We start from the raw sequence: 112,542 nt of genomic DNA, 5'->3' as shown, positions 1-112,542 counted from the left end.
TCGGCCAGCAGCCGGACGGCTCCTATTCGACGCGGATGCTGAACGCCTGGCCCGCCGAGCCGCTCAAGAAGGAGCACGAAGCCTTCGTTCACGCCATCCGCACCGGCGAGACGGCGGCCGTCAGCGGCGAAGACGGCCTGCGCAATCTGGAAGTGGCGCTGAGGTGTCTGGGCGAATAGACGCCCATGGATTTCCGCTCACCCCGGCGTCTGCCGGGATGAGCGGGACGTTTAAGCCTTCACCACCTGCATCGTCAGCCATTCGGCGATCAGGGCGGGTTTGTCGCCGCCGTCGATCTCGACGGTCAGTTCGTGCTTCAGCAGCCAGCGGCCGTCACCCTTGTCCTCGGCCGACAGCAGTTTGAAGCGGCCGCGCACGCGCGACCCGGACGACGCCGGGGCGAGGAAGCGCAGGCGGTCGAAACCGTAGTTCACCCCCATGACCAGATCGTCCAGCGGGGCGACGGCGTCCATGCTCATGGCCGAGGCGAGGCTCAGGGTCAGGAAGCCGTGCGCAATGGTTCCGCCGAAAGGCGTCGCCTCGGCGCGCTCGGGATCGACGTGGATGAACTGCTCATCCTCGGTCAGTCCGGCGAAGGCGTCGATGCGCGCCTGATCCAGCGCAAACCAGCGACTGACGCCGACCTCCTGACCGATCTGGGACTGTAGTTCGCTGGCCTTGGTCATGTGACGCCCTCCCGTTCGCGCCAGCCTTGCGCGGGGAGGGGGTGGAAGCAAGACCTACCCCTCGAAGCGTCCCTCGATGATGGCGCTGAACAGGCCGGGGTCGACGTTGCCGCCCGACAGGACGATGCCGGTGGTCAGCCCCCTGGCCTCGACCTTGCCTGACAGCAGCGCCGCCAGGGACACGGCGCCGCCCGGCTCGATGACCAGCTTCAGCCAACGGAAGGCGAAGCGCAGGGCCTCGGCGACTTCGGCGTCGGTGACGGTCGCGGCGCCCGCCAGACGCTGGTTGATGGGCCAGGTCAGTTCGCCCGGCATGGGCGCCATCAGGGCGTCGCAGATGGAGGGCGCACCCTGCGGATGGCCGATGCGCGCACCTGCTTCCAGCGAGCGGCGGGTGTCGTCGAAGGCGTCCGGCTCGACCACGATAACGCGGGTGGCGGGGCTCTGTTCGGCCATGACCAGATTGATTCCGGCGATCAGCCCGCCGCCCGAGGCGCCGCACAGCAGCTGATCCATCGGCACGCCCGCCTGTTCCAGCATCTCCAGCCCGACGGTGCCTTGGCCCTCGATGATGAAGGGATCGTCGAACGGCGGGACCAGCACCGAGCCGCGCTCAGCGGCGATCTCGGCGCCGATGGCCTCGCGGCTCTCGGTCCAGCGGTCGTAGAAGCGCACCTCGCCGCCAAAGGCGCGCACGCCCTCGACCTTCACCGTCGGGCTGTCGGACGGCATGACGATCAGGGCGGGCGTCCCGACAGCCTTGGCGGCGGCCGCCACCCCCTGCGCGTGGTTGCCGGAGGAATAGGCCACGACGCCGCGCGTCTTCTCTTCGTCCGTCAGGCGGCTGATGCGGTTATAGGCGCCGCGGAACTTGAAGGCGCCTGCCACCTGAAACGTCTCGGCCTTCATCAGCACCCGACCGCCGACTGCCTCGTTCAGGGCGGGATGCTCGATCAGCGGCGTGCGGACGGCGGCGGGGGCGATCTGGTGGGCGGCGTCGGCGACGCCTTGGAAACTGGGCGTATGCATGGCTTCCCTCTTACGTCGCGGCGCAGGCTCTGCATAACTTACATCATGCAAGCAAATATGATCCTCGCCATCGACCAGGGCACGACCTCGACGCGGGCGATCGCGTTTGAAGTCTCGTCTGAGGGTGATTTCCACGCTGTCGCCGTCAGTCAGATCGAGCTGGCGCAGCACTTCCCGCACTCCGGCTGGGTCGAGCATGACGCGGCCGAGATCTGGCGCGCGACGCTGCAGACCTGTCGCGAGGTGGTGCGCAAGGCGGGCGGCGTCGGGCGCTTCGCCGCCATCGGCATCACCAACCAGCGCGAGACCTCGGTGATCTGGGACGCCGCGACCGGCGAGCCCTTGCACCGCGCCATCGTCTGGCAGGACCGGCGCACGGCCGAGGCGACCACGCGGCTGGCGGCAGAGGGGCATGAAGCGAAGGTTCAGGCGGCGACGGGCCTGATCCTCGACCCCTATTTCTCGGCGTCGAAATACGCCTGGCTGCTGGACGCCGTGCCTGGCGCGCGAGAGCGGGCGGCGCGCGGCGAGGTGAAGCTGGGCACGATCGACGCCTGGCTGATCTGGAAGCTGACGGGCGGCCAAAGCCACGTCACCGACGCCACCAACGCCAGCCGCACCAGTCTGATGGACCTGACGACACGCGCCTGGCGGCCGGACCTGTGCGACCTGTTCGGCGTGCCGATTGAGGCCCTGCCGGAGATCCGCGCCTGCGACGCCCTGCTGGGGACGGCGGATCCGTCGCTGTTGGGGCGCGCCCTGCCTATTCACGGCTCGGCGGGGGATCAGCACGCGGCCCTGGTGGGCCACGGGGCGCTGACGGCGGGGGACGCCAAGATCACCTATGGCACCGGGGCCTTCCTGGTGGCCAATGTCGGTGGGGCGCCGGTGACCTCGACCTCGCGGCTGCTGGGAACGCTGGGCTATGCGGCGGGCGGCGAGGCGGCCTATGCGCTGGAGGGGTCCATCTTCTCGGCCGGGTCGGCGATTCAGTGGCTGCGCGACGGGCTGAAGGTGCTGTCGGATTCGCGCCAGTCCGAGGCCATGGCCCAGACGCTGAAGGACAACGGCGGGGTCTATCTGGTGCCCGGCTTCACCGGACTGGGCGCGCCGTGGTGGGAGCCGGAGGCGCGGGGCACGGTCGTCGGCCTGACCCGCGACAGCGGACCGGCGCACATGGTCCGCGCGGCGCTGGAGAGTCTGGCCTATCAGACCCGCGATCTGCTGGACGCCCTGACGGAGGACGGGGCGCCGCCGCTGAAACGGCTCAAGGTCGACGGCGGCGTCACCGCCAACGCCTTCGCCATGCAGTTCATCGCCGACATCTGCGAGGTCGAGGTCGAGCGCCCCGCCTTCCAGGAGATGACGGCCATGGGGGCGGCGCGGCTGGCGGCCTATGGCGTGGGTCTGACCGAGGCCCTGTGGACCGCCCCGGCCGAGGCGCCCGCCGTCTGGACCCCGCGCATGGGGGCCGAGGAGCGGAGGCGGCTGCTCAAGGGCTGGCGCGGCGCGGTCAGGGCCGCCATCATCGCCGCTCAGCCGGAGGAGGGGGAATGACCGAGGCCGTGGATTCACAGGCACTGGACGCTCAGGCCGCGTTTTCGGGCACGCGCGAGGTGGACGACCGTCATCGGCTGGATGAGGCGGCGCTGGACGCCTGGCTGGCGGCCAATGTCGAGGGCTATGCCGGGCCGCTGACGATCCGCCAGTTCAAGGGCGGCCAGTCCAACCCGACCTATGAGCTGACCACGCCGGGTCGGACCTATGTGCTGCGCCGCAAGCCGCCGGGCGCGCTGCTGGCCAGCGCCCACGCGGTGGATCGGGAATTCGCGGTGATCTCGGCCTTGCACGCCCAGGGTTTTCCGGTCGCGCGACCCTATGCTCTGTGCGCGGACGATAACGTCATCGGTTCGATCTTCTATGTCATGGAGAAGGTCGAGGGCCGCATCTTCTGGGACTTGAAGCTGCCCGGCCTGACCCCGCCGGAGCGCCGCGCCATCTATGACGCCCAGGTCGATACGCTGGCGGCCCTGCACCGGCTGGAGCCGGAGGCCGCAGGCCTGGCCGACTACGGCAAGGCGGGGAACTATTTCGCGCGCCAGGTGGGGCGCTGGAGCAAGCAGTATCGCGCCTCGGAGATCGAACCGGTCACGGCCATGGACCGGCTGATCGCCTTCCTGCCCGACAGCCTGCCGCCGGAGGGGCCGACGCGGATCGTGCATGGGGACTTCCGCCTCGACAATCTGATCCTCGATCCGGCCGAGGCGAAGGTGCGGGCGGTGCTGGATTGGGAGCTGTCGACCCTGGGCGACCCGATGGCGGATTTCTCCTATCTGCTGATCGCCTGGGTGATACCGGCGTCCTTGCGCAACGGCCTGGCGGGGGCGGACCTGAAGGCGCTGGGCATTCCCTCGGTCGAGGAGACGGTCGCGCGTTATGCGCAGAAGACCGGAACGGCGCCGCCGGAGAACCTGGACTGGCTGTTCGCCTATAATCTGTTCCGGCTGGCGGCCATCTGTCAGGGCATCGCCGGACGGGTGCGCGACGGCACCGCCGCCAGCGCCCACGCCAAGGCCATGGCGGCCCAGGTCGGTCCGCTTTCGGACGCGGCCTGGAGCTTTGCGCGCAAGGCGGGCGCCTAGCGGAGCTGTACGGAAACAGTTTTTGTTACGGATCGATTTGTGAAACGCTCTCGGAAGGCCTACCTTCCCATCAGGAGCAAGAACCCTGATGTCTGACAGCCAACGTTTCCCCGTCGCCGCCCACGCCCTGGCCTATCTGGCCCATAAGGGCGCCTATGCGGCGACCGAGGCCGAGCCGAGCGCCGTCCTGGCGGCCTCGGTGCCGACCAATCCGGTGGTGATCCGCCGGGTTACGGCCCTGCTGGCCAAGGCGGGCCTGATCGCTACGCGCCCCGGCGCGTCGGGCGGATCGTGGCTGCTGCGGCGGCCCGAGGATATTCGCCTGGATGAGGTGCTGAAGGCCGTGAACGGCTGCGCTCAGCTGGGCTCGCCGCCCGCCGGGGCCAAGGGGTGCCCGGTCGGCGAACACATTCCGCGCCAGGTGGCCAAGGCCCTGACGGCGGCGGATCAGGCGGCGGGCGCGGCCCTGTCGAAGATCACCATCGCCGACCTGCTGGCCGAAGACCCAGAAGTGCTGCGCCCGTTCGCGCCGCATCCGTGCTGCCCCAACGCCGACGCGGCCTGACGAGGCGTCCTTGGGGGAGGGGCGCCGCACCGTTCTGATCACCGGGGCTTCGGCGGGCATCGGCGCCGCCCTGGCGCGCGTCTGCGCGGCGCGAGGCCATGACCTGATCCTGACCGCCCGGCGCGAGGCGCCGCTTCACGCCCTGGCCGAGGCGCTGGCCGCCGCCCACGGCGTCGCCGCGAGCGTAATCACCGCCGACCTGGCCGAGCCGGAAGCGCCCGCGCGCCTGGTCGAGGCGATCGCGGCGCGCGATCTGAGCGTCGACGGCCTGATCAACAATGCGGGCTTCAGCCGCACCACGGGCTTCCTGACGACCGATCCGGCCGATCACGCCGCCATGATCCGGGTCATGCTGACCGCGCCGGTCGAGCTGTCGCGCCTGGTGTTGCCGGGCATGGTCGCGCGCGGCTGGGGCCGGGTGCTGAACGTGGCCTCTCTGGCCGGACAGATGCCGGCGACCGGCGGCGACACGCTTTACGGGCCGATCAAGAGCTTCCTGATCAAGGCGTCGCAAGGGTTGTGGCTGGAGACGCAAGGGACCGGCGTGCACGTCACCGCCCTGTGTCCCGGCTACACCTATACCGAGTTCCACGACGTCAACGGTTCGCGCGATCAGGTTTCGGCCGCCTATCCCAAGTGGATGTGGATGGACGCTGACCGGGTGGCCCGCATCGGCTGGGATGCGGTCGAGGCCAATCGGCCGCGCGTGACGCCGGGCGCAGCCAACAATGTGCTGGCGGCGCTGGGCGGACTGCTGCCTGACGCCCTGGCGCTGAAGATGGTCGGCGGCCACGCCAAACGGCTGGACCGCCTCTGAAGCTCTAGTGTCCGCCGGAAGGGTAGGGGGTGGTGACGCCCGCGCTGAACATCCCCGGCAGGGCTTCGCCCAGACCCATCAGGATGAACTGGATCGCCAGGGCGCACAGGATCAGGCCCAGCACGCGCACCACGATGGCCATGCCGACATCGCCCAGGATGCGGCTGATCGGGCCGGTGGCGGCGAAGCACATGAAGGTGACGACGCAGGCGGCGACCATGGCGGTCAGCGACGCCGCCGTGCCCGCCGCGCCCAGCTTCTGGGCCTCGCCCGCCTGGATGATGATGGCCGAGATGGCGCCCGGTCCGATCATCAGGGGAATGGCGAAGGGCACGATCAGGCGCTTGAACCGGCGCTTGGCGTAGCCGCGCACGTCCTGGGCGTCGGTCGCGGCGTCGGCGTCGGCGAAGATCTTGAGGAAGTCCTCGCGCGCCATGTCCAGGCCCAGCAGCAGCAGCAGGATGCCGCCCGCGATGCGGAAGGCGGCCAGAGAAATGCCGAAGAACTGCAGCAGGCCCAGGCCGGTGAAGAAGAAGAAGCCGAGGAAGACCGCCGCGAAGGCGCAGATCATGGCCGAGACGGTGATGCGCTGACGCAGGGAAGCGCCCGCCGTGGCCGCCGCGAAGATCGGCACATTGCCGATGGGGTCCAGCAGGGCGAACAGCGCCACGAACAGGTTGACCCCCAGATCGACCGCGTTCATTGCTTCATCCCGCCCTTAAAACCCGCCGCGCGACCGCGACCCCTTGTCTCACCTATCGGGGCATCCGCGCGCGCCTGCAAGCCGCCGAGAGCCGGAAATGTCGCAAGATCGCCCTAATCGCCCCTTCGACCCGCGCGTCATCTGCGCCCTGGACGTGCCGACGACCGATGAGGCCCGCGCCCTGGTCGCGCGGATCGGCGATGCGGTGGGCTTCTACAAGGTGGGGCTGCAGCTGTTCGCTTCGGACGGCATGGGTCTGGCGCGCGAGCTGAAGGCGTCCGGCGCACAGGTGTTTCTGGACTGGAAGCTGCATGACATCGGCGCGACGGTGGAGAAGGCGACGGCGGTGCTGGCCAATGCGGGCTGCGACCTGCTGACCGTTCACGCCCGGCCCCAGGTGATGGCGGCGGCGGCGCGTGGCGCGGCGGGGTCGGACCTGAAGATCCTGGGCGTCACCGTCCTGACCAGCCTGACCGACGACGATCTGAAGGCGGACGATCACAGCCTGTCGGCGGCGGAACTGGTAGAGCAGCGGGTGCGTCAGGCGCTGGAGGCGGGCATCCACGGCGTCGTCTCCAGCCCGCATGAGGCGGGCCGGGCGCGCGAGATCGCGGCGGCGGCGGGACGCGAGGACTTCCTGATCGTGACGCCGGGCGTGCGGCCCGCCGGGGCGGCCCTGGATGATCAGGCGCGCGCCGCGACGCCGGCCAGCGCGCTTGCGGCGGGAGCGACCCATCTGGTCATCGGCCGTCCGATCACCGCTGTCGCCGATCCGCGTGCGGCGGCCCAGGCGATTACCCAGGAGATCGCCCTGGTCTGAGGGCTATGGGCTTGATCCTGAAAGGGATCGTGCTTCACGTGAAACAAGAAGGGCGGCGTCCGTGGACGCCGCCCTTGTCGTATCAGCCGCGTTCGCCGCGTTCCTGGCGGTAGGGCCGCTCGGTCGGAGACGCCGGCGCAGGCGGGGCGGGCGGAACGGCGTAGTAGCCCTGGTCGAAGTTCACGACCGGCGGGGCGGTTTCGACGCGCGGCGGCTCGACGTAGACGTTGGGACGGGCCACCTCGACCTGGGCCGGGGCGACGCGCACGTCGGCGGCGGCCACATGGACCGGCGGCGGGGCCACATGGACGCGGGCCGGTTCGACGTAGACCGGGGCCGGCTGCACGAAGACCGGCGGCGATTCCACATAGACGGGCGGCTGCGAGACGTAGACCGGCGGCTGGCTGACGTAGATCGGCTCGGCGCGATAGTGCACCGGCTGCATAGGCTGGGGCGGCGGGCCGCAGCGACCGCAGTCGTGGCCGTAGCCGCCCTGGTAATAGCCCTGCTGGTAGCCGCCCTGATATTGGCCCTGATATTGGCCGCCGTAGCCGCCATAGCCGGCGCGCGCCCAGGGGTAGCGGCCGTAGCCGTCGACCGGATAGCCGAAGGGCATGGAGCGGGTGACGCCGGAATAGGCGTAGCCGCCATGCTGGATCGGCGGCTGCGACGGAGCGATCACGACCGGCGGACGAACCCCGGCGCCGCCGTAGCCGTAACCATAGCCGTAGCTTTCGATCGGGCCGTAGCCGCCCTGCCAGCCGGTGTCGCTGTACCAGGTCTGGGCGCGGGTCTGGACGACGGGGCCGCGGGCGTAGCCTGCGGCGGCGTTATATCGGGCGCCGGCCTGATGGGCCTCGGCCGCTCCGGCGATGAGGACCGCCGCGCCTGCGGCGGCGTAGAATAGAGCCTTCATGGCTGCGCTCCTTGTTTCGGCCGCAAAGGTTAATGCGGATCTCGCCAGAGCGTTCACTATTCTCCCATCAAGGGAACCGGAGGTCTTTCCTTCCCATGCAATGGGGAGGGGGACCGCGTAGCGGTGGAGGGACTGGGGCAGCGGAGGTCGACTGCATTTCAAGGTCGACGACAGCGGCGCCCAGCGGCCCCTCCGTCTCGTCGGCTACGCCGCCGATCCACCTCCCACGCTGTGGGAAGGAGAAGCCGCGCGGCGAGCGGTAGCGGCGAAACCAACTCAAGCAGCGAGCCGCCGCGCGGCGAGCGGTAGCGCTCTAAAAGTCCACCGCCAGGCCCTTCTTCTCCCAGTCGCCGAAACGGGTCGGCTCCGGTCCCTTGCGGCCGCCGACCTCGTTCGGAAGCGCGGCGGCCTCCTCGACGGCGCGGCGTTCGGCGGCTTCCAGCAGGGCGCGACGGGCGACCGCGTTCAGGGGGCGCTCGGGCGTAGCGTGGGGCACGTCGGCGTTGAAGGCTTCCTCGGGGGAAGGTTCGAGCTGATGTTCGGTCGGGGGGGTGGGCTGTTCGGTCACAGGTCGCCTGCCTTGAGAGCGGGGATACTGCGGCTCAAATAGACGTTCCGGCCGAACACGCCACCCCTTGAAGTCCGATAGCGCGACCGAAGCCCCGCATGAACCATCTGAAGACATTCGCCCTGCTGGCCGTCATGACCGCCCTGTTCATGGGGATCGGCTATCTGATCGGCGGCGCGACGGGCATGGCCATCGCCCTGGTCGTGGCGGCGGGGATGAATCTGTTTTCCTATTGGAACGCCGACAAGATCGTCCTGAAGATGTATCGCGCCGAGCCGGTGAACGAGACCCATCCCAACGCCGTGGTGCGCGCCTATGTCGCCGACGTGAAGCAGATGGCGAAGGATGCGGGGATGCCCCTGCCCAACATCACCATCATTCCGAACGATCAGCCCAACGCCTTCGCCACGGGGCGCAATCCCCAGAACGCGGCGGTGGCGGCGACGACGGGCCTGCTGGACATGCTGACGCGCGAAGAGATCCGCGGCGTGATGGCGCACGAACTGGCCCATGTGAAGAACCGCGACACCCTGACCATGACGGTCACGGCGACGGTGGCGGGCGCCATCGCCATGCTGGCCAACTTCGCCATGTTCTTCGGCGGCGGCGATGATCGCGAGCGGCCCGGCGGCATGATCGGGACCATCGCCCTGATGTTGCTGGCGCCGATGGCGGCAGGTCTGGTGCAGATGGCCATCAGCCGCACCCGCGAATACGAAGCCGACCGCGTCGGCGCCGAGATCGCCAACGACCCGCAGGCCCTGGCCTCGGCCCTGCAGAAGATCGAGGCCTATGCGCGCGGGGCGGTCAACGCCCCGGCCGAGCGTAACCCCGCCACGGCCCATATGTTCATCATCAATCCGCTGAACGGGAAGGGGGCGGACAATCTGTTCTCGACCCACCCGGCCACGGGCAACCGCGTGCGCGCCCTGATGGAGCTGGGGGCCAAGATGGGCATGGGCGGGCGTGTGCGTCCGGCGGCGGCCTTGGTCGCGCCCGTGCGCGCGCCCGCGCCGATCCGCGGAACCAGCGTACCGACGACCGACGACGGGCCGTCGGTTCCGCCGCGGGGGCCGTGGGGCTGAGCTTTCCGCGAAAGCGGCCCTTTGCGTGCGCGGCCTTAAGCCGCTAGAGCGCGCGCCATGACCGACGAGATCGACCCCAAACCGTCCGACGCCGACCGTCCCGAATGGGCCAAGGCGCATGGCCCGCTGCGCTCCTTCGGACGCATCAAGTCGCGGCCGATCAAGGCGAAGCAGGCGGCCCTGTTCGACACCCTGATGCCGCGCATCGCCGTGCCGGACCCGGCCAAGGGGCCGATCGACCCGCTGGCCCTGATGCCGGAGGCGAAAGCCGCCTGGCTGGAGATCGGCTTCGGCGGGGGCGAGCATCTGGCGGCCCAGGCGGCGCGTCATCCCGAGGCGGTGATGATCGGCTGCGAGCCCTTTTTGAACGGCGTGGCTTCGGCCCTGCGTCACGTCGAGGAAGGCGGGCTTGAGAACGTGCGCCTGCACGCCGACGACGCCCGCGCGGTGATGGCGGCCCTGCCGGACGCCAGTCTGGACCGGGTGATGATCCTGTTCCCAGATCCCTGGCACAAGGCGCGCCACAACAAGCGCCGCTTTCTGCAGGACGAGACGGCGGTCGAGATCGCCCGCCTGCTCAAGCCGGGGGGCCGCGTGCGCTTCGTCACCGACTGGCTGGACTACGCCGACTGGGCGCTGGAGCGGCTGGCGCGCACGCCGGGCCTGACGCGCGTTGAAACGGGCGCCGACTGGTTCGCCCCGCCCGAAGACCACGTCGTCACCCGCTATGAGGAAAAGAAGTTGGGCGACACCGACCCGATCTTCCTCGAGTTCGTGCGGAACTGAGACAATGGACGAGCGACGGTCAGTGTCTGAAACGGCCGACCCTCGCTGGCCCCAGCTTCTTCTTTGCGTCGTGCTCGCTCCGGTGTTGTCGGCGATTTTCTACGGCCTGGCGGGGCGTCTGGCGGATGGCCCAGATACATTGATGATGCTGTCGCCGTTCGTATGGATGTTCGTGCTGTTTTACGGCCTTGTCCCGTCCCTGCTGTTCGGGAGCCTGGGCTGCATTCTGGCCGAGCGCTTCCTGTCGACGGCGTCCGTGGCCGCATGGAGCGTGGCGGGCGCTCTGGCCGCTTCGGCCTATGTGGCGGCGTCGCTGGGGGCGACGGGCCTGGGTTTTGAGGCGGTGGGCTTTTTCGCGCCCTGGCAGATTGTCGAAGACGGCAAGGATGCGCTGGGCATGGGCGGCTGGGCCGCGCCGCTCTGCATCATCCTGGCGGGGTTCGCCGCCGGGGCGCTCTATCGCCGGCTGTCCAGGCCGCGAACGGCGAGGGCGTCGGCAGGGGGCTGACACGGCCCCTGCTTTGGCCTATATGACCGCTCACATCGTTAGACCGACGTCCAACGGCGTCGTATCAAGCGGCGGCCCGGACGGACCGTCGCTTTTGTTTTTGGAGTAGCCGTTTGCGGGCCAAGACCGCCGAAGACCGTGCTCTGCTTGAGCTGATCGACCCCGTGGCCGAGAGCCTGGGGCTGGCGGTCGTGCGCGTGCGCCTGATGGGCGGCACCCTGCGTCGCCGTCTGCAGATCATGGCTGAGCGCAATCTCGATCACGACATCTCGGTCGAGGAATGCGCCCGCCTGTCGCGCGCCGTGTCCGAGGTGCTGGACGCCGCCGACCCGATCTCGGGCGAATATCTGCTGGAAGTCTCGTCGCCCGGCATCGACCGGCCGCTGACGCGCCTGATCGATTTCAGCCTGTTCGAAGGCCTGGAAGCCCGCCTGGAAACCGACCGCATGGTCGAGGGCCGCAAGCGCTTCAAGGGCATTGTCGCCGGCGTCGAGGGCGAGAATATCGCCATCGATCTGGACGGCGAGGACGAGACCGCCCTGATCCCCTTCGCTTGGCTGGCCGACGCTAAGCTGGTGCTGACCGATGAATTGCTGAAACGCGGCGCGGCCTTGCGCGCGGCGCGCGGCGAACCCGAAGACGACGGCCTGCCCGAGGGCGAGCCCGACGCTGAACAATCCAACTCCGACTCCACTAAGGACGACGCCTGATGGCCGTGACCGGAATCTCCGCCAACCGCCTGGAACTGCTCTCTATCGCTGACGCCGTCGCGCGCGAGAAGAACATCGACCGGGAGATCGTCATCGAGGCGATCGAGGAAGCGATCCAGAAGGGCGCCAAGTCGCGCTATGGCGCGCACCACGACATCCGCGCCAAGATCGACCACAAGACCGGCGAGCTGAGCCTGACCCGTCACGTCACCATCGTCGCCGACGACTGGCAGCCGGAAGACGAACTGGAAGAGTTCAACGACAGCGCCATGGTGCGTCTGCGCGACGCGCTGAAGCGCGACGCCGAGGCCGAGGTCGGCAAGGAATACGTCGAGATCCTGCCGCCGTTCGAGTTCGGCCGCGTCCAGACCCAGATGGCCCGCCAGGTCGTGACCGGAAAGGTCCGCGAGGCCGAGCGCGCCAACCAGTACGAAGAGTTCAAGGATCGCGTTGGCGAGATCGTCAACGGCACGGTCAAGCGCGTCGAATACGGCAACACCATCGTCGATCTGGGCCGCGGCGAAGGCATCATGCGCCGCGACCAGTCGATCCCGCGCGAAGTGTTCAACGTCGGCGACCGCGTCCGCACCTACATCTATGACGTGCGCCCGGAAGCCAAGGGCCCGCAGGTCATGCTGTCGCGCGCCCATCCGGGCTTCATGGCCAAGCTGTTCGCCCAGGAAGTGCCCGAAGTCTATGACGGCGTGATCGAGATCCGCGCCGCCGCCCGCGACGCCGGTTCGCGCGCCAAGATGGCCGTCCTGTCGAACGACAGCTCGATCGATCCCGTCGGCGCCTGCGTCGGCATGCGCGGCTCGCGCGTTCAGGCGGTCGTCGCCGAACTGCAGGGCGAGAAGATCGACATCATCCAGTGGAACGACGACGAGCCCACCTTCATCGTCAACGCTCTGGCCCCGGCTGAAGTGGCCAAGGTGGTGCTGGACGAAGAAGCCGACCGCGTCGAAGTGGTGGTCCCGGACGAGCAACTGTCGCTGGCCATCGGCCGTCGCGGCCAGAACGTCCGCCTGGCCTCGCAGCTGACCGGCTGGCAGATCGACATCATCACCGAGTCTCAGGACTCCGAGCGTCGCCAGCGCGAGTTCGCCGAGCGCACCGCCCTGTTCCAGGAAGCCCTGGACGTGGACGAGACCATCGCCCAGCTGCTGGTCACCGAAGGCTTCGCCACGGTCGAGGATCTGGCCTTCGTCGAGCCCTATGAGATCTCCGAGATCGAAGGCTTCGACGAGGATACGGCCGAAGAGCTGCAGACCCGCGCCCGCGAGCACCTGGACCGTCAGGCGGCCGAGCTGGACGCCAAGCGCGTGGCTCTGGGCGTCGAGGACGGCGTGCTGGAAGTTCCGGGCGTGACCGCCGCCATCGCCGTCGCCCTGGGCGAAGGCGGGGTGAAGACGGTCGAGGATCTGGCCGACCTGGCCACCGACGAAATCCGCGGCGGCTATGAAGTGCGCGGCGGCGAGCGGGTCAAGGTTCCGGGCGTGCTGGAAAGCTTCAACCTGAGCCAGGAAGACGCCGAAATGCTGATCCTGCAGGCGCGCGTGGCCGCCGGCTGGATCGACGCCTCGGAACTGCCTCAGCCGGAATACGTCGAGGAAGAGACGCTGGAAGGCGACGTCGAGTTCGACGGCGAAGGCCAGGAAGAAACCCCGGCGGATGACGCCGACGCTGACGCTGATGCTGATGCAGAGGTCGTTTCCGACGACCTCGACGATCAGTCCCGCGACATGTGATGGGAGCCGCAGCTGTCCATGAGGTCGTCCGAGACGTTGATCGATAGAGATCGTCAGGACCTGGCGTCACGCCAGGTCCTCGATGAATCTCGCCTGATCCGTTTTGTCGGCGGCCCGGACGGCGCAGTGGCGCCCGATCTGGGGCGTAAGCTTCCGGGGCGCGGCCTGTGGGTCGCGGCCGACCGCGCCTCGCTTGAGGCTGCGATCAAGAAAAACCTGTTCGCGCGGGCGGCCAAGGCGCCGCTGAAGCCCGCCGCCGATCTGCCTGATCTGGTCGAAAGCCTGTTGGTTCGGCGCTGTCTGGACCAGCTGGGGCTTGCCCGGCGCGAAGGCGTGCTTATCTCTGGCTTCGAGAAATGCGCTGCGGCGATCCGCAGCGGCCGCGCCGCCTGGCTGATCGAAGCCGCTGACGGCTCGGCCGATGGGCGCGGCAAGCTTCTGGGCCTCACCAGACACGCCTCGCCCGCCCCCGAAATCTGCGGGGCTTTCAGCGCGGACGATTTGAGTTTGGCCCTTGGGCTGGAAAATGCGATACACGCCGTCCTGCTGCGAGGCGGGCGGGCTGATCGTTGGACCCAGGAGGTTCAGCGGTTGGCGGGATTTCGACCTCTCTGTCCCCAGAGCTGGAACCGGGCGGGGCCCGAAAACGGCGCAGAGGACGACCGGGGCGGCGCCCCGGATGGAGAGCCTTAGGGTTTCGGCGGTTGCGGGCCTGTTTCCGATATGACGGAGGCGGGGCCGCATTCTGCTATGGGTGCACAAGATAGAGACGAAGGCGGAATTCTCCGCCCTGAGTAAAGCGACCGGATGAGCGACGAAAACAACAATTCCAACGACGGCAAGACTCCTGCCAACACGCCTTCGCAAACGGGGCCGCGCGCTCCGTTGAGCCTGAAGCCGCGTGCGGCGGGTTCGGTCTCGACCGGCACGGTGAAACAGAGCTTCAGCCACGGCCGTTCCAAGACCGTCGTCGTCGAGACCAAGCGCCGCGCCGGCCCGCAGGGCGGGCATCAACGTCCGCAGGGCTTCGACGTCGCACGTCCGCGCCCCGAAGGCGGCGCGCCGCGTTCGTCTGCGCCGCGTCAACCGGCCGGCGGCGCCCTGTCGCCCGAGGAACAGGAGGCGCGTCGCCGCGCCATCGCCCTGGCCACGCAACAGGCCGCCGAGCGCGAGCGCAACGCTGTCGCCGCCAAGGCCGCGGCCGAAGCCGCCGAGCGCCAACAGGCCGCCGCCGCCGAAGCCGCTGCCGCCAAGGCTGCTGCCGAAGCCGCCGCCGCCAAGGCCGCCGCTGAAGCCGCCCGCGTCGAGGCCGCCAAGCTGAGCGCCACGGCTCCGGCTCCCGCTCCGGCCAAGCCGGTCGCGCCCAAGGCGGAAGCGCCCAAGGTCGAGGCTCCGAAGGCCGAGGCTCCGAAGGTTGAAGCCAAGCCTGAGCCGGCCAAGCCTGCCGCCCCGGCTGCTCCGGCCGCGCCCAAGCGCCCGGCCGTCAACTTCGGCCAGCGCGCGCCCAAGATCCCGACCGGCCGCGCGCCGCTGGAGCGTCCCGCCTTTGGCGGCCGTTCGGCGCGCGAACAGGCCATGGGCGACGGCGAGCGTCCGCAGACCCGTGAACAGGCGCCGCGTGAAGGCGGCCGCGAGGGCGCCGAGCGTCCTGCGCGTCCGGCCCAGACTGTTCGCTATTCGGCGCTGAACCCGCGTCCGGCGCCCGGCGCCCGCACCGGCGCGCCCGGCGCGGCGCGTCCTGGCGCCCGCCCGGCTCCGAACCAGCCTCCGGCCCAGCCCGAAGTGGCGCGTCCCAGCCGCGCCGGCGGCGGCTTCGCCCGCCCGGCGACCGGCCGCGAGGACGATCGCGAGAAGCGTTTCGCCGACAATGCGCCCGGCAAGGCCGTCAGCCGCACGCGCGGCGAGCCCAAGCGCCGCGAAGGCCGCCTGACCATCCATTCGGTGGCGGGAGGCGACGAGGACGCCGTCGAGCGCATGCGCTCGCTGGCCTCGGTGCGCCGCGCTCGCGAACGCGAGAAGGAAAAGCGCCGCGGCGGTTCGACCGAAACGCCCAACCGTCCGCGTGAAGTGGTCATTCCCGACACCATCACCGTCGGCGAACTGGCCAACCGGATGGCCGTGCGCGGCGTCGACATCATCAAGTTCCTGATGCGTCAGGGCCTGATGATGAAGATCAACGACGTGATCGATTCCGACACCGCCGAACTGGTGGCCGAGGAATACGGCATGGCCGTCAAGCGCGTGTCCGAATCCGACGTTGAAGAAGGCTTCATCGCCGACGCCGACGACGCCGATGCGGGCGAGATCCGCGCCCCGGTCGTGGCCATCATGGGTCACGTCGACCACGGCAAGACCTCGCTTCTGGACGCGCTCCGCACCACGGACGTGGCGGGCGGCGAGGCCGGCGGCATCACCCAGCACATCGGCGCCTATCAGGTCCGCCTGGGCGACGGTCAGCGCATCACCTTCCTGGACACGCCGGGCCACGCGGCCTTCTCGGCGATGCGGGCGCGCGGCGCCAACGTCACCGACATCGTCGTCCTGGTCGTGGCGGCCGACGACGGCGTCATGCCGCAGACGGTCGAGGCCATCCAGCACGCCAAGGCGGCGGGTTCGCCGATTATCGTGGCGGTCAACAAGATCGACAAGCCGGACGCCAATTCCCAGAAGATCGTCAACGAGCTGCTTCAATATGAAGTCATCTCCGAGAGCCTGGGCGGCGACACGCAGATCATCGAGCTGTCGGCCAAGGAAAAGATCAACCTCAACGGTCTGACCGACGCCATCCTGCTGCAGGCCGAAGTCATGGACCTGCGCGCCAACGCCGATCGTTCGGCCGAGGGCGTGGTCATCGAAGCCAAGCTGGACAAGGGCCGCGGCCCGGTCGCGACCGTCCTGGTCAAGCGCGGCACGCTGAAGCGCGGCGATATCGTCGTGGCCGGTTCGGCCTGGGGCAAGGTTCGCGCCCTGCTGAACGAGCGCAACGAGCAACTGCCTGAAGCCGGTCCGTCGGTTCCGGTCGAGATCCTCGGCCTGGACGAGGCGCCGTCGCCGGGCGACGTCTTCGCCGTGGTGGAAACCGAGGCCCGCGCCCGCGAACTGACAGAATACCGTCAGCGCGTGAAGCGCGAGAAGACCCAGGTCTCGGGCGGTTCGCTGTCGCTGGTCGACATGATGTCCAAGCTGCAGTCCAAGAAGGTCTCGGAACTGCCGGTCCTCATCAAGGCCGACGTGCAGGGCACGGCGGAAGCCATCGTCAGCTCGCTGGACAAGATGGGCAACGACGAAGTCCGCGCCCGCACCGTCTATTCGGGCGCCGGCGGCATCACCGAGAGCGACGTCAACCTGGCCAAGTCGGCCGGCGCGCCGATCCTGGGCTTCAACGTCCGTGCGTCGAAGCAGGCCCGCGATCTGGCCGAGCGTGAAGGCGTCGAGATCCGCTACTACTCGATCATCTACGACCTGCTGGACGACATTAAGGGCGTGCTCTCGGGCATGCTGGCGCCGCTCCAGCGCGAAACCTTCCTGGGCAACGCCAAGGTTCTGCAGGCCTTCGACATCACCAAGGTCGGCCGGGTCGCAGGCTGCCGCGTCACCGAGGGCGTGGTCCGCAAGGGCGCGCGCGTCCGCATCATCCGCGACGACGTGGTGGTGCTGGAACTGGGCGTGCTCAACACGCTCAAGCGCTTCAAGGACGAGGTCAACGAAGTGCCTTCGGGTCAGGAATGCGGCATGCAGTTCGCCGGCTTCCAGGACATCAAGGAAGGCGACTACATCGAGTGCTTCACCGTCGAAGAGATCAAGCGCACCCTGGACTAGGATGCTTGAGCCTCACGGCTTGAAACAGAGAAGGGCGCGGTTTCCACGGAAGCCGCGCCCTTTGTCTTTGGCGCTGCAATTTCCGCTCATCCCGGCGGATGCCGGGACTCAGTTCTTTGGCTACGAACGCGCGGTGGACCCCAAGCTTTGGCAAGGGTGAGTGTGCGGCTCTCACTGGGTCCCGGCGTCCGCCGGGATGAGCGGGGAAAGGGCTCAGCTCTCGACGGCGGACTGCAGCGCACCGTCGGCGAAGGTCAGGATGAAGCGCTGGGCCGGGGCGGCGTCGTCGGCCTGAAGCTCGACTTCGAGCCGTTCGCCGCTCAGTTCGGCCGTCAGCTTCACCTCGTCCTCGCCAAGCCAGGCGCGGCCGGAGACCTTCTGATAGGTCTGCTCCAACTCCAGGCGGCACGGCGTTCCATCGGCGCGGGTCCAGTCCCATCGGCCCGCGACGGGGGCCGGAACCGTCCATTTGTAGATATAGCCGTCGATAACCTTGACCCGCTCATCAGCCTGCCAGTCGCCCATGTCGAAGGCGTGGGAGACGATGCGGGCGCCGGGCTTCAGCTGGCTGAGCAGGCGCGGACGAAGCTCCACATTGATCGATTGCAGCAGATAGAGGCTGACCACGGTGGCCGGGCGGATATCGACGGCGAAGAGGTCTTCCTCGATGAAGTCGACCAGATGCTCGACCCCGGCCCAACCGGCGCACTCTATGGCGTCGGCGATCCGCACCGGGTCGATGTCGACGCCGACGCCGCGCGCGTCGCGATCACGAGCGGCGGCGATGACGATGCGCCCGTCGCCTGAACCGAGATCGTACAGCCGGTCATTGGGGCCGACGCCTGCCAGGCTCAGCATGGCCTCGACCGTATCCTCCTCGGTCGGGACGAAGGGCACGGCGAGATAGTGGTCCGGGTCCAGGGCGTAGTTGTCGATGTCGAAGGGGTCTCTGAACACGGTCTTGGATCATGCAGCGGGGGAGGGGGCGCCATCATGACGGATCGACCGCCGTCTTTCCACTGGATGGGACCGGGCGGATGGGGCCGGGTGGATGGGATTGGGCCGGTCGTGCGCCTGGGCCGCATTGGAGGCTTCATCTGAAGCCCGCTTGGCCTTAGGGTTCGGCCCAATCGCGTCGGGGGGCGCTAATGAATGGGCCGCCATGCCTCGTCCTAGTCTGTCTATGCTTCTGATCGTCGCCAGCCTGGGCACCCTCGCGACGCCGGCGCTGGCCGACACCCGGTTCCTGTCCTTCGACGCACGCGACCGCGCCACCCAGACCCTGACGCGCGGGGTGACGCTGGAGGTCGAGCGCGGCTGGTTCGGCGCCACCTCGGTGAAGAACCTGTTCTCCTCGACCTCGCGCGGATCGGCCCGGTTCGCGCGCGGCGGACCGGATCAGGTGCGGCGCGTCCTGCCGCAGGGGGCGGCGGACGGCGGAGTCTACAGCATCACGACCGACGGCGACGGCCGCGCCCTGTCGCGGGCCCTGTGCCCCGGTTCCGAGGAAGCCTTCATCGTCGTCGGGCGGGTGCGCGCCGGTCACCCCCTGACGATCGAGACGGTCGGGCGTTGGGCTGACGGCCAGTACCGTCACTGCGTGACCCTGAACTACGACTATCGCGGCGAGTGGGCGACGATGCAGGGCTCTTCGCCGGCTCGCGACGTTCCCGCCGCTTTCGGGACCAACTAGGGGAGCGGCGCAGGGGTGTTGATCCGCTGGAGCCTCGCTGTCCTGATCGGTCTGCTGGCCGGGGTATGGACGGCCGAGCGGCCGGGCGACCCCGCCCTGTTCCCCCCCGGAGCGTCGGAGGCAACGGTCGTCGTCCACCTGCTGGACAACGGCTTTCACACCGACCTGGCCGTGCCGCGCACGGCGCTGGCGGCGGGCGACGACGCCCTGGCGCGGGCGGTGCGCGCCCTGCCGTCGGGCGACTGGGTGCGGGTCGGCTGGGGCGACTCCGTCTTCTATGTCGAGCAGGGACCGATCAGCGCCCGCCTGCCCGACGGAGCGCGGGCCTTCTTCAAGCCAGGCGGCAATCCGTCCGTGGTCATGCTGGACCCCGACCCGATCGATCCGGCGCTGTTTCCCGAGCCGGGGCGGGCGACGATGCGCCTGTCGCCCCAGGGCTTCGCCGCCTTGCGGGCGCGAGTGGCGGCGTCGTTGCGACTGGATGACGGAGGCCAGGCTGTGGTTTCGGCGCAGAGAGACGGCGACGACGCCGTCTTCTACGCCAGCCGCGAGACCTTCTGGGCCGGACATCTGTGCAATCACTGGACGGCCGAGGTGCTGAACGCGGGCGGCCTGTCCATGCCGATGGCCCGCAGCCTGACATCGGGCGCGGTGATGCGGGCGGCGCGCACCGCCGAACAGCGCGCGGCGGAACTGGACTTGAACGACGCAGGCGACTAGACCCCGCCCCTTCGCGTTCAAGAGCCGGCGTCCGATCCCCGGCGGCGCGAGCAGGAGGAGCCTAGATGGCCCGCAAGCAACACACCCGCAACGCCAGCGGCCCGATGGGGCCGTCGCAGCGCCAGCTGCGCGCCGGCGAACTGATCCGCCACGCCCTGGTCGACGTCATGCGCGAGCATGAGATCCACGATGAGGCCCTGGTCGGCGTCTCCGTCACCGTGACCGAGGTGCGGATGAGCCCGGACCTGCGCCACGCCACCTGCTTCGTCGAGCCCCTGGGCGCCGGCGTCGACGCGGCCGAGACGGCCGGGCAGGAGAGCGCCATCATCAAGGCGCTGAACGAACACGCCAAATTCCTGCGCGGTCAGTTGGGCCGCCGCATCGACATGAAGTTCACGCCTGACCTGAAGTTCCGCCACGACGAGAGCTTCGATACGGCCAGCCACATGGACCGGCTGTTCGCCGATCCGCGCGTGCGCGCCGATATCGAACAGGCTGACGATCAGGGCGAAGACTGAGTTATGGCGCGACGCAAGAAGGGCGACCTCGTCAACGGCTGGGTCTGCCTCGACAAGCCCTATGAGATGGGCTCGACCGAGGCGGTGACGAAGATCCGCCGTCTGTTCAACGCCCAGAAGGCAGGCCATGCGGGGACGCTGGACCCCTTGGCCTCGGGCATTCTGCCCATTGCGCTCGGTGAGGCGACCAAGACCGTGCCCTTCATGATGGAGGCGCAGAAGATCTATCGCTTCACCATCCATTGGGGCATTTCGACCGACAGCATCGACCGCGAGGGCGAGATCATCGCCCGTTCGGACGTGCGTCCCTCGGTCGAGGCGGTGACGGCGGCCCTGCCGTCCTTCGTCGGCGAAATCGACCAGACGCCGCCGGCCTTTTCGGCCGTGCGGGTCAACGGCGAGCGCGCCTATGATCTGGCGCGGGCGGGCGTGGAGGTCGAACTTCAGTCGCGCCGCGTGACCATTCATGAGGCGGCGGTGACGGGCGCGCCCGACGCCGATCACGTCGAGATCACCATGCGGACCGGCAAGGGCGTCTATGTGCGTTCACTGGCGCGCGACCTGGCGATCATGCTGGGCGCGGAGGGGCATGTCTCGGACCTGCGGCGCGAGCGCGTGGGGCCGTTCTCGATCGAGAACGCCGTAACGCTGGATTTTCTGGAAGACTTGGCGCATAAGGGCGCCGCCTTTGAGGGCTTGCTGCCCGTTTCGACCGCTCTGGACGACATCCCGGAGTTGGCCGTGACGGATCAGGACGCCCTCTCTCTGAGGCAGGGACGGCCGATCGTTCTGCTCCCCCGACAGATTGAAACGCTCAAGGCCCGGCTCACCGCCGGCTCGCGGCTGGTTTCGGTCTTCGAGGGCAAGACATTGGTCGCGCTCGGCAATCTCAGGGCCGGTCGGCTTGAACCCGATCGTGTTTTTAACCTCCCATAACGGAGAACTCTGATGTCGATTACGGCTGAACGTAAAGCTGAAGTCATCGCCGATAACGCTCGCTCGACGGGCGACACCGGTTCGGCTGAAGTGCAGGTCGCGATCCTGACGGAACGCATCGCCAACCTGACCGAGCACTTCAAGACCCACAAGAAGGACAACCACTCGCGTCGTGGCCTGCTGAAGCAGGTTTCGCAGCGTCGTCGCCTTCTGGACCACCTGAACAAGACCGACAGCGCCCGCTATCAGGCGCTGATCGCCAAGCTGGGTCTGCGTCGCTAAGGCGCGCCCGGTTGCGGATCGGATAATTCCACGAGGCGCGGGCGGACACGTCCGCGCCTCGTTCCGCTCCTAGACTATGCTTTCCCGTGCGCCGCGGGTCTTACCGGCGCAACCGACGCGAGGGCCTGAAATCCGGTCCTCAATCACCCGTCCGGCCGCGATGATGCGGCCTGGCTAATGGGGACCGCAGGACTGAACGGCCTGCCGCTCCGCACACCCCCGACGGGAATACGCCCGCGGGAGACGAAAGAAGAATAATGTTCGACATCAAACGCAAGACGATCGAGTGGGCCGGACGCCCGCTGACGCTGGAAACCGGCCGCATCGCCCGTCAGGCTGACGGCGCCGTGCTGGCGACCTACGGCGAGACCGTGGTTCTGGCCACCGTCGTCTATGGCCGCCAGCCCAAGCCGGGCCTGGATTTCTTCCCGCTGACCGTCAACTACCAAGAGAAGACGTTCGCCGCCGGCAAGATCCCGGGCGGCTACTTCAAGCGTGAAGGCCGTCCGACCGAGAAGGAGACCCTGGTCTCCCGCCTGATCGACCGCCCGATCCGCCCCCTGTTCGTCAAGGGCTTCAAGAACGAGACCCAGGTCATCGTCACCGTGCTGCAGCACGACCTTGAGAACGATCCCGACATCCTGGGCATGGTCGCCGCCTCGGCCGCCCTGACCATCTCGGGCGTGCCCTTCATGGGCCCCATCGGCGCCGCGCGCGTCGGCCTGATCGACGGCGAGCTGGTGCTGAACCCCGCCATCGACACCCTGGGCGAAAGCGCCCTGGACCTGGTCGTCGCCGGTACGCAAGACGCCATCATGATGGTCGAATCCGAAGCCAAGGAGCTTTCGGAAGAGAAGATGCTCGAGGCCCTGATGTTCGCGCACGCGGGCATGCAGCCGGTGATCGACGCTATCATCGAACTGGCCGAGCACGCCGCCAAGGAGCCGTTCGACTTCCAGGCTGAAGACCACTCGGACGTCGTCGCCTCGATCAAGAAACTGGTCGGCGAAGACATCAAGGCTGCCTACGCTCATCCGGGCAAGTACGAGCGTCGCTCGGGCGTCGACGCGGCCAAGAAGACCGCCGCCGCCGCCCTGGTGAAGACCGACGAAAACCCCGACGGCGTCGACTCGTCGAAGTTCTCGGCTGCGTTCAAGGAATGTGAAGCCGACGTCCTGCGTCGCGACATCATCGAGAACAGCCACCGCGTCGACGGCCGCGCCCTGGACAAGGTCCGCGCCATCGTCTCGGAAGTCGGCGTCCTGCCGCGCACCCACGGTTCGTCGCTGTTCACGCGCGGCGAAACGCAAGCCCTGGTCGTCGCCACGCTCGGCACCGGCGAGGACGAGCAGTACATCGACAGCCTGACCGGGACCTACAAAGAGTCCTTCCTGCTGCACTACAACTTCCCGCCCTATTCGGTCGGTGAAGCGGGCCGCATGGGCTCGCCGGGCCGTCGCGAAATCGGTCACGGCAAGCTGGCCTGGCGCGCCATCCGTCCGATGCTGCCGACCCGCGAGGACTTCCCCTACACCATCCGTCTGGTGTCGGAGATCACCGAGTCGAACGGTTCGTCCTCGATGGCCACGGTCTGTGGTTCGTCGCTGGCCCTGATGGACGCCGGCGTGCCGCTGGTCCGTCCGGTCTCGGGCATCGCCATGGGTCTGATCCTGGAGCCGTCGGGCGAGTTCGCCATCCTGTCGGACATCCTGGGTGACGAAGATCACCTGGGCGACATGGACTTCAAGGTCGCGGGCACCTCGGAAGGCATTACCAGCCTTCAGATGGACATCAAGGTCGCCGGCATCACCAAGGAGATCATGCAGCAGGCCCTGACGCAGGCTTCGGCCGGTCGTCTGCACATCCTCGACGAAATGTCGAAGGCGATGGAAGCCCCGCGCGCCGAACTGGGCGAGTTCGCGCCCAAAATCGAATCCATCAAGATCGCGGTCGACAAGATCCGTGAAGTGATCGGTTCGGGCGGCAAGGTCATCCGCGAGATCGTCGAGAAGACCGGCGCCAAGGTCGACATCGGCGACGACGGCACCATCAAGATCGCCGCCAACGAGCAAGAGAAGATCGAAGCCGCCAAGGCCTGGATCCAATCGATCGCCTCGGAGCCGGAAGTCGGCACCATCTACACCGGCAAGGTCGTGAAGGTCGTCGACTTCGGCGCCTTCGTGAACTTCTTCGGCGCCAAGGACGGCCTGGTCCACGTGTCCCAGATCGCTCTGGAGCGCGTCGCCAACCCGGCCGACGTCCTGTCGGAAGGCCAAGAGGTCAAGGTCAAGTTCCTGGGCTTCGACGATCGCGGCAAGACCAAGCTGTCGATGAAGGTCGTCGATCAGGAAACCGGCGAGGACATTACCGACAAGATCAACGCCGAGCGCGCTGAACGCGGTGAAGCCCCGCTGTCGGAAGACACCGGCGGCCGTCCCAAGGGCGACCGTAACGGCGGCGACCGCGGCCGTCGCCGTCGCGACTAAGCCTCGGCCTCACGGCTGAAATGAAGAAGACCCCGGCGGAGCGATCCGCCGGGGTTTTTTTTGTGCGCTATCGCTTGCGACGCGGCGGCTCGCTGCTGGAGCGCGTCTTCTCCCTCCCCGTCCCGGGGAGGGTGGCCGAGCCCGTCAGGGCGAGGTCGGGTGGGGGCGACGAGGCTGTTCAAACGCTGAGGCCAGGATCGCCAAGCCCTCCCCATCCGGTCTCCGCTTCGCTCCGACCACCCTCCCCGGGACGGGGAGGGAGAGGCGCGGCGTGTCGAGTCAGCCCTGGCACTCTTTCGGCGGGGGTTCGCCGTCGCGGGTCCACATCGCGCAGGAACGGTCGATCTCGCCCTGGATCAGGTCGCAGGGGTTGGAGGCGTGGCAGGGCGGGCGTGTGGCGGGGCTGACGGCGATACAGCGCTGGACAAGACGGGCGGAGGCCGCTTCGCCCAGGGCCTCAACGCAGGGGCGTTCGTCGAGCGGAACCGATTGGGGCGCCATGTCCGGGCCTTCGGGCAGGCGGGCCTCGGGTTCGCGGGCCGGGGAGGGCGCTGGCGTCGGGACCGGCGCGGGGGCTGGCGGTTCAGGCCGCGGCTGGCAGGCGACTAAAAGCCCGCTCAGGATCAGGCAGGCCAGAAGGGACGGTCGGGTCATGTGCGAGCTTTCGGATCGGGGTTCGCCTTAGCAACGACGATGGTCCCGATCCGGCTCCAGCAAAAGCCTTATCGGCGCGCGGCCTCCACGGCGGCGCGCTGTAGGGCGAACAGTTCGGTGCAGCCGATCTCGGCCAGTTCGAACAGGCGGTCGAACTCGGCCCGGCTGAAGCCGCGCTTCTCGCCGGTGGCCTGGATCTCGACGATCTGACCGGCGCCGGTCAGGACGAAGTTGCTGTCGGCCTCTGCGGTGGAGTCTTCCTCATAATCGAGGTCCAGCACCGGCAGATCCTTGAACACGCCGCAGGACACGGCCGCCACCTGGTCCAGAATGGGGTCGGTCGTCAGAACGCCTTCGTCCTTAAGGTAGTTGAGGGCCGAGGCCATCGCCACCCAGGCGCCGGTGATGGAGGCGGTGCGGGTGCCGCCGTCGGCCTGGATCACGTCGCAGTCGATCAGCACCTGACGCTCGCCCAGCGCCTTCAGGTCGACCACGGCGCGCAAGCTGCGGCCGATCAGGCGCTGGATTTCCTGGGTGCGGCCCGACTGCTTGCCGGCGGCGGCTTCACGACGGCCGCGGGTGTGGGTGGCGCGGGGCAGCATGCCGTATTCGGCCGTGACCCAGCCCTGGCCGGTGTTGCGCATCCAGCCCGGCACCTTCTCTTCGATCGAGGCCGTCACCAGCACCTTGGTATGACCGAAGGACACCAGGCACGAGCCCTCGGCGTAGCGGTTGACGCCGGTTTCCAGCGTGACGGTGCGGAGTTGTTCGGGGGTGCGTTCGGACGGGCGCATGGGAATTCCTTGGAAGCGGGATGGCGCGTGCTTATCCTGAAACCATGAGCCTGTCCCGCCCTGACCCGTTTGCGGTGTGTCTTCGGTCCGTCCTGACGGGGCGGAGGGCGGCGCCATGAGCCTGCTGCACCCTTCGCCGGGCCTGGCGACGCTGGATGCGCGGGCGCGCGACATCTTCCGGCGCGTGGTCGAGACCTATCTGGAGACGGGCGAGCCGGTGGGGTCGCACACCCTGTCGCGCGCCGGGCTGGACCTGTCGCCCGCCTCGATCCGCAACACGATGCAGACGCTGACGCAGGCGGGGTTGCTGGCCTCGCCGCATTCCTCGGCCGGGCGGGCGCCGACCCATGCGGGGCTGCGGCTGTTCGTGGACGGCCTCTTGGAAGTCGGCGACATCGGTCAGGAGGAACGGCGCGAGATCGACGCCCGGCTGGCGGTGCTGGGCGCCAAGGGCGGCGGCCGCAATGTCGAGGAGGCGCTGGATGCGGCGTCGTCGCTCCTGTCGGGTCTGGCGGGCGGGGCGGGCATCGTCGCCAGCCCGGTGCGCGAGGCGGGGGTGCGCCATGTCGAGTTCGTGGCTCTGGGCGGCGGGCAGGCGCTGGCGGTGCTGGTCGCCGACGACGGGGTGGTCGAGAATCGGCTGATGAACCTGGCGCCCGGCGTCACCCCCTCGACCCTGCAGGAGGCGTCCAACTTCCTCAGCGCGCGGCTGAAGGGGCGCCCGCTGGCCGAGGCCCGGCATGAGATGAAGGCCGAGATGGAGGTCGCCCGGCGCGACCTGGACGCCGCCGCCGCGCGCCTGGTCGAGGACGGGCTGGCCGCCTGGAGCGGCGGCGCGGGCGGCGCGGGCCATGACCGCAACCTGATCGTGCGGGGGCGCGGCAATCTGTTGCAGGACGCCCGCGCGGCGGAGGATCTGGAGCGGGTGCGCGTCCTGTTTGACGATCTGGAGCAGAAGGAACAGCTGATCGGCCTGCTGGACGACGTCGGCGCGGCCCAGGGCGTGCGCATCTATATCGGCGCGGAAACGCGACTCTTTTCGCTTTCGGGTTCCGCCGTGATCGCGGCGCCCTATATGTCGGGCCGGCAGCGGGTGCTGGGCGCCATCGGCGTCATCGGGCCCGCGCGGTTGAACTACGCCCGTGTCATACCGTTGGTGGACTATACCGCCCGGGTGCTGGGCCGGATTCTGGACGGACAAGAGACGTGAACGACATCAACGACGAGACGCGGGATCAACTCGAGCAGAACATCCACGAGGCTGACCTCGCGCCTGAAGGCGACGAGACCGCCGTGGTCGACGCCCTGATCGCCGAGCGCGATCAGTGGAAGGATCGCGCCCTGCGCGCCGTGGCCGAGGCCGAGAACGTCAAGCGCCGCGCCGAGACGCAGCAGAATGACGCCCGCGCCTACGCCATCCAGCGCTTCGCCAAGGATCTGCTGGGCGTGGCCGACACGCTGGAGCGCGGCCTGGCGACGGCGCCCACGGACGCCGACGGCCCGGCGGCCGCCATGCTCACGGGGCTGGAGCTGACGCAGAAATCCCTGCTGTCGGCCTTTGAGGCTAACGGCCTGACCCGCGTCGATCCGGCGCCGGGCGACGCCTTCGATCCACACCTGCATCAGGCGATGATGGAGCAGCCCTCGGACACCGTGCCGGGCGGCGCTGTCATCCAGACGCTGCAGCCGGGCTACGCCCTGTTCGGCCGCACCGTGCGCGCGGCCATGGTGGTGGTCGCGGCCAAGGGTTCGGGCCCGGCGGCGGGCGGCGCCTATGCCGACCCCAATACGACCGGCGGGAATTTCGACGCCAAGGCCTGAGCGGCTTTTGCGCGCTGAAACGACGACGGCCCGGCGCAGACGCGCCGGGCCGTTTTCTGTTTGCCTGTATAGTCTGCTCGTCGACCGGGGGTGAGCGGGTGGAGAGGTCAGCCCTTTAATCTCGAGTTGAACAGTTCGAGCAGCCGCCGCCAGCCGTCCTTCGCGTCCGCCTCGCGGTAGGAGACGCGATAGTCGGCGTGGAAGCCGTGCGGGGCGTCGTCGTAGAGGATGATCTGGCTGTCGGTCCGGCCGGCGGCCTCCAGGGCGTCGTTCATCGCCTTGACCGTATCGTTGGGAATGCCGCTGTCCGCGCCGCCGTAGAGGCCCAGCACGGGGGCCTTCAGCTCGCTCGCCAGGTCGATGGGCCAGGGGTGGCCGGCCGCCTTCTGTTCGTCGGTCGCCGTGGCGGCGGGGGACAGGCGGCCGTACCAGGCGACCCCCGCGTCCAGCGTCGGGAAGCGGGCCATGGCCTGCCACACCACCTTGCCGCCCCAGCAGAAGCCGGTGATCCCGACCCTGTCGGCCTTCGCCCAGGATTGCGCGCCGATCCAGTCCAGCCCGGCGCCGATGTCGCCCATGACCTGGTCGTAACGGGCGGCGCCGACGATGCGCATGATGGCCTGCATGTCGCTGAGCGGGGCTGGGTCCTGGACGCGGACGAAGAAGGCGGGCGCCACGGCTGCATAGCCGGCCTTGGCCAGGCGGCGGCAGACGTCGCGGATGTACTCGTGCACGCCGAAAATCTCAGACACCACGATCACGACGGGAAAGGGGCCAGAGCCAGCGGGGCGGGCGACATAGGCGGGCAGGGCGAAGCCGTCGGGCGCGGGATAGGTCACGTCCTGCGTGACCAGGTCAATCGCATCGGTCGCGATCGGCTGGGCCGACTGGCTGAGGGCGGCGGGGGCGTAGGCGGCGAAGAACAGCCCGCCCGCTGTCGCCACGCCCAGGCTGCGGCGGCTGGGGGCGATCTGGTCGGGGCTCAGGCCCTCGGGCCGGGTGATCAGGGTCATCGCGGGTCTCCGGTCGGCGCTGTGGAAGGCGTGACAGTGCCCCGGCTTTTTGCGCGCCGTCGAGTCTTTCCGCCTAACCTGCGACCCGTAGGGTCAGGTTGACCCGTCCCCCGCCCGGCAGCAGCCGCGACGAGCCCGCCAGCAGCCGGTCGACGCCGTGGCGCGCCAGCCGCGCGGGTCCGGTCAGGGCGCAGACGTCGCCGGAGGCCAGGCGCACGCTGCGGGTCGCGCCGCCTTCGGCCGGGCCTATGCGGAACACCGCCGTGTCGCCCAGGGAGATCGACAGCACGGGCGCTGTCAGATCGCGCTCGTCCCTGTCCTGATGCAGGCCCATCTTCGCCTCCCTGATAGAGGTTGACCAGGCAGGCGTCTGGCGGGCTCGGCCAGCCGGTCAGCGCGTCCCACAGGCTCAGAAGCCGGGGCGGGATGGCGGGCCAGGGGGCGCCGGTCGATGGGTGGGTCGGCTGATAACGATAGCCTGCGCGGTCCGACACCCAGCCCAGGGCGCCGAAATTACTCATTCGCACCGAGAACGGCCGCCCGCCGGGCGTCGTCGGGCGATAGAGGGGCGCCGCCTCCAGCCCCCGCCGCACCTCGGCCAGCAGTTCGGCCTGTTCGGCGGCGTCCAGCAGACTGGGCCACAGGCGAAAGCCGGGCAGGGCGGTCGGCGCTTCCCTGATCTCTTTTCTGGACGGTTGCAGGGGGTTTTGCGGGATCATCAGCCGAATTTAGCGGCGCCGCGCCGCCTTGTCCGCCATAAGGCGCGGAATCGGCCCGGAACCGGGCGGAAGGCCTTGCAGCCCCTGCGGTCTTTCCCATATCCGAGCCAACCCGGCGATAACCCCCAAATCCTTAGGGGCTTGCCCGCCGACCCCATCCACCGCCGAACCGGGCGTCGTCCGGCGCGGCATGATTTCAAAAGCCCATCTGGGGGCGGTCACGCGCGGCGCTTGATCCAAGGCCGCCGCATCGCCCGCCGCAAGGAGTGAAAAGACAAGCCCATGGCCAAGATCATCGGCATCGACCTCGGCACGACCAACTCGTGCGTCGCCGTCATGGACGGCAAGAACCCCAAGGTCATCGAGAACGCCGAAGGCGCCCGCACCACCCCGTCGGTGGTCGCGATCCAGGACGGCGGCGAGATTCTCGTCGGCCAACCCGCGCGCCGCCAGGCGGTGACCAACCCCGCCAACACCTTCTTCGCCATCAAGCGCCTGATCGGCCGCAATTTCGATGACCCGGTGGTGGCCAAGGACAAGGGCATGGTGCCCTTCGAGATCGTCAAGGGCCCGACCGGCGACGCCTGGGTTCAGGCCCACGGCAAGGACTATTCGCCCCAGCAGGTCTCAGCCTACACCCTGGGCAAGATGAAGGAGGCCGCCGAGGCCTATCTGGGCGAGAAGGTCACCCAGGCCGTCATCACCGTTCCCGCCTATTTCAACGACGCCCAGCGTCAGGCGACCAAGGACGCCGGCAAGATCGCCGGCCTGGAAGTCCTGCGCATCATCAACGAGCCGACCGCGGCCGCCCTGGCCTACGGCTTGGAGAAGAACGACGGTCAGAAGATCGCCGTCTACGACCTGGGCGGCGGCACCTTCGACGTCTCCATCCTGGAGATCGGCGACGGCGTGTTCGAGGTGAAGTCGACCAACGGCGACACCTTCCTGGGCGGTGAAGACTTCGACATGCGTCTGGTCGACTACCTGGCCGACGAGTTCAAGAAGGAGCAAGGCGTCGACCTGCGCTCCGACAAGCTGGCCCTGCAGCGCCTGAAGGAAGAGGCCGAAAAGGCCAAGAAGGAGCTGTCCTCGACGACCCAGTACGAGGTCAATCTGCCGTTCATCACCATGAACGCTTCGGGCCCGCTGCACCTGAACATCAAGCTGTCGCGCGCCAAGCTGGAAGCCCTGGTCGACGACCTGGTCCAGCGCACCATCGAGCCCTGCGCCAAGGCGCTGAAGGACGCGGGCCTGAAGGCCTCGGACATCGATGAAGTGGTGCTGGTCGGCGGCATGACCCGCATGCCGATGGTTCAGGAAGCCGTGAAGAAATTCTTCGGCAAGGAGCCGCACAAGGGCGTGAACCCGGACGAGGTCGTGGCTTTGGGCGCCGCCGTTCAGGCCGGCGTGCTGCAAGGCGACGTCAAGGACGTGCTGCTGCTGGACGTGACCCCGCTGACGCTGGGCATTGAAACCCTGGGCGGCGTGTTCACGCCCCTGATCGAGCGCAACACGACGATCCCGACCAAGAAGGCCCAGGTCTTCTCGACCGCTGACGACAATCAGTCGGCCGTGACGATCCGCGTCTTCCAGGGCGAGCGCCCGATGGCCGCCGACAACAAGGTGCTGGGTCAGTTCGACCTGATGGGCATTCCGCCCGCGCCGCGCGGCATGCCGCAGATCGAGGTCGCTTTCGACATCGACGCCAACGGCATCGTCCACGTGACGGCCAAGGACAAGGCGACGAACAAGGAACAGTCGATCCGCATCCAGGCCAACGGCGGCCTGTCGGACGCCGACATCGAGAACATGGTCAAGGAAGCCGAGGCCAACGCCGCGGCGGACAAGGCCCGCAAGGAACTGGTCGAGGCCCAGAACGGCGCCGACAGCCTGGTCCACTCGACCGAGAAGGCCCTGGCCGAGCACGGCGACAAGATCGACGAAGCGACCAAGGCGACCATCCAGTCGGCCCTGGACGACCTGAAGTCGGCCAAGGACGGCACGGACCCCGAGGCCATCCGCGAGAAGACCAACACCCTGGCGCAGGCTTCGATGAAGCTGGGCGAAGCCATGTACGCCGCCCAGCAGGGCGGGGCTGACGGCGCCGCTGAAGACCAGCCCGCCGACGACGGCGTGGTCGACGCCGAGTTCGAGGAAGTCTCGGACACGGACGAGAAGAAGGACGCCTAAACCGGCGCCTCGCTGATGTTCGGCCCCGCTTGCCAGACGGCAGGCGGGGCCGTTTCATGAAACTTGCATCATTCGACCGGGCGCCCATGTCATCAGGCAGGCCGTCGGTCATCCGCGAACGGAACGCCTCCAGATCAAGAGAGGCCGAACAGCACCCTGGCGCGGCGGGAAAGTAAGAGGACGAACGCCTGATGGCGCAACGTGACTATTACGAGATTCTGGGAGTCGAGCGGACGGTCGACGCCGTCGTGCTCAAGAGCGCCTATCGCAAGCTGGCGATGGAGCACCATCCGGATCGCAACGGCGGCTCCGAAGAGTCTGTGGCCCGCTTCAAGGAAATCTCCGAGGCCTACACCGTCCTGTCGGACGAGCAGAAGCGTGCGGCCTATGACCGTTTCGGCCACGCGGGCGTGGGCGGCGGCGCGGGCGGCGGCAATCCCTTCGGCCAGGGCGGCGGCCAGGGCTTCCACGACATCAACGACATCTTCTCCCAGGTCTTCGGCGACGCCTTTGGCGATGCGTTCGGCGGCCGGGGCGGCGGGCGCCAGCAACAGAGCGGACCGCGCCGCGGCTCGGACCTGCGCTACGATCTCGAGATCACGCTGGAGCAGGCCTACAAGGGCGCCGAGGTCGAGATCGCCATCCCGACCCTGATGAGTTGCGAGGTCTGCGACGGCTCCGGCGCCAAGGCGGGCACCAAGCCGAGCATCTGCTCCACCTGCGGCGGCGCCGGGCGCGTACGCCAGGCCAACGGCTTCTTCCAGGTCGAGCGCACCTGTCCCCGCTGCGGCGGTTCAGGCGAGATGATCGCCGATCCCTGCACCACCTGCCGCGGCCACGGCCAGGTCCGCAAGACCCGCAAGCTCAGCCTCAAGGTCCCGGCGGGCGTGGACGACGGCTCGCGCATCCGCCTGTCGGGCGAAGGCGAGGCGGGCCAGCGCGGCGGGCCGCGCGGCGACCTCTATGTCTTCCTGTCGGTGCTGCCGCACGAACTGTTCGAGCGCGACAACCTGGACCTGCTGGTCACGGTGCCTGTGCCGATGACGGTGGCGGCCCTGGGCGGGGCTGTCGATGCGCCCTGCCTGATCTCCGAAGCCTGCGACGGCAAGTGCAAGGCTCCGGTCGAGGTGCCTGCCGGCGCGCAGACGGGCAAGACCGTCCGCATCAAGGGCAAGGGGATGCCGCATCTGAACGGGCGCGGCCGTGGCGATCTGGTGGTCGAACTGTTCGTCGAGACGCCGACCGACCTGAACGCGCGCCAGAAGGAGCTTCTGGCGGAACTGGCGGCCTCGCTGGGCGAAAGCCAGACCCCTCGCAACACCAGTTTCGCGGGCAAGGCCAAGCGCTTCTGGGCCGACATTCTGGGCGGCGACGCCGATAATCCGAAAGAGACCGCGTGAGCGACATCTTCCACGCCGGCATCTCCGGCGCCCGGGGCCGTATGGGCCGCGCTGTTTCGCAAGTTCTGGACGCCCGTGAGGACGTGGTGGTGGCTGCGCGCTTCGATCGCGGCGAGACCGTCGACCTGAAACTGTGCGACGTCATCATCGACTTCTCGACGCCCGAGGCTTCGGTCGCCCTGGCCAAGGCCTGCGCTGCGGCGGGGGGACCGGCCCTGGTGGTCGGCTCAACCGGCCTGACGCCGGAACAGGAGGCCGAGATCGAGGCCGCCGCCGAGAAGATCGCCATCGTCATGAGCGGCAACTTCTCGCTGGGCGTGAACATCCTGATCGGCCTGGTTGAGCATGCGGCCCTGCGGCTGGATGCGCGCGACTGGGACATCGAGGTGCTGGAGACCCACCACCGGCGCAAGGTCGACGCCCCTTCGGGCACCGCCCTGATGCTGGGCGAGGCGGCCGCCAACGGTCGTGGCCGCGACCTGAAGGAACTGCGCAGCGCCCCCTATGACGGCATCACCGGCCCGCGCGAAACGGGCAAGATCGGCTTCGCCTCCCTGCGGGCTGGCGGGGTGATCGGCGACCACACCGTCATGTTCGGTTCGGAAGACGAGATGCTGACCCTGTCGCACTCGGCCATGGACCGCAGCCTGTTCGCCAAGGGCGCCGTGGCCGCCGCCGCCTGGGTGCGCAACCGTCGCCCCGGCCTTTATGACATGCAGGACGTGCTGGGCTTCCGCCAAGCATAATGCCTGGAGGCGCTGACGCGCCCCGCGCGGCGGCTCGCTGCTTGAACGCGAATCCGCTTTTCGTCAGGCGGGTTCGGCCAGCAGGGCGCCCATCGCGCCGCGCCAGGCGGTCAGGTCGTCGGAGCGCTGCGCGATCAGGCGGCTGAGGACGCCGCACTGAGCTTGCGCCGGGGCGGTCATGCCCCAGGCAGGGAAGGCGCGGCGTTCGATGCGTCCGCGCGCCATGACCTCGATCTCTTCATGCCGCTCGTCGAAATGCAGATGCAGCATCAGGATGTCGAGCGCGCTGGGCGAGCCTTCGAGAACCTGAACGAACACCCCGTCCTGCAGCGCCAGCGCCCCCGTGACGCCGTTGCGGGCGTTGAGGAAGGCGGCGACGTGGACGATGTCGACCATCGCCGCCGCCTCGTCGTCCGGGGCCAGTCGCGAGCGGCTGCAATAGACGAGTTGGTCCAGCGTGTTCATGACGCCACGCTAGGGCCTTATCTCCGAGGATGAAAGTGAGGCTTTCGTCAACGCCCGGTTGAGCCGAAGCCGCCGGCGCCGCGCGTGGTCTCATCCACCGCCTCGACCTCGACCATCCGGGCCTGCTCATAGCGGGCGATGACCATCTGGGCGATGCGGTCGCCGCGCTTGATCTCGAACGGCAGCTCGCCGTGGTTGATCAGGATGACCCCGACCTCGCCGCGATAGTCGCTGTCGATGGTGCCCGGCGAATTGGGCGCCGAGATGCCGTGCTTGAGCGCCAGGCCCGAGCGCGGGCGCACCTGGGCTTCATAGCCCGGCTCCAGCGCGATCTTCAGCCCGGTAGGGATCAGCTTGCGCTGACCCGGCTCCAGCACCACGGTCTCGCCTTCGCTGATGGCGGCGCGCAAATCCATGCCCGCCGAACCGGCGGTCTCATAGGCGGGCAGGGCCAGTCCCTGCGCGTGAGGCAGGCGTTCGACGCGGATGGTGGTCATGACGGGGAGGTCTCTTCTAGGCCTTGAAGTGATCGGCGATGCGTTGGGCGAGCTTCCTCGCCACTTCGGTCTTGGACTGGCGCGGCCACGGCTCGTCGCCGTTTTGCGTGAACAGGGTCACGGCGTTGCCGTCCGAGCCGAACACCTCGTCAGACACGTCGTTGCCGACGATCCAGTCGCAGCCCTTGCGCGACAGCTTGGCGCGGGCGTTGGCTTCGAGGTCGCTGGTCTCGGCGGCGAAACCGACCACCAGCTTCGGGCGGCGCGGGCCGGGGGCGGAGACGCCCGCCAGAATGTCGGGGTTCTCGATCAGGGCCAGCGACGGCGGGCCGCCGGGCGCCTTCTTGATCTTGCCTGAGGCGACGCCGTCCACGCGCCAGTCGGCGACGGCGGCGCTCATCACGGCGATGTCGGCGGGAAGAGCGGCTTCGACGGCGGCTTTCATCTCGGTGGCGGCCTCGACCCAGACGCGGGTCACGCCGACGGGCGCATCCAGCGCCACCGGGCCGGAGATCAGCGTCACCTGCGCCCCCAATTCGGCCAGGGCGGCGGCGACGGCGTAGCCCTGCTTGCCGCTAGAACGGTTGGTCAGGCCGCGCACCGGGTCGATCGGCTCGAAGGTCGGTCCGGCCGTGACCACGGCGGTCCGGCCTGTGAGCGGCCGTCCGTCCGGTCCGGCCAGCAGGCGGGCGATGGCGTCGAAGATGATCGGCGGCTCGGCCATGCGGCCCGGCCCGAACTCGCCGCAGGCCATGATGCCGTCGTCCGGCCCGACCACGGCCATGCCGTGGAAGCCGTCGAAGCTCTTCAGCCGCTCGACATTGGCCTGCACCGCCGGGTGCAGCCACATGCGGACATTCATCGCCGGGGCCAGCAGCACCTTCTTGTCCGTGGCCAGAAGCGTGGTCGAGGCCAGGTCGTCGGCCATGCCGTTGGCCGCCTTGGCGATCAGCCCGGCCGTGGCGGGCGCCACCACCACCAGATCGGCCCAGCGCGACAGTTCGATATGGCCCATGGCGGTTTCGTCTTCCGGCATGAACAGGTCCTGCCGCACCGGATGGCCGGTCAGGGCCGCCAGCGACATGGGGGTGACGAACTCGGCCCCGGATCTGGTCAGGACGGTCATCACTTCGGCGTCCGCCTTCCTGAGCAGGCGGATCAGCTCCAGCGCCTTATAGGCGGCGATGCCGCCGCCGACGATCAGCAGGACCTTGCGGCCGGAAAGCGAGGGTGCGGTCATGCTGGAATCTGTAGCCGCGTCGCGTGACGGCGTCGAGACAAAGCCGTCTGGCTAGCGTCCGCGCAAATGGAACATTGTCAGAACAAAAATCTTGTGCCTAACTGTGTTCGACGAGATGCGGGGAGGGTTTCCATGCGGATGCGGGTGACGGCGGTGCTGGCCGCGACGGTGCTGGCGCTGGCCGGGTGCGACAACGGCGGCTCGGCGGTTGAGACACGCGAGAGAAGCGCGGCGGAGCCGGTGGGTCTTCTGGCGGCCGAGGCGGTCGAAGATACGGTCGACGCCCCGGTCGAGGCGGCCAAGCCGCCCGTCACCGCCAACCGGCGCGAGACCGCCGACGCCAAGGTGCAGAGGCTTTATGAGCGCAACGGCGCGGCCTTCGGCGCCAAGTCGGCCGACGACTACCTGCAGAAGGTGCGGGCCTTCACCGAGGAAACGCCGAAGGGAACCGAAACGGTCAAACGACCGAACGGCGACACGCTCTTCTATCAGGCCTCGACCAACACCTTCGCCGTGGTGGACCGCAACGGGGTGCCGCGCACCATGTTCAAACCGGACGACGGTCCGACGTATTGGGCCGAACAAAAGGAGCGGGCCCCGACCTTCGGCCAGCGTCGCAACGCGTCACGCTCCGCCGAATAGCGGGGTGGTCTCAGACTTGATCGAACGTCAGGGGCGCGCCCCAGAATTGGGCGACCAGATCCGACTGCGGGCCGGGCGTGCCCGTGGTCAGGAAGTCGCGGCGCGACGAAGAGCCGAGGTCGTATTCCGGGTGGCGGTCGAAATAGCGCTCCAGCGAGTCGGCCACGGCGGCGGGCTGGCTGATGACCTGGACGCCGGGCGGCAGGGCCTGGGCGAACAGGTCGGCCACGATCTCATAGTGGGTGCAGCCCAGGATGGCCTTGTCCGGGTGGCGGCCGATGCGGCGGCGCAGGGCGTCGACGTGGTCGTCGACCACCACCTTCAGCTCCTCCGGCGGGGCGCCCAGCTCGATCAGACCGGCTAGACCGGGGCAGGCCTCGGTGAAGACGGCCAGGTCGTCGCGGCGCTTGTCGATCTCGATCTCATAGACCCGGCTCATGGCCGTGGCGGCGGTGCAGAAGACGCCGGTGATGTCGATCGCCTCCTTCTTCTCGCCTTCCAGCCGCCCGTTGCGCTCGGCCTCAAAGGACCAGGGCAGGCCGGTGGCCGCCTCGATGGTCGGGACAATGATGCCCAAGACGTTGACCGGGCGGCCCAGCTTTTCGCGCATGGCCGGGATCCAGGTCTGCTGCAGGCGGCGCAGGGCGATGGCCGAGGCCGTGTTGCAGGCCAGGACGACCACGGAGGCGCCCGCCTCGAACAGGCGTTCGCAGCCGGCGCGCGTCAGCGCGACGATGTCCTCGCCGTTACGCCCGCCATAGGGAGCGTGGGCCTGGTCGCCCAGATAGATGAAGTCCCGCGTCGGAAAGCGGGTCGTGAGTTCGCGGTGGACCGTCAGGCCCCCCACGCCGGAGTCGAAAACACCTATCGCCATGCAGCGGCCTTTAGCCTCGCGGGGTTTCGCCGTCCAATAGTTAGGACTAAACCGGATTTATGCGACGTCGGGGGCCGCTGCGCCGAAGGACGTCCGAAACAGCTATGGTTGGGAGACCTGGATGCACAGACGCCATCTTCTCATCGGGGGCGCGAGCCTCTTCGCCCTGTCGGGCTGCGCCTCGGCCGGGGCCGTGGAGAGCGCCATGAGCGGCGCTGTCGCCGCCCTGACGACCGCCGATGAGGCCCGCATCGCCCGCGCCGTCCTGCCGGCGACCGCGCCGCGCGCCGAGCTTTTGCAGCCCTGGACCGGCCCCTATGAGGGCGTGCCGCCGTGGGACAAGGTGACGGCGCCCAAGATGCGCGAAGCCATCCTGGAAGGCATCGAACTGCAACGCGCCGACATCGCCGCCGTCGCCAACAACGCCGAAGCTCCGACCTTCGCCAATACCTTGGCGGCGATGGAAATGGTCGGCGAACCGCTGGACCGCGCCCTGAACGTGTTCAGCGTCATGACGTCGAACATCGGCGGCGAGCAGTGGGACGTGCTGGAGACCGAGCTGTCGCCGATCCTGTCGGCCGCCTCGGACGAGATCACCTTCAACGAGAAGCTGTTCGCCCGCATCAAGGCCGTGGCTGACGGCGCTGACGCCGCGGGCCTGAACGCCCAGCAGAAGCGTCTGGCCGAGCGCAGCCGCGACGCCTTCGTACGCAACGGCGCCGCCCTGAACGCCGCCGGCAAGGCCGAACTGGGCCGCATCAACACCGACCTGTCGAACGCCTTCACCGGCTTTGGCCAGAAGGTGGTCGCCGACGAGAACACCTGGACGGTCATCGCCAATGAGGCCGGTCTGAAGGGCCTGCCGGACTCGAACAAGGCCGCAGCAGCCGCCGCCGCGCGCACGCGCAACGTTCAGGGCTGGGTCATCGTCAACACCCGCTCCAGCGTCGATCCCTTCCTGACCTTCGCCGATGATCGCGCCCTGCGTCAGCAGGTCTGGACCAAGTTCGCCAAGCGCGGCGACAACAACGACGCCAACGACACCAAGTCGACCATCGCCCGCATCGTCGCCCTGCGTCAGCAGCGCGCCCGCCTGCTGGGCTTCGGCAACCACGCCGAATGGCGCATGCAAGACACCATGGCCAAGACCCCGGCCGCGGCGATGGACCTGATGCAGCGCGTCTGGGCCCCGGCCAAGGCACGCGTCGCCGAGGAAGTCGCCGACATGAAGGCGATCGCCGGTCACGACATCGAGCCGTGGGACTACCTCTACTACGCCGAGAAGGTGCGTAAGGCGAAGTACGACCTCGATCAGAACGAGCTGAAGCCCTACTTCGAACTGCATGCTGTGCGCGCGGCGTCGTTCTACATGGCGGAGCGCCTGTACGGCTTCGTCTTCAAGCCGCTGCCCAAGGGAACCGTCTCGACCTTCGAGCCGGACGTGACCACCTATGAGGTCACCGACAAGGCCACCGGCAAGCTGATCGGCCTGTTCTACGCCGACGACTTCGCCCGTCCGGGCAAGCGCTCGGGCGCCTGGATGACCACCTACCGCTCGTTCTCGCAGCTGACGGGTTCGAAGCCGATCCTGGCCTCGAACAACAACAACTTCGTCAAGGCGCCGGACGGCCAGCCCCTGCTGATCTCGCTGGACGACGCCGAGACCCTGTTCCACGAGTTCGGCCACGCCCTGCACTACTTCTCGTCGGTGGTGACCTATCCCTCGTTCGGCAACACGCCGCGCGACTTCGTGGAGTATCCGTCGCAGGTGCACGAGCATTGGGTGCTGAGCCGCCCGATCCTCGACGGCTATATGAAGCACGTCGAGACCAAGCAGCCGATGCCGCAGGCGCTGGTGGACAAGATCGAGGCCTCCTCGACCTTCAACCAGGGCTACGCCACGGTCAGCTATCTGTCCTCGGCCCTGGTCGACATGGACCTGCATACGCAAGCCACCCCGCCGACCGATATCGACGCCTTCGAGAAGGCCTCGCTGGGCCGTCTGGGCATGCCCAAGGAGATCGTGATGCGGCACCGCCTGCCGCAGTTCAATCACCTGTTCACCTCGGACGCCTATTCGGCCGGCTACTACTCCTACCTGTGGTCGGAAGTGATGGACGCCGACACCTGGGCCTATTTCGAAGAGTCGGGCGACGTCTTCAACCCGGACATCGGTGGCCGCTTCAAGTCGATCATCCTGGCGCCGGGCAACACCACGGATCGCGGCGACGCCTATCGCCAGTTCCGCGGCCGCAACCCGGACGTGGCGGCCCTGCTGAAAGTGCGCGGCTTCCCGGTTTCCTAGTGGCCTATCGGCCTTCGGCCTACTTGAGGCCCGTGGGGTGATAAAGTTGGAGAGGGCCCGGTGGAGCGATCCGCCGGGCCTTTTCTATTTCTGTTGAGGTGGCGTAAGCCTTGGCTGTGTCACGGGCTGCGTCGGGTCGAGAAGGCTGAGCCTTCTGATCGCGGCCCAGCAAAGAAGGAGCGCCCATGAGCGTCGTCGCCTCCTACGTCTATAAAGACGGCAAGCGGGTGCGCGACGCGCCGCTGACGGATCAGGGCCTGGCCCTGGCCAAGGGCGAATACCTGTGGATCGGCCTGCACGAGCCGTCGGACGAGGAGTTCGACGTCCTGGTGCGTCGCTTCCACCTGCATCCCCTGGCGGTCGAGGACGCTCTGACGGCGCACCAGATCCCCAAGCTGGAGGTCTATGGCTCGGAACTCTTCATCGTCGCCCGCACGGCCCAGGCCAAGGGCGACCGCATTCTGTACGGCGAAACCCACGTCTTCGTCGGCCCCAACTACGTCATCACCATCCGTCACGGCTCGGCCCGCGCCCATACCCAGCTGCGCGCCCAGCTGGAAGCCTCGCCGCACCAGTTGAGTCATGGGCCGGACTTCATCCTGCACGGGGTGCTGGATTTCATCGTCGACGGCTACATCCCCATCATCGACGCCATCGAGGACAAGGTGCTGGAGATGGAGCAGGTCGCCCTCGACAGCTTCCTGTCGCGCGCCGACATCACCCGCCTGTTTCAGCTGCGCCGCGAGCTGCTGAAGTTCAGCCGGGTGCTGGGGCCGATGGAGGAGGTCTGCGTCAAGTTGCAGTCGCTGGATCTGCCCTGCATCGACCGCGAGGTGCGGCCCTATTTCCGCGACGTGGCCGACCATGTGCGGCGTGTGTCCAGCCGGGCGGCGGGTCTGCGCGACATCCTGGCCTCGGTGTTCGAGGTGTCCAACCTGCTGGAGCAGCAGCGTCAGGGCGTCATCACTCGCAAGCTGGCCGCCTGGGCCGCCATCCTGGCGACGCCGACGGCGGTGGCGGGCATCTACGGCATGAATTTCGACTACATGCCCGAGCTGCGCTGGACCTATGGCTATCCGGCGGTCCTGGCGTTGATCGTCGCCATCTGCATCGGCCTGTACGTCACCTTCAAGCGGACCCGGTGGCTGTAGTCAGCCGCTGTTCCTGAGGCCCGCCGCCACGCCGTTGATGGCCAGAAGGATGCCGTTGCTGACGCGCGGGTCGTCGTCGCCCGCCCGACGCCGGCGGATCAGCTCGATCTGCACATGGTTCAGCGGCTCGACATAGGGCATGCGCTGGCGGATCAGCCGATCCAGTTCGGGCTGGCCGCCCAGCAGGGCCTGCTGGCCGGTGATCGACAGGACGGCCGCGACGGTGCGGTCCCATTCGGCGCGGATGGCGGCGTAGATGCGTTCGGCCAGGGCGGGGTCGGGGACCAGTCCGGCGTAGCGGCGCGCGATGGCCATGTCGGCCTTGGCCATCACCATCTCCATGTTCTGGACCACGGTGCGGAAGAAGGGCCACGCCTCGGCCATGGCGCGCAGTTCGGCCGGGTCTTCGCCCTGAACCGCCGAGCCGAAGCCGAACCAGCCGGGGAGCATGACCCGCGACTGCGACCAACTGAACACCCACGGAATGGCGCGCAGATCCTCGATGGCGGGGGAGGTGGTGCGGCTGGCCGGGCGCGAGCCGATCTTCAAGTCGGCGATCTCGGCGATGGGGGTGGCGGCGCGGAAATAGTCGACGAAGCCGGGCGTTTCATAGACGAGGGCGCGATAGGCCTTCATCGAGGCCGCCGACAGGCGCGCGGCCGTGGCCCCGTGCTCGGCGCTGTAGCTCGCGTCGGACTGCGGTCCCAGTGAGGCCAGCAGGGTCCCGCAGGTCAGGGCGTCGAGGTTGCGCTGCGCCACCTCCGGCTCGCCGTATTTGTTGGCGATGACCTCGCCCTGTTCGGTGACGCGGATGCGGCCCGCGACGGTTCCGGCGGGCTGGCCCAGCACGGCCGAGAAGCTGGAGCCGCCGCCGCGCCCGACGGCGCCGCCCCGGCCGTGGAACAGTTGCAGCCGCACCCCCGCCGCGCGCGTGACCTCCAGCAGGGCGCGCGAGGCTTCGTGCAGTTCCCAGCCCGAGGTCAGGTAGGAGCCGTCCTTGTTGCTGTCCGAATAGCCGATCATCACCTCCTGCACTCCGCGCGCTTCGGCCACGGCGCGGGCCGAAGGTTCGGCGAGAACGCGTTCCAGCGTGGCGCGAGCGGCGCGCAAGTCGTCGATGGTCTCGAACAGCGGGGCGGCCTGAATGGGACAGGCGCCGGGGGCGGCCGGGTCGTAGAGGCCGACTTCCTTGAGCAGAAGATAGACCTCCAGCATGTCCGAGGCGGCGTCGGTCTTGGACACGATGTGGGTGCGGATCGCCTGGGGGCCGAAGATTGAAAGGGCTTCGGCGGCGGCCTGAAGAATGGCGCGCTCCTTCAGCGTCTCGGGCGCATAGACGGCGTAGGGCGAAAAGAGGGGGCGCGGGCTGGCCAGTTCGCGCGCCAGCACGGCCAGCCGTTTGGCTTCGTCCAGGGCGGCGTAGTCGGGGCAGACGCCCGCGACCTTCAGCAGGTCGGCGACCACGCGCTGATGCACGTCGGAGTTCTGGCGCAGGTCCAGCGTCGCCATGTGGAAGCCGAACACCTCCGCCGCCGTGATCAGCCGCGCCAGCCGATCGTCGGCGAAGACGGCGCCGTGGGTCTGAACCAGACTGTCGTGCAGGATACTCAGATCGGCGCTGAAGGCGCCGGGGCCGTCGTAGGGCGGGACGTCGAAGCGGGCCGGGCGCGGCGTCGGCTCGCCGGTCAGCAGCGGATAGGCGGCCGACAGGCGGGCGTAGATCTGGCTGAGCGCCAGACGATAGGGCTCGTCCGCGCGCTGGATGGAGGCGTCGCCGGACCCTTGCGCCAGGGCGGCCAGTTCGGGCGTGACGCGGGTCAGGTCGATGGACAGGCTGAGCTCGGCGCCCAGGGCGTGCACCTCGTCCAGATAGAAGCTCAGCGCTGCGCGGGCCTGGCTGCGGAAGGCGGCGCGCAGGGTCGTGGCGTCGACATTGGGATTGCCGTCGCGGTCGCCGCCGACCCAGGAGCCGATGCGCACGAAGGGCGCCAGGTCCGGCGCGTCCAGCAGGCGACGCCATTCGGCCAGCTGGGCCGGGGCGACATGCAGGAATATGCGCTGCAGCCAATCGACCACGGTGTCGATTTCGTCCTGCACCACCAGGGCCGAGGCGCGAGTCAGACGCGTGGCCCACAGGATGACGATCTGGCGGCGCAGGGCCGCCTTCAGCGTCTCGGCGTCGCAGGCGATGCCGTCGCGGTCGCAGCCGTCCAGCAGCTCGCCCACCGCCGTGGTGCGATCGATGACGCTCTTGCGGCGCACCTCGGACGGGTGGGCGGTCAGCACCGGCGAGATCAGGGCCTGAGCCAGCAGGTCGCGCACGGCGTCCCTGTCGACGCCCGCCTCGGCCAGACGCTTGAGCGCGCCCTCGGGAGTGTCGGCCCGTTCGCCCGCCTCCGCCTGGGCCTGGGCGCGGCGCTTGCCCGCGCGATCCTCGGCGACATTGGCCAGCAGGGAGAAGGCGGCGAAGCCGTGCGTCAGGCCGATGGCCTGATCCAGCGACAGCTCGCTCAGCAGCCGCTCCAGCTCCGAGGCGTCGTCCGAGGCCGGGTCGCGGTGATAGGCCACCGAGGCCTGCCGCACCGCCTCGATGCGGTCGTAGAGATCCTGACCGCCCTCGTCGCGGATCACCTCGCCCAGCAGGGCGCCCAGAAGCCGGACCTCCGCGCGGAGGCGGTCATGGGGAAAGTCGGGAGCCTGGGTCATGGTCGTCTCTCAGCGGGGAGGCCGGACAGGAACCGTATCAGTGGAATCCGAGCGCGCCAGTCCATGCTGCAACGCAGAAACCCTTTGTGTGGTCGCGTTGTCGCGGGCGCCATGATCTTCTCCCTTCCCTCTCGATGGGGGAAGGGACGGGGATGGGGGTGTCGGCGCGAGATTGGGCAGGAGGCGCATGAGGCGGGTCGCGTCTCGCAGACTTCGCTTGCAAACGATCTACCCGCACCCCCGCCCAACTCTCCCCCATCGATGGGGAGGGCTTGCAGTAAAACGGCGTTCAACCCCCACAGGCGCCTATCGACTCTGCCGCGTTTTTCCGCCATAAGCCGCGACTTCCGGCGCAATTGAACCTGCGCCTCCACCATCACGACCCCTGATTGTCTTCAGGACGAGGATGGAGAGGGCCTCTGTCGACGTGATCGTTCGCAGAGGTCGCCCGCCTATGGGCGTTTCTCATGGAGGCCAAGGCCCAGGCGCATGAAAGGGTTTGAATGTTCGAGGCTCTGAACGAGCGACTGACAGGCGTCTTCGACCGGATCACCGGCCGCGGCGCCCTGTCCGAAAAGGATGTCGAGGAGGCCCTGCGCGAGGTCCGCGTCGCCCTGCTCGAGGCCGACGTCGCCCTGCCGGTGGTCAAGGACTTCATCGCCCGCGCCAAGACGGCCGCGACCGGCGAGGATGTCATCCGCGCGGTCAAGCCCGCCGATCAGGTCATCAAGATCGTCTATGACGGCCTGGTCGACATGCTGGGCGGCGAAGAGCCGGTTCCGCTGAACACCAATGCGACCCCGCCCGCCGTCGTGCTGATGGCCGGTCTGCAGGGTTCGGGCAAGACGACGACCTCGGCCAAGCTGGCCCTGCGTCTGTCGAAGTTCGACAAGAAGAAGGTCATGATGGCCTCGCTGGACACGCGTCGTCCGGCGGCCATGGAACAGCTGGCTACGCTCGGTCAGCAGATCGAGGTCGCGACCCTGCCCATCGTGGCGGGCGAGAGCGCGGTCCAGATCACCCGCCGTGCGCTTCAGTCGGCCAAGCTTCAGGGCTTCGACGTCTTGATCCTCGACACCGCCGGCCGCATCACCCTGGACGAAGGGCTGATGAACGAGGTGGCCGAGGTCGCCGAGATCGCCCAGCCGGTCGAGACCCTGCTGGTCGCCGACAGCCTGACGGGTCAGGACGCGGTGCGCACCGCCGCCGCCTTCCACGAGCGTCTGCCCCTGACGGGTCTGGTGTTGACCCGCGCCGACGGCGACGGGCGCGGCGGCGCCATGCTGTCGATGCGCGCTGTCACCGGCCTGCCGATCAAATATCTGGGCGCGGGCGAAAAGGTCGATGCGCTGGACGTCTTCGACGCCCGCCGCGTCGCTGGCCGCATCCTGGGTCAGGGGGACATCGTCGCCCTGGTCGAGAAGGCCGCGGGCGAGCTGGACCAGGCCAAGGCCGAGAAGATGGCCCGCAAGCTGGCCAAGGGTCAGTTCGATCTGGACGACCTGGCGGGCCAGCTGAACCAGATGAAGAAGATGGGCGGTCTTCAGGGCATCATGGGCCTGCTGCCCGGCGTGGCCAAGATGAAGGCCCAGATGGCCGAGAACAACGTCTCAGACAAGCTGATCGACCGCCAGCTGGCCGTCATCTCCTCGATGACCAAGGCCGAGCGCAAGAAGCCGGACCTGCTGAACGCCAGCCGCAAGAAGCGCGTGGCCAAGGGCGCCGGCGTTGACGTTCAGGACATCAACCGCCTGCTGAAGCAGCACCGGCAGATGGCCGACATGGTCAAGTCGCTGTCCAAGGGCGGCGGCAAGAACCTGCAGAAGATGGCCTCCATGATGGGCGGCCTGCCCGGCATGGGCGGCGGCGGTCCCGACATGAACCGTCTGAAGGCGCTGGGCGGCGGCAAGATGCCGGAGCCCTCGGCCGATGAAATGAAAGCCATTCAGGACCGCCTGGCGGGTCTGGGCGGCGGACAACTTCCGGGGGGCCTTCCGGGTCTGCCGGGCTTCCCCAAAAAGAAATAACGACCTTCTAGAAAGAGACTGAAAATGCTGAAGATTCGTCTGGCCCGCGGCGGCGCCAAGAAGCGCCCCTACTACCACATCGTCATCGCCGACTCGCACAGCCCGCGCGACGGCAAGTTCATCGAGCGCGTCGGCAGCTACAACCCGATGCTGCCGAAGGACAGCGCCACCCCGCGCGTCGTCCTGAAGCAGGAGCGCATCCTGGAATGGCTGGTCAAGGGCGCTCAGCCGACCGACCGCGTCGCCCGCTTCCTGTCGCAGGACGAAGTTCTGGGCGCCAAGGTCAAGTGGACCCAGGGCAACAACCCCAAGAAGGCCGAGCCGGGCAAGAAGGCCCAGGAACGCGCCGCCGAGCGCGCCCAGCGCGAAGCCGACCGCCTGGAAGCCGAAGCCGCCGCCAAGGCCGAGGCCGCTGAAGCCGCCGCCGCCGCCGCTGCTGCTCCGGCCGTGGAAGAAGCGCCTGCTGAAGAAGCCCCTGCGGCTGAAGCGGCTGCTGAAGTCGCCGCTGAGACGACCGAAGAGCAGGCCTAAGCCTTATCTCTTCATCCGGCCACGGCCGGTTGAAACGGGAAAGCAGCGTCCTTTCGGGGCGCTGCTTTTCTGCTATCTGGACCCATCGCATCGGCAAACGGAGCCCGGCCATGAGCAGCGAAGACAGACTGGTCCTGGTCGGCCAGATCGGCGGCGCCTTCGGGGTGAAGGGCGAGGTGCGGATCAGCGCCTATACCGCCGACGCCATGGCCCTGGTCGGCTATTCGCCGCTGCTAGGCGCCGACGGAAAGCCCGTGTTGACGTTGATTTCCGCGCGCCCGGACAAGGCGGGCGTGGTGGCGCGGGTCAAGGAGATCGCTACCAAGGAAGAGGCCGACGCCCGGCGCGGCCAGAAGTTGTTCGTCACCCGCGACGCCCTGCCTGAGCCGGACGAAGACGAGTTCTACCTGACCGACCTGGTTGGTCTGGAGGCGCGCGATCCGGCCGATGTGGTGCTGGGCAAGGTGAAGTCGGTTCAGAATTTCGGCGCCGACGACATGCTGGAGATCGCCCCGGCCGAGGGCGGCCCGACCTGGTATCTGCCCTTCACCCGCGAGGCGGCGCCGGAGCTGCGCATCAGCGAGGGCTGGCTGCGCATCGTCCGCCCGACCGAAGTCAGCGACCGCGACGAAGACTGAGGCGCAGACATTCGCCGCATCAGCGGTTGCGGATTGCGGCGACGTCTCCAACATGAATGGGGTCACACCAGCCGGAGCGCCCCATGGCCGACCTGTCCGCCTTTCCCGTCACCCGCCAGTTTCCGCCGCAGCAGCCCGACCGGCTGCAACTCTATTCGCTGGCGACGCCCAATGGGGTGAAGGTCTCCATCCTGTTGGAGGAGCTGGGCCTGCCCTATGAGGCGCACCTGGTCGATATCAGCAAGGACGAGACCTGGACGCCCGAGTTCCTGTCGCTGAACCCCAACGGCAAGATTCCGGCCATCATCGACCCCGACGGTCCGGGCGGAAAACCGCTGGCCCTGTTCGAGTCGGGGGCCATCCTGGTCTATCTGGCGGAGCAGGCGGGACGCTTCCTGCCGACCGATCCGGCGGCGCGCTATGAGACGCTGCAGTGGGTCTTCTTCCAGATGGCGGCCATTGGTCCGATGTTCGGCCAGGTCGGCTTCTTCCACAAATACGCAGGTCGCGAATTCGAGGACAAGCGGCCGCGCGACCGCTACGTCGCGGAATCGCGCCGGCTGCTGGGGGTTCTGGAAGGGCGGCTCGCCAATGAAGGGGGAGAGCCCCGGACCTGGATCATGGGCGACGACTACACCATCGCCGACATCGCCATCCTGGGTTGGGTGCGGAACCTGGTCGAGCATTATGGCGCTGGCGAACTGGTCGGCTTTGCGGACTTTCCGCGCGTGGCCGCCTGGCTGGCGCGCGGGCTAGCCCGACCGGCTGTGCAGCGGGGCCTGAGCGTCCCGGCATAGCCGTAAGACGAGATTGCGGGGGCGGGCGGTGCGCCGCGCCCCCGCGTCCGCTCAGACTTCTTCGGTCGGGGCGTCGCCGACGTACTTCTTGATCGACTCGATGGCGCGTTTGGCGCCCGACTTGTCGGAATAGCCCTCGGTCGAGAAGATGATCTCGGAGTTGTATTTGAACCGGACGCGGAACTCGCCGGCCTTGTCCTGATAGACTTCGAACTTGTGCGCCATGATCGTCTCGCTCTGACGGCCGCCAGTCGGCCAAGGCGAAGAAGCTGCCACGGCCTCGCTCGGGCCGTAAAGGGCGCGAAATGTAAAAGGCCGTGAGGCGCTCAGCCGCGCGCGGGAATCCAGCGTCGCGCCGCCAGGGCCAGGAAGCCGACCGCCAGCCCCCAGAAGGCCGAGCCGACGCCGAATAGAGCCACGCCCGACGCCGTGGCGGCGAAGGTCAGGACGGCGGCCTCGCGATCCTTGGCCTCGCCCATCATGGCGCCCAGCGATCCGGTCAGGGGCGCGATCAGGGCCAGGCCGGTGATGGCGGCCAGCGCTCCGGTCGGCATGGCGATGAACAGGCCCGCCAGCGGCGCGGCGAACAGGGCGACGACCAGGTAGAACAGGCCGTAGATCACGCCCACGGTCCAGCGCTGCGTCGCATCGGGATGGGCGTCCGGTCCGGTGCAGATGGCGGCGGTGATGGCGGCCAGGTTGACGCCGTGCGCCCCGAACGGCGCCAGCAGGGTGCTGGTCAGACCGCCCCAGAAGATCAGCTTTCCGGCGGGCGGTGCGTAGCCTGCGGCCCTCAGCACCACCAGTCCGGGCAGGTTCTGCGACGCCAGCGTCACCAGATACAGCGGCAGGGCCAGGCTGACCGCCGCCTTCCAGTCGAAGGCGGGCATGACGGGCGACAGGGCGCCGAACAGGCCGGTTCCCTCGGGCAGGGCGACCTGACCGCGCACGGCCAGCACGGCGAAGGCGGCGACCAGAACGGCGGGCAGGGACCAGGCGGGCGCCAGTCGACGCATGACCAGAAAGACCAGCAGCAGCCCCGCCGCCAGCATCAGATCGGTCGGAAACACCAGGAACAGCTTGAGGCAGAAGGGCAGCAGCACCCCCGCCAGCATGGCCGAGGCGACGGCCGCCGGAATGCGCTCGGCCAGCCGGCCCAGCGCCGGGACCAGTCCGGTCAGCACCATCATCAGCCCGGCGATGACGAAGGCGCCCACGGCCGTCGACCAGCCGAGGCCGAGCGTCGAGGCCGCCAGCAGGGCCGCCCCCGGCGTCGACCAGGCCAGCACCACGGGCATCTTCAGCCGCCAGCTCAACACCGCACCGGGCAGGCCGATGCCCAGGCACAGGGCGGTGACCATGGAGATGATCTGGCCGGGCGACGCGCCCATGGCCTGTCCGGCCTGAACCACCAGGGCGACCGTGCCGCCGAAGCCGACGACGGTCGCCACGGCGGCGGCCGAGAAACTGGCGGGAGGAGGCAGGCGCACGGAACTCATGCGCTCAAGCTAGGCCGGGCGGCGGGAGCCTGAAAGCGGAAATACGCCTTTCGCCGCTCATCCCGGCGGACGCCGGGACCCAGTGCTTTGGCTTCATCCACGCCGCCGGGATTGAGGCGCTGATCTGAGGGGCGCGTCCTTGGCTCTTACTGGATCCCGGCGTCCGCCGGGATGAGCGGAGATAATAGGGATAATAGAAAAGGGCCGCCGGTTCGCCCGGCGGCCCTCTGTCTGTCCGAAACCCGGTCGGGCTCAGCCTTCCATGTCGTCCGGCAGGCCCACGGCGTGGAAGCCGGCGTCGACGTGGACGACTTCGCCCGTGGTCGAGCGGCCCAGGTCCGAGCACAGCCACAGGGCGGCGCCGGCGACGCCTTCCATCGAGGTCTCTTCCTTGATCAGCGAGAACTGCGCCGACTTGGAGTGAAGGCCGCGCCCGCCCGAGATGCCCGCCAGCGACAGGGTGCGCATGGCGCCCGCCGAGATGGCGTTGACGCGGATGTTCTTCGGACCCAGGTCGCGGGCGATGTAGCGCGTCGCGGCTTCCAGAGCGGCCTTGGCCACGCCCATGGTGTTGTAGTTGGGGATGACGCGTTCCGACCCGAGGTAGGTCAGGGTGATCATCGAGCCGCCGTTGGGCATCAGCCTGGCCGAACGCTTGGCCACGTCGACGAAGCTGAAGGCCGAGATGTTCATGGCCAGCAGGAAGCTGTCGCGGGTGGTGTTGTCGACGAAGGAGCCCTTCAGCTCGTCCTTGTTGGCGAAGGCCACCGAGTGGACGACGAAGTCGATCGTGCCGAATTCCTTCTCCAGCTCGGCGAAGGCGGCGTCCATGGAGGCGTCGTCGGTGACGTCGGCCTGGATCAGCAGCTTGGCGCCGACGCTTTCGGCCAGCGGGCGCACGCGGCGCTCAAGACCTTCGCCCAGGTAGGTGAAGGCCAGCTCGGCGCCCTGGGCGGCCAGCTGCGAGGCGATGCCCCAGGCGATGGAGCTGGAGTTCGCGACCCCCATGATCAGGCCCTTCTTGCCCTTCATGAGGTCTCCGGTGGGCATGTCCCAGCCTTCGCTCGTCGCCATGGGTTCGTCTCCGTATCTAGAACTTGTTCCGCCTTTTGGACGGGCGCGCGGCGGGTGACAAGCGTTCAGGCCCTGATCCGCTTCCTGATCCGTCGCTGGCGTTTCGCGGCGAGCGGCCTAAGTTGTAGGCATGAGCTTCGACGTCGACAGTCCGAATGCGCAACCGGAGGCGGGGCCGGTCTTCTTCGACCGCCGCGAACTGGACCAGATGCTGCGGGTCTATGGGCGGATGGTGGCGGCGGGCGAATGGCGCGACTACGCCATGGCCGGCCAGAAGGATCGCGCCGAGTTCGCCGTCTTCCGCCGCCACGGCGACGCGCCGCTCTACCGTATCGAGAAGCGCCCGGCCCTGCGGCTGAAACAGGGCCAGTGGGCCGTGATCGGCGAGGGCGGCCATGTGCTGAAACGCGGCCGCGACCTGGCCCAGGTGCTGCGTGTCTTCGACAGCCGAAAGTTCACGGTGGTGGAGTAGGGCGGAAGGCGAGGGCCAAAGAAAAGGCCCCGACGTCGCCGTCGAGGCCTTTTCCGTTAGGACTTGCGAAGCCCCTATTCGCGGCTGCCCATGAAGGCCAGCAGGAACTGGAACAGGTTGATGAAGTTGATGAACAGGCTCAGGGCGCCGAAGCCCGTGGCCACGCCCATGGCGTTCTTGTCGCCGCCGAGGGCGTAGTAGGTCATCTTCAGGCGCTGGGTGTCATAGGCGATCAGACCCGAGAAGATCAGCACGCCGGCGCCCGAGATGATCAGGTACATCACGCCCGACTGCATGAAGATGTTCACGATCGAGGCGATGACCAGGCCGATCACGCCCATGATCAGGAAGGTGCCCATGCCGGTCAGATCCTTCTTGGTCGTGTAGCCGACCAGGCTCAGACCCGCGAAGGCGGCGGCCGTGACGAAGAAGGTCGAGGCCAGCGAACCGTTGGTATAGCGCAGGAACAGCACGCCCAGGCCCGCGCCGATGGTGGCGACCACGGCCCAGTAGAGCATGTTCACGCCCTTGGCCGACGGGTTCTTCATGAAGAACATCGAACCGAACAGCATGACCAGCGGCGAGAACTGGACGATCATGCCCAGCATCGTCAGGCCGATACGGCCGTCGTCCATGCGCGCGAACAGCAGTTGCTGCACCGCTGGGACGTTGCCGGTGACGTAGGCCAGGGCGCCCGCGACGACCAGACCGATCGCCAGCTTGTTGTAGACGCCCAGCATGAAGGCGCGCAGACCGGCGTCGACGGACATGTCCGCCGACTGCGGAAGCGGGCGCGCATAGCCGTTGTTGAAATCGCTCATCGCGAAAGAAGTCTCCCATTCGGCCGGGAATGTCCCGACCTTTGGCTGAAATATCGGGACGCTGAGGCGTCCTTGCAAGAAAAACCGGACTTCCGGCCGCCGGTTCCGCCCGCTACCAAGGGTCGCATGTTACGCCTGTTCACCGCCATCGTCATTCCCGAGGACGTCGCCGAGACCCTGGCGCGCCGCCAATCCGGCCTGCCGGGCGCGCGCTGGCGGCCGCTGGACGCCCTGCACGTCACCCTGGCCTTCTATGGCGAAGCGTCCGAGCGCACGGCCGATGATCTGGCCTCGGAGCTGACGCGGGCCGAGGGCGGGGGGGCGTTCGAGATCACCCTGAACGGCGTCGGCGCCTTCGGCGACAGTCACCGCAGCCATACCCTGTGGGCGGGGCTGGAGCGGTCCGAGCCGCTGAACGTCCTGGCCGGGCGTTGCCGCTCGGCGGGCGAGCGCGCGGGGGTCCCGCCGGAGAAGCGCGAATACCGGCCGCACGTCACCCTGGCCTATTTGAAGCCTCAGGCGAATCCTGATCGCATCGGCGCCTGGATCACCGGACACAATCTGCTGAAGTCGCCGCCGATCCGCGTGGATCGCTTCGGCCTCTATTCCAGCGTCCTGACCGGCGACGGCAGCGTCTACACCCTGGAACGCGAGTATCTATTGTGATCGACCGCCCGATATCGCCTCCCTCGTCTCCCTTGGGCCCCACGCTGGAGACGGAACGCCTGTTCCTGCGTCCGCCGACGCTGGAGGATTTTCCGCGCTGGGCTGACTTCATGAGCGACCCCGAGACGACGCGCTTCATCGGCGGGGTGCAGTCCCGGCATGAGGTATGGCGCGGCATCGCCTCGGTCGCGGGCATGTGGGCGCTGCACGGCGAGGGCATGTTCTCGTTGATCGAGAAGGCGACCGGCCTGTGGATGGGGCGCATCGGGCCGCTGCATCCCTATGGCTGGCCGGGCCGCGAGGTGGGCTGGAGCCTGCACCGCGACGCCACGGGCAAGGGCTACGCGATCGAGGCCGCCGCCGCGACGATGGACTACGCCTGCGACGTGCTGGACTGGCCGGACGTCATCCACTGCATCGATCCCGATAACCGGGCGTCGGAGAAGGTGGCCGAGCGGCTGGGCTCGACCAATCGCGGGCCGGGCGTCATGCCGCCGCCGTTTCATGAGCACGCGGTCAACCTATGGGGCCAGACGCGGGACGAGTGGCGGGTGAACCGTCTGAAGCTGGCTCGCTGATCTTCTCCTCCCCATTCGCATGGGGAGGAAACGCTTGCAGCTGGAACATAGGCGGAACATAAAGGCGGCATGGCCGCTGCCGCGCTACACCTCGAACTGGTCTTCAGCCGCCCGGAGACGACCGTGTCGGTCACGCGGGGCGCGGCGCGGCTGATGCTGGACATGGGCTATGCGCCCCTGCTGGAGGTCTGCCTGCCCAACGGACGGCGCGCCGACGTTATGGCTCTGGGGCCCAAGGGCGACATCATTATCTGCGAGGTGAAGTCGGGGATCGACGACTATCGCGTCGATCGCAAATGGCAGGAGTACGGCCCCTTCTGCGACGCCTTCTACTTCGCCGTCGCGCCGGAGTTTCCTGAAGGCGTCCTGCCCGACGAACCCGGCCTGATCGTCGCCGACGGCTTCGGCGGGGCGGTGGTGCGCGAGGCGATCGCCACGCCCTTGGCCCCCGCACGCCGCAAGGCCTTGACCCTGGCCTTCGCGCGCCTGGGCGCGCTCAGGACGATGCGGGACTGAAGCCCTATCCGCCCACGGCGTGCAGGGCCGCGCCGTGTTCACGCAGCCAGCGGCGGTGCGGGCGGGGGTCGCCGATCAGGCGCGCCACGACGGACCAGTAGGCGGGGCTGTGGTCGGCGTGGACCAGATGGGCGACCTCGTGCGCGGCCAGGTAGTCGGCCACGGCGGGCGGGGCCATGATGACGCGCCAGGAATAACGGATCGAGCGATTGTGCGGACTGCACGAGCCCCAGCGCGAGCGGGTGTCGACGATGGACACTTTCACCGGCTTCTGGCCCAGCGTCTTCAAATGGACTTCGGTTCGCTCGACCAGAAAGTCGCGCGCGGCGCGACGAAACCAGTTCTCGATACGGCGCGAGAAGGCCTCGCCTTCGCCGCCCGAGCGCAGCACCGGCCCCGCGGCCGTCTCGATCAGGCACGCCGCCCCTGCGCCGCCGGTCGCCTCCAGCCGCAAGGGCCGTCCCAGCCAGGTCACGATTGCGCCCGGCTCAAACGCCAGGGTGTCGACCCGCGCGGCCAGCCGTTCGGCGATCCATCCGGCCTTTGTGCGGGCGAAGGCCACGACCTCGCCCAGGCGCCGCTCGCTAGGCGCCACGGCCACGGCCTCGCCCGCGCGGGCGTCGATGCGGATCGACAGCCTTCGCGCGCGCGGATTGACCGACAGCCTCAGGGCGCCGCCGCCCTCAAGCGGCAGACGCTGACCGTTCCGGTACGACACTGAGGTCTTCGTTCTGATCGATGAAGTCACGCACGCGCGGATAGATCTCCTCGCGGAACCGACGGCCGTTGAAGACGCCGTAGTGGCCGACCTTGGGCTGGACGTAGAGCAGGCGCCGGTCGTCGGGAATGTTGGGCGTCAGGCCGTGCGCGGCCTGGGTCTGGCCCACGCCGGAGATGTCGTCCATCTCGCCCTCGATGGTGGCCAGGCCGATGTCGGTGATCGCCGTCAGATCGACCGTCGCGCCGCGATGCTGCAACAGGCCGCGCGGCAGCAGGTGCTGCTGGAAGACGATGTCGATGGTCTGGAGATAGAATTCCTCGGTCAGGTCCAGCACCGACAGATATTCGTCGTAGAATTGCTCGTGCTTCTCGACCCCGTCGCCGTCGCCCGCCACCAGATCCTCGAAATAGCGGCGATGGGCGTCGACGTGCTTGTCCTCGTTCATCGACATGAAGCTGTAGAGCTGGACGAAGCCCGGATAGACCCGCCGACCGACGCCCGGATAGGGCCAGGGCACGGTGTGGATCATGTTCGACTTGAACCAGGTGAAGGGCTTTTCCTCGGCCAACTGGTTGGTCGTCGTCGGCGACAGTCGGGCGTCGATGGGCGAGCCCATGAAGGTCATGGAGGCGGGTCGGTTCGGGTCGTTCTCGGCCGCCATCACGGCGCAGGCCGCCAGCACCGGCGGCCCCGGCTGGCAGACGCCGACGACGTGGGCGCGCGGCCCGACCGCCGCCAGCATGTCGCGCACATGGTCGATGTAGTCGTTGAAGTCGAAGCGCCCTTCCAGCATCGGCACCTGGCGGGCGTTGGTCCAGTCGGTGACATAGACGTCGTGGTCCTGCAGGAAGGTCTCGACCGTGCCGCGCAGCAGGGTGGCGTAGTGGCCTGACAGCGGGGCCACGATGACCACGGCGGGCGCCGCCGTTGGTTTGCCCGCGCGCTTCAGGTCGCCGATGTTGCGGGCGAACCGCACCAGTCGGCACCAGGGCGAGGACCAGACGACCTGTTCGGCGGTGCGGACGGGCTTGCCCTCGATCTCGAGCGTCTCAAGACCCCAGTCGGGCTTGCCGTAGCGGCGCGTCAGGCTCTCGAACACTTCCGCCGAGGCATAGGCGGTGCGGCCGATGGCCGTGTCCGACGCCGGATTGAACGGAGAGGTCCAGAACTGGCGGGCCATCTGGGCCCCGATCCGGAACGGCGTCGCCGAATGATAGGCGAGCTCGTGAAAAGCGTAGAGCATGAAACCCCGACTGCGGCCCCCGCCGATGCGGAACGCCGATCATACAGAGTGGTGCGCCGCAAAAAAGGCCGGTCGCGCTTCGTTCAGGGAAAGGTGATCAGCCCTTCTCCATCGCGTTCTCGATCAGGGTCGCGGTGCGGCTGGGCCCCAGGTCGTGCGCCACGGCGCTGCGGAACTGTCCGTCCGGACCCATCAGATAGACGGTCAGGCCGTGGTTCATGGTATAGCCCTCGCCCTCGCCGACCTTCTGATAGAAGGCGCGATAGGCCTTGGCCGCCTTGGCCACCTGTTCCGGCGTGCCGGTCAGGCCGATGACCCCGTCAGGGAAACCGTCCGACGAGAGATAGTCCTTCAGCATCTGCGGCGTGTCGCGCTCGGGGTCGATGCTGATGAAGACGATCTGCAGATCCTTGGCCTTGTCGCCCATCTTTTCCTGCACGGCGTTCAGCACGCCCAGGGTGGTGGGGCAGTAGTCGGGGCAGTAGGTGAAGCCGAAGAAGACCAGGGTCCATTTGCCGTTCAGGATCGTCTGGTCGACCGTCTTGCCGTTCTGATCCGTCAGGGTGAAGTCGCCGCCGACCAGGGGCTGGCCCGTCGTGACGTCCGTGGTCTGGGCCGCCTGCTGGCGGCCGCCGACGACCACCATGGTGATCAGGCCCAGCGCCAGGGCGATGACCGCGCAGGCGGCGGCGAACAGGATCACAGGACGGCGGGGCATGGCGTCTCCTCATCGGGAACGGAGGTCGTTTCGGCGGCCGCGACACGGCGAACCGTGCAGCCGCTCTTCGCCCGGTCTATAGAAGAGCGGTGAGCCCTACAGAAGCCCCCATCCCGTCGCACGCCCATCGCGAGGTCCAGCCGCACGTCCTGACACAGGCGGCCGGCGAACTGGCCGGTCTGCCGGAGTTGCCGCGGCGCGGGCGGGGCCTGTCGCTGCGCACCCTGATCGTGCTGCGCTGGCTGGCGGTGATCGGCCAGACCTCGGCGATCCTGACGGCCTATTTCGCCCTGCATTTCCCCCTGCCTTTGTGGGAGTGCCTGGCCGTGATCGGTGCGGGCGTGGCGATGAACCTGGCCACCATGGCGCGCGCGCGGCGCATCGACGGCAGCCTGCCCGACGGGCCGAGGACCGCCGCACAGCTGGGCTTCGACATTCTGCAGCTGGCGACCCTGCTGGCCTTGACCGGCGGGCTGGCCAACCCCTTCTGCCTGCTGCTGGTGGCGCCCGTGACCATCGCGGCGGCGGCCCTGCCCGCGCGCCAGGCGGTGATCCTGGGCGTGATGGCGCTGATCGCCGTGGGCTTCCTCTTCTCCTGGTCTCTGCCCCTGCCGTGGCGCCTGCATGAACATCTGGAGCTGCCGGGCCTCTATCGTCTGGGGCTGGGGCTGGCGCTGGTGACGGGCGTGCTGTTCACGGCCGGCTACGCCTGGAAGGTGGCGGCCGACGCCGACAAGCTAGAACTGGCCCTGGCCACCACCCAGGACGTGCTGCAGCGCGAACAGCGGCTGGCGGCCCTGGGCGGTCTGGCCGCCGCCGCCGCGCACGAGCTGGGCACGCCGCTGGCCACCATCCAGGTCGTCGCCAAGGAGATGCTGCGCGACGCGCCCTCGGGCAGCCCGGCGGCCGAGGACGCCGCCCTGATCCTGCAACAGGCGGAGCGTTGCCGCGCCATCCTGAAGCAACTCTCATCCCAGCCTGAAGAAGGCGACGCCCTGTTCGCCGACATCGGGCTGAAGGCCCTCTTGGAGGAGGTGGCCGAGCCGCATCGCGGCTTCGACCTGGATTTCGACATCGCCCTGAAGATCCCGTCCGGCCAGGACGCGCCACGCCTGCGCCGACTGCCCGAGATCGTCCACGGCCTGTCCACCCTGGTGGAGAACGCCGCCGACTTCGCCACCGCCCGCGTCCAGTTGACCGCCGTGGTCGACGCCGGGTGGATCGAGATCGACATCGTCGATGACGGCCCCGGCTTCGCCTCCGAAATCCTGCCGCGCCTGGGCGAGCCCTATGTGACCAGCCGCCCCCAGGCCAAGGCCCGCCGCGCCCTGGCGGCCCAGATCGCCTCGGCCACGCGCCCGGCCCGCCGGGAACGCCGCGCGCCGCCGCCCCCGGTCACGGCCCCCATCGCCCCCAGCCAGGGCGGCATGGGGCTGGGCTTCTTCATCGCCCGCACCCTGCTGGAACGGTCCGGCGCCAAGGTGTCGGTCGGCGCCGGCGACGCCGCAAAGGGCCAGCCGGGCGGCGCCCGCGTCTCGGTGCGCTGGCCGCGTCAGGTGCTGGAAGTCACCGCCTCGGCCATGGAAGGCGATGGAACCTGATGTCGCAGTCACGAGCTTGGCCCTTGACCCTGCGTCCCTGACGCACGACCTGAAACCTCAGGAGAAATACATGTCCGAACTCGAGACCCAGATCACGGAACAGATTGCAGCCCTCAGCGACAGGTCCTTGTTGCTGCTGGACGACGATCAGGCTCTGCGCACCCGTCTGGGCCGGGCGCTGGAATCGCGCGGCTTCGCCGTCGCCCTGGCCGGGTCCGTGGCCGAGGCCAACGACGCCCTGCGCCAATCGGTCCCCGCCTTCGCCGTGCTGGACATGCGGCTTGAGGACGGCAACGGCCTGAAGGTGGTCGAGATGATCCGCGAGCGGCGCGAGGACGCCCGCATCGTCATGCTGACCGGCTACGGCGCCATCGCCACGGCGGTCGCGGCGGTCAAGGCCGGCGCCGTGGACTATCTGCAGAAGCCCGCCGACGCCGACGACGTGGTCAAGGCCCTGCTGTCGACCGGCGAAGCGCCCGAGCCGCCGGAAAACCCGATGTCGGCCGACCGCGTGCGTTGGGAGCATATCCAGCGCGTCTATGAGCTGTGCGACCACAACGTGTCGGAAACGGCCCGTCGCCTGGGCATGCACCGCCGCACCCTGCAGCGCATCCTGGCCAAGCGCGCCCCGCGATGAAACGTCCTTCTCCCCTTGTGGGAGAAGGTGGCCCGTTAGGGCCGGATGAGGGGTGTCGGTGCAACGTCGCCGATTGAGCTGACCGGATTCAGATTGTCAGGATGAGGAGCAGCCACCCCTCATCCGTCAGGCTTCGCCCGCCACCTTCTCCCACAAGGGGAGAAGGAATAACTCAAAAGAACAGCGCGTCGGGGCGGCGTTCCTGCTGAGGCGCGGCTTGCGGCGGGCTGGGGCGCGCCGCCGAGGGCTGCTGCGGCTGTTGCGGCTGCGGGGCCTGGCCGTCGATGACGACGGGCGGCGGCGCGTCCTCATAGGGCTGGGCCGTGGCGTAGGGGTCCTCGACCTGGCCCATCAGGTCGCCGACCGGATCGGGCGCGATCCAGCCTTCGGGCAGGGGCGGGCCGTTGGGGATGGCCTGGACCGCCAGCTTGGGCAGGGCCGCCTCCATGAAGCCGCGCCAGATGGCGGCGGGCGAGGAGCCGCCGGTGACGCGGGCCATCGGCTTGTTGTCGTCCTTGCCGACCCAGACGGCGGCGACGAAGCCGCCCGTATAGCCGACGAACCAGGCGTCCTTGTAGTCCGAGGTGGTGCCGGTCTTGCCGGCGATGTCGCGCCCGCCGATGGCGGCCGAGCGGCCGCTGCCCGAGGTGATCACGCCGCGCAGCATCTGGTTCATGTAGTAGAGCGGCGGATTGTTGATGGCCTGGCCGCCTTCCGACGGGCCGTGGGTGTAGATGACCCGGCCGGACGGGGTGCGGATGCGGCTGATGCCATAGGCGTCGACGCGGCGCCCGCCGTTGGCGAAGGCGTCGTAGGCCTGGGCCATCTCCAGCGGACTGACCTCGACGGCGCCCAGGGCCATGGACGGCTGCAGGCCGATCTCGCTGGTGATCCCCAGGCGTTTGGCGGCGCGGGCCACGCTGTCGCGGCCGACCTGGTCGGCCACATAGGCGGCGACGGTGTTGGTCGACTGGGCCACGGCCTGGGCCAGGGTCATCTGGCCCGAGAAGCGGCCCGAGTAGTTGCGCGGCGACCAGCCGCCGATGGTCACGGGCTGGTCCACCACCGGGGTCTCGGGCGTATAGCCGGCCTCGACCGCCGCTAGATAGACGAAAGGCTTCCAGGCTGAGCCGGACTGGCGACGCGCATCGACGGCGCGGTTGAACTGGCTGTCGCCGTAGGAGGCGCCGCCGATCATGGCGCGCACCCGGCCGTCGCCGTCCAGCGCGACCAGGGCCGCCTGTTCGACGCCCTTGCCCTTGTCGCGGTCCAGGATGCGGCGCACGGCGCGCTCGGCGTCGGTCTGCAGCGTCAGGTCCAGGGTGGTCTCGACCACGAGGTCTTCGGTCGGCTCGCCGACCAGGCCGCGGATCTGCTTGTCCAGCCAGTCGATGAAGTATTGGGCGTGCTGGCTGGCCAGCGTCTTGGACACCCGCACCGGCTCGGCCACGGCGGCTTCGCGCTGGGCCGGGGTGATGGCGCCGACCTCGACCATTTCGTTCAGCACGACGTTGGCGCGGGTGGCGGCGCGCTCGCTCTCGGACACCGGCGAATAGCGCGAGGGCGCCTTCAGCAGGCCCGCCAGCAGGGCGGCCTCGCCGACCGTCAGCTTGTCGGCGCTCTTGTCGAAATAGCGCTGCGAGGCGGATTCGATGCCATAGGCGCCGGCGCCGAAATAGACGCGGTTCAGATAGAGGGCGAGGATCTCCTTCTTGGAGAACTTCATCTCCAGCCACACGGCCAGCATCAGCTCCTGAACCTTGCGCTTCATGTTCTGATCGGGCGTCAGGAACAGGTTCTTGGCCAGTTGCTGGGTGATGGTCGAGCCGCCCTGGACCACACGCCCGGCCTTCAGGTTCGAGGCCATGGCGCGGCTCATGCCGATCGGATCGAAGCCGGGGTGATGATAGAAGCGACGGTCCTCGATGGCCACGAAGGCGGCGGGGACGTAGTCGGGCAGGGCGTCCAGATCGACCGGGGGCGCCATCTGGGTGCCGCGCACCGCGATCAGGGCCCCGGACCGGTCCAGATAGGTGATCGAGGGCTGGCGATCGACCTCATACAGGCTGGAGGTGTCCGGCAGGTCGCGCGCGAAAACAGCGAAGAAGACGACGGCGAAGATCAGGCCCCAGACGGCCAGAACCGCGCTCCAATAGAACAGGCGGCCCATGAAGGTTCGGCGCGGTTTTCCTCCGCCCTGGTCGTTCCCGTCGGGTCCGCGGTCTTTGCGCGCCATGAACATCCCTCTATGCCAGCGACGCGAACCCTAGCCGTTCGCGTCGCCGACGAAAACGCCCCCGTTTCCGATCACGACAGCGTGAGCGCCTATTTCGCCGAAAGAATGGCGCGCCGCGCCAGCCAGACGCTCTGATCGCCGGCGTTCTCCGCCGTCAGCCCGCCCTCGTCGAGCAGGGCGCGATAGGCCTCCGGCGCCAGGCTGCCGTGATAGAGCGGCTCGCCGCGCCATTCGCCGATGGCCTCGCCGTGGGCCGGACCGGCGGTGAACATCAGCCGTCCGCCCGGGGTCACACGCGTAGCCAGTACGGGCAGGACCGCCGCCTGCGCCTCCGGCGTCAGGTGGAACAGGTTGTGCCAGGCCAGTACGCCGTGAAAGGCGCCCTCCGGCAGGGCTTCGCGCATGTCGCCGATGCGCCAGTCGCCTTTGGGTAGGGTCTCGCGCGCGTGGGCGATCAGGCCCGGCGAGGCGTCGAGGCCGACGACCTCGAACCCGCGCTCCAGCAGGGCGGCGCCCATCGGCCAGCCCGAGCCGCAGCCGACGTCCAGCACGCGGGCGCCGGGCGGCCAGCCGTTCACGAAGCGGTCCAGCCAGGCGGCTTCGTCCCAGTCGCCTTCATGTCGGCGAAGGACGGCGCCCCGGTCGCGAATCCAGTCCGCCGCCTTGTCTTGATACAGGCCGACGATCCGGTCCGCGGCCGGATGGCTCATTTGGCCAGGAAGGCGTCCAGTTCGCCGTAGAAGGCCGTCGGCTGGTCGAACATGATGAAGTGGGCGCTGTCGTCGATGCGTTTCAGTTTCGCGCCGGGCAGGGTCGCGAACGACATCTGATAGATGGCGTCGGTGACAGCGTCGGTCATGCGGGCGTCGTTGAACTTGACGTAGAGCACCTCGGTCGGGGCGGTGATCCGGGCTAGTTCGGGGCGCAGGTCGGTGGTGACCAGTTCGCGGAAGGCGGCGGCCGAGATCTTCTGGTCGCTGTCGCGCATGTCCTGAAGGGCTTCTTCGCGGCGGCTTTCGGTCTTGATCATGCCGTTGATGGCGGTGGTCGCCTGGGCGACGTAGGCCTCGCGCGGGCTGGTCGACTGGGCGGTCCAGATCTGATCGGCGACGGGGGTCACGCTTTCGGCCATTGCGCCGGGCGCGCCGAACATGGCGCCCATGAAGGGGATCATGTCGACGACCATCAGCTTGCCGACCAGGTCAGGGTGACGCGCAGCCAGCATCATGCCCATGGTGCCGCCCATGGAGTGGCCGACGACGGCGGGCTTGTTCAGGTGCTGTTCGCGGATGTAGCGGGCGATCTCCTCAGCCACGGGGGCGCCGACCGGCTGGGGCGCGTCGCCCTGGGCGTTGGCTTGGGGCGCGGCGCCGGCGAAACCGGCGACATGGATGCGATGGACGCGATAGCGCCCGGCCAGGTGATCGACCGTGCCCTGCCAGATGTCGGGCGAGGACGACAGGCCGGGGATCAGGATCAGGTCGGGGGCGCCCTCCGGCCCGTCGACGCGGACGCTAAGACGGCCGGAGGCGAAGGCGGCGTGCTCTGCACCATGCGCGGCGTGATTGACGTGGCCGTCCTGAGCCACGGCGGGGGCGGCGGCCAGCAAGAGGGCGGCGCCGAAAAAGGCGGTGGAGGCGGTGCGGATCAAGGCGTCTCTCCCAAAGAGAATTTGAGACAGATTAATTCATCGGCTGAGGAAGGGAATGCCCTTTGGACGGCTGACCGTCCCTGCTGCTACAAGGCGGCCATGACCGCAGACGCCGCGCCCGCATCTTCCGCCACGCCTGAAGCCAAAGCCCCGCCGACAGCTTTCGGCAAGGGCTTCGTCACCGACGCCTGGTATTTCGTCGCCCTGGCGCGCGACGTCCCGGTCGCCAGTCTGAAGCGCTATGAGATCATGGGCGAGCCGGTGCTGATCGGGCGCACCCGCGCGGGCGACGTCTATGGGATGCGCGACATCTGCCCCCACCGCGCCGCGCCGCTGTCAGCCGGGCGGCTGGTCGAGAAGCCGGGCGAGGGCGAGACGATTGAGTGCCCCTATCACGGCTGGCGCTTCCGGCCGGACGGGGTGTGCGCGGCCATTCCGTCGCTGGTCGAGGATCAGGCGTTCGAGGCCAACCGCATCAAGGTGCGGTCCTATCCGGTGCGCGAGAGCCAGGGCATGGTCTTCGTCTGGATGGCGGCCGACCCCCGCAATCCGTCCGAGCCGGATCAGGAGCCGCCGCAGTTTCCCGGCGCCGTCGGCCAGCCGCGTCTGGTCGAATGGATGGATTTCGACAGCCATATCGACCACGCCGTCGTCGGCCTCATGGACCCTGCACACGGCCCTTACGTCCATCAGCAATGGTGGTGGCGGTCCGAGCATTCGATGCACGAGAAGGCCAAGACCTTCGCCCCGGTCGACTTCGGCTGGGCCATGGTTCGACATGCGCCGTCCTCGAACAGCCGCCTGTACAAGGTGCTGGGCGGGGCCCCCGCGACCGAGATCACCTTCCGCCTGCCGGGCTATCGCTGGGAGCATATCCAGGTGGGGGAAAAGCAGGTGCTGGCCCTGACCTGCCTGACGCCGGTGAACGACACCAAGACCCGCATCACTCAGATCTTCTGGTCTGACCACTGGGTGTTCGGCATCGCCAAGCCCTTCCTGCGGATGGGGGTGGTCGCCTTCCTGAAGCAGGACGGCGGCATGGTGAACCTGCAGAACGAAGGGCTGAAATACGACCCGGCCCTGATCTGGATCGACGACGCCGACAAACAGGCCAAATGGTATCAGCAGCTGAAGCGCGAATGGCTGAAGAGCCGCGCCGAGGGCCGCGCCTTCGTCAATCCGATCAAGCAGACGGTGCTGCGCTGGAAGAGTTGACGGTCAGGGCGGACAGGAGCGCTGGTCGTCGGCGCGGAACAGCGTAATCATGCGGCCATGAAGCGGATCGCGCGCATCTTCCGTCTGCATTTCGCCCTGTGGCTGGGGCTCGCCGTCCTGGCGGTCGCGGTGGTTCTGACACCCGCCGCCTGGGACTGGCCGATGCGGATCGCCGCCGGTTGGGACGTCAGCGTCAGCGTCTTCCTGACGCTCACCTTCATCCGCCTGTATCGCCATCGCACGGCCTCGGCCATTCGCAAGCGGGCGGCCGACCTGGATCAGGCGGGTGGCGCCGTCTTGCCGCTCAGTCTGCTGGCGGCGGCGGCCAGCGTCTTCGTGATCGTCATGGAGACGGCGGACGGCGGCAAGCCGAGCCTGGGCGAGGCGCTGTTCTCGCTCGGCACCATCGCCGCCTCCTGGCTGTTCACCCACGTCCTGTTCGCCCTGCACTACGCCCACGAGTTCTATGCGCCGGCTCACGGCGGCGGCGATCGGCGCGGGCTGATCTTTCCGGGCGAGGAAGAGGCGGACTACGGCGACTTCCTGCACTTCTCCCTGATCATCGGCGTGGCCAGCCAGACGGCGGACATCCAGATCAGCAGCCGGAAGCTGCGCCGGATCGCCACCGTGCACAGCCTGATCGCCTTCGTCTTCAACACGGTGATCCTGGCGCTGGCGGTGAACATGGCGGTCAACCTGCTGTAGGCTGTCGCGCGCCCGTTTCGCCCGGGCGCCTTGACTTGGCCGCTATTGAGGCCCATCTGCGCTGCATCGCACAATGCGGTGACCGGCGCGTTCCAGCGCGTGTTTGGGCTTCCCTCCCCGGAGGGCCTGTCTGTCGAGCGGCCGGATCATTCGATTTCATACGTCGTCCATACACGCGGGGCGGCGCCCGTTCCCCGCCCGAGCTTCGGGCAGGCGACGTGCGCCCTTTGTGAAGGTCTGGTTCGTCCAGCCGCGCGCGCCGCCGTTCGTGAAAGACTGACGTGAGCGACATCACCTTTGAATCCATGGGCCTGAACAAGGCTCTCCTGACCGCCCTGGCCGCGACCGGCTATGAGAAGCCGACGCCGATCCAGGCCAAGTCCATTCCCGACGTCATGAAGGGCAAGGACCTGCTGGGCATCGCCCAGACCGGCACCGGCAAGACGGCGGCCTTCGCCCTGCCGATCCTGCATCGCCTGGCCGAGAACCGCGTGGCGCCCAAGCCGCGCACGACGCGCGCCCTGATCCTGAGCCCGACGCGTGAACTGGCGACCCAGATCGCCGACAGCTTCAAGCAATACGGCGCCCACCTGGGCTTCCGCGTCGCCGTCATCTTCGGCGGCGTGAAATACGGCCCGCAGGAACGCGCCCTGCAACAGGGCCTGGACGTCCTGGTCGCCGCCCCCGGCCGCCTGCTGGACCACCTGCAACAGAAGACGCTGGACCTGTCCTCGACGGAGATCTTCGTCCTGGACGAAGCCGACCAGATGCTGGACCTGGGCTTCATCAAGCCGATCCGCCAGATCGTCAGCCGCATCCCGGCCAAGCGTCAGAACCTGTTCTTCTCGGCCACCATGCCGTCGGAGATCGGCAAGCTGGCGGGCGAGCTGCTGAAGGACCCGGTCAAGGTTCAGGTCACGCCGCAGGCCACCACGGTCGAGCGCATCCAGCAGTCGGTGATCTGGGTCGAACAGGGCAAGAAGCGCGCCCTGCTGACCGAGCTGTTCTCTGATCCCGCCTATACGCGCTGCCTGGTCTTCACCAAGACCAAGCACGGCGCCGACAAGGTCGCGGCCTATCTGGAAGCCGGCGGCGTCGAGGCCGGCGCCATCCACGGCAACAAGAGCCAGCCGCAACGCGAGCGCGCGCTGGAGGCCTTCAAGAACGGCAAACTGCGCGTCCTGGTCGCCACCGACATCGCCGCGCGCGGCATCGACGTGGACAAGGTCACCCATGTGGTGAACTTCGAGCTGCCCTATGTGCCGGAAGCCTATGTCCACCGCATCGGCCGTACGGCCCGCGCGGGCAAGGACGGCACCGCCATCAGCTTCGTCGCCGGCGACGAGATGAAGCTGCTGAAGGACATCGAGAAGGTCACGCGCCAGAAGATCCCCGCGATCGACCGCCGCAACGACAAGGCCTTGTCTCAACTGGACGCCTCCATCATGTCGGCGGGCGTGGCCAAGAAGGCGACCCTGCCCGAGCGTGAAGGCCGTTCGGACGGCGAAGGGCGCGGCGGCCGTCGCGGCGGGCGCAACCCGCACCGCGAAGGCGTCAAGCAGGAGGGCGGCGGTCAGCCGCACCGCCAGCGTCGCGGCCGCAACGGTGCGCCTGCGGCCGAGCGTCCGGCGGCGGCCTATGATCCGATGGCGGGCGACCGCGCCCGTTCGTCGGTGCGCGCTGCGCCGTCCGCCGAGCCCAAGCCGGTCGGCGAGCTGCAACGTCGCCCGCGTCGTCGTCGTCCGTCGAACGGCGGCAAGGGCCACGCCGCCCAGGGCTGATGCGCTCGGCGTAGAGGCGAATAAAAACGGCGGCTCCTTTGCGGGAGCCGCCGTTTTCACGTCGATCGTCAGGCCTGGATCAGAAGGCCCAGCGGGCGCCGACCGAGGCCACCAGGGCCGAGCCTTCGGCCTCGCCGCGCAGGTGCGAGGTCATGGCGCCCTGGTACAGGGTGCGGTCGTCGCGGATCGTCGAGTCGCTGAAGGCGATGTAGGTCAGACCGGCGTCGAAGGTGACGCCCTCGGTCACTTCGGTCGAGCCGCCGACCGAGAACAGCCAGCGGTCGGCGTCCGGGATGCGGGCGGTGCGCAGGCTGTCACGGGTCGGGGTCGGGTCATAGCCGACGCCGGCGCGCAGCGTGGTCTTGTCGCTGAGGGCGTAGTCCAGGCCGATGGCGCCGGTGGTGACGTCCTTGTAGTTCTGGTGGATGACGTCGCCGCCGCCCGTGTATTCGACGGTGATGGCGTCGAACTCGGACCAGCCGATGCGGTTGACCTGGGCGTTCAGGGTCAGCTTGTCGTTGACGGCGTAGCGGACCGAGGCCGAGGCGAACCACGGGGTGTTGAAGCTGGCCGTGCCACCGGTCGAGACGTTGGCGCCCGCCAGCGGGCCCAGCAGACCGGCCACGGTCACGTCGCCGTCTAGTTCATGCTCGATCTTGGAGCGGTAGCTGAGGCCGAAGTCCCACGGCCCCTTGTGCACCTGGGCGCCGACGTTCCAGCCGAAGTCCCAGCCGTCGCCTTCCAGGCTGTTGGAGCCGTCGGGCAGGGTCGGCGACAGGTTCGGCATGGCCGAGGTCAGCTTGGCCTTGACGTACTGGGCGTTCAGACCGGCGCCGACGTCCAGCCAGTCATTGACCTGATAGGCCACGGTCAGGCTGGCGTCGCCCGAACGCAGTTCCGACGTCAGGGCGTCGTAGCGGGCGAATGAGCCTTGCTCGTACTTGGTGGTGAAGTTGTAGGGGGCGGCCACCGAGACGCCGACGGCGAAGCGGTCGCCGATCGGGGTGGCGAAGGCGAAGTTCGGCACCAGGCCGCTTTCGATCGGATCGACCTCGGTGTTGCGCGGGTTGACCACCGGCACGTCCACGCCGCCCGGATAGGTCAGGTAGGAGCCGGCGTTTTTCACTTCGGAATCGATGCGGATGGCGTGCATGCCGACGGAGACTTCACGGCCGCTGCGGGCGATGGAGGCGGGGTTCCACCACATCGAGCCGACGCCGCGGTCGGCGGCTTCGCCCGAGAAGGCGCGTCCGGCGCCGCGCACGGACTGTTCCTGCAGATAGAAGGAGCCGGCGAAGGCCGGGGCGGCGACGCCCGTCATCAGGGCGGTGGTCAGAGCCAGGCCGCCGAGGCGGGCCATGTTCCTGGGGGTCATTTACGCTTCACCTATGTAATGGGCCGGCCATTTTTGTAGAGGCGGCCAGCCTTGGTTCGGGGAGAGCCGTCACGCTAACAGCCACAGCGTCCGTGTCATGAAAGCGTTGCGTCCAAGGCCGGTGTCGGACCGCTTCTCGGCGAAAGCGTGGCGCAAAAATCGCACAATTTCACACCTTGGTGAGGTTACGTAGCGGCAATTTCGATGCTTGAAGAACGCAGATTTGCAGCAAGATCGTGTTCCGCAGCGTCAACTTCGGTCCGGTCTCGGCCTCGGATCACCAGCTGGGTTCCGACCTCGCCGACGGTCTGTCCGGCGCCGAAACCGAAGGGGTAGGAGCCGAAGGACAGGTGCGGTCGCGCCTCGGCGGCGGCGCGCAGGATGTCGGCCACGGCGCCCTCGCCGACGCCGGTGACGCGCAACGACCGGCTGTGCACCGGAACGCCCGTCTTCAGGCGAGGCGCCACGTCATCCAGCATTGCCTCCATGATCTTGGGCACGCCCGCCATGACGAAGACGTTCTCGACCTGAAAGCCCGGCGCGTCGCTGACCGGATTGGCGATCAGGACGCCGCCTTCGGGCACGCGGGCCATGCGACGCCGTGCAGCGTTGAACTCGCCCGGCGCATAGCGGCGCTCCAGGATGGCGAGCGCCTCGGGGTGTTCGCTGACCGGAACACCGAAGGCGGCGCCGACCGCATCGGCGGTGATGTCGTCATGGGTCGGGCCGATGCCGCCGGTGGTGAAGACGTAGTCGTGCGCCGCGCGCAGGGCGTTCAGCGCCGCGACGATCTGGTCCTGACGATCGCCGACGATCCGCGCCTCCATCAGGTCGACGCCCAGCGGCGCCAGAAAGCGCGCCAGGGTGTTCAGATTGGTGTCGCGCGTGCGGCCTGACAGGATCTCGTCGCCGATGATCAGAACGGCGGCGGTGGGGGAGGGAGCGAGCTGTGACATGGGCCGTAGATAGGAAGGGCGCGGCCCTGCGTCAGCCGCGAGCCCTGACGGGCTTGAGGTTTTGTGCTAGTTTGACCATCTGAAGTCCTGAAAGTCGTTTCTTCGCCCGTTCCGCGTCCTTGCGGAGCGCGCCTCCCCGAAAGCCGAGCATGTACGAGACCCCCGACCTGGAAACCGACGTCTTCGTCCGCAGCCACGAAATCCGCATCTATGACGCGGAAGGGTTCGAGGGCATGCGCAAGGCGGGCCGTCTGGTCGCCGAGGCGCTGGACATGATCGGCGAGCACGTGAAGCCGGGTGTGACAACGGGCGAGCTGGACGATCTGGTGCGCGAGTTCACCCTGGACAACGGCGGCACCCCCGCCTGCCTGGGCTACAAGGGCTATACCAAGACGGTCTGCACCTCGATCAACCACGTCGTCTGCCACGGCATTCCCGGCGACAAGGTCCTGAAGGAAGGCGACATCGTCAACATCGACCATACGGTCATCGTCGACGGCTGGCACGGTGACAGCAGCCGGATGTATCCGGTCGGCGAGATCAACGCCCGCGCCAAGAAGTTGATCGACGTCACCTATGAGTCGCTGGACCTGGGTCTGGCCCAGATCAAGCCGGGGAACACCTTCGGCGACATCGGCTTCGCCATCCAGAAGTTCGTCGAGGCCCAGCGCATGAGCGTGGTGCGCGACTTCTGCGGCCACGGCATCGGCCGGGTCTTCCACGACAGCCCCAACGTCCTGCACTACGGCCGTCGCGGCGAGGGCGCCGTGCTGAAGCCGGGCATGTTCTTCACGGTCGAGCCGATGGTGAACCTGGGCAAGCCTGCGGTGAAGGTGCTGTCGGACGGCTGGACCGCCGTGACGCGCGACAAGTCGCTGTCGTCGCAGTGCGAACACTCGATCGGCGTGACCGAGGACGGGCTGGAAATCTTCACCGCCTCGCCCAAGGGTCTGTTCCGCCCGAAATTCTGAGCTAGTCTCTCCCTTGGGGGAGGCTGATGCTGGATCAACCGCCGGAACAACCGAAGGCCAAGCCGCACCACGCCGGGCATCGCGAGCGGCTGCGCGAACGCGCGCGTACGGCGGGCCTCCATCATATGCCGGACTATGAGCTGCTCGAGCTGTTCCTGTTCCGCAGCCAGCCGCAGGGCGACGTCAAGCCGGTGGCCAAGGCCCTGCTGACGCGGTTCGGGTCGCTGGCGGCGGTGCTGGCCGCTTCGGTCGAGGATCTGATGACGGTCAAGGCCGAGGATTCACGGGGCCGGGCCGGGACGGCGCTGGACCTGGCCGCCCTGCACGAAGTCTCGCGCCGCGTGGCCAAGGAAGAGGCGAACAAGCGCACCGTCATTTCGTCGTGGACGGCGCTGCTGGCCTATGTGCGCCTGTCGTTGCAGCACGAGCCGCGCGAGCAGTTCCGCGTCCTCTATCTCGACAAGAAGAACCAGCTGATCCTCGACGAGATCCAGAACCGGGGCACGGTCGACCACGCCCCCGTCTATCCGCGCGAAGTGGTGCGCCGGGCGCTGGAGCTGTCGGCTAGCGCCATGATCATCGTGCACAACCACCCCTCGGGCGATCCGACGCCCAGCCGGGCCGACATCGACATGACCAAACAGGTGATCGAGGCCGCCCGCGCCTTGTCGGTTCAGGTTCACGACCACCTCATCGTCGGCCGCGAAGGCGTGGCCAGCTTCAAGCAATTGGGATTGATGTGACTGTTCTTTCGACCGCACGCCTGACCCTGACGCCCGTCGCCGTGGGCGACATGGACGACCTGACCGCCCTGTGGGCCGACGCCGAGTTCACCCGCCACATCATGGGGCGCGGCCTGTCGGCGGAGGAGGTCTGGTTCCGCCTGCTGCGCGACATCGGCCACTGGCAGGCCAAGGGCTACGGCAACTGGTCGATCCGCGAGGCGACAAGCGGCGCCTATGTCGGCAGCGTCGGGGTGCTGGACTATCGCCGCGAGATCGAGCCGCCCTTCGACGCGCCGGAGCTGGGCTGGGGCGTGGCGCCCGCCTTTCAGGGCGCGGGCCTGGCGCGCGAGGCGCTGGAGGCGGCCCTGGCCTGGACGGACGCCTATCGGCTGGAGCCGCGCACGGTCTGCATGATCTCGCCCGAGAATGCGCCCTCGGTGCGTCTGGCCGAGCGGGTGGGCTATCGCCCCTACGCCCGCGCCGACTACAAGGGGTCGGTCGTCGACCTGTATGAGCGTCCCCGCGCCGGATGAGCGGCTGACAGGAGGGGCGCGGGGCGATAAGCTTTACAATTCAGGCCCTGAGACGGCCTTCTGCGTTCTAGGAGTTCCATGATGCCCATGTCCGTCGACGACCTTCGCGCCCATCTGGTCGAGGCCTTCCCCGACGCGGACATCGCCATCGAGGACCTGGCCGGCGACGGAGACCACTATCGCGCCCGCATCGTGTCCGAGGTGTTTCGCGGGATGAACCGCGTGCGTCAGCATCAGACCGTCTACGCTGCGCTGAAGGGCAAGATGGGCGGCGAACTGCACGCCCTGGCGCTGGAGACCTCGGCGCCGGTCGAGGCCGGCTGATCCCGTGCGCTACCGCCCCTTCGGCGCCACGGGGGCCGCGGTCTCCAGCCTGACGCTCAGCCTTGGGGCCGAGGCGGCGGCGCGTGGACCGAACCATGTCCGCGACCTGGTGTTCGCGGGGCTGGAGGCGGGGGTGAACGCCTATCACCTGGAGCGGCCGGACCCGACGCTGCTGCGGGCCGTCGGCGAGGCCCTGGGGCATGTCGAACGTCGGCTGGTCTGGGCCAGCGTCAGCTTGGGGGGCGACCGGGATTTTTCAGCGACGGGCCTGGGTCGTTCGATCGAGCAGGGGCTGCACGCTTCGGGCCTGGGCTGGTTCGACATGGCGGTGCTGGAGCGCCCGGCCGAGAATGAGCTGCCGCAGACGTCCCTCACCGCTTTGAAGGCGATGCGGAAGGCGGAGTATGTTCGGATGCTGGGGGTGTCGGGCGATGAGCCCGTGACGGATCTCTACGTCTCGACCGGCGCGTTCGACGTTCTGTTCACGCCGTTCCACGTCAATGTGCCCTGGCAGGTGCGCTCGCGCATGAGGGCGGCGCACGATCGAGAGATGAGCCTGTTCGCCGACGACTACTTCCCCGACAGCCTGGCGACCGAGCGCCGCGCGGCGGACGCGGGCGGAGCGAAGAAGCGGGGCCTGTTCGGAGGCTGGGGCGCCGGGCGCGGCGACGCCGATCTGGAGCGGCCGGGCAGCTTCGCCTTCCTGCACCGGACGCCGGGCTGGACCGGCGAGGCCATCTGTCTGGCCTACGCCCTGGCGGACCCGGCGGTGGCCAGCGTGTTGATCCGGCCCAGGGACCGGGCGCATCTGGAGGAACTGGCGAGCGTGCCTGAGCGCGACCTGCCCGCCGGCCTCTCGGCCCAGATCGAGATGGCGCGGGTGGACGCCTCGGCCTGACTAGGCGCCGATGGCGGAGAAGGGGCCGTTGAGGAAGCTTGGCTTGCCATAGGCCAGGGGACGGCCGTCCTCGGCCAGGACGCGGCCGCCCGCCGCCTCCAGCACCGCCTGGCCGGCGGCGGTGTCCCATTCGTTGGTGGGGCCGGTGCGCGGATAGGCGTCGAAGCGGCCCTCGGCGATCAGGCAGAATTTCAATGAGGAATCCATGCCCTGCCATTGGGTGCAGCCGTTGCGGGCGGCCAGACGCAGGGCGTCCTCGTCGCTGATGCTGTGGCTGACCAGGGCGACGGCGTCGGCCGGGCGTTCGCGCACCCGGATCGGGCGCCACGGCTCGCCGAAGGCGCGGCGCAGCGCGCCCTGGCCCGGCGCGGCCGAGCGCCAGCTGATCCCCAGGGCCGGGGCCGTCACCGCCCCCGCCACGGGCGCGTCGCCGCGGATCAGGGCGATGTTGACTGAATAGCTCTCGCGCCCCTGAACAAAGCCCCTGGTGCCGTCCAGCGGGTCGATCAGCCAGAACCATGCGCCGACGGACGGCGGGGCGCCGTCGGCGGCGACGGCCTCTTCGGCGACGGCCTCGACCTGGGGCCAGTGTTCGGCCAGGCGGCGCAGGATCAGGGTCTCGGCGGCGCGGTCGGCCTCGGTCACGGGGCTGGCGTCGGCCTTGGTCTCCACGGCCGTCTCGGCTCTCCAATAGGGCAGGATCAGGCGCGCGGCCTCCTCGGCGATGTCGGCGATGACCTCGGCCAGGCGGCCGGAGGCGAGGTCGGTTTCGAGGTCGGCGTAGGCGGAGACGGTCATGAAGCGCTCGATAGACCATGCGGCCGGTTTAACGAACCAGCAAATCAGGCCACCTTGGCCTTAACCTTTTCCAAATCCTGCGCGCCCCGCTTTGGCATCATGACTGTTTCCGACGACACCCTCGACCTATCCGCCGCCGACCTGCCGGTGGACGGCGCCGAACTGGCCGCCTTCATCGCCGCCAAGCTGTGCCACGATTTCATCAGCCCGGCGGGCGCGGTGATGTCGGGTCTGGACCTGCTGGACGACCCCAGCGCCCAGGACATGCGCGACGACGCCCTGGGCCTGATCCGTCAGAGCGCGGCCAAGATGGTGGCCCTGGTGCATTTCGCCCGCGTGGCCTTCGGCGCGGCGACCAGCAGCGAACAATTCTCCGGCGCGGAACTGCACGGGCTGGTCGCGGGCCTGACCGACGGCGGGCGCGCCACGCTGGATTGGCGCGTGGGCGATCAGATGTTCTCCAAGCTTCAGGCACGCGCCCTGATCAACCTGGCCTATCTGACGGTTTCGGCCCTGCCGATGGGCGGGGCGGCGGTGGTGACGGTCCGGCGCGAAGGCGGCCAGCTGTTCCTGGTCGGTTCGGCCGAGGGCGCCCGCGCCCGGCTCAAGGCCGAGGCCGTGGTCGGCTTGAAGGGCGAGCGGCTGACCGAGGGCCTGGCGGGGCAGTGGATTCAACCCTACTGGCTGTGGCTGACGGCGCGCGAGGCGGGCGGGCGGCTGGATCTGGCGACCGAGGAGGGGCGCGTGGCCTTGATGGCGCGCCTGCCGGACGGTAATGAGCAAACCGCGTTCGTCGATCCAACGCTCCGTTAACCCGCCTGAACGACTATGGCGAGAGCGTGATCTCGATCTCGCGCGAAACGGGAAACGACCCAGTGGACCCCAAAACCTGTCTGATCGTCGATGACAGCCGCATCATCCGCAAGGTGGCGCGTCGCATCCTGGAGGATATGTCCTTCGACGTGGCCGAGGCGGCAGACGGCGCCGAGGCGCTGGACTATTGCCAGGCCGCCATGCCTCAGGTGGTGCTGCTGGACTGGCAGATGCCGGTGATGGACGGTCTGGCCTTCCTGCGTCGTCTGCGCGACCTGCCGGGGGGGCGTGCGCCCAAGGTCCTGTTCTGCTCGGTCGAGACGCGGGCCGACCGAATCGCCGAGGCCCTGTCCGCAGGAGCCGACGAATATGTTATGAAGCCCTTCGACGGCGAGATCCTGCAAGCCAAGCTCGCCGAAGTGGGAGTGGTGCAGTCGCCGTCATGACGCCGGAGGATTTTGATCGTCTTCAGACCTTGCTGGCGTCCCGCGCCGGCTTCCGGCTGACCCGAGACCGGATGCAACTGGCGGAGCATCGGCTGGGGCCTGTGGCGCGGCGCGAGGGCTATCACAACGTCGAGGCCATGTTGGCCAGCCTGTGGAGCCGTCCGGTCGCCTCCCTGGGCTGGAGCGTGATCGAGGCGCTGCTGAACGGCGAGACCTGGTTCCGGCGCGACCGCACGGCCTTCGAGGTGATGGAGCGCGAACTGCTGCCCGCCCTGACGGCGGCGCGGCCGGGCGGCCGGGTGCGCATCTGGTGCGCGGGCGCCTCGACCGGGCAGGAGGCCTATTCCCTGGCCATCGCCGCCCTGGAGGCCGGGGCTCAGGTCGAGATCGAGGCCACGGATTTGTCGCGCCAGGCGATCGAGAAGGCGCTGTCGGGCCTCTACACCTCGTTCGAGATTCAGCGCGGCCTTTCGGCGCGCGCCATGCTGCGCTGGTTCGAACAGGTCGACGACCAGTGGCGGGCGCGCCCCGAATTGCGCGCCGCCATCGCCTTCACCCGCGCCAATCTGCTGGACGAGCCGACGGATGAGGGCCGGTTCGATGTCGTCTTCTGCCGCAATGTCCTGACCGATATGGCGCCCGAACGGCGCGCGCGGGTTCTGGACGGGCTGGAGCGGCGGATGGTCGACGACGGCTGCCTGTTCCTGGGCCATGACGAACGGCCGGACGGCGACAGCGTGTCCTTCCGCCCCGTGGCCGGGCGCAAGGGCCTCTATGTGAAGAGCGCGGCCGCCGCACGCCGCGCCGCCTGAACCGTCAGGCCGCCGACAGCAGGCCCTGGGCGGCGACGGCCTTGACGCCGGGGCCGGGAACCTCTGCGAAGGCCAGGTCCGTCACGCCGAAATACTCATGCTGGTTCAGGGCGCACCAGTCGGTGGTGACGATGCGGACCGTCTCGCGCTGTTCAATCCCCTCGACCGCGCCATAGACGAAGTCGCCGGTGCGGCGCGCGAAGGGCATGACCCGGTCCTGATTGGCCAGGGCGGTCAGCTCGGCCAGGCGCGCGGCGGGAACCTCGGCGGCCATCAGCTTGCCGTCGAAGCGCACCACGGCGTCGAAGGCGTAGCGGCTGACCGGACCGGCGCTCAGGCCCGTGCCCAGGGTGGTGTGGCCGATGAAGCCCGCCTGGGCCCCGGCGAAGCGGGCGAAGGCGGCGGCCACGGCGCGGCCGGTGTCGCCCAGCGACAGGGCGGTCGAACTGGTCCCGAGGATCACGCGCTCCTGATCGGTCAGGTGCCGGTCCAGGGTCGTGCGGATCAGGGCGGCCAGGGTTGGGTCGGCCGCACCGTCCAGGGCGACGGTGCGCGACTGCGCCCGGACGCTTCCGTCGCTGAGATAGTCGGCCGCCGTGTAGGCGTTGCTCCACGATCCGGTGTGGGCGTAGAGGCCGCGCCCCAGCGTCTCCTGGAACAGCAGGTGGTTGTGGCCGCCGATCATCAGGGCGCCGTCGGGCAGGGCGGACAGCATCCCCCGGTCGCCCGCCACCCCGGCGTGGCTCATCACCAGGGTCAGGTCGGCGCCGCGCAGCAGGGCGGACAGGTGCGTGGTCGCCCATTCGGTCGGATCGGGGATCGACAGCCAGTCGCGACTGGCCTTGGGATAGGTATGCAGTCCGTTCGTGCCGAAGCCGACGACGCGCAGGCGTCGCTCGCCGAAGGCCAGCTCGGTCGCCGCCGGCGCGTAGGGGCGGCCGGTGCGCGTATCGACGATGTTGCTGAGCACGGTGATCCCCAGCCTGCGCATCCGCGCCACCACCTCATGCAGGTCCGGCGTCAGGTCGTTGTCGTGGTTGCCCAGGTTGACCACGGTCGGGGCGATGGCGGGCAGGGCGGCCAGGAAGGTCCAGTCGACGGCGCCGTCGGAGCGCACCGAGACGACATTGCCGTGCTCGAAGATGTCGCCGTCGATCGCGATCAGATGGGGAACCGGCTGGCTGCGGACCTCGGCGCGCAAGGCGGCCAACAATTGGGCGCTGCGTTCATAGGCGGAATGCAGGTCGGACATGGCCAGGACGCGGCCGATGACGGCGCTCTCGCGAGTCTGACCGAGGACGGGCAGGGCGCCGCCGATCAGCGGCAAGGCGGCTGCGGCGCCCAGGAAGCCGCGACGGGAGGGGGAGGCGAAGGTCATCTGAAAGTCTCCGGTGCGCGGACCCTGCGGGAGACGACGCAGCCGATCTGAATGGCACGGTTGGTTGCACTGCACAACTTGAGGCGTGCCTCATATGTGAAACGAACGGCGGTTTGTTCCGACCTGTGGCCATGTCGCGAAAGGTTCATGCATCAAACTGCATCGGTGCTGGAACCGGCGACGCTTCGGGCCTAGGGCCTGCGGCGAATTCACCCACCCAAGATCATCAAGAAGGGGATATCTCGATGACGCGTCTCTCGGTTCTCGCCGCCTCCGCCAGCAGCCTGGCTCTGCTGCTCTCCACGCCGGCTCTGGCGCAATCCGCCGACGTCCAGGCCGAACAGGCCGCCGCCGTCGGCGACATCGTCGTCACCGCCCAGCGCCGCAGCGAAAACATCCGCGACGTGCCGTTCGCGGTCACGGCGATGAACACCGAGACGCTGAACGCGGTGAACGCCGGCGGCGGCGACATCCTGCAGCTGTCGGGCCGCGTGCCCAGCCTGCAGGTCGAAAGCTCCAACGGCCGCTACGCTCCGCGCTTCTACATCCGCGGCCTGGGCAATGTGGACTTCGACTTCAACGCCTCGCAGCCGGTCTCGGTCGTGTTGGACGACGTGGTGCTGGAGAACGTCTATCTGAAGGGCTTCCCCCTGTTCGACGTGAAGCAGCTGGAAGTGCTGCGTGGTCCGCAGGGCACCCTGTTCGGCCGCAACACCCCGGCGGGCGTGGTCAAGATCGACACGGTGAAGCCGGGCGACGAATTCACCGGCTTCGGCTCGCTGACCTACGGCAACTACGGCTCGATGCGCGCCGAGACGGGCGTGACCCTGCCGGCGTCGGATACGCTGTCGGTGCGCGTCGCCGCTCTGTGGAACCACCGCGATGACTGGGTCAACAACGCCTATGACGCGCCCTTCGCCAAGAAGGACGGCAAGGATCTGGGCTCCTTCGATGATGTGGCGGGCCGCATCCATGTCGCCTGGACCCCGACCGACCGCCTGTCGACCCTGCTGACCCTGCAGGCGCGCGACTATGAAGGCACGGGCACGATGAACCGCGCCAACGTCCTGACCAAGGGCTCGAACAAGCTGAACGACAACTTCGACCGCGAGACGGTCTGGTATGACGGCGGCCGCAACAACTATCAGAAGCAGAAGACCCTCTCGCAGTCGCTGCAGGTCGCCTATGACTTCGGCCCGGCGACGCTGACCGGCGTCATCGGCTCCTACCAGGGCGAAAGCCAGGGCAACGGCGACATCGACGGCGGCGTCTCGGCCGGGGCTCCGGCCGGGGCCGGTTACAAGACCCCGTTCGCGGTCGAGACCGGCACCCTGTCCAGCGACCTGGTTCAGAACACCTATGAGCTGCGCCTGGCCTCGAACGGCGACGGCCGCTTCGGCTGGCAGGTCGGCGCCTTCTACTGGGACGAGCGCTTCAACCTGGTCTCGGGCACGTTCAACGGCGTCGGCGGCATCGCGCCGACGGTGGTTCCCGACGTCATCCAGAAGTCGGACTCCTGGTCGATCTTCGGTCAGGGCCGCTATCAGGTCACGGACGCGCTGAAGCTGACGGCCGGCGTTCGCTACACCGACGACAGCCGCGACTTCTGGGGCCGCCGTATCATCCCCGCGGGCAGCCCGTCCACGGCCAAGCCGCTGGACAACGTCACCAAGTCGGTCGGCGACGAACAGGTCAGCTGGGACGTCAGCGCCCTGTACGAGGTCAACGACGGCCTGAACCTGTTCGCCCGCGTGGCCAACGGCTATCGCGGCCCGTCGATCCAGGGCCGCATCGCCTCGGCGGACATCGTGACCACGGCGGATTCGGAAACCGTCATGTCCTATGAGGCCGGCTTCAAGGCGCGCCTGTGGGAGGGCCGCGCCCGCCTGAACGCCACGGCCTACTTCTACGAAGTCTCCGATCCGCAGTTCACCGCCATCGGCGGCGCCGGCAATTTCAACCAACTGCTGAACGCCGACAAGGGCGAGGGCTATGGCCTGGAAGTGGACGGCGACGTCTACCTGGGCGCAGGCTTCAGCCTGGCCGGCGGCCTGGCCTGGAACCATACCGAGATCAAGGACAAGGACCTTCAGGTCGGCGTCTGCTCGGCGCTCGCCAACTGCACCGTCACGGACCGGATGGTGACGGTTGGAACGGCGCACCTGGCCTATATCGACGGCAACCCCTTCCCCCAGGCACCGGAATGGACCGCCAATCTGACGCTGTCCTACGTCCATCCGATCGGCGACGATCAGGAGCTGTTCGCCGCGACCGACTGGGTGATGCAGAAGGATTTCAACCTGTTCCTCTATGAATCGGTCGAGTTCATGCAGGACACGGCGTTCGAAGGCGGCCTGCGTGCGGGCTGGCGCGACCTGAACCAGGGTCTCGAGGCGGCCGTTTACGTCCGCAACATCACGGACGAGGCCAACGTCATCGGCGCCATCGACTTCAACAACCTGACGGCCTTCGTCAACGAGCCGCGCATGTACGGCGTGGAGCTGTCGAAGCGTTTCTAAGCCTTCACGGCTGATCGCATCGGAGGGCGGCGACGGGGAGACCTGTCGCCGCCCTCTTGCCATTCGGGCCCAGCTTGGTCCTACTGCGGGCCGGATCGGGGAGGATCTCTCATGCGGCTGGCCTTGCTGTTCGGATCGCTGACGCTCGCCTTCTTGCTGGCGGTGTGGAGCACCCAGGCGCCGACGCCGCGCGCGGCGGACGCGCCCGCCGTCGCCTTTTCGGCCGCGCGGGCCATGAGCGACATCGAACAGATCGCCCGCGCTCCGCATCCGGTCGGTTCGCCCGAACACGCACGGGTTCGCGCCTATCTGGGCGCCCGCCTGACGCAGCTGGGGCTGGAGGTCAGCGAGCAGGCGGGGCCGCTGTCCCCCGCCTCGGTCAAGCGCCTGGCGCGCGCGGGCGGCGACCCGGCGGCGGCGAACAATCAGGCGATCAATCTGATCGGCGTCCTGCCCGGAAAAGACCGCAGCCAACCCGCCGTCATGCTGATGGCCCACTATGACACCGTGGTCGGCTCGCCTGGCGCGGCCGACGATTCCGCCGGGGTCGCCGCCATTCTGGAGGCTGTGCGGGCCATCAAGGCGCGCGGTCCGGTCGAGCGCGATCTGGTCGTCCTGCTGACCGACGCCGAGGAGCTGGGCCTGGACGGGGCGCGGGTCTTCTTCGGCGGCCATCCCTTGCGCGATCGCATCGGGGCCGTGGTCAATCTGGAGGCGCGCGGCGGCGGCGGCCGCGCCGCCATGTTCGAGACGGGGCGCGAGGCGGGGGCGACCGTCCAACTGTTCCGTCGCGCGGCGGCCAAGGCCGACGGCGGGACCACCGCCACCTCCATCGCCGCCTTCATGTATGAGCGGATGCCCAACGGCACCGATTTCACCGTGCCCAAGGACCGGGGGATCGGGGGGCTGAACCTGGCCTTCATCGGCCGCCCGGATCAGTACCATTCGGCCAACGCCACGCCCGCCAACCTGGATCGGGGCGCGGTGCAGCATCTGGGGTCGCAGGCGCTGGAGGCGGCGGATGCGCTGGCGCGCGCGCCCAGCCTGCCGGCCAAGGGCGAGAACCTGGTCTACTCCGACGTCTTCGGCCGCTGGATGGTCGCCCATGCGCAAGGAACCGGCTGGATTCTGCTGGCGCTGGCGGCGGTCTTGGGCGGTTTCGCGGCCTGGCGGGCGAGGCGCCGGGCGGGGCTGACGGCGGGGCAGGTCGGCCTGGGCGTGCTGGACGGGCTGTGGTTCCTGACCGGGGGCGTCATCCTGCTGCAGGCGACGCGCCTGCTGGCCGGACCGATGTCGAGCCGCGCCGCGTCGCCGGACGTCTATTACACCCTGTTGCGCCGCCTGCCGTGGATGGAGGCGGGGGCGACGCTGGCGATCATCGCCCTGGCCTTGGTGCTGGTGACGGGCGCGCGGCGGCCGCGGCCGCGCGTGATCGGCGGGGCGTTCGTCGCCTTGACCGCCGTAGTTCTGATCGTCGGCGGGTTCAGCCCCGTGATGCTGGGGCTGGGCGTCGTCGCCGTCGGCCTGTCGCTGTGGCCGGGCCAAGAACGGCCCCAGGCCGAGGGGGCGGCCTGGGGCGGCTGGTTGGGCCTGCTCGCCCTGGTCTTCGTCTTCGGCTGCGCCCTGCAGGCGGCGGCGCCAGAGGCGGCCCTGCTGTTCGTCTGGCCGGTGCTGCTGGCCGCAACGGCGGCGGCCCTGGCGGCCCTGATCGATCCCGGCCTGACGCGCACGCTCGGCCTTTTGCCGGCCGTCGTCGCGACCGTGTTGGGCGGCGCCTGGTTGCTGGCCATCGGCCACTTCGTCTTCCTGGGCGTGGGGATGGACATGCCTGGGGCTCTGGCTCTGATCGCCTTGCTGGTCCTGCTGTTCGCCCGGCCTCTGGCGCCGGGAGCGAAGACGGCGCGTCTGGTGATGTTTGCGGCGGCGGCCTGCCTGATCGCGGGCGTGGGGCTGAATATTTCGGCGCAGTTGCTGGCGCCGTCGCCCGCCGTGGCGGAGACCTTGCCCTAGAGGGGCGCTGGCGTCGGACCGCGCGAGCGTTTATCGCAACGGATCATGAGCGATCCTGTCCTGGTCACCGGCTCCGCCGGCTTCATCGGCTTCCACACCGCCCGGCGCCTGCTGGAGCGGGGCGAGAGCGTGATCGGGCTGGACAACCTCAACGCCTATTATGATCCGGCGCTGAAGCAGGCGCGCCTGGCCCAGCTGCAGGCCCATCCGAACTATCGCCATCACACGCTCGACCTGGCCGACCGCGACGGCGTCGCCGCCTTGTTCGCCGAGCACACGCCGCGCCGAGTGGTCCACCTCGCCGCCCAGGCGGGCGTCCGCTACAGCCTGGAAGCGCCCGAGACCTATGTCGATTCCAACGTGGCCGGCTTCCTCAGCATCCTTGAAGGCTGCCGCGCGGTCGGGGCGGCCAACCTGGTCTTCGCCTCGACCAGTTCGGTGTTCGGCGCCAATCGCGCCCTGCCGTTCTCGGTGCGCCAGGCGGCGGATCATCCGCTGACCGTCTATGCCGCGACCAAGCTGGCCAATGAGGCCATGGCCCACTCCTACGCCCATCTGTTCGGTTTTCCGGCGACGGGGCTGCGCTTCTTCACGGTCTACGGGCCGTGGGGCCGGCCGGACATGGCTCTGTTCAAATTCACCCGCGCCATCCTGAAGGACGAGCCGATCGACGTGTACGGCGAGGGGCGGATGAGCCGCGACTTCACCTATATCGACGACATCGTCACCGGCGTGATCGCCGCCCTGGACCGCCCCGCCGCGATCGATCCGGCGTGGGACGCGACCGCTCCCAATCCGGCGACCAGCGGCGTGGCGCCCTGGCGCATCCTGAACCTGGGCGCGGGACGCCCCGTGCCGCTGATGCGCTACATCGAGGTGCTGGAGACCAAGCTGGGCCGCAAGGCGAAGCTGAACCTCATGCCCATGCAGGACGGCGACGTGGCCGACACCGAGGCCGACGTGACCGACACCCTGGCCGCTCTCGACTACGCCCCTTCGACGCCGGTGGAGGAGGGCGTCGCCCGCTTCGTCGACTGGTACTGCAACTTCTACCGCGAGAACTGACGCGCGACAGCGGTCGCCTTGGAGGGCGATCGAGCGTCAGCGATTTCGTGGAGATGCCTTGGTGGAGCCGAGGGGAGTCGAACCCCTGACCTCGTCATTGCGAACGACGCGCTCTACCAACTGAGCTACGGCCCCGACCGACAGGCAGGCGCGGGACATAGAAGCGCGCAGGGGGGCGTGTCAACGGGCCGCGCACGAATCCTTGGCGATCGGCGGCCGGGCCGCTAGAAGCGGCGTGAACGAAGCAGGAGTTTCTCATGGGTTTCGCCCTTGTCTGGCTGGTGAACGCCGTCGTCACCTTGATGATCTGGTGCATCATCGCCTCGGCGATCCTGAGCTGGCTGTTCGCCTTCGACGTGATCAATCCGCGCAACCGTTTCGTGGGCCAGATCGCCTATGTGCTGGATACGGTGACGCGGCCGATCCTGGGGCCGATCCAGCGGGTGGTGCCGTCGCTGGGCGGCATCGACATCACGCCGATCATCGCCTTGCTGGCGCTGCAGTTCCTGAGCGTGCTGTTCAACCGGACGGTCGCGCCGATGCTGATCATGTCGCTGGGCTGATCCGGCGCACGCATCGAGGAAGGCTGTCGGGCGTTGAGCCCGGACCACGGCCCCCCAGGAATCCGCACATGGAGCCCAATCCGCCCTTGCGCGGCGCGAGCGGGCTCCTAAGGTGCCGACGACGGGTCCCTATCGGACCGCATTTTTCGCGTAATTCATGACCACGATCAGGACAGTCGCCGTCATCGGCGCCGGGCAAATGGGTTCGGGCATCGCTCAGGTGGTGGCCGCCGGCGGCTATGAGGTGAAGCTGTACGACATTGCGCCGGACCGGGTGACCCTGGCCCTGGGCGAGATCGCGACCAGCCTGGCGCGTCGCGCCGCACGCGGCCTGTCGACCGAGGCGGAGGCCCAGGCGGCCCTGCAACGCATCGCTCCGGCCGCCAGCCTGGCCGAGGCGGCCAAGGCGGACCTGGTCATCGAAGCCGCGTCCGAGGAAGAGGCCGTCAAGAAGGGCGTCTTCACAGAACTGACGCCCCTGCTGGGGCCGGACACCCTGCTGGCGTCCAACACCTCTTCGATCTCCATTACCCGCCTGGCCTCGGTCACGGATCGGCCCGAGCGCTTCATCGGCCTGCACTTCATGAAGCCGGCGCCGACGATGAAGCTGGTCGAACTGGTGCGCGGCATCGCCACCTCGGCCTCGACCTTCGAGACGGCGGTCGCCTTCGCCGAGAGCCTCGGCAAGATCATCACGGAGTCCGAGGACTTCCCCGCCTTCATCGTCAATCGCATCCTGGTGCCGATGATGAACGAGGCGGTCTATGTGCTGTATGAAGGCGTCGGCGACGTGGCCTCGATCGACAAGGCGCTGAAGCTGGGCGCCAACCATCCGATGGGGCCGCTGGAGCTGGCGGATTTCATGGGGCTGGACGTGGCCCTGGCCATCATGAACGTGCTGTATGACGGCCTGGCCGACAGCAAGTATCGGCCCTGTCCGCTGCTGGTGAAATATGTCGAGGCCGGCTGGCTGGGCAAGAAGAGCGGGCGCGGCTTCTACGACTATTCCGGCGAGACGCCGGTCCCGACCCGCTGATGGCTGTCGCTCTTCCCTTCCTGCCGGGCCTGAAGCGCGTGGCGCCGCGGCGCGGCGCTGGCGCGCTGATCCCCGCGGCTCTGGCGGCGGCGGCCTGGCCTCCGGTGATCCTGACCCTGTTCATCTGGCCGCCCGAAAACTGGTGGTCGGGCGTGGATACGGACTGGCGGCTGGTGATGCTGGCGGTCGGACTGATCGCGGCGCCGGTCGGGCTGTGGCTGTTGCTCGACAGCCATGGCAAGACGGGGCGTCCGTCGACGCGGCTGGGCGTGGTGTGCCGTTTCACCGTGTTCGGCGGCCTGCTGGCGGCGGCGATGCAGACGATCATGGCCGTGGTCATGGCGGGTCTGGCGGGCGCCGCCTCGCAGAGCCTGGTTCAAAGCCTGGGGGCGATCGAGACGGCCCTGCTGATTTACGGCGTCGGCGGCCTGCCGCTGGCGGTCATGATGGGCGTCAGCTACGCCCTGTGGGGCGGCCTGTGCGTGGCCTATCTGGGATTTGTCCCGGCCCCGGTGGTCAACAACCGCATGGGCGTCCTGTCCGAACGGGACGTTACGGGGATTTAACGTGAAGCGAAGCGGCGGTCCCGCCTAAGCCTCGACCTCTTCACGCAGAACAGGGGGCGAGCATGAGGGATCAGGTCGAGACGGTTCAGCCGAAGCCGGTGGCGGCGGATCAGCGGATCGTGACGCTGGACGTGCTGCGCGGCGCGGCGGTGCTGGGCATTCTGGCGGTCAATGCGTCGGCCTTCGCCCTGCCGCTGGTGATCCTGGAGTCGGCGCCGGATCAGTCGCCTTTTCCCGCCGTCGTGGGGGCTTCGGGCGTGGCGCAGTGGGCGGTCGACGTCTTCTTCCGCCAGAAGTTCGTGACCCTGTTCTCCATGCTGTTCGGCGTGTCGATCTTCCTGGTCGGCGGCGAGCGGAAGGATGAGGCCAAGGGAGGCGTCCTGCGCCGCCGCCTGATGTTTCTGGCCCTGTTCGGCCTGATCCACGGCCTGGCCTTCTGGTACGGCGACATCCTGTTGCTCTACGCCTGGGCAGGGCTGTTCGTGATGTTGATGCGGTCGATGCCGGCCAAGCCGCTGATCTGGATCGGCGCCGGGGCGACGGTGCTGCTGGCCACGCTTCAGGCGGGCCTGATGATGGCGATGGCGCATTTCCCGGAGGCCATGAGCGAAGGCGGCCCCGCCGATGGGGCGGTCGCGGCCTCCATCGCGGCCTATCAGAGCGGCTGGGCAGGCGCGGCGCTGGAGAACCTGAAGGCCTGGGCCTTCGCTCAGGGCGCCAGCCTGTTCATGTATGTCTTTTCGACCGTTCCGCTGATGATGCTGGGCCTGGGTCTGTTCAAGGCGGGCTTCTTCCACGGCCGCGTCCCGGCGCGCGTCTATGCGATGCTGATGGCGGGCGGCGCGGCGGTGCTGGCGTTGCTGGGCGTGCTGGAGTGGCTGGAGATCCAGGCCGGTCCGGGCGTCGAGGCCACCGGCGGCTGGGCGGCGGTCGTCGCCTCCTATCCGATCATCATCACCCTGGGCTACGCCTCGGCGTTGATCCTGGCGACCACGCGCGGCGTGGGCTGGCTGCGCAAGGGGTTGGCGCCGGTGGGGCGGATGGCGTTCACCAACTATCTGACCCAGACCCTGATCATGACGACGATCTTCTACATGCCGTGGGGCCCGCGCCTGTTCGGTCAGGTCGACTATCCGATGCAGTGGGCCATCGTCGTCGGCGTCTGGGCGCTGCAGTTGATCTGGTCGCCGCTGTGGCTGTCCAAGTTCACCATGGGCCCGTTCGAATGGCTGTGGCGGCGCCTCAGCTATGGGCGCGACCTGCCGCTGCGCCGCGGGGCCTGAGCGGGAAGGGGCGGACGGCGAGTTGCGGCGATGGAACTGATGGCTTAATCGCCGCTTCATGACCGACGAAGCCTCCAACCGCCCCGAAGCTCGCGCGCCGCGCGGGTTCGCCGACCGTCGCGGCCGCGACCTGACCGCCGAGCGCCGCATCGTCGCGCGCGTGTCCGAGGTCTATGAGCGCTGGGGCTTCGAGGCGCTGGAGACCCCGGCGTTCGAGTACGCCGACGCCCTGGGCAAGTTCCTGCCGGACGCCGACCGTCCCAACGAAGGCGTCTTCGCGCTTCAGGACGATGACGATCAGTGGATGGCGCTGCGTTACGACCACACGGCGCCGCTGGCCCGTTTCGCCGCCCAGAACTGGGAGACCCTGCCCAAGCCGTTCCGTCGCTACGCCTATGGGCCGGTGTGGCGCAATGAAAAGCCGGGGCCGGGCCGCTTCCGCGAATTCTGGCAGTGCGACGCCGACACCGTCGGTTCGGACCGGCCCGAGGCCGACGCCGAGATCATCGCCATGGGCTGCGAGGGTCTGCGGGCTGCGGGTCTGGCGGCCGGGCAGGCGGTGATCCGCGTCTCCAACCGCAAGCTGTTCGACGGCCTGTTCGACGCGGGCGGGATCACCGATCCGATCCAGCGTCTGACGGCTCTGCGCGCCGTGGACAAATACGACCGTCTGGGCGTCGAGGGCGTGCGCCTGCTGCTGGGCGAGGGCCGTCTGGACGAGTCCGGCGACTACACCAAGGGGGCGAACCTGCCCGCCTCGGTGATCGGTGCGATCGAAGCCTTCCTGGCCTCGGCCGAGACGCCGGGCCTCAGCCGCGCGGGCGTGCTGGACGCCGTGTCCGGCGCCGCCTTGGGCGCCGCCGGCGAAGAGGCGCTGAAGGAGCTGGCCGCCATCGACCGCGCCCTGACCGCCATGGGCGTGTCGCAGGACGACGTGCGCTTCGACCCGACCATCGTGCGCGGGCTGGAATACTACACCGGGGCGGTGTTCGAGGCCGAACTGCTGCTGGACACCAAGGACGAAAAGGGCCGCGCCGTGCGTTTCGGTTCGATAGGCGGCGGCGGGCGCTATGACGACCTGGTGTCGCGTTTCACCGGCCAGTCGACGCCGGCGACGGGCTTCTCCTTCGGTGTGTCGCGTCTGGCTTCGGCCCTGCGCGCGGCGGGGCGCGGGGCTGAGGACGCCACGCGCGGGCCGGTGGTGGCCATCGTCTTCTCTGAGGACGACATGCAGCACTATCTCGACGCCGTGTCCGAACTGCGGGCGGCGGGCATTCCGGCCGAGCTGTATCTGGGCCGGGCGGGCATGAAGGCGCAGATGAAATACGCCGACCGTCGCGGGGCCCCCGCCGCCGTCATCCTGGGCGGGGACGAGATCGCCGCCGGTCAGGTGACGATCAAGGATCTGGACGCCGGACGCGCCCGCGCCGCCGCCATCGCCGACAACGACGCCTGGAAGGCCGAGCGCCCAGGCCAGCAGACCGTGGCGCGCGATCAGCTAGTCGCGGTGGTGCGCTCCATTATCGAATAGGCTTCGATAAAAACCATGACGAAGACGTGAGTTATCAACGTTCAGTTACGAAAGAACGCTCTTTCGATAGAGGCTTGATTGACTTGACCCCCTCGATGGCGTCATTTGGTCTCACTCAAGAGGCGCAGCGCTCAGCCGCAGCGACATCTTGAAGGCGTTTCGGGGAGGAAACGTCCGCTCCTGAGAGAGCGAGAAGGCCCGCTGCGATGTATCCCCCGCAGCGGGCTTTTTCATGCCTGACGCTCAGGAAATGTATCGAAGAGTATTCGAGAGTCGCTGGGGTGTTGACCTCATGCGCCGTCATCCTCGGGCTTGAACCCGAGGATCCAGGGGCGTCGACTTCTCCATCCCGCCTTGTGCGTCAAACGACCAGATTGCTGGATCCTCGGGTTCAAGCCCGAGGATGACTGCGGGTGCTGGTGTTGAGGAACTGGCCGTATGAAAAAGGGCCGGAGCGTCGCCGCTCCAGCCCTCTTCGTTCAGCAGGCGCCGCGTCTTACCAGATGCGGACGCGCTCTTCCGGCGTCAGATAGTATTTGGTTCCCGGCTTGATGCCGAAGGCGTCGTACCAGGCGTCGATGTTGCGGACCGGGCCGATCACGCGGAACTCGGCCGGGCTGTGCGGATCGGTGGCGATCTGGTTGATCAGCGCCTCATGACGGTATTTGGACTGCCACACCTGGGCCCAGCCGTAGAAGAAGCGCTGGTCGCCGGTCACGCCGTCGATGACCGGGGCGGGCTGGCCATTCAGCGACAGGTGGTAGGCCTCGAGACCGACCGCCGTGCCGGCGGCGTCGCCGATGTTCTCGCCCATGGTCAGGCCGCCCTGGACGGGGTGGCCGGGCACGGGCTCGAACTGATCGTACTGGGCGCCCAGGCGCGTAGTCAGGCCTTTGAAATTGGCCTTGTCCTGATCGGTCCACCAGTTGCGCAGCACGCCGTCGCCGTCGGACTTGGAGCCCTGGTCGTCGAAGCCGTGGCCGATCTCGTGACCGATCACGCCGCCGATGCCGCCGTAGTTGACGGCCGGGTCCGCATGCGGGTCGAAGAAGGGCGGCTGCAGGATGGCGGCGGGGAAGACGATCTCGTTATTGGCCGAGTTGTAATAGGCGTTCACCGTCTGCGGGGTCATGCCCCACTCGTCCTTGTCGACCGGCTGGTCCAGGCGCGACAGGCGGTAGTTCCACTGGAACTGGCCCATGCGCTGGCTGTTGCCGAACAGGTCGTCGGCCTTGATCTCGAGCGCCGTATAGTCGCGCCACTTGTTCGGATAGCCGATCTTGACGGTGAACTTCCGCAGCTTCTCCTGGGCTGCCGCCTTGGTTTCGGCCCCCATCCAGGTGAGGTTGTCGATGCGGTGCGACAGGGCGGTGCGCAGATTGGCGACCAGTTCTTCCATCTTGGCCTTCGACTCGGCCGGGAAATACTCCGCCACATAGAGACGGCCCGCGGCCTCGCCCAGGGCGCCTTCGGCGAAGCTGATGGCGCGCTTCTCACGGCTGCGCTGTTCGGGCTGGCCCGAGAGGTCGCGCGAACGGAATTCCCACTGGGCGTCCGAGAAGCGCTTGGACAGGACGGCGGCCGCGTCGTCCGTGGTGTGGAAGGCCTGCCAGGCCTGCAGGGTGGCGACCGGGGTCTGGGCGAAGACGGTCGCGATCTTGGGCATGGCCGTATTCTGGCGCACGATCAGGCGATCGATCGAGCCGAGGCCGGCGGCGTTGAAGTAACCGGCCCAGTCGAAGCCGGGCGCGTCGGCCGCCAGGGTCTGGATCGAATACTCATTATAGGTCTTGTCGCGGTCGCGGCTCTCCACCGGCGTCCAGTGCGCCTGGGCGATCTGGTCTTCCAGGGCGACGATGGCGGCGGCCGAACCGGCGGGGTCGTTCCAACCGATATTGGTCAGCATCCGCTCGATATAGCCCTGATACTTCTCCTTCTTGTCGGCGAAGCGGGCATCCAGATAGTAGTCGCGATTGGGCATGCCCAGGCCCGATTGGCCCGTCGCCACGACGTAGCGGGTCGGATTCTTCTGGTCGATCGTGATGCCGGTGCCGAAGAAGGACGAGCCGACGCGTCCCTGCGTCTGGCCCATGTAGGCGGCGATCTTCTCATGGGTGTCGGCGGCGCGGATGGCGGCCAGGAAAGGTTGCAGCGGCTGGGCGTCCAGCGCCTCGATGCGCGCCTCGTCCATATAGGCGCGGTAGGCGTCGGCGATCTTCTGCTCGTCCGAACCGGCGGCCAGATCGGTGCGCGCGGCCAGATCCGTCACCAGCTTCTTCATGCGGTTGTCGGACAGTTCGCGCAGGAGAGGGAAGGAGCCGTAGGAGGTGCGGTCCGACGGGATGGTCAGTTGGTCCAGCGCCGCGCCGTTGGCGTAGCGGAAGAAGCTGTCGCCCGGATCGACCGAGGTGTCGCGACCGGCCAGGTCGAAGCCCCAGGTTCCATATCGGGGGGCGTCCGTGCCCTGCCAGCCCGAGGCGCCGCCCTGGGCGGCCGGGGTCTGGAACAGTTCGAAGACCGAGCAGGCTTCGTCGATGCAGGCGTGGTCATGGCCGTCGTGGGCCAGGGCGGCGGCCGGGACCAGAAGGGCCGCCGCTGCGACCCCCGCGAACAGTTTCTTCATTCGTCGTTTCCTCATCTCGGACCCTCAAGGGGCGCGCTGCCCAAAGCCTAGAAGCAGGGGGCGATCATGCGGTCTTAAAAAATTTTAATGCGCCGCGCGAGGGCGGACTGAATTCCCTGTTTTGGGCCCTGAGGCGCCCTAATGATGCAGAGAGGAAATAGACTGAGGCATAAAGCCAAGCTTTGAGCCTGTGAGCTTCGCTGACCTTGCGGTATCAGTAGAACTCCGTAGTCATGTTGAACTCCTAAGCGTGGTGCGGCAGAGTTTTATGCCGCCCGTGACCCATTTTGGTCATTGTTCGGTGATGAAAGTTCACCACTTCCTCCCAGGAGCGTTCTCCGCCTTGTTCCAGGTTCGCGTCAGTTCGACGGCGAGCCGCGATGAGGCGAACGCCGCACATAGATGAGTTTAGAGCCGCCGCCGATGCGTGAATCTTCCCAGTCCGCCCCTGCCGTCGCCGAAGCCGAAGTCCAGCCTCGGCTGAACCGCCGCCAGGCCGCCAAGGTGCGCACGCGTCAGAAGGTTCTGGACGCCGCCCGCACCCTCTTCGCCGAGCGCGGCTATGACGCCGCCACCATCCGCGACATCGCCAAGGGCGCAGGCATGTCGACCGGCGCGGTCTTCGCCAACTTCCAGGACAAGGCCGAGCTGTTCGAAGCCGTCTTCTCCGAAGAGATGGAAGGCCTTCTGGTCGATATCCGCACCGCCGCCGCCGAAGGCCGCGTCCTGGACCGCCTGTCGAACGGGCTGACCGCGGGTTATCACCGCTCGCTGGACCATCTGCCGCTGATGCAGGCCATGGTGGCGCGCTCGTGGTTCCAGCCGGAAGACGCCGATCTGCGCTCGCGCGCCTTCGTCCGTCCGCTGGTCGAGGCCGTGGCCGAGATTCTGCAGGCCGGCGTGCGTGAAGGCGAGCTGCGCCAGGATGTGGACCTGCCCATGTTGGCGCGTCTGATCTGGGACGTCTTCATCAACAACTTCCGCTTCGCCGCCTATGACAACTGGGGCATCGAAGAGCTGACGCCGCATATCCGCAAGCAGCTGGAACTGATCCTGTCCAGCCAGCTGGCGCGCCAGTAAGGCCTCAGCCAGAACCTGATTGAGGGCCGTACGCCGAACAGGCGTGCGGCCCTTTTTTCATGCCCTGGTCGGACCGGATCCAGCTTTCTTGCGCCCCGATGGAACGGCGGTCTTGCTGACGTGTTGCAGTCCAAGGCCAAGCTGAACGATGGGAGGGCGCCATGTCGTCCATTGAGCGCGGACGGGGCTTCGGCAGCGTCCTTGTCAGGCTTCTCGGGATCGTCATCGCCCTAATCGGGCTGACGCTGACCATCGGCGGAGGCCAACTGATCATGTTGGGCGGGTCCGCCTATTATCTGATCGTCGGTCTGTTGATGATCGTTTCGGGCGGGTTGCTGGCCTTGCTCAGACCGTTGGGCGCCTGGCTCTACATCGCCATCTTCATCGGCACCGTCGTCTGGGCGCTCTGGGAGGTCGGGCTGAACGGCTGGGCCCTGGTCCCGCGCGTGGTGGCGCCGCTGGTGCTGCTGATCGCGGTGGTCCTCAGCTTCCCGGCGCTGAAACGCGACGGGGGCGGCGGCAGGCTGGCCCTGGGCGGTCTGGCGGCCATCGTCGTCTTCGGCCTGGTCGCCGGCGTGGTGGTGGCCCAGGCCAACAAGGCGCGGGTTCTCAGCCCCGTGCCGGGCGCGGCGAACGGCGGCGTGGGCGATCCGGCGGTGCTGAAGGTCGGCGCAGACTGGCCCGCCTGGGGCGGTTCGGACAGCGCCCAGCGCTACTCGCCGCTGAGCCAGATCAACAAGGACAATGTGAAGGGGCTTCAACGCGCCTGGACCTTCCGCACCGGCGATCTGCCTGACGAGCGCTGGGGCGCCGAGACGACGCCGCTGAAGGTCGGCGACACCCTCTATCTGTGCTCGGCCCGCAACCGGCTGTTCGCGGTGGATGCGGCCACGGGCAAGCAGAAGTGGACCTATGATCCCAAGGTCGCAGACGACCAGATCCCCTATACCGCCGCCTGTCGGGGCGTAGCCTATTACGCCGCGCCGAACGTCGATGCGGCTCAGCCCTGCGCCACGCGCATCATCGAAGGCACGCTGGACGGACGGCTGGTGGCGGTGGACGCCCGCACGGGCGTTCCCTGTGCGGGTTTCGGGACCAACGGCTCGGTCAGCATCAAGCACGGCATGGGCGACCCCTATCCCGGCATGGTTTCGATCACCTCGGCGCCGGTCATCGTGCGCGGGGTGGTGGTGACAGGCCATCAGGTGCTGGACGGCCAGAAGCGGTGGAACGCGTCCGGCGTGATCCAGGGCTTCGACGCCGTGACGGGCCAACTGCGCTTCGCCTGGGACATGATGCGGCCGGACATCACCACCCTGCCGCCCGAAGGCGAGACCTATACGCCGGGCACGCCGAACATGTGGACGACGGCCACGGCGGATGAGGCGCTGGGTCTGGTCTTCCTGCCGATGGGCAACTCGGCGGCGGACTATTATTCCGGCCTGCGTCGTCCCGCCGAGAACGAATACGCCACCTCCCTGGTCGCGCTGGACGTGACCACCGGCAAGCCGCGCTGGCATTTCCAGACGGTGCGCAAGGACGTCTGGGACTATGACCTGGGCTCGCAGGCGACCCTGGTCGACATGCCGATCAACGGGACCATGGTTCCGGCGGTGATCCTGCCGTCCAAGCAGGGCGACCTCTATATTCTGGATCGCCGCACCGGCCTGCCGCTGCACAAGGTCGAGGAGCGCCGCGTGCCGCAGGGCGGCGTCGAGCCTTCGCAGCGCAGCCCGACCCAGCCCTTCTCCCTGTTCCACACCCTGAGGAAGGCCGACCTGACCGAGCGCGACATGTGGGGCATGTCGCCGATCGATCAGATGGTCTGCCGCATCCAGTTCCATCAGGCGGCCTATGACGGCTATTTCACGCCGCCGACATCGGATCGGCACTGGATCCAGTATCCGGGCTACAACGGCGGCTCCGACTGGGGCGGGGTGGCGGTCGATCCGGCGCGCGGCGTGATCGTCGCCAACTACAACGACATGCCCAACCATAACCGCCTGGTGCCCCGCGCCGAGGCTGATCGTCTGGGCTGGTTCTCGCGCGACGACCCCCGTTACATCGAACGCGAGAAGGAGGCGGCGAACCGCGGCGGCAACCTGTCGAAGTCCAAGGCCGAGGGCGCGGGCGACCCGCAGATGGGCGTGCCCTACGCCATCGACGTCAATGCGGGTTGGCGGGTCAAGTTCACCGGCCTGCTGTGCAAACAGCCGCCCTATGGCGGGATGCGCGTCATCGACCTGAAGAGCGGCCGCACCCTGTGGGATCGTCCGTTCGGCACGGCGCGCAAGAACGGACCGTTCGGCATTCCGTCGATGCTGCCGATGGAGATCGGCACGCCGAACAACGGCGGCTCGGCGGTGACGGCGGGCGGGCTGATCTTCATCGCCGCGGCGACGGACGACCTAATCCGCGCCATCGACATCGAGACCGGCAAGACGGTGTGGTCGGATGTCCTTCCGGCGGGCGGTCAGGCCAATCCGATGATCTATGAGCAGAACGGCCGCCAGTATCTGGTCATCATGGCCGGCGGGCATCACTTCATGGAGACGCCGCGCGGGGACTATGTGATCGCTTATGCATTGCCCGAGAAGACGTAGGGCGCGACGCCTCTCCCTCCCCGTCCCGGGGAGGGTGGTCGCGTAGCGACCGGGTGGGGAGGACCAGGTGATTAAGGCGCGGCGTTTGATTTGCCTTGCCGCCCCCACCCGGCCTCGCCCTGACGGGCTCAGCCACCCTCCCCGGGGCGGGGAGGGAGAGGCGTGGCGTTTGTTTCAGAGCCGCGTCTGGCCCTCGCCGCGTACCACATACTTATAGGTCGTCAGTTGCTCCGCCCCGACTGGCCCGCGCGCATGCAGCTTTGAGGTCGAGATGCCGATCTCGCCGCCGAAGCCGAACTCTCCGCCGTCGGCGAACTGGGTCGAGGCGTTGATCAGCACGATGGCGCTGTCGACGCCCTCAGCGAAGCGTTCGGCGGCCTTCTCGTCGGTGGTGACGATGGCCTCGGTGTGGCCCGAACCGTAGCGGCGGATGTGGTCGACCGCGCCGTCCACGCCGTCCACCACGCGCACCGACAGAATGGGGGCCAGATACTCGGTGCTCCAGTCGGCCTCGATCGCTTCGCCCATTTCGGGAACAAGCGTACGGGCCTCGGCGTCCCCGCGCAGTTCGCAACCGGCGGCGATCAGGTCGGCGGCCACGGCGGGCAGCAGGCGTTCCGCCGCCGCCCGGTCGACCAGCAAGGTCTCGGTCGCGCCGCAGACGGAAACGCGGCGCATCTTGGCGTTCAGGGTCACGCGACGGGCGACGTCCAGATCGGCGGCGGCGTCCAGATAGGTGTGGCACAGACCCTCGAGGTGGCCCAGCACGGGCGCCTTCGCCTCGGCCTGAACCCGCGCGACCAGACTTTTGCCGCCGCGCGGGATGATCAGGTCGATGGCGCCGTCGAGGCCCGACAGGATGGCGCCGACGGCCTCGCGATCCGGCACGGGGACCAGTTGGACGGCGTCGGCGGGCAGGCCCGCTTCGGTCAAGGCGCTCGTGACGACAGCGGCGATGGCGCGCGACGAGTCCAGACAGTCCGAGCCGCAGCGCAGGATCGCCGCATTGCCGGACCGCAGACACAGGGCGGCGGCGTCGGCGGTGACGTTGGGACGGCTCTCGTAGATGACGGCCAGCACGCCGATGGGGGTGCGGACGCGCGCGATGTCCAGACCGTTGGCCGGGGTCCAGCGCGCCATTTCACTGCCGACCGGATCGGGTTGGACGGCGATGGTCTCGACGGCGACGGCCATGCTCTTGACGCGGGCGGGCGTCAGGGCCAGGCGGTCGATCAGGGCCTCGGACAGGCCGCCGTCGCGGGCGCGGCTTACGTCGCGGGCGTTGGCGGATAGGATGTCGGCCTCGGCGGCGCGCAGGCCCTTGGCGAGCTGATGAAGCGCCTGGGTCCGGGCGTCCGGCGTCGTGGCGCGAAGGGCGTCAGCGGCGGCGCGGGCGCGGCGGCCCATGTCGATCATCATGCCCAGCATGGCGGCGTCGAGGTCGCTCATCGGTCCTCCAGAACCAGATCGTCGCGGTGGATGACGACCGAGGCGCTGCGATAGCCCAACAGGCTTTCGATCGCGTCGGAATGGCGGCCTCGGATCAGGGCGATCTCATCGGCGGCGTAGGCGGCCAGACCGACGCCCAGTCGCGCGCCGTCGGGGCCGGTCAGGCGTACGCTGTCGCCCTTGCCGAAATCGCCGCTGACGGCGACGACGCCGGAGGGCAGCAGGCTCTTTCCGGCATGGAGGGCGGCGACGGCTCCGGCGTCCAGCGTGAGGGCGCCGCCGGGCGCCACGCTGCCCGCGATCCACTGCTTCCACGCCGCCAGGGGGGTGGCGGGGGCCAGGATCAGGCTCGCGCGGGCGCCGTCCAGCACCGCCCTCAACGGATGGTCGGTCAGGCCCGAGGCGATGACGGTGGCGCATCCGGCCGAGGCGGCGATCTGGGCCGCCGCCAGCTTGGTCGCCATGCCGCCCGTGCCGACCCCGGCCTGCGCATTGGCGCCTGAGGCCATGGCCAGAACGTCGGGCGTCAGCCGCTCGATCAGCGGCAGATGGCGGGCGTCTGGATCGCGGCGCGGATCGGCGGTGTAGAGGCCGTCCACATCGGACAGCAGAATCAGCAGGTCGGCCCGCCCAAGCTGGGCCGCGCGCGCGGCCAGGCGGTCGTTGTCGCCATAGCGGATCTCCTCGGTGGCGACGGTGTCGTTTTCGTTGACCACGGGAATGACGCCAAGGCCCAGCAGGGCCTCCAGCGTGGCGCGGCCGTTCAGCCAGCGGCGGCGCCGTTCGGTGTCGTCGCGCGTCAGCAGCACCTGGCCCGCCATCAGGCCGTGGGGAGCGAGGGCTTCCTCCCAAGCGTGCATCAGCAGGGACTGGCCCACGGCGGCGGCGGCTTGCTTATCCTGAAGGCGGCCCGTCGGCAGGTTCAGCCGTCCGCGCCCCAGAGCCACGGCGCCGGAAGAGACGACGATAACCTCGCGGCCCTGTCGGCGCAGTTCGGCGATGTCGGCGGCCAGGCTGACCAGCCACGGCGCGGCGACGGCGCGTCGCGCGGCGTCGAACAGCAGGGACGAGCCGATCTTGACCACCACCCGGCGCGCTTGGGCCAGGGCGGCGGCAGGCGAGGCGGCGCACTCAAGGGCTTCGGGATGGGGCGCGGAGGAGGTCACAAGCCTCCCTATCGCAAGATTGTCGCGTGAGCCAAGCTGGGGCGATGATTATTCACGCGACGCCGCAATGGAAGCGTAAGAATGAATAATATTCTGACTAATGGTGGTTCGGCAGAAGGGCCGCCAAAGAAAACGCCCGGCGGGCGAACCAGCCGGGCGTCTCAGTTTCAGCTTGAGGCTGAAGGTCAGGCTTCGGGATCGGGAGCCTGTTCCCAACCGCCCGCCAGGGCCTTGAACAGGCCGATCTGGTAGGTGGTGACCTGGGCTTCCGAGGCGGCCAGGGCGGCGTCGGCGCCGGCCAGGGTGCGCTCGGAATCGAGCACCGTCAGGAAGCTGTCGGCGCCGGCGTCGAAGCGTAGACGCGACAGGCGCGCCGCGGTGGCCGCCTGATCCCGCGCGGTGCGCAGGGCCGTGCGGCGGTCCAGTTCATTGGCGTAGGCGCTGAGCGCCGTCTCGGTTTCCTGCAGCGCCGTCAGCACGGTCTGGTCGAAGGTCGCCAGGGCTGCGTCCGACTGGGCGTCCGCCTGCTTGATCCGCGCCCGAGCCGCCCAGACGTTGGGGAAGGACCAGGAGATCAGCGGGCCGACGTTGAAGCGGAAGTTGGCGTCCTCGCCCAGGTCCGAGGCGTCGAGCGCCGTCGAACCCACCGACCCGCCCAGACGGATGCTGGGATAGAGGTTGGCGGTGGCGACGTTGACGCGGGCGGCGGCCGCCGAGAGGCGGGCCTCCGCCTGACGCACGTCGGGACGGCGAGCCAGCAGGGCCGCGCCGTCGCCGACCGGGATCGGCTGCGACAGCTGCGGCGGGCCCTGGCAGGCGCGGGCCGCCTCGCTGGCCTCGGCCGGCGTGCGGCCGGTCAGGGTGGCCAGGCGGAACAGGGCGCCGTCGCGCGACGCCCGCAGGGGCGGCAGGCTGGCGCGAGTCTGTTCCAGGGCGGCGCGGGCGCGGGCCACGTCCAGACCATTGCCGGCGCCCCCGTCCAGCAGGCGCTGGGTCAGGTCGACGGTCTTGGCCTGCAGATCGATGGTCCGTTCGGCCACGGCGATCTGGGCGTTGGCCGAGCAGGTGTCGGCATAGGCCCGGGCCGTTTCGGCCGCGACCGTTACCCGCACGACCTCCAGGGCGGCGGCGGCGGCGGCGACGTCGCCCCGCGCGGCGCGGATGGAGGACTCCACACGGCCGAACAGGTCGATCTCATAGGAGACGTCCAGGCCGACGTCATAGGTGTCGACCTCCGGCAGCTTGGCGCCGCCGGCGGTCGGCACGGTGTCCGTCGAGGCCCGGCTGCGGTTATAGGCGGCCGAGGTGGTGGTGGTCGGGAACCGGCCCGAGCGGGCTTCGGACAGCGAGGCCCGGACGGCGCGCAGATTGGCCGCGGCCGCCTCCAGCTCGTTGTTCTCGGTCAGGGCCTGCTGGATCAGGCCGTCGAGGGTCGGATCCTGGTACAGCCGCCACCAGTCGTCGCGGGCCGCCTCGGTCGAAACCGAGGCGGATTGCGAGCCGACGAAGGCGCCCTGGCCTTCGGCCGGGAGGGTGGGGAGCGGCGCCTTGGGGCCCACCGCGCAGGCGGCGAGCAGGGCGGCCGACCCCGCGGCGGTCAGCAGAGTGCGGAGTTTGCCGTTCATTTTACGCATCTCCCTGGCGCGGAGCGGCGGGAGCCGGTTCCGGGCCGTCGGGGTCAAAGGGGTCGTGCGGGGTGGAGCCGAAGCTGGTCGGGAGCTCGCGCTCCTTGCCCGGCGCCTTGGGCAGCTTGCCCGCCATCCAGCGACAGATGACGTAGAAGACCGGGGTGAAGATCAGACCGAAGAAGGTCACCCCCAGCATCCCATAGACCACCGCGATGCCCAGGGCGTTCTGCATCTCCGAGCCGGGGCCCGTGGCGATGGCCAGGGGCAGCACGCCGAAGATGAAGGCGAACGAGGTCATCAGGATCGGGCGCAGACGCTGGCGCGCAGCCTGAACGGCGGCGTCCCAACGGTCGAGACCCTCTTCGTCCTCGGCCTGCTTGGCGAATTCCACGATCAGGATGGCGTTCTTGGCCGCCAGCGCGATCAGGACCACCAGGCCGACCTGGGTCAGGATGTTGTTGTCCAGGCCGTGCAGGTTCACCCCGACAATGGCCGCCAGGATACACATCGGCACGATCATGATGACCGCCAGCGGCAGGGTGAAGGCCTCATATTGTGCGGCCAGCACCAGGAAGACGAACACCACCGCCATGATGAAGATGATGGTCGCGCCGCCCGCCGCCTGCTTCTCCTGCAGGGCGATTTCGGTCCACTCGTAGCTGAAGCCCTCCGGCAGCGTCTTGGCCGCCAGCTCTTCCATCGTGGCGATGGCGTCGCCGGTGGACACGCCTGGCGCCGCTTCACCCTGCAGTTCCGAAGCCGGGAACAGGTTGTAGCGGACCACGCGCGCCGGGCCGGAATCGTCGGCCAGGGTCGCCACCGAACCGATCGGCACCATCCCGCCCGAGGCCGAACGGACCTTCAGGTTGGCGATGTCGGCCAGCTCGTCGCGATAGGCGGGCTCGGCCTGGGCGGTCACGCGGAAGGTGCGGCCCAGGAAGTTGAAGTCGTTGACGTAGGTCGAGCCGAGGTAGGTGCCCAGGGTGTTGAACACGGTCGAGGGCTGGACGCCCATCAACAGGGCCTTGTCGCGGTCGACGTCGGCGGCGATGCGCGGCGAGCCGGTGTTGTAGAGGCTGAACACCTGCTGCACCTGTTCCGGCGCCTGAGCGGCCGCGCCCATCATGGCGAAGGTCGCGCCTTCCAGAGCCTGGAAGCCGGCGCCGGAACGGTCCTGGATCATCATCTTGAAGCCCGAGCCGGTGCCCATGCCCTGAACGGGCGGGGGCGACAGCATGAAGATGCTGGCTTCCTCGATGACGCCGGTCGCCCCGCTGAGCGCGCCGGCCAGGGCCGAGGCTTCCAGTTCGGGCGTGGTCCGCTCATCATAGTCCTTCAGCTTGATGAACATGGTGGCGGCGTTGGACGACAGCGAGAAGCTGGAGCCGTCCAGGCCGGCGAAGGCGGTGACTTCCTGAACGCCGTCGGCCTTCTGGACGATCTCGACAGCCTTGTTCATGGCGGCCTTGGTGCGTTCCAGCGAGGCGCCCGGCGGAAGCTGGACGACGCCGATCAGCACGCCCTGGTCCTGGGCCGGAATGAAGCCCGTGGGCGTATCGGCCATGCGCCAGCCCGTCAGCGCCAGCAGGGCGGCGTAGATGACGAGCATGATGGTGACCATGCGGATCAGCTTGGCCGTCAGGCGGCCGTAGCGGTCCGACACCCAGTCGAAGCCTTCGTTGAACTTGGCTCCGGCCCAGCCGACGTAATAGGTGACCGTGCCGATCAGGCCCGGCTTGCGGTGCTGGTCGTGATCCTTGTGCGGCTTGAGCAGCAGCGCGGCCAGGGCCGGCGACAGGGTCAGCGACACCAGCAGCGAGATCAGCGTCGCCGAGGCGATGGTGACGGCGAACTGGCGGAAGAAGATGCCGGGAATGCCAGGCACGAAGGCGGTTGGCACGAACACCGAGGTCAGCACCAGGGAGATGGCGATCAGGGCGCCCGACACTTCCTGCATCGACCGATAGGCCGCTTCCTTGGGCGTCAGGCCCTCGCGGATGTATCGCTCGACGTTCTCGACCACGATGATGGCGTCGTCGACGACGATGCCGACGGCCAGAACCAGGGCGAACAGCGACAGGGAGTTGATCGAATAGCCCAGGGCCAGCTGCACCGCGAAGGTGCCGACCAGGGCCACCGGGATGGCGATGATCGGGATGATGGCCGCACGCCAGGTCTGCAGGAAGACCAGGATGACGATCATCACCAGGAAGACGGCTTCGACCAGCACGTCCTCCACGGCCGAAACCGAGGCGGCGACGTATTCCGTGGGGTTATAGGGGATGGCGTATTTCACGCCGGGCGGGAAGCCGGCCTTGATGGCGTCCAGCTCGGCGATGACGGCCTCGGCGGTCGACAGGGCGTTGGAGCCGGGTTGCTGGATGACGGCGATGCCGACGCCGCGCTGGCCGTTGAAGTAGCCTTCGACGCCGTAGATTTCCGAGCCGAGTTCGATGCGGGCGATGTCGCTGACGCGGGTCACGCGCCCTTGAGCGTCGGTCTTGAGCACGACCTTGCCGAACTCTTCCGGAGCCGACAGACGACCCTCGACCTGGACCGGCAGCTCGAAGGCGGCGGCGTTGGTCGGGAAGGGGGGCTGGCCGATGGAACCGCCGGCGGCCTGGACGTTCTGGGCCTGCAGGGCGGCCACGATTTCAGGCGCGGTCAGGTCGCGTGCGGCCGCCTTGGCCGGATCGATCCAGATGCGCATGGAGTAGTTGCCGCCGCCGAAGACCTGGATGCCGCCGACGCCGTCGATCCGCAGCAGGCGGTCGCGGATCGTCGACTGGGCCATGTTGCCCAGGTAGTCGCTGTCGATGCCGGGGTCGTCGGACGTCAGCGAGGCCAGCATCAGGAAGCCCGAGGACTCCTTGTTGACGACCACGCCGACCTGACGGACCTGCGCCGGAAGGCGCGGCTCGGCCAGGGCGACCCGGTTCTGGACCAGCACCTGGGCGGTGTCGAGATCGGTGCCCGGCTGGAAGGTCACGGTCACGGAGACCCGGCCATCCGAGGTGGACGACGAGGTCATGTAGAGCATGTTCTCGACGCCGTTGATCTCCTGCTCCAGCGGCGCGGCGACCGTTTCGGAGAGGGTTTCAGCCGAGGCGCCGGCGTAGGAGGCGGTCACGCTGATCGTCGGCGGCGCGATGTCCGGATACTGCGCCAGCGGCAGCATCGGCATGGCGAAGGCGCCGATCAGGGTGATGAAGACCGAGATCACGATCGCGAAGATCGGCCGGTCGATGAAGAAGCGGGATATGTTCATGGATCAGGTTCCGGCTCGTGAGCCCCCTCCTCAGCCGGCGCTGGCGACGAAGGTGGCGGACGAAGCGACCGGCGCCGTGGTCACGGGCGCGTCGGTCTTGGTTTGCTCGGCCTTGATGGTTCCGTTCTGGGCGGTGACCTTCTGGCCCGGACGGGCGCGCTGAAGGCCGTTGATGATGACCCGGTCGTCCGGCGTCAGGCCCGTGCGCACGACGCGCAGACCGTTGGCCAAGGGGCCCAGCTGGACCGGCTTGGCGCCGACCGTGCCGTCCTTGGCGACGACATAGACCACCTTGCGCGGGCCGTCGGTGACGACGGCGGAATCCGGCACCAGCATGGCCGCATAGCCGCCCGAGCCCGCCAGTTGGGCGTGACCGAACATGCCGGGCTTCAGGAAGCCGTCGGCGTTCTGCACCACGGCGCGCAGGCGGATGGTGCCCGAGGAAGCGTCGATGGCGTTGTCGGTGAAGTCCAGCGTGCCGGTGCGGTCATAGCTGGTCTCGTCCTGCAGGCGGATGCGGATCGGGGCCGAACCGTTGCGGGCGTCGCGCTGATACTTCAGCGCCAGGGCTTCGGAGCCGTCGAAGACGAAGTAGATCGGCGAGGACGAGACGATGGTCGTCAGCACGTCGCCGGCCGACGAACCGCCGCCGATCAGGTTGCCCGGATCGACCCGGCGGTCGGACACGCGGCCCGAGATCGGGGCGGTGACGCGGGTGAACTCGACGTCCAGCTGACGGGCGCGGATGGCGGCGTTGGCGGCGGCCACGGCGGCTTCGGCGGTCTGGACCGCGCCGCGCTTGGAATCGACCTCGGCCTGGGACACGGCCTGCGAGGCCAGCAGGCCTTCGGCGCGGGTCAGCTCGGTGCGGGCCAGCGTCAGTTGCGCCTGACCCTGGGCCAGTTGGGCGCGAGCCGAGGCCAGGGCGGCCTGGGCCGGACGCGGATCCAGGGTGAACAGGGGTTGGCCCTGGCGCACGAAGTCGCCGTCCTTGAAGTGAACCGACTGGATGTAGCCGCCGACACGCGCACGCACGTCAACCGAACGGGGCGCCTCGAAGCGGCCCGTGAATTCGTCCCAGTCGACGACCTGTTGCGACAGGGGCGCCGCCACCGTGACGGGCGGCGCGCCCTGGGCGGGCGCTTCCTGTCCCTTGGAACAGCCATAGAGGGCGGCCGCCATCAAAGCGGACGCGGCCGCGATCTTAACCGTGCGCATCGGCGCAATCTCCTTGGGAGTAACGTGATCTGAGAGACTGTCGCTCTTTGGGGAGGATGCGTCCAGTCAACACCGGCTGACTTAAAGACGACGAAAGCCGCGCTTGTCAACGCCTGATGACAAGGCCATATAGCGCGTAAGGTTTATTGGAGTGCGACCAATTGGTCCTGTGCGACGTCCCCCGCCCGCGTAACGCCAACGCCACCCGCCAGGCTATTCTGGAGGCGGCGCGTGAACGCTTTTGCGCGGAAAGCTATGATGATGTGGGCATGCGCGACGTGGCGCGCGACGTCGGCGTCGATGCGGCGTTGATCAGCCGTTACTTCGGTTCGAAGGAAGACCTGTTCGTGGCGGTCATGGACAGCTGCAAGAACGGTCGCGACCTGATGGAGGGCTCGCGAGAGGACTTCGGCGAGCGTTTGGCTCGCGAGATCGTGTATGGCGACATGACGCCGTGTGATGCGGACGCTGGCGGGGCGCGGATGCGCGGTCTGCTGATCCTGCTACGGTCCGTCGGCTCGGCCAAGGCGATGGACGTGGTCCAGCGCACCTCGAACAACCGCTTTTTCGAACCCTTGACCCAATGGATCGGCGGAGAGGACGCGCCCGTGCGCGCCCGTCTTGCGGCGGGCCTGATCATGGGCATGGCGATCGGGCGCGAGTTGTCTGACGGCTATTCGAATCTGGACGACGTCCAGAAGGCGTCGCTGGCCAAACGCATGGCGCGCGCTCTCCAGGGGCTGATCGACGGATAATTGGAAAGAGGCGGACCAGAGCCCGCCTCTTCAGTTCTGTCCTGTCTGAGCCTTAGGCCCAGTGCATCGGCACATGGCGCGCCGCCGCCCAGTGGATGGCGCGGATGGCGTCGACGATCGCGCGCGTCGCCGCAACCGTGCCCAGCGGCCCGCCCAGGTCGGCGGTGACGGCGCCCGAGGCCAGGACCGCCGCGACCGCCGCCTCGATGGAGTCGGCTTCATCCTCCAGCTCGAAGCTGTGGCGCAGCATCATGGCCGCCGACAGCACCATGCCGACCGGGTTGGCCAGATCCTGCCCGGCGATGTCCGGCGCCGAGCCGTGGATCGGCTCGAACAGGCCGGGGCCGCCCGCGCCCAGAGACGCCGAGGGCAGCAGGCCGATGGAGCCGCCCAGCACCGAAATCTCGTCCGACAGGATGTCGCCGAACATGTTCTCGGTCAGGATGACGTCATACTCGCGCGGTTTGCGGATCAGGTGCATGGCCATGGAGTCGACCAGGGCGTGCTCCAGGGTGATCTGGGGATATTCCTCGGCATGGATGCGGGTGACGACCTCGCGCCACAGGCGACTGGTCTCCATGACGTTGGCCTTGTCGACCGACGTCACCTTGCCGCGGCGCTGTTCGGCGGCCTGGAAGGCGGCGCGGGCGACGCGCTCGATCTCCTCGACTGTATAGACGCACAGGTCGGAGGCCTGGGTCTCGGTGCGGGTGCGCTCGCCGAAATAGACGCCGCTGGTCAGCTCGCGGAAGACGATCAGGTCGACGCCCTCGACGATCTCCTTCTTCAGAGGGGACAGGTGGGCCAGCACCGGCGAGACCTGTAAGGGGCGCAGATTGGCGTACAGACCCATGGCCTTGCGGATGGCCAGCAGCCCCTGTTCGGGACGGACCGGGGCGCCGTCCCACTTGGGTCCGCCGACCGCGCCCAGCAGCACGGCGTCGGAGGCCAGGCAGGCGGCTTTGGTCGCCTCGGGCAGGGCTTCGCCCGTTGCGTCGATGGCGGCGCCGCCGATCAGGTGTTCGGTGAAGTCGAACTTGTGGCCGTAGATGTCGCCGATGCAGGTCAGCACCCGCTGGGCGGCCAGGGCCACTTCGGGGCCGACGCCGTCGCCGGGCAGGACGACGATGTTGAAGGTGCGCGGGGCGGGAGCGGTCATCGTGCGGTCTCCGGTTGGGGGGCGTCGTTTCTCAGGCGTTCGAAGGTGGCGACGTAGGGCAGCTTCGATTGGAGCCAGCCGAGGGCGTCGACCCCGTCCAGCAGGCACTGGCGGGCGAAGGACTCGACCTTGAACGGCACTGCGGGGGCGTTGCCGCGCCGGATCTCATTGGCGTCCAGATCGATGGTCACGGGTTGTTCGGGATGGGCGGCCAGATCATCCCAGACCGCCTGATCGACGACGATGGGCAGGAAGCCGTTCTTCAGGGCGTTGGAGGTGAAGATGTCGGCTATCTCGGTCGAGATCACCGCCCGGAAGCCGTAGTCCAGCAGGGCCCACGGCGCGTGTTCGCGCGACGAGCCGCAGGCGAAGTTCGGCCCCGCCAGCAGGATGCGCTGTTCGGTCGGGTCGATGCGGTTCAGCACCGCCTCCGGCTTGGGCGAGCCGTCGGCCTCATAGCGCCAGTCGTGGAAGGCGTGGGCGCCCAGACCCTCGCGCGTCGTGGTCGTCAGAAAGCGCGCGGGAATGATCTGGTCGGTGTCGATATTGGCCTGACTGAGCGTCAGGGTTTTCGACGTCAGCGTTTTGAAAGCTTCAGACATGGGCGGCCTCCGACAGATAGACGCGCGGATCGGTCAGCACCCCGGCCACGGCGCTGGCGGCGGCGGTGGCGGGGCTGGCCAGGATGGTGCGTGCGCCCTTGCCCTGACGGCCCTCGAAATTGCGGTTGGAGGTTGAGACGGCCAGCTGGCCCGGCGCGACGAAGTCCCCGTTCATGGCGATGCACATGGAGCAGCCGGGGATGCGCCATTCGGCGCCCGCCTCGGTGAAGACCCGGTCCAGGCCTTCCGCCTCGGCGTCGCGGCGGACGGCTTCGGAGCCCGGCACCACCAGCATCCGCACGCCCGGCTGGACCTTGCGGCCGCGCAGGACGTCGGCGGCGGCGCGCAGGTCGGGCAGGCGGCCGTTGGTGCAACTGCCGATGAAGACCACGTCGACCTTGTGGCCGGTGGTCGCCTCGCCGGCCGTGAAGCCCATGTAGTCGATGGCCTTCTGGTCCGAGGCCGAGCGCGGTTGCGGCACGGGCGCGCCGACGGGGGCGCCTGCATCGGGGGTGGTGCCCCAGGTGGCCATCGGGCGGATGGCGGCGCCGTCCAGCACGACCTCCTTGTCGAAGACCGCGCCGGGGTCGGTGGCCAGGCTCAGCCAGTCGGCGACGGCGGCCTCATAGTCGGCGGGGACATGGCGACGGCCGCGCAGCCAGTCGACGGTGGTCTGGTCGGGCGCGATCATGCCGGCGCGGGCGCCCGCCTCGATGGACATGTTGCACAGGGTCATGCGCCCTTCCATGTCCAGCGAACGCACGGCCTCGCCCGCATATTCGATGACGTAGCCGGTGCCGCCGCCGAAGCCGATGGCGGCGATGACGGCCAGCGCCACATCCTTGCCGGACACGCCGGGACGTAAACGCCCGTCGACCGTCACCCGCATGGCCTTGGCCCGACGCTGCAACAGGCACTGCGTCGCCAGCACATGGCCGACTTCCGAGGTGCCGATGCCGAAGGCCAGTGCGCCGAAAGCGCCGTGGGTGGCGGTGTGGCTGTCGCCGCAGACGACGGTCATGCCCGGCTGGGTCAGGCCCAGCTCAGGTCCCATGACGTGGACGACGCCGCGCTGATCCGAGCTCCAGCCCGCCAGTTCGACGCCGTGACGGGCGCAGTTGGCCTCCAGCGTCTCGACCTGGCGACGCGCTTGTTCGGTGACATAGGGGCGCTGACCATCCGGCCCGGCGGGCAGGGTGGGGGTCGAGTGGTCCAGGGTGGCGAAGGTGCGGTCGGGGCGGCGGACCTTCAGGCCGCGCGCCTCGATCTCGGAAAAGGCCTGGGGCGAGGTGACTTCGTGGACCAGATGCAGGTCCACATACATGACGCCCGGAGTCTCGGCGGTTTCCGGCACGACGATGTGCCGGTCCCAGACCTTTTGATACAGGGTTTTAGGCTGGCTCATGCGCGCGCTCCTTCGCCGGGGCGGCGTTTTCGGCCTCGCCGATGGGCTCCAGCCAGCCGAAGCGGTCGGGCGTAGTGCCGTCGAACAGGCCGCGGAAGGCCTTGTTGACCGCCTTGGTCACCGGGCCGGGGCCGCCCGCGCGGGTCATGATACCGTCGATAGAGCGGACAGGCGTGATCTCGGCCGCCGTGCCGGTCATGAAGACCTCGTCGGCGACATAGAGGGCTTCACGCGGCAGCACCTGTTCGCGCGCCTCATAGCCCAGGCCGCGCGCCAGCTTCATCACGCTGTCGCGGGTGATGCCCTGCAGGATGGAAGCGGCGGCGGGCGGGGTCATCAGCACCCCGTCCTTGACGATGAACAGGTTCTCGCCCGCGCCCTCGGACAGCAGGCCGTCGGCGCCCAGGGCGATGCCTTCGCCGAAGCCGCGCACGCGGGCTTCGCGTCCGATCAGATAGGAGGACAGATAGTTGCCACCCGCCTTCGCGCCCGCCGGGACGGTGTTCGGGGCCACGCGGTTCCAGCTGGAGATGCAGGCGTCGACGCCTTTCTCCAGCGCCTCTTCGCCCAGATAGGCGCCCCAGGCGAAGGCCGAGATCATCACATCGCTGCGGATCGCCTCGGCCGAGGGGCTGACGCCCATGCCGCACTCGCCCAGGAAGGCCAGCGGCCGCAGATAGGCCGAGCGCAGACCCTCGGCCCGCACCACGTCCTTGCAGGCCTGAACCAGCTCGTCCTCATTATAAGGCATGGGGAAGTGGTAGATGCGCGCGCTGTCGAACAGGCGGCGGATGTGGTCGGTCAGGCGGAAGCCGCACGGGCCGTTCGGGGTGTCATAGACACGGATGCCCTCGAACACCGAGGTGCCGTAGTGCAGGGCGTGGCTCATGACGTGAACGGTGGCGTTCTCCCACGCCGTCAGTTCGCCGTTGATCCAGATGTTCTTAGCCAGCGGTTGCATAGGTCTTGTCCATTTGTGCGGAAACGCCTGCGGCCGTCACGGCCGTGATGATGGCGGTCAGCTCCGCGTCATTGATTTCGCCGATCTGGTCGGCGCGTTGCTTGAAGCCGGCGAAGACGTCGGCCAGGCGCTGGCCTTCCAGCACATGGCCCAAAGCCTCGGCCCGCTTGCCGACCGCGTGGCGGCCGGAATGCTTGCCCAGCACGAAGTAGCTGCCCTCGAAACCGACGTCCTCGGGACGCATGATCTCGTAGGTGCGGCTGTCGGCCATCATGCCGTGCTGGTGGATCCCGGCCTCGTGGGCGAAGGCGTTCAGGCCGACGATCGCCTTGTTGCGGGCGATCACCGTTTCGGTCACGTCGCGCAGGGTTTCGGAAGCGCGCACCAGGCAGCGGCTCTCGGCCCCGGTCGTCACCCCATAGCGGTCCGCGCGGGTGCGCAGGGCCATGATGACTTCCTCGATCGAGGCGTTGCCCGCCCGTTCGCCGATGCCGTTGATCGCGCCCTCGATCTGGCGCGCCCCGCCCTCGACGGCGGCCAGGGAGTTGGCGACGGCCAGGCCCAGGTCGTTGTGGCAGTGCGAGGAGAAGATCACGTCCGCGTGGCGCGGGCGGATGATCCCGTCCAGATAGGCGAAGCGCTGGCGCGCCTCTTCCGGCGTGGCGTAGCCGACGGTGTCGGGCACGTTCAGCGTCTGGGCGCCCGCGTCGGCGGCGGCCATCAGGGCCTCGGCCAGGAACTCCGGCTCGGTGCGGAAGGCGTCCTCGGCCGAGAACTCCACGTCGTCGAACATGGAGGCCGCGTATTCCACCGTGCGCGAGATGGTGGCCAGCACCTCGTTGGTGCTCATCCGCAACTTGGCCGAGCGGTGGATCGGGCTGGTGGCCAGGAAGACGTGGCAGCGACGATGCGATTTCGGCGCCGGGGCCAGAGCCCGGAACGAGGCGTCGATGTCCTTCTCGTTGGCGCGCGACAGGGAGGCGAAAACTGGCCCTTCGATCTCGCCCGCCACGCGGCGGATGCATTCCTCGTCGCCCGGCGAGGCGGCGGCGAAGCCGGCCTCGATCACGTCCACGCCCAGGTCGCGCAGGACATGGGCCATCTTCAGCTTGGACTCGGCCGACATGGAGAAGCCGGGCGCCTGTTCGCCATCGCGCAGGGTGGTGTCGAAGATGATGACGCGGTTGGGATCCGACGCCGTAATCTCGGCGGTTCTGGATACTCGTTCTACTCGGGACATCTTACGCGGCCTCGGACTGGAAGGACTGGGCGGCGATGCGGGACACGCCGAACAGGCGGTCGATCTGGCAGCCCAGGTTGTCGATGGAACGCGCGGCGTCGCGGCCGCGCACGGTCAGGGCGATGCGGCGCGAGGGGCCTTCGTCAGCCATGCTCATGCCGTCGATGTGGAAGCCGCGGCGTTCCACCAGGCCGATGAGACGCTGAAGCGAGCCGTCGGCCCGGTCGATCTGGATGTGAATGGTGTCGCTCATGCTCATGCGCCTTCCATCATTTCAGCGTTGCTCTTGCCCGGCGGAACCAGAGGCCAGACGTTCTCTTTGGGGTTGATGATGACGTGGGCCAGACAGGGGCCGTCGGCGGCCAGCAGGCGGGCGATGCCGTCCTCGACCTGATCGCGGCGGTCGATGCGGAAGGCCTCGATGCCGAAGGCCTCGGCTACCTTCACGAAGTCCGGGTTGTCGGACAGATCGACCTCGGAATAGTTCTCCTCGAAGAACAGCTCCTGCCACTGGCGCACCAGGCCCAGCGAGGAGTTGTCCAGCAGGACGATCTTCAGGGCGACGCCGTAACGCTTCAGGGTGGCCAGCTCCTGGATGTTCATCATGAAGCCGCCGTCGCCGGCGATGGTGACGACCGTGGCCGAGGGATCGGCCAGCTTGGCGCCCAGACCGGCAGGCAGGCCAAAGCCCATGGCCCCCAGACCGCCCGAGGTGATGTGGGCTTCGGGCTTGGAGAAGCTGCAGTGCTGGGCCGCCCACATCTGATGCTGGCCGACGTCGCAAGCGGCGACGAAGCGGTCGCCGGCGGCCTCGGACAACTGTTTCAGCAGGGCGGGGGCATAGACGCCTTCGCCCGGCGCGTCATAGCGGGCGGCGTGACGCTCGGCCGCCGTGGCGCAGCGGATGACCCAGGGGTCGATAGCCAGAGGCGCAGCGGCCAGGCGGGCGGTCAGGGCCTCGACGCCGGGCTTCAGCTCGCCGGCGACCGCGACATGGGTCTCGCGTAGCTTGCCGATCTCGGAGGCGTCGATGTCGAAGTGGACGACGCGGGCGTGGGGCGCGAACTCGGCCAGCTTGCCGGTGGCGCGGTCGTCGAAGCGGGCGCCCAGGACGATCAGCAGGTCGGACGCCTGAACCGCCTCGTTGGCGGCGCGCGTGCCGTGCATGCCCAGCATGCCCAGATAGCCGGGGGCGTCGGTGGCGACGGTGCCCAGGGCGTTCAGGGTTGAGACGGTGGGGATGCCCGTGGCCTCGGCGAAGGCGCGGACGGCGTCGGTCGCGCGGCCGATCTTGGCCCCGCCGCCGACGTAGATCAGCGGGCGCTCGGCGGCGCGGATGAAGCGTTCGGCGTCGGCGACGGCGTCGTGATCGACGTCGCGGGTCTCATTGGGGATGTTGAAGCCGAAGGGGGCGGTCGCGGTGGCGAACTGGACGTCTTTCGGCAGGTCGACCAGAACCGGGCCGGGGCGCCCCGAGGCGGCGATGTGGAAGGCCTGTTCGACGGCCGCCGGGATCTCCGAGGCGTCGCGCACCAATATAGAGTGTTTCACGATCGGCAGGGTGACACCCAGGATGTCGATCTCCTGGAAGGCGTCGGTGCCCATGACGCCCTGGGGGACGTTGCCGGTGATGCAGACCATCGGCACCGAATCCATCATGGCGTTGGCGATGCCGGTGATCAGATTGGTGGCGCCGGGGCCAGAGGTGGCCATGCAGACGCCGACCTTGCCCGAGGCGCGGGCATAGGCGTCGGCGGCGAAGGCCGCGCCCTGTTCGTGACGGACCAGGATGTGCTTCAGGCCCGTCCCGGTCAGGGCGTCGTAGATGGGCATGATGGCGCCGCCGGGGTAGCCGAAGACCACCTCCACGCCCATCCGCTCCAGGCTGGAGACGAGCAGGCGCGCGCCGGTGGCCGTGTCGTTCACGGTCGCCGGAGCGGAGGCGGCTTTCAGGGCGGGCGCGGCGGCGCTCATCGGGTCAGTCTCTCTTTATATATATGCAGGTCAGGCGGCTTCAGACTTGGGGGTCTGCAGCCAGGCCATGCGCTCGCGCAGGCGGGCGCCCGTCTGCTCGATGTGGGATTGGCGATCGGCGTCCAACCAGGCGTCGTATTGCGGCTTGCCGGCCTCGTTCTCGGCGATCCAGTTGCGCGCGAAGGTGCCGTCCTGGATCTCGGTCAGGACCTCCTTCATGCGGGCGCGGGTCTCGTCGGTGATGACGCGCGGGCCCGAGGCGACAGCGCCCCACTTGGCCGTTTCCGAGATGAAGTGGTGCATCTTGGAGATGCCGCCCTCGTAGAACAGGTCCACGATCAGCTTCAGCTCGTGCAGGCATTCGAAGTAGGCGATCTCGGGCTGGTAGCCGGCCTCGACCAGGGTGTTGAAGCCCGAGATGACCAGTTCCTTGGCCCCGCCGCACAGGACGGCCTGTTCGCCGAACAGGTCGGTCTCGGTCTCTTCGCGGAAGGACGTCTCCAGCAGGCCGCCGGTCGCGCCGCCGATACCCTTGGCGTAGCCCATGGCGCGGTCGCGGGCCTTGCCGGTCGCGTCCTTCTCGATGGCGAACAGCGAAGGAACGCCCCGGCCGCGCGCGAACTCGCGACGGACCAGATCGCCGGGGCCTTTAGGGGCGACCAGGATGACGTCCATGTCGTCGCGCGGCGTGATGCGGCCGTAGATGATCGAGAAGCCGTGGGCGAACAGCAGGGCGGCGCCAGGCTTGGCGTTGGGCTCGATGATGTCGCGATAGACCTCGTTCTGGATCATGTCCGGGGTCAGGATGGCGACAATGTCTGCGCCGCGAACGGCCTCGGCCGGTTCTGCGGTGGGAACGCCGTCGGCGGTGGCGTGTTTCCAGCCCGTGCCGCCGTGACGCACGCCGACGATGACGTCGTGGCCGGAATCCTTCAGGTTCTGGGCGTGGGCGCGACCCTGCGAACCATAGCCGATGACGGCGATGCGTTGCCCGGCGATGGCGCCCGGCTTGATGTCTTCATTGGTGTAGATGGTGATGGCCATGGGAGGACGTCCTTAAGAAGCAGCGGTTTCGGTGGAGCGGGCGGCCAGATCAGCGGGGATCTGGGCCGGCGGCGGATTGGGAATGGTCACGGCCCCTTGCGAGGCGGAGGCGACGGCGGCGCGGTATTTCGCGAAAACGCCTTGCGCCGGGCGGACACGGTTGGGGGCGAAATCCGCCCGGCGCGCCTCCAGATCGACGAGCACATCGATCCTTCGGTTGGTGACGTCGATGACGATCGGATCGCCATCGCGAATGAGAGCAATCGGCCCGCCGACCGCCGCCTCGGGCGAGACGTGGCCGGCGACGAAGCCGTAGCTGGCGCCTGAGAAGCGGCCGTCGGTCAGCAGGGCGACGTTCTCGACCTTGCGGCCTTTCAGGGCGGCGGTGACCTGCAGCATCTCGCGCATGCCGGGGCCGCCCTTGGGGCCTTCGTAGCGGATGATGATGACGTCGCCTTCGCCGACCGAACCGTCCTGAACCGCGTGGAAGGCGTCTTCCTCGCAGTCGAACACGGCGGCGGGGCCTTCAAAGCGATCGACCTTGTGGCCGGTCAGTTTGATGACGGCGCCTTCGGGGGCGACATCGCCATAGATGACGGCGTAGGAGCCGCGCGCCATGACGGGGGCGTCCATGCTGGTGACGACCTGCTGGCCGGGCTGCTCCTCGGCGTCGCCGGCTTCGGCGAACAGGCTGCGGCCCGAGACGGTCGGGACATTGGCGATCTTGCCCGCCTCGGCCAGACGCTGGGCGACCAGGCGCGTGCCGCCCGCTGCATACAGGTGCGAGGCCAGGAAGCGGCCGCCGGGCTTCAGGTCGCAGATGACCGGCGCCTCGACGCAGGCCTGGTGGCAGTCCTCGACGCCGAAGTCGACGCCCGCCTCGGCCGCGATGGCGGTCAGGTGCATGACGGCGTTGGTCGACCCGCCCGAGGCCGAGACGGCGATGGCCGCGTTCTTCAGGCTGGCCTTGGTGATGTATTTGCGGGCGGTGTCGCCGGCGAAGACGCGTTCGACGATCAGGCGGCCGCAGCGTTCCCCCTCTGCGCCCTTGGCGGGATCGACGGCGGGCACGTCATTGGCGCCCATGGGGCTGACGCCCATCATGGACAGGGCCATGGCCATGGTGTTGGCGGTGAACTGGCCGCCGCAGGCGCCGGCGCCGGGGCAGACCGCGCTCTCGATGGCCTTCAGGCCCGCATCATCCAGCGAACCGGCGGCATGGGCGCCGATGGCCTCGAAGACTTCCTGGACCGAGACTTCCTTCGTGCCGATGACGCCGGGCAGGATGGTGCCGCCGTAATAGACCAGGCCGGGGATATCCATGCGGGCCAGGGCCATGGCTGCGGCGGGAATCGTCTTGTCGCAGCCGACGATGCAGACGACGCCGTCCAGCTGATGCCCCTCGATGGCCAGCTCGATGGAATCGGCGACGACTTCGCGGCTGATCAGCGAGGCCTTCATCCCCGCCGTGCCCATGGAGATGCCGTCGGTAACGACGATGGTGTTGAAATCGACCGGATAGCCGCCCGCCGCGACGATGCCGGCCCGCACATCCCTGGCCAGACGGTCCAGGTGCATGTTGCAGGGGGTGACGGTCGACCAGGTGTTGACGATGCCGATCATCGGCTTGTTGAAATCGGCGTCCTGCATCCCCGCAGCGCGCAGATAGGACCGCGCCGCAGCCCGGTTCGGGCCCTGAGTCACAGCTGCAGAGCGGCTGTTGGGTTGTTTCGTGCTGCCAGAAGGCGTCGTCATTGTGATTTTGGAACTTCTTGCCTGTCGGTGATGGGCTGGGCACAAGAAAAACCCCGCGTCCGGAGCCGGAGCGGGGTGAATGGGCGAAACTGGCTGGGTTCAGGTCAGGTCGCAGGCATCCACACCGCTTGGCTAAGCGGAATGAGAATTACCGAGAGAAGGAGTACGCCCAGCGACAGCACGCGCAGATCCGCCGCCGCTTGCGCGGGGCTCAGGATCGCAGCGATGGCGGCGCGGTGGGACAAGGAGAGACCTTTCGAACTGCCGCTCTTATGCCTCGCTTGATGTTGCGGCGCAACCGTGGGGTCGCGAAATGTGGAAGAAAGCACCTTGCGGAGCTGTGTTGGCGACGTTCGAGCGACAAAATTCGTCCATTCGTCATTCTTCTGGGGTGAAAATTTCGCCTTTCCTGCGCTTGTGGTCGAACAAACAAAACCGCGCGCATACGCGAGGGCCGCCACAAGGAAGGCGCGGCTGACTCGGGTTCGTTGAGATTCTTGGACTTTTTGTGAAAAGGCGCTTGCCAGTTCGAAGAGCGCCTCGTATATCGCCGCCTCGCTCGGAGACGGGCTGGCCCACCGGGGCTTCGGAGACTGAGTTTTCGGGGTTTTGACTGGGGCAAGGGTTTG

Annotated in this window: 103 protein-coding genes, 1 tRNA gene and 1 pseudogene (2 of these 105 cut by a window edge); 59 read left to right on the top strand and 46 right to left on the bottom strand. The window is 68.4% G+C overall.

All coding sequences use genetic code 11. The features are described from left to right. Window positions 1-179: the 3' portion of a Gfo/Idh/MocA family oxidoreductase gene (locus tag AC3IPP_RS16000; RefSeq protein WP_489149664.1), read on the top strand. The gene continues 754 nt to the left of window position 1, outside the view; only the last 179 of its 933 coding nucleotides appear in the window; its start codon lies beyond the left edge, outside the window; it ends in the stop codon at window positions 177-179. Between the two features lie 51 nt (window positions 180-230). On the opposite strand, the gene AC3IPP_RS15995 is transcribed toward AC3IPP_RS16000, so the two are convergent. Together AC3IPP_RS15995 and AC3IPP_RS15990 are read right to left on the bottom strand one after the other, a co-directional pair. Further along, on the bottom strand, window positions 231-686 hold the full coding sequence (locus tag AC3IPP_RS15995) for a MaoC family dehydratase (RefSeq protein WP_489149663.1): 456 nt from the start codon (window positions 684-686) through the stop codon (window positions 231-233). Between the two features lie 54 nt (window positions 687-740). Continuing rightward, window positions 741-1,715 carry a threonine ammonia-lyase gene (locus AC3IPP_RS15990; protein WP_489149662.1) on the bottom strand — a complete coding sequence of 325 codons (975 nt, stop codon included), beginning with the start codon at window positions 1,713-1,715 and terminating at the stop codon, window positions 741-743. A 57-nt stretch (window positions 1,716-1,772) separates the two neighbouring features. Between AC3IPP_RS15990 and glpK the strand changes: the two genes are divergently transcribed. From glpK to AC3IPP_RS15970, 4 genes are all read left to right on the top strand, one after another. Then, window positions 1,773-3,272, top strand: a complete 1,500-nt coding sequence (gene glpK / locus AC3IPP_RS15985; RefSeq protein ID WP_489149661.1) for a glycerol kinase GlpK — start codon at window positions 1,773-1,775, stop codon at window positions 3,270-3,272. Then, entirely contained in the window at window positions 3,269-4,357 is a 1,089-nt protein-coding gene (locus AC3IPP_RS15980) for a phosphotransferase family protein (RefSeq protein ID WP_489149660.1), read from the top strand. Before glpK ends, AC3IPP_RS15980 begins: the two co-directional genes overlap by 4 nt. 88 nt (window positions 4,358-4,445) lie before the next feature. Next, window positions 4,446-4,922 (top strand): Rrf2 family transcriptional regulator, encoded by a 477-nt coding sequence (locus AC3IPP_RS15975; RefSeq protein WP_087139679.1) that lies wholly within the window; start codon window positions 4,446-4,448, stop codon window positions 4,920-4,922. 10 nt (window positions 4,923-4,932) lie between these two features. Beyond that, the gene (locus AC3IPP_RS15970) at window positions 4,933-5,739 is read left to right on the top strand and encodes an SDR family NAD(P)-dependent oxidoreductase (protein WP_489149659.1); all 807 of its coding nucleotides are present in this window, start codon (window positions 4,933-4,935) and stop codon (window positions 5,737-5,739) included. A 4-nt stretch (window positions 5,740-5,743) separates the two neighbouring features. Here the strand turns inward: AC3IPP_RS15970 and AC3IPP_RS15965 are convergent, their stop codons facing one another. Next, on the bottom strand, window positions 5,744-6,442 hold the full coding sequence (locus tag AC3IPP_RS15965; RefSeq protein WP_087139683.1) for a MarC family protein: 699 nt from the start codon (window positions 6,440-6,442) through the stop codon (window positions 5,744-5,746). A 97-nt stretch (window positions 6,443-6,539) separates the two neighbouring features. Between AC3IPP_RS15965 and pyrF the strand changes: the two genes are divergently transcribed. Further along, on the top strand, window positions 6,540-7,262 hold the full coding sequence (gene pyrF, locus AC3IPP_RS15960) for an orotidine-5'-phosphate decarboxylase (protein WP_489149658.1): 723 nt from the start codon (window positions 6,540-6,542) through the stop codon (window positions 7,260-7,262). Window positions 7,263-7,344: 82 nt separating this feature from the next. Here pyrF and AC3IPP_RS15955 read toward each other — a convergent pair whose 3' ends face one another. Together AC3IPP_RS15955 and AC3IPP_RS15950 are read right to left on the bottom strand one after the other, a co-directional pair. Then, window positions 7,345-8,178 (bottom strand): hypothetical protein, encoded by an 834-nt coding sequence (locus AC3IPP_RS15955; RefSeq protein WP_489149657.1) that lies wholly within the window; start codon window positions 8,176-8,178, stop codon window positions 7,345-7,347. 313 nt (window positions 8,179-8,491) lie between these two features. Next, window positions 8,492-8,746, bottom strand: coding sequence for a DUF1674 domain-containing protein (locus AC3IPP_RS15950; protein ID WP_489149656.1), 255 nt, complete (start codon window positions 8,744-8,746; stop codon window positions 8,492-8,494). Between the two features lie 98 nt (window positions 8,747-8,844). On the opposite strand from AC3IPP_RS15950, the gene htpX reads away from it, so the two are divergent. The 7 genes from htpX (at window position 8,845) to infB (ending at window position 17,402) form a co-directional block, all read left to right on the top strand. Beyond that, on the top strand, window positions 8,845-9,831 hold the full coding sequence (gene htpX, locus AC3IPP_RS15945) for a zinc metalloprotease HtpX (RefSeq protein WP_489149655.1): 987 nt from the start codon (window positions 8,845-8,847) through the stop codon (window positions 9,829-9,831). Window positions 9,832-9,888: 57 nt separating this feature from the next. Then, complete coding sequence (trmB, locus tag AC3IPP_RS15940) at window positions 9,889-10,617, top strand: tRNA (guanosine(46)-N7)-methyltransferase TrmB (protein ID WP_489149654.1); 729 nt, start codon at window positions 9,889-9,891, stop codon at window positions 10,615-10,617. Window positions 10,618-10,639: 22 nt separating this feature from the next. Beyond that, window positions 10,640-11,125: a hypothetical protein gene (locus AC3IPP_RS15935; RefSeq protein ID WP_489149653.1), complete on the top strand. Its 486-nt coding sequence runs from the start codon at window positions 10,640-10,642 to the stop codon at window positions 11,123-11,125. A 113-nt stretch (window positions 11,126-11,238) separates the two neighbouring features. Then, the gene (rimP, locus tag AC3IPP_RS15930) at window positions 11,239-11,835 is read left to right on the top strand and encodes a ribosome maturation factor RimP (RefSeq protein WP_489149652.1); all 597 of its coding nucleotides are present in this window, start codon (window positions 11,239-11,241) and stop codon (window positions 11,833-11,835) included. Then, window positions 11,835-13,583, top strand: a complete 1,749-nt coding sequence (gene nusA / locus AC3IPP_RS15925) for a transcription termination factor NusA (RefSeq protein WP_489149651.1) — start codon at window positions 11,835-11,837, stop codon at window positions 13,581-13,583. Before rimP ends, nusA begins: the two co-directional genes overlap by 1 nt. A gap of 18 nt (window positions 13,584-13,601) precedes the next feature. Beyond that, window positions 13,602-14,276: an RNA-binding protein gene (locus AC3IPP_RS15920; protein ID WP_087139700.1), complete on the top strand. Its 675-nt coding sequence runs from the start codon at window positions 13,602-13,604 to the stop codon at window positions 14,274-14,276. Between the two features lie 114 nt (window positions 14,277-14,390). Continuing rightward, entirely contained in the window at window positions 14,391-17,402 is a 3,012-nt protein-coding gene (infB, locus tag AC3IPP_RS15915; protein ID WP_489149650.1) for a translation initiation factor IF-2, read from the top strand. 213 nt (window positions 17,403-17,615) lie between these two features. Here the strand turns inward: infB and AC3IPP_RS15910 are convergent, their stop codons facing one another. Further along, window positions 17,616-18,359, bottom strand: coding sequence for an SAM-dependent methyltransferase (locus tag AC3IPP_RS15910; RefSeq protein WP_489149649.1), 744 nt, complete (start codon window positions 18,357-18,359; stop codon window positions 17,616-17,618). Window positions 18,360-18,564: 205 nt separating this feature from the next. Between AC3IPP_RS15910 and AC3IPP_RS15905 the strand changes: the two genes are divergently transcribed. The 6 genes from AC3IPP_RS15905 to pnp all read left to right on the top strand — a co-directional run bounded on the left by AC3IPP_RS15905 (window position 18,565) and on the right by pnp (window position 24,037). Beyond that, the gene (locus AC3IPP_RS15905) at window positions 18,565-19,095 is read left to right on the top strand and encodes a hypothetical protein (protein WP_489149648.1); all 531 of its coding nucleotides are present in this window, start codon (window positions 18,565-18,567) and stop codon (window positions 19,093-19,095) included. Window positions 19,096-19,110: 15 nt separating this feature from the next. Next, complete coding sequence (locus AC3IPP_RS15900; RefSeq protein ID WP_489177423.1) at window positions 19,111-19,815, top strand: DUF2459 domain-containing protein; 705 nt, start codon at window positions 19,111-19,113, stop codon at window positions 19,813-19,815. 65 nt (window positions 19,816-19,880) lie between these two features. Continuing rightward, window positions 19,881-20,333: a 30S ribosome-binding factor RbfA gene (rbfA, locus tag AC3IPP_RS15895; RefSeq protein ID WP_087139708.1), complete on the top strand. Its 453-nt coding sequence runs from the start codon at window positions 19,881-19,883 to the stop codon at window positions 20,331-20,333. A 3-nt stretch (window positions 20,334-20,336) separates the two neighbouring features. Continuing rightward, window positions 20,337-21,269 (top strand): tRNA pseudouridine(55) synthase TruB, encoded by a 933-nt coding sequence (gene truB, locus AC3IPP_RS15890; RefSeq protein WP_489149646.1) that lies wholly within the window; start codon window positions 20,337-20,339, stop codon window positions 21,267-21,269. Between the two features lie 12 nt (window positions 21,270-21,281). After that, window positions 21,282-21,551, top strand: a complete 270-nt coding sequence (gene rpsO, locus AC3IPP_RS15885; protein WP_024354282.1) for a 30S ribosomal protein S15 — start codon at window positions 21,282-21,284, stop codon at window positions 21,549-21,551. Window positions 21,552-21,808: 257 nt separating this feature from the next. Further along, window positions 21,809-24,037: a polyribonucleotide nucleotidyltransferase gene (gene pnp, locus AC3IPP_RS15880; RefSeq protein ID WP_313575793.1), complete on the top strand. Its 2,229-nt coding sequence runs from the start codon at window positions 21,809-21,811 to the stop codon at window positions 24,035-24,037. A 279-nt stretch (window positions 24,038-24,316) separates the two neighbouring features. Here the strand turns inward: pnp and AC3IPP_RS15875 are convergent, their stop codons facing one another. Beyond that, the gene (locus tag AC3IPP_RS15875) at window positions 24,317-24,691 is read right to left on the bottom strand and encodes a hypothetical protein (protein WP_489149645.1); all 375 of its coding nucleotides are present in this window, start codon (window positions 24,689-24,691) and stop codon (window positions 24,317-24,319) included. 68 nt (window positions 24,692-24,759) lie between these two features. Continuing rightward, window positions 24,760-25,485: a ribonuclease PH gene (gene rph, locus AC3IPP_RS15870; protein WP_087139716.1), complete on the bottom strand. Its 726-nt coding sequence runs from the start codon at window positions 25,483-25,485 to the stop codon at window positions 24,760-24,762. 115 nt (window positions 25,486-25,600) lie between these two features. Here rph and hrcA point away from each other — a divergent pair, with 115 nt between their 5' ends. Together hrcA and grpE are read left to right on the top strand one after the other, a co-directional pair. Continuing rightward, complete coding sequence (gene hrcA / locus AC3IPP_RS15865) at window positions 25,601-26,695, top strand: heat-inducible transcriptional repressor HrcA (protein WP_087139718.1); 1,095 nt, start codon at window positions 25,601-25,603, stop codon at window positions 26,693-26,695. Window positions 26,696-26,736: 41 nt separating this feature from the next. After that, the gene (gene grpE / locus AC3IPP_RS15860; protein WP_489151072.1) at window positions 26,737-27,306 is read left to right on the top strand and encodes a nucleotide exchange factor GrpE; all 570 of its coding nucleotides are present in this window, start codon (window positions 26,737-26,739) and stop codon (window positions 27,304-27,306) included. Between the two features lie 107 nt (window positions 27,307-27,413). Here grpE and AC3IPP_RS15855 read toward each other — a convergent pair whose 3' ends face one another. Next, window positions 27,414-28,319 (bottom strand): dienelactone hydrolase family protein, encoded by a 906-nt coding sequence (locus tag AC3IPP_RS15855; protein ID WP_489149644.1) that lies wholly within the window; start codon window positions 28,317-28,319, stop codon window positions 27,414-27,416. A 73-nt stretch (window positions 28,320-28,392) separates the two neighbouring features. Further along, a pseudogene (locus AC3IPP_RS15850) lies at window positions 28,393-29,038 on the bottom strand (alpha-ketoglutarate-dependent dioxygenase AlkB). Between the two features lie 282 nt (window positions 29,039-29,320). On the opposite strand from AC3IPP_RS15850, the gene dnaK reads away from it, so the two are divergent. The 3 genes from dnaK to dapB all read left to right on the top strand — a co-directional run bounded on the left by dnaK (window position 29,321) and on the right by dapB (window position 33,374). Beyond that, on the top strand, window positions 29,321-31,228 hold the full coding sequence (gene dnaK / locus AC3IPP_RS15845) for a molecular chaperone DnaK (protein ID WP_489149643.1): 1,908 nt from the start codon (window positions 29,321-29,323) through the stop codon (window positions 31,226-31,228). Between the two features lie 191 nt (window positions 31,229-31,419). Further along, window positions 31,420-32,628, top strand: a complete 1,209-nt coding sequence (gene dnaJ / locus AC3IPP_RS15840; protein WP_489149642.1) for a molecular chaperone DnaJ — start codon at window positions 31,420-31,422, stop codon at window positions 32,626-32,628. Beyond that, window positions 32,625-33,374, top strand: coding sequence for a 4-hydroxy-tetrahydrodipicolinate reductase (gene dapB / locus AC3IPP_RS15835; protein WP_489149641.1), 750 nt, complete (start codon window positions 32,625-32,627; stop codon window positions 33,372-33,374). Before dnaJ ends, dapB begins: the two co-directional genes overlap by 4 nt. Window positions 33,375-33,437: 63 nt before the next feature. Here the strand turns inward: dapB and AC3IPP_RS15830 are convergent, their stop codons facing one another. Genes AC3IPP_RS15830 through coaBC form a run of 3 tightly spaced genes read right to left on the bottom strand, consistent with a single transcriptional unit; the run spans window position 33,438 to window position 35,576 of the window. After that, window positions 33,438-33,839: a BLUF domain-containing protein gene (locus AC3IPP_RS15830; RefSeq protein WP_489149640.1), complete on the bottom strand. Its 402-nt coding sequence runs from the start codon at window positions 33,837-33,839 to the stop codon at window positions 33,438-33,440. A gap of 47 nt (window positions 33,840-33,886) precedes the next feature. Continuing rightward, complete coding sequence (gene dut / locus AC3IPP_RS15825; RefSeq protein WP_489149639.1) at window positions 33,887-34,336, bottom strand: dUTP diphosphatase; 450 nt, start codon at window positions 34,334-34,336, stop codon at window positions 33,887-33,889. Between the two features lie 16 nt (window positions 34,337-34,352). Next, window positions 34,353-35,576 carry a bifunctional phosphopantothenoylcysteine decarboxylase/phosphopantothenate--cysteine ligase CoaBC gene (gene coaBC, locus AC3IPP_RS15820; RefSeq protein WP_489149638.1) on the bottom strand — a complete coding sequence of 408 codons (1,224 nt, stop codon included), beginning with the start codon at window positions 35,574-35,576 and terminating at the stop codon, window positions 34,353-34,355. A gap of 132 nt (window positions 35,577-35,708) precedes the next feature. Here coaBC and AC3IPP_RS15815 point away from each other — a divergent pair, with 132 nt between their 5' ends. Next, the gene (locus AC3IPP_RS15815; protein WP_087139733.1) at window positions 35,709-36,218 is read left to right on the top strand and encodes an S-type pyocin family protein; all 510 of its coding nucleotides are present in this window, start codon (window positions 35,709-35,711) and stop codon (window positions 36,216-36,218) included. A 10-nt stretch (window positions 36,219-36,228) separates the two neighbouring features. Here the strand turns inward: AC3IPP_RS15815 and AC3IPP_RS15810 are convergent, their stop codons facing one another. After that, window positions 36,229-37,092, bottom strand: coding sequence for a glutamate racemase (locus tag AC3IPP_RS15810; protein ID WP_087139734.1), 864 nt, complete (start codon window positions 37,090-37,092; stop codon window positions 36,229-36,231). Window positions 37,093-37,213: 121 nt separating this feature from the next. Here AC3IPP_RS15810 and AC3IPP_RS15805 point away from each other — a divergent pair, with 121 nt between their 5' ends. Together AC3IPP_RS15805 and AC3IPP_RS15800 are read left to right on the top strand one after the other, a co-directional pair. Next, a complete protein-coding gene (locus AC3IPP_RS15805) occupies window positions 37,214-39,397 on the top strand; it encodes a M3 family metallopeptidase (protein ID WP_087139736.1) in 2,184 nt (727 codons plus the stop codon). 185 nt (window positions 39,398-39,582) lie between these two features. Next, window positions 39,583-40,548, top strand: coding sequence for a magnesium and cobalt transport protein CorA (locus AC3IPP_RS15800; RefSeq protein ID WP_087139738.1), 966 nt, complete (start codon window positions 39,583-39,585; stop codon window positions 40,546-40,548). Here AC3IPP_RS15800 and ppc read toward each other — a convergent pair whose 3' ends face one another. Further along, window positions 40,549-43,254 carry a phosphoenolpyruvate carboxylase gene (gene ppc / locus AC3IPP_RS15795; protein ID WP_489149637.1) on the bottom strand — a complete coding sequence of 902 codons (2,706 nt, stop codon included), beginning with the start codon at window positions 43,252-43,254 and terminating at the stop codon, window positions 40,549-40,551. It abuts the gene before it with no gap. A gap of 503 nt (window positions 43,255-43,757) precedes the next feature. On the opposite strand from ppc, the gene ffh reads away from it, so the two are divergent. The 4 genes from ffh to AC3IPP_RS15775 all read left to right on the top strand — a co-directional run bounded on the left by ffh (window position 43,758) and on the right by AC3IPP_RS15775 (window position 47,247). Then, window positions 43,758-45,281: a signal recognition particle protein gene (gene ffh, locus AC3IPP_RS15790; RefSeq protein WP_087139742.1), complete on the top strand. Its 1,524-nt coding sequence runs from the start codon at window positions 43,758-43,760 to the stop codon at window positions 45,279-45,281. Window positions 45,282-45,305: 24 nt separating this feature from the next. Beyond that, entirely contained in the window at window positions 45,306-45,812 is a 507-nt protein-coding gene (rpsP, locus tag AC3IPP_RS15785) for a 30S ribosomal protein S16 (protein ID WP_087139744.1), read from the top strand. 110 nt (window positions 45,813-45,922) lie between these two features. Continuing rightward, complete coding sequence (gene rimM, locus AC3IPP_RS15780) at window positions 45,923-46,450, top strand: ribosome maturation factor RimM (RefSeq protein ID WP_489149636.1); 528 nt, start codon at window positions 45,923-45,925, stop codon at window positions 46,448-46,450. Window positions 46,451-46,533: 83 nt separating this feature from the next. After that, window positions 46,534-47,247: a glutathione S-transferase N-terminal domain-containing protein gene (locus AC3IPP_RS15775; protein ID WP_489149635.1), complete on the top strand. Its 714-nt coding sequence runs from the start codon at window positions 46,534-46,536 to the stop codon at window positions 47,245-47,247. Between the two features lie 51 nt (window positions 47,248-47,298). Here the strand turns inward: AC3IPP_RS15775 and AC3IPP_RS15770 are convergent, their stop codons facing one another. The 3 genes from AC3IPP_RS15770 to AC3IPP_RS15760 form a co-directional block, all read right to left on the bottom strand. Then, entirely contained in the window at window positions 47,299-47,472 is a 174-nt protein-coding gene (locus AC3IPP_RS15770) for a YegP family protein (RefSeq protein ID WP_076224443.1), read from the bottom strand. A gap of 101 nt (window positions 47,473-47,573) precedes the next feature. Continuing rightward, entirely contained in the window at window positions 47,574-48,746 is a 1,173-nt protein-coding gene (locus tag AC3IPP_RS15765) for a benzoate/H(+) symporter BenE family transporter (RefSeq protein ID WP_489149634.1), read from the bottom strand. Between the two features lie 252 nt (window positions 48,747-48,998). Then, the gene (locus AC3IPP_RS15760; protein ID WP_162200520.1) at window positions 48,999-49,796 is read right to left on the bottom strand and encodes an enoyl-ACP reductase FabI; all 798 of its coding nucleotides are present in this window, start codon (window positions 49,794-49,796) and stop codon (window positions 48,999-49,001) included. A 154-nt stretch (window positions 49,797-49,950) separates the two neighbouring features. On the opposite strand from AC3IPP_RS15760, the gene AC3IPP_RS15755 reads away from it, so the two are divergent. After that, the gene (locus AC3IPP_RS15755) at window positions 49,951-50,292 is read left to right on the top strand and encodes a DUF2794 domain-containing protein (protein WP_087141553.1); all 342 of its coding nucleotides are present in this window, start codon (window positions 49,951-49,953) and stop codon (window positions 50,290-50,292) included. Window positions 50,293-50,366: 74 nt separating this feature from the next. On the opposite strand, the gene AC3IPP_RS15750 is transcribed toward AC3IPP_RS15755, so the two are convergent. Next, the gene (locus AC3IPP_RS15750; protein ID WP_003166666.1) at window positions 50,367-51,113 is read right to left on the bottom strand and encodes a Bax inhibitor-1/YccA family protein; all 747 of its coding nucleotides are present in this window, start codon (window positions 51,111-51,113) and stop codon (window positions 50,367-50,369) included. A 126-nt stretch (window positions 51,114-51,239) separates the two neighbouring features. Here AC3IPP_RS15750 and thpR point away from each other — a divergent pair, with 126 nt between their 5' ends. From thpR to mmcB, 3 genes are all read left to right on the top strand, one after another. Further along, complete coding sequence (gene thpR, locus AC3IPP_RS15745) at window positions 51,240-51,779, top strand: RNA 2',3'-cyclic phosphodiesterase (protein ID WP_489149633.1); 540 nt, start codon at window positions 51,240-51,242, stop codon at window positions 51,777-51,779. A gap of 32 nt (window positions 51,780-51,811) precedes the next feature. After that, complete coding sequence (locus AC3IPP_RS15740) at window positions 51,812-52,357, top strand: GNAT family N-acetyltransferase (RefSeq protein ID WP_256968334.1); 546 nt, start codon at window positions 51,812-51,814, stop codon at window positions 52,355-52,357. A 69-nt stretch (window positions 52,358-52,426) separates the two neighbouring features. Beyond that, window positions 52,427-52,873 carry a DNA repair putative endonuclease MmcB gene (gene mmcB / locus AC3IPP_RS15735; RefSeq protein ID WP_489149632.1) on the top strand — a complete coding sequence of 149 codons (447 nt, stop codon included), beginning with the start codon at window positions 52,427-52,429 and terminating at the stop codon, window positions 52,871-52,873. A 4-nt stretch (window positions 52,874-52,877) separates the two neighbouring features. Here the strand turns inward: mmcB and AC3IPP_RS15730 are convergent, their stop codons facing one another. The 3 genes from AC3IPP_RS15730 to AC3IPP_RS15720 all read right to left on the bottom strand — a co-directional run bounded on the left by AC3IPP_RS15730 (window position 52,878) and on the right by AC3IPP_RS15720 (window position 55,555). Beyond that, window positions 52,878-53,591 (bottom strand): M48 family metallopeptidase, encoded by a 714-nt coding sequence (locus AC3IPP_RS15730; RefSeq protein WP_489149631.1) that lies wholly within the window; start codon window positions 53,589-53,591, stop codon window positions 52,878-52,880. After that, window positions 53,557-54,837 (bottom strand): polyhydroxyalkanoate depolymerase, encoded by a 1,281-nt coding sequence (locus tag AC3IPP_RS15725; RefSeq protein WP_489149630.1) that lies wholly within the window; start codon window positions 54,835-54,837, stop codon window positions 53,557-53,559. The genes AC3IPP_RS15730 and AC3IPP_RS15725 overlap by 35 nt, the downstream gene beginning before the upstream one ends. Before the next feature lie 97 nt (window positions 54,838-54,934). Further along, on the bottom strand, window positions 54,935-55,555 hold the full coding sequence (locus tag AC3IPP_RS15720; RefSeq protein ID WP_489149629.1) for an SCO family protein: 621 nt from the start codon (window positions 55,553-55,555) through the stop codon (window positions 54,935-54,937). A gap of 89 nt (window positions 55,556-55,644) precedes the next feature. Here AC3IPP_RS15720 and AC3IPP_RS15715 point away from each other — a divergent pair, with 89 nt between their 5' ends. Together AC3IPP_RS15715 and AC3IPP_RS15710 are read left to right on the top strand one after the other, a co-directional pair. Then, window positions 55,645-57,156 (top strand): ActS/PrrB/RegB family redox-sensitive histidine kinase, encoded by a 1,512-nt coding sequence (locus tag AC3IPP_RS15715; RefSeq protein WP_489149628.1) that lies wholly within the window; start codon window positions 55,645-55,647, stop codon window positions 57,154-57,156. Window positions 57,157-57,226: 70 nt separating this feature from the next. Further along, window positions 57,227-57,793: an ActR/PrrA/RegA family redox response regulator transcription factor gene (locus tag AC3IPP_RS15710; protein WP_087141602.1), complete on the top strand. Its 567-nt coding sequence runs from the start codon at window positions 57,227-57,229 to the stop codon at window positions 57,791-57,793. A 172-nt stretch (window positions 57,794-57,965) separates the two neighbouring features. Here the strand turns inward: AC3IPP_RS15710 and AC3IPP_RS15705 are convergent, their stop codons facing one another. The 3 genes from AC3IPP_RS15705 to AC3IPP_RS15695 form a co-directional block, all read right to left on the bottom strand. Next, window positions 57,966-60,035 (bottom strand): transglycosylase domain-containing protein, encoded by a 2,070-nt coding sequence (locus AC3IPP_RS15705; protein ID WP_087141561.1) that lies wholly within the window; start codon window positions 60,033-60,035, stop codon window positions 57,966-57,968. An 83-nt stretch (window positions 60,036-60,118) separates the two neighbouring features. Then, window positions 60,119-60,739, bottom strand: coding sequence for a class I SAM-dependent methyltransferase (locus tag AC3IPP_RS15700; protein WP_489149627.1), 621 nt, complete (start codon window positions 60,737-60,739; stop codon window positions 60,119-60,121). Continuing rightward, entirely contained in the window at window positions 60,736-61,680 is a 945-nt protein-coding gene (locus AC3IPP_RS15695) for an alpha/beta fold hydrolase (protein ID WP_489149626.1), read from the bottom strand. Before AC3IPP_RS15695 ends, AC3IPP_RS15700 begins: the two co-directional genes overlap by 4 nt. 99 nt (window positions 61,681-61,779) lie before the next feature. On the opposite strand from AC3IPP_RS15695, the gene AC3IPP_RS15690 reads away from it, so the two are divergent. The 3 genes from AC3IPP_RS15690 to AC3IPP_RS15680 all read left to right on the top strand — a co-directional run bounded on the left by AC3IPP_RS15690 (window position 61,780) and on the right by AC3IPP_RS15680 (window position 65,381). After that, window positions 61,780-62,895 (top strand): Rieske 2Fe-2S domain-containing protein, encoded by a 1,116-nt coding sequence (locus tag AC3IPP_RS15690; protein ID WP_489149625.1) that lies wholly within the window; start codon window positions 61,780-61,782, stop codon window positions 62,893-62,895. Between the two features lie 57 nt (window positions 62,896-62,952). Further along, window positions 62,953-63,600, top strand: coding sequence for a DUF1345 domain-containing protein (locus AC3IPP_RS15685; protein WP_087141565.1), 648 nt, complete (start codon window positions 62,953-62,955; stop codon window positions 63,598-63,600). A 305-nt stretch (window positions 63,601-63,905) separates the two neighbouring features. Then, a complete protein-coding gene (locus tag AC3IPP_RS15680; RefSeq protein ID WP_087141603.1) occupies window positions 63,906-65,381 on the top strand; it encodes a DEAD/DEAH box helicase in 1,476 nt (491 codons plus the stop codon). A gap of 79 nt (window positions 65,382-65,460) precedes the next feature. Here AC3IPP_RS15680 and AC3IPP_RS15675 read toward each other — a convergent pair whose 3' ends face one another. Both AC3IPP_RS15675 and AC3IPP_RS15670 read right to left on the bottom strand, forming a co-directional pair. Beyond that, a complete protein-coding gene (locus AC3IPP_RS15675; RefSeq protein ID WP_489149624.1) occupies window positions 65,461-66,756 on the bottom strand; it encodes an OmpP1/FadL family transporter in 1,296 nt (431 codons plus the stop codon). Window positions 66,757-66,941: 185 nt separating this feature from the next. Further along, window positions 66,942-67,712 (bottom strand): competence/damage-inducible protein A, encoded by a 771-nt coding sequence (locus AC3IPP_RS15670; RefSeq protein ID WP_489149623.1) that lies wholly within the window; start codon window positions 67,710-67,712, stop codon window positions 66,942-66,944. Window positions 67,713-67,861: 149 nt separating this feature from the next. On the opposite strand from AC3IPP_RS15670, the gene map reads away from it, so the two are divergent. The 5 genes from map (at window position 67,862) to AC3IPP_RS15645 (ending at window position 71,163) form a co-directional block, all read left to right on the top strand. After that, entirely contained in the window at window positions 67,862-68,683 is an 822-nt protein-coding gene (map, locus tag AC3IPP_RS15665) for a type I methionyl aminopeptidase (RefSeq protein ID WP_489149622.1), read from the top strand. 26 nt (window positions 68,684-68,709) lie between these two features. After that, window positions 68,710-69,426 carry a RadC family protein gene (radC, locus tag AC3IPP_RS15660; RefSeq protein WP_489149621.1) on the top strand — a complete coding sequence of 239 codons (717 nt, stop codon included), beginning with the start codon at window positions 68,710-68,712 and terminating at the stop codon, window positions 69,424-69,426. Beyond that, entirely contained in the window at window positions 69,423-69,941 is a 519-nt protein-coding gene (locus AC3IPP_RS15655) for a GNAT family N-acetyltransferase (protein WP_087141570.1), read from the top strand. The genes radC and AC3IPP_RS15655 overlap by 4 nt, the downstream gene beginning before the upstream one ends. 81 nt (window positions 69,942-70,022) lie before the next feature. Continuing rightward, complete coding sequence (locus AC3IPP_RS15650; RefSeq protein ID WP_003166683.1) at window positions 70,023-70,265, top strand: BolA/IbaG family iron-sulfur metabolism protein; 243 nt, start codon at window positions 70,023-70,025, stop codon at window positions 70,263-70,265. A 4-nt stretch (window positions 70,266-70,269) separates the two neighbouring features. Then, window positions 70,270-71,163 carry an aldo-keto reductase family protein gene (locus AC3IPP_RS15645; RefSeq protein WP_489149620.1) on the top strand — a complete coding sequence of 298 codons (894 nt, stop codon included), beginning with the start codon at window positions 70,270-70,272 and terminating at the stop codon, window positions 71,161-71,163. Here AC3IPP_RS15645 and cysQ read toward each other — a convergent pair whose 3' ends face one another. Further along, a complete protein-coding gene (cysQ, locus tag AC3IPP_RS15640) occupies window positions 71,164-71,961 on the bottom strand; it encodes a 3'(2'),5'-bisphosphate nucleotidase CysQ (RefSeq protein ID WP_489149619.1) in 798 nt (265 codons plus the stop codon). 99 nt (window positions 71,962-72,060) lie between these two features. Between cysQ and chpT the strand changes: the two genes are divergently transcribed. From chpT to AC3IPP_RS15625, 3 genes are all read left to right on the top strand, one after another. Continuing rightward, window positions 72,061-72,774 (top strand): histidine phosphotransferase ChpT, encoded by a 714-nt coding sequence (chpT, locus tag AC3IPP_RS15635; protein WP_489149618.1) that lies wholly within the window; start codon window positions 72,061-72,063, stop codon window positions 72,772-72,774. A 62-nt stretch (window positions 72,775-72,836) separates the two neighbouring features. After that, window positions 72,837-73,220, top strand: coding sequence for a response regulator (locus AC3IPP_RS15630; RefSeq protein ID WP_087141574.1), 384 nt, complete (start codon window positions 72,837-72,839; stop codon window positions 73,218-73,220). Then, window positions 73,217-74,032 carry a CheR family methyltransferase gene (locus tag AC3IPP_RS15625; protein ID WP_087141575.1) on the top strand — a complete coding sequence of 272 codons (816 nt, stop codon included), beginning with the start codon at window positions 73,217-73,219 and terminating at the stop codon, window positions 74,030-74,032. Before AC3IPP_RS15630 ends, AC3IPP_RS15625 begins: the two co-directional genes overlap by 4 nt. Window positions 74,033-74,036: 4 nt before the next feature. On the opposite strand, the gene AC3IPP_RS15620 is transcribed toward AC3IPP_RS15625, so the two are convergent. Next, on the bottom strand, window positions 74,037-75,410 hold the full coding sequence (locus tag AC3IPP_RS15620; RefSeq protein WP_489149617.1) for a metallophosphoesterase: 1,374 nt from the start codon (window positions 75,408-75,410) through the stop codon (window positions 74,037-74,039). 245 nt (window positions 75,411-75,655) lie between these two features. On the opposite strand from AC3IPP_RS15620, the gene AC3IPP_RS15615 reads away from it, so the two are divergent. The 3 genes from AC3IPP_RS15615 (at window position 75,656) to AC3IPP_RS15605 (ending at window position 81,004) form a co-directional block, all read left to right on the top strand. Next, complete coding sequence (locus AC3IPP_RS15615; protein WP_489149616.1) at window positions 75,656-77,929, top strand: TonB-dependent receptor; 2,274 nt, start codon at window positions 75,656-75,658, stop codon at window positions 77,927-77,929. A 111-nt stretch (window positions 77,930-78,040) separates the two neighbouring features. Next, window positions 78,041-79,939, top strand: a complete 1,899-nt coding sequence (locus tag AC3IPP_RS15610) for a M20/M25/M40 family metallo-hydrolase (RefSeq protein ID WP_489149615.1) — start codon at window positions 78,041-78,043, stop codon at window positions 79,937-79,939. A gap of 45 nt (window positions 79,940-79,984) precedes the next feature. Next, window positions 79,985-81,004 (top strand): NAD-dependent epimerase, encoded by a 1,020-nt coding sequence (locus AC3IPP_RS15605; RefSeq protein WP_489149614.1) that lies wholly within the window; start codon window positions 79,985-79,987, stop codon window positions 81,002-81,004. A gap of 59 nt (window positions 81,005-81,063) precedes the next feature. Here the strand turns inward: AC3IPP_RS15605 and AC3IPP_RS15600 are convergent. Continuing rightward, window positions 81,064-81,139: transfer RNA gene (locus AC3IPP_RS15600), tRNA-Ala, on the bottom strand. Window positions 81,140-81,261: 122 nt separating this feature from the next. Here AC3IPP_RS15600 and AC3IPP_RS15595 point away from each other — a divergent pair. The 5 genes from AC3IPP_RS15595 (at window position 81,262) to hisS (ending at window position 85,983) form a co-directional block, all read left to right on the top strand. Further along, on the top strand, window positions 81,262-81,567 hold the full coding sequence (locus tag AC3IPP_RS15595; protein ID WP_087141580.1) for a YggT family protein: 306 nt from the start codon (window positions 81,262-81,264) through the stop codon (window positions 81,565-81,567). A 157-nt stretch (window positions 81,568-81,724) separates the two neighbouring features. Further along, on the top strand, window positions 81,725-82,603 hold the full coding sequence (locus AC3IPP_RS15590) for a 3-hydroxybutyryl-CoA dehydrogenase (protein WP_489149613.1): 879 nt from the start codon (window positions 81,725-81,727) through the stop codon (window positions 82,601-82,603). Then, a complete protein-coding gene (locus tag AC3IPP_RS15585) occupies window positions 82,603-83,169 on the top strand; it encodes a hypothetical protein (RefSeq protein ID WP_256968337.1) in 567 nt (188 codons plus the stop codon). Before AC3IPP_RS15590 ends, AC3IPP_RS15585 begins: the two co-directional genes overlap by 1 nt. Window positions 83,170-83,231: 62 nt before the next feature. Next, on the top strand, window positions 83,232-84,452 hold the full coding sequence (locus tag AC3IPP_RS15580) for a DUF418 domain-containing protein (RefSeq protein ID WP_489149612.1): 1,221 nt from the start codon (window positions 83,232-83,234) through the stop codon (window positions 84,450-84,452). 58 nt (window positions 84,453-84,510) lie between these two features. Continuing rightward, a complete protein-coding gene (gene hisS, locus AC3IPP_RS15575) occupies window positions 84,511-85,983 on the top strand; it encodes a histidine--tRNA ligase (RefSeq protein ID WP_489149611.1) in 1,473 nt (490 codons plus the stop codon). A 496-nt stretch (window positions 85,984-86,479) separates the two neighbouring features. On the opposite strand, the gene AC3IPP_RS15570 is transcribed toward hisS, so the two are convergent. Then, window positions 86,480-88,606 (bottom strand): M13 family metallopeptidase, encoded by a 2,127-nt coding sequence (locus tag AC3IPP_RS15570; protein ID WP_489149610.1) that lies wholly within the window; start codon window positions 88,604-88,606, stop codon window positions 86,480-86,482. Between the two features lie 423 nt (window positions 88,607-89,029). On the opposite strand from AC3IPP_RS15570, the gene AC3IPP_RS15565 reads away from it, so the two are divergent. After that, window positions 89,030-89,686, top strand: a complete 657-nt coding sequence (locus AC3IPP_RS15565; RefSeq protein WP_087141585.1) for a TetR/AcrR family transcriptional regulator — start codon at window positions 89,030-89,032, stop codon at window positions 89,684-89,686. Between the two features lie 161 nt (window positions 89,687-89,847). Further along, window positions 89,848-92,289, top strand: coding sequence for a membrane-bound PQQ-dependent dehydrogenase, glucose/quinate/shikimate family (locus AC3IPP_RS15560; protein ID WP_489149609.1), 2,442 nt, complete (start codon window positions 89,848-89,850; stop codon window positions 92,287-92,289). A 174-nt stretch (window positions 92,290-92,463) separates the two neighbouring features. Here the strand turns inward: AC3IPP_RS15560 and AC3IPP_RS15555 are convergent, their stop codons facing one another. The 5 genes from AC3IPP_RS15555 to AC3IPP_RS15535 all read right to left on the bottom strand — a co-directional run bounded on the left by AC3IPP_RS15555 (window position 92,464) and on the right by AC3IPP_RS15535 (window position 101,018). Beyond that, a complete protein-coding gene (locus tag AC3IPP_RS15555; protein ID WP_489149608.1) occupies window positions 92,464-93,738 on the bottom strand; it encodes a glutamate-5-semialdehyde dehydrogenase in 1,275 nt (424 codons plus the stop codon). After that, a complete protein-coding gene (gene proB, locus AC3IPP_RS15550; protein ID WP_489149607.1) occupies window positions 93,735-94,904 on the bottom strand; it encodes a glutamate 5-kinase in 1,170 nt (389 codons plus the stop codon). Before proB ends, AC3IPP_RS15555 begins: the two co-directional genes overlap by 4 nt. 185 nt (window positions 94,905-95,089) lie before the next feature. Beyond that, window positions 95,090-96,529 (bottom strand): efflux transporter outer membrane subunit, encoded by a 1,440-nt coding sequence (locus AC3IPP_RS15545; RefSeq protein ID WP_489149606.1) that lies wholly within the window; start codon window positions 96,527-96,529, stop codon window positions 95,090-95,092. A gap of 1 nt (window position 96,530) precedes the next feature. Next, window positions 96,531-99,800, bottom strand: coding sequence for an efflux RND transporter permease subunit (locus AC3IPP_RS15540; RefSeq protein ID WP_489149605.1), 3,270 nt, complete (start codon window positions 99,798-99,800; stop codon window positions 96,531-96,533). A gap of 30 nt (window positions 99,801-99,830) precedes the next feature. Continuing rightward, entirely contained in the window at window positions 99,831-101,018 is a 1,188-nt protein-coding gene (locus AC3IPP_RS15535; RefSeq protein WP_087141591.1) for an efflux RND transporter periplasmic adaptor subunit, read from the bottom strand. Between the two features lie 161 nt (window positions 101,019-101,179). On the opposite strand from AC3IPP_RS15535, the gene AC3IPP_RS15530 reads away from it, so the two are divergent. Continuing rightward, window positions 101,180-101,773, top strand: coding sequence for a TetR/AcrR family transcriptional regulator (locus AC3IPP_RS15530; RefSeq protein WP_256968338.1), 594 nt, complete (start codon window positions 101,180-101,182; stop codon window positions 101,771-101,773). Between the two features lie 52 nt (window positions 101,774-101,825). Here the strand turns inward: AC3IPP_RS15530 and leuB are convergent, their stop codons facing one another. From leuB to AC3IPP_RS15480, 10 genes are all read right to left on the bottom strand, one after another. Then, on the bottom strand, window positions 101,826-102,932 hold the full coding sequence (gene leuB / locus AC3IPP_RS15525) for a 3-isopropylmalate dehydrogenase (RefSeq protein ID WP_489149604.1): 1,107 nt from the start codon (window positions 102,930-102,932) through the stop codon (window positions 101,826-101,828). Next, complete coding sequence (gene leuD, locus AC3IPP_RS15520) at window positions 102,929-103,534, bottom strand: 3-isopropylmalate dehydratase small subunit (protein ID WP_489149603.1); 606 nt, start codon at window positions 103,532-103,534, stop codon at window positions 102,929-102,931. Before leuD ends, leuB begins: the two co-directional genes overlap by 4 nt. Next, the gene (gene leuC, locus AC3IPP_RS15515) at window positions 103,527-104,939 is read right to left on the bottom strand and encodes a 3-isopropylmalate dehydratase large subunit (RefSeq protein ID WP_489149602.1); all 1,413 of its coding nucleotides are present in this window, start codon (window positions 104,937-104,939) and stop codon (window positions 103,527-103,529) included. The genes leuD and leuC overlap by 8 nt, the downstream gene beginning before the upstream one ends. Next, the gene (locus tag AC3IPP_RS15510; RefSeq protein WP_489149601.1) at window positions 104,926-105,900 is read right to left on the bottom strand and encodes a branched-chain amino acid transaminase; all 975 of its coding nucleotides are present in this window, start codon (window positions 105,898-105,900) and stop codon (window positions 104,926-104,928) included. Before AC3IPP_RS15510 ends, leuC begins: the two co-directional genes overlap by 14 nt. Further along, complete coding sequence (locus AC3IPP_RS15505; RefSeq protein WP_489149600.1) at window positions 105,884-107,140, bottom strand: 2-isopropylmalate synthase; 1,257 nt, start codon at window positions 107,138-107,140, stop codon at window positions 105,884-105,886. Before AC3IPP_RS15505 ends, AC3IPP_RS15510 begins: the two co-directional genes overlap by 17 nt. A gap of 1 nt (window position 107,141) precedes the next feature. Further along, entirely contained in the window at window positions 107,142-107,393 is a 252-nt protein-coding gene (locus AC3IPP_RS15500; RefSeq protein ID WP_105564172.1) for an ACT domain-containing protein, read from the bottom strand. 2 nt (window positions 107,394-107,395) lie between these two features. Next, window positions 107,396-109,114, bottom strand: a complete 1,719-nt coding sequence (ilvG, locus tag AC3IPP_RS15495; protein ID WP_489149599.1) for an acetolactate synthase 2 catalytic subunit — start codon at window positions 109,112-109,114, stop codon at window positions 107,396-107,398. A 30-nt stretch (window positions 109,115-109,144) separates the two neighbouring features. Next, complete coding sequence (ilvC, locus tag AC3IPP_RS15490; RefSeq protein ID WP_489149598.1) at window positions 109,145-110,158, bottom strand: ketol-acid reductoisomerase; 1,014 nt, start codon at window positions 110,156-110,158, stop codon at window positions 109,145-109,147. Window positions 110,159-110,170: 12 nt separating this feature from the next. Beyond that, the gene (ilvD, locus tag AC3IPP_RS15485; protein WP_489149597.1) at window positions 110,171-111,913 is read right to left on the bottom strand and encodes a dihydroxy-acid dehydratase; all 1,743 of its coding nucleotides are present in this window, start codon (window positions 111,911-111,913) and stop codon (window positions 110,171-110,173) included. Between the two features lie 104 nt (window positions 111,914-112,017). Continuing rightward, on the bottom strand, window positions 112,018-112,542 hold the 3' portion of the coding sequence (locus AC3IPP_RS15480) for a hypothetical protein (RefSeq protein ID WP_489149596.1). It continues 180 nt past the right edge of the window; only the last 525 of its 705 coding nucleotides appear in the window; the start codon falls outside the window, past its right edge; it ends in the stop codon at window positions 112,018-112,020.

It is taken from the genome of Brevundimonas sp. KH_060 (assembly GCF_057838275.1).
Note: the sequence above shows the minus strand (reverse complement) of the source record. Positions and strands in the feature narration are given on the sequence as shown.

Bases quoted from the DNA above. Each gene is read 5' to 3' on its own strand.
- AC3IPP_RS15995 (WP_489149663.1), bottom strand. From the start codon at position 686: ATGACCAAGGCCAGCGAACTACAGTCCCAGATCGGTCAGGAGGTCGGC.
- AC3IPP_RS15990 (WP_489149662.1), bottom strand. From the start codon at position 1,715: ATGCATACGCCCAGTTTCCAAGGCGTCGCCGACGCCGCCCACCAGATC.
- glpK (WP_489149661.1), top strand. From the start codon at position 1,773: ATGATCCTCGCCATCGACCAGGGCACGACCTCGACGCGGGCGATCGCG.
- AC3IPP_RS15980 (WP_489149660.1), top strand. From the start codon at position 3,269: ATGACCGAGGCCGTGGATTCACAGGCACTGGACGCTCAGGCCGCGTTT.
- AC3IPP_RS15975 (WP_087139679.1), top strand. From the start codon at position 4,446: ATGTCTGACAGCCAACGTTTCCCCGTCGCCGCCCACGCCCTGGCCTAT.
- AC3IPP_RS15965 (WP_087139683.1), bottom strand. From the start codon at position 6,442: ATGAACGCGGTCGATCTGGGGGTCAACCTGTTCGTGGCGCTGTTCGCC.
- pyrF (WP_489149658.1), top strand. From the start codon at position 6,540: ATGTCGCAAGATCGCCCTAATCGCCCCTTCGACCCGCGCGTCATCTGC.
- AC3IPP_RS15955 (WP_489149657.1), bottom strand. From the start codon at position 8,178: ATGAAGGCTCTATTCTACGCCGCCGCAGGCGCGGCGGTCCTCATCGCC.
- htpX (WP_489149655.1), top strand. From the start codon at position 8,845: ATGAACCATCTGAAGACATTCGCCCTGCTGGCCGTCATGACCGCCCTG.
- trmB (WP_489149654.1), top strand. From the start codon at position 9,889: ATGACCGACGAGATCGACCCCAAACCGTCCGACGCCGACCGTCCCGAA.
- nusA (WP_489149651.1), top strand. From the start codon at position 11,835: ATGGCCGTGACCGGAATCTCCGCCAACCGCCTGGAACTGCTCTCTATC.
- AC3IPP_RS15920 (WP_087139700.1), top strand. From the start codon at position 13,602: ATGAGGTCGTCCGAGACGTTGATCGATAGAGATCGTCAGGACCTGGCG.
- infB (WP_489149650.1), top strand. From the start codon at position 14,391: ATGAGCGACGAAAACAACAATTCCAACGACGGCAAGACTCCTGCCAAC.
- AC3IPP_RS15905 (WP_489149648.1), top strand. From the start codon at position 18,565: ATGCCTCGTCCTAGTCTGTCTATGCTTCTGATCGTCGCCAGCCTGGGC.
- rbfA (WP_087139708.1), top strand. From the start codon at position 19,881: ATGGCCCGCAAGCAACACACCCGCAACGCCAGCGGCCCGATGGGGCCG.
- truB (WP_489149646.1), top strand. From the start codon at position 20,337: ATGGCGCGACGCAAGAAGGGCGACCTCGTCAACGGCTGGGTCTGCCTC.
- rpsO (WP_024354282.1), top strand. From the start codon at position 21,282: ATGTCGATTACGGCTGAACGTAAAGCTGAAGTCATCGCCGATAACGCT.
- pnp (WP_313575793.1), top strand. From the start codon at position 21,809: ATGTTCGACATCAAACGCAAGACGATCGAGTGGGCCGGACGCCCGCTG.
- AC3IPP_RS15875 (WP_489149645.1), bottom strand. From the start codon at position 24,691: ATGACCCGACCGTCCCTTCTGGCCTGCCTGATCCTGAGCGGGCTTTTA.
- rph (WP_087139716.1), bottom strand. From the start codon at position 25,485: ATGCGCCCGTCCGAACGCACCCCCGAACAACTCCGCACCGTCACGCTG.
- hrcA (WP_087139718.1), top strand. From the start codon at position 25,601: ATGAGCCTGCTGCACCCTTCGCCGGGCCTGGCGACGCTGGATGCGCGG.
- AC3IPP_RS15855 (WP_489149644.1), bottom strand. From the start codon at position 28,319: ATGACCCTGATCACCCGGCCCGAGGGCCTGAGCCCCGACCAGATCGCC.
- dnaK (WP_489149643.1), top strand. From the start codon at position 29,321: ATGGCCAAGATCATCGGCATCGACCTCGGCACGACCAACTCGTGCGTC.
- dnaJ (WP_489149642.1), top strand. From the start codon at position 31,420: ATGGCGCAACGTGACTATTACGAGATTCTGGGAGTCGAGCGGACGGTC.
- AC3IPP_RS15830 (WP_489149640.1), bottom strand. From the start codon at position 33,839: ATGAACACGCTGGACCAACTCGTCTATTGCAGCCGCTCGCGACTGGCC.
- dut (WP_489149639.1), bottom strand. From the start codon at position 34,336: ATGACCACCATCCGCGTCGAACGCCTGCCTCACGCGCAGGGACTGGCC.
- coaBC (WP_489149638.1), bottom strand. From the start codon at position 35,576: ATGACCGCACCCTCGCTTTCCGGCCGCAAGGTCCTGCTGATCGTCGGC.
- AC3IPP_RS15815 (WP_087139733.1), top strand. From the start codon at position 35,709: ATGCGGATGCGGGTGACGGCGGTGCTGGCCGCGACGGTGCTGGCGCTG.
- AC3IPP_RS15810 (WP_087139734.1), bottom strand. From the start codon at position 37,092: ATGGCGATAGGTGTTTTCGACTCCGGCGTGGGGGGCCTGACGGTCCAC.
- AC3IPP_RS15805 (WP_087139736.1), top strand. From the start codon at position 37,214: ATGCACAGACGCCATCTTCTCATCGGGGGCGCGAGCCTCTTCGCCCTG.
- AC3IPP_RS15800 (WP_087139738.1), top strand. From the start codon at position 39,583: ATGAGCGTCGTCGCCTCCTACGTCTATAAAGACGGCAAGCGGGTGCGC.
- ppc (WP_489149637.1), bottom strand. From the start codon at position 43,254: ATGACCCAGGCTCCCGACTTTCCCCATGACCGCCTCCGCGCGGAGGTC.
- ffh (WP_087139742.1), top strand. From the start codon at position 43,758: ATGTTCGAGGCTCTGAACGAGCGACTGACAGGCGTCTTCGACCGGATC.
- rpsP (WP_087139744.1), top strand. From the start codon at position 45,306: ATGCTGAAGATTCGTCTGGCCCGCGGCGGCGCCAAGAAGCGCCCCTAC.
- rimM (WP_489149636.1), top strand. From the start codon at position 45,923: ATGAGCAGCGAAGACAGACTGGTCCTGGTCGGCCAGATCGGCGGCGCC.
- AC3IPP_RS15775 (WP_489149635.1), top strand. From the start codon at position 46,534: ATGGCCGACCTGTCCGCCTTTCCCGTCACCCGCCAGTTTCCGCCGCAG.
- AC3IPP_RS15770 (WP_076224443.1), bottom strand. From the start codon at position 47,472: ATGGCGCACAAGTTCGAAGTCTATCAGGACAAGGCCGGCGAGTTCCGC.
- AC3IPP_RS15765 (WP_489149634.1), bottom strand. From the start codon at position 48,746: ATGAGTTCCGTGCGCCTGCCTCCTCCCGCCAGTTTCTCGGCCGCCGCC.
- AC3IPP_RS15760 (WP_162200520.1), bottom strand. From the start codon at position 49,796: ATGCCCACCGGAGACCTCATGAAGGGCAAGAAGGGCCTGATCATGGGG.
- AC3IPP_RS15755 (WP_087141553.1), top strand. From the start codon at position 49,951: ATGAGCTTCGACGTCGACAGTCCGAATGCGCAACCGGAGGCGGGGCCG.
- AC3IPP_RS15750 (WP_003166666.1), bottom strand. From the start codon at position 51,113: ATGAGCGATTTCAACAACGGCTATGCGCGCCCGCTTCCGCAGTCGGCG.
- thpR (WP_489149633.1), top strand. From the start codon at position 51,240: ATGTTACGCCTGTTCACCGCCATCGTCATTCCCGAGGACGTCGCCGAG.
- mmcB (WP_489149632.1), top strand. From the start codon at position 52,427: ATGGCCGCTGCCGCGCTACACCTCGAACTGGTCTTCAGCCGCCCGGAG.
- AC3IPP_RS15725 (WP_489149630.1), bottom strand. From the start codon at position 54,837: ATGCTCTACGCTTTTCACGAGCTCGCCTATCATTCGGCGACGCCGTTC.
- AC3IPP_RS15720 (WP_489149629.1), bottom strand. From the start codon at position 55,555: ATGCCCCGCCGTCCTGTGATCCTGTTCGCCGCCGCCTGCGCGGTCATC.
- AC3IPP_RS15710 (WP_087141602.1), top strand. From the start codon at position 57,227: ATGTCCGAACTCGAGACCCAGATCACGGAACAGATTGCAGCCCTCAGC.
- AC3IPP_RS15705 (WP_087141561.1), bottom strand. From the start codon at position 60,035: ATGTTCATGGCGCGCAAAGACCGCGGACCCGACGGGAACGACCAGGGC.
- AC3IPP_RS15700 (WP_489149627.1), bottom strand. From the start codon at position 60,739: ATGAGCCATCCGGCCGCGGACCGGATCGTCGGCCTGTATCAAGACAAG.
- AC3IPP_RS15690 (WP_489149625.1), top strand. From the start codon at position 61,780: ATGACCGCAGACGCCGCGCCCGCATCTTCCGCCACGCCTGAAGCCAAA.
- AC3IPP_RS15685 (WP_087141565.1), top strand. From the start codon at position 62,953: ATGAAGCGGATCGCGCGCATCTTCCGTCTGCATTTCGCCCTGTGGCTG.
- AC3IPP_RS15680 (WP_087141603.1), top strand. From the start codon at position 63,906: ATGGGCCTGAACAAGGCTCTCCTGACCGCCCTGGCCGCGACCGGCTAT.
- AC3IPP_RS15675 (WP_489149624.1), bottom strand. From the start codon at position 66,756: ATGACCCCCAGGAACATGGCCCGCCTCGGCGGCCTGGCTCTGACCACC.
- AC3IPP_RS15670 (WP_489149623.1), bottom strand. From the start codon at position 67,712: ATGTCACAGCTCGCTCCCTCCCCCACCGCCGCCGTTCTGATCATCGGC.
- map (WP_489149622.1), top strand. From the start codon at position 67,862: ATGTACGAGACCCCCGACCTGGAAACCGACGTCTTCGTCCGCAGCCAC.
- radC (WP_489149621.1), top strand. From the start codon at position 68,710: ATGCTGGATCAACCGCCGGAACAACCGAAGGCCAAGCCGCACCACGCC.
- AC3IPP_RS15650 (WP_003166683.1), top strand. From the start codon at position 70,023: ATGCCCATGTCCGTCGACGACCTTCGCGCCCATCTGGTCGAGGCCTTC.
- cysQ (WP_489149619.1), bottom strand. From the start codon at position 71,961: ATGACCGTCTCCGCCTACGCCGACCTCGAAACCGACCTCGCCTCCGGC.
- chpT (WP_489149618.1), top strand. From the start codon at position 72,061: ATGACTGTTTCCGACGACACCCTCGACCTATCCGCCGCCGACCTGCCG.
- AC3IPP_RS15625 (WP_087141575.1), top strand. From the start codon at position 73,217: ATGACGCCGGAGGATTTTGATCGTCTTCAGACCTTGCTGGCGTCCCGC.
- AC3IPP_RS15620 (WP_489149617.1), bottom strand. From the start codon at position 75,410: ATGACCTTCGCCTCCCCCTCCCGTCGCGGCTTCCTGGGCGCCGCAGCC.
- AC3IPP_RS15615 (WP_489149616.1), top strand. From the start codon at position 75,656: ATGACGCGTCTCTCGGTTCTCGCCGCCTCCGCCAGCAGCCTGGCTCTG.
- AC3IPP_RS15610 (WP_489149615.1), top strand. From the start codon at position 78,041: ATGCGGCTGGCCTTGCTGTTCGGATCGCTGACGCTCGCCTTCTTGCTG.
- AC3IPP_RS15605 (WP_489149614.1), top strand. From the start codon at position 79,985: ATGAGCGATCCTGTCCTGGTCACCGGCTCCGCCGGCTTCATCGGCTTC.
- AC3IPP_RS15595 (WP_087141580.1), top strand. From the start codon at position 81,262: ATGGGTTTCGCCCTTGTCTGGCTGGTGAACGCCGTCGTCACCTTGATG.
- AC3IPP_RS15590 (WP_489149613.1), top strand. From the start codon at position 81,725: ATGACCACGATCAGGACAGTCGCCGTCATCGGCGCCGGGCAAATGGGT.
- AC3IPP_RS15585 (WP_256968337.1), top strand. From the start codon at position 82,603: ATGGCTGTCGCTCTTCCCTTCCTGCCGGGCCTGAAGCGCGTGGCGCCG.
- AC3IPP_RS15580 (WP_489149612.1), top strand. From the start codon at position 83,232: ATGAGGGATCAGGTCGAGACGGTTCAGCCGAAGCCGGTGGCGGCGGAT.
- hisS (WP_489149611.1), top strand. From the start codon at position 84,511: ATGACCGACGAAGCCTCCAACCGCCCCGAAGCTCGCGCGCCGCGCGGG.
- AC3IPP_RS15570 (WP_489149610.1), bottom strand. From the start codon at position 88,606: ATGAAGAAACTGTTCGCGGGGGTCGCAGCGGCGGCCCTTCTGGTCCCG.
- AC3IPP_RS15565 (WP_087141585.1), top strand. From the start codon at position 89,030: ATGCGTGAATCTTCCCAGTCCGCCCCTGCCGTCGCCGAAGCCGAAGTC.
- AC3IPP_RS15560 (WP_489149609.1), top strand. From the start codon at position 89,848: ATGTCGTCCATTGAGCGCGGACGGGGCTTCGGCAGCGTCCTTGTCAGG.
- AC3IPP_RS15555 (WP_489149608.1), bottom strand. From the start codon at position 93,738: ATGAGCGACCTCGACGCCGCCATGCTGGGCATGATGATCGACATGGGC.
- AC3IPP_RS15545 (WP_489149606.1), bottom strand. From the start codon at position 96,529: ATGAACGGCAAACTCCGCACTCTGCTGACCGCCGCGGGGTCGGCCGCC.
- AC3IPP_RS15540 (WP_489149605.1), bottom strand. From the start codon at position 99,800: ATGAACATATCCCGCTTCTTCATCGACCGGCCGATCTTCGCGATCGTG.
- AC3IPP_RS15535 (WP_087141591.1), bottom strand. From the start codon at position 101,018: ATGCGCACGGTTAAGATCGCGGCCGCGTCCGCTTTGATGGCGGCCGCC.
- leuB (WP_489149604.1), bottom strand. From the start codon at position 102,932: ATGACCGCTCCCGCCCCGCGCACCTTCAACATCGTCGTCCTGCCCGGC.
- leuD (WP_489149603.1), bottom strand. From the start codon at position 103,534: ATGTCTGAAGCTTTCAAAACGCTGACGTCGAAAACCCTGACGCTCAGT.
- leuC (WP_489149602.1), bottom strand. From the start codon at position 104,939: ATGAGCCAGCCTAAAACCCTGTATCAAAAGGTCTGGGACCGGCACATC.
- AC3IPP_RS15510 (WP_489149601.1), bottom strand. From the start codon at position 105,900: ATGCAACCGCTGGCTAAGAACATCTGGATCAACGGCGAACTGACGGCG.
- AC3IPP_RS15505 (WP_489149600.1), bottom strand. From the start codon at position 107,140: ATGTCCCGAGTAGAACGAGTATCCAGAACCGCCGAGATTACGGCGTCG.
- AC3IPP_RS15500 (WP_105564172.1), bottom strand. From the start codon at position 107,393: ATGAGCGACACCATTCACATCCAGATCGACCGGGCCGACGGCTCGCTT.
- ilvG (WP_489149599.1), bottom strand. From the start codon at position 109,114: ATGAGCGCCGCCGCGCCCGCCCTGAAAGCCGCCTCCGCTCCGGCGACC.
- ilvC (WP_489149598.1), bottom strand. From the start codon at position 110,158: ATGGCCATCACCATCTACACCAATGAAGACATCAAGCCGGGCGCCATC.
- ilvD (WP_489149597.1), bottom strand. From the start codon at position 111,913: ATGACGACGCCTTCTGGCAGCACGAAACAACCCAACAGCCGCTCTGCA.